Raw genomic sequence first — 115,343 nt, 5'->3', positions numbered from 1 at the left:
CGTACGCCGCGCCGTTCTCCTCCACGCCCATGGGCGTCAGGGCGAAGGCAATGAGCACGGTCTTCCTCTCCTCGTTCGGGACACGCGTACGAAAGCGCGGCCCGTCGGCGACGGGCCGCGATGCGGCACCGTCACCCGCTGCCGACGTGTGCCGCCCGGTAGGCGCGTACCACGGGAGACCGGTAGGCATCCGCGATCCGCAGCAGGTGACGGACCTCCTCGCCGAGATCGCCCGCGCCGGGGCCCGCGAGATTGGCCGTCTGCGCGTGCGGCGCCTCCCCGGCGCGCCGGGCGTGCAGGGCGGCGGCCAGCCAGCAGGCGGTGATGTGCGCATCGGCCAGGTGCTCGGGCACGGCCTGCTCCCCCACGTGCCGGCGGACCCCGTCGAGAGTCGCCGGGGACACGTAGTCCCGCAGCACGATCATCGCGTCACGGATCTCGATGACCCGCCGGTACAGCCGCAGCTGGAGCGGCAGCACCGCGTCGCGCAGCCGGCTGCCCGGCCCCAGGACCACGTCGGGGGTGACCGCGGTCAGCTCCCGCCACAGCACGGCCAGCCCCCGGTAGGAGGCGCGGTCCCGCCACAGCCGCTGGATCCCGGCCAGTACGGGCAGTGCCACGCCGGCCGCGATGAACAGCGCCTCGACGCCGGTGACCGGCGAGAACAGCGGGCCGAAGACCGGCGAACGGGTCTGGAGGTAGCAGAGTTTGAGCACCCACAGCAGGGACGCCAGCAGGATGCCGGTGCCGAACAGGCGCAGCCCGTACCGCAGCAGCCGGGGCGCGCCGGTGCGGCCCTGGGTCCAGCAGACGATTCCGCAGGTGGTGTCGGCCGTCAGGTGGAAGGCGAAGAAGACGTACCAGTACGCGTCCGGCACGCTGGGGATGTCCGGCGACGGGGTGATCTGGTTGCGCGCGTGCGGCGGCCCGGTGAGGTCGAGTGCGACGAGCGCCAGCATGACGGCGAGGGCGGCGCCGAACACCAGGACGGTACGGCGCTGCCGCCCCGCCGCCTGGAAGATGAACCACAGCACGGCGGCGGCGTCGACGATGCTGAACAGGTGCGTGCTCAGGTCGACCCAGTGGGCGCCCGGTACGAGGCGGGCCAGTGCGGCGGTGACCGGCTCCAGGTGCATCGACATGGCCAGCGCGATCATCACGATGGCGAACCACAGGGGCCGCTGCGCCGGGTCCTTCAGGCCGCGCGGGGCCCTCGCGAGGACCACCGCCCACAGGGCGACGATGCCGGTGTTCTCCAGCCAGGCGAGATCCCCTATCCAGGTGAACACGGCGCTCCCGGGTGACGGGCGTCGCGCGGACCGGCGCCGGACCGCACGCCCGCGCCGGACCGCAGCCCCATGCCGGACGCCAGGCCGCCGAGCGTGCCGGACAGCAGCGTCGGCGCGGGCACCCGCCCCGCGCCCTCCAGGATCAGGCTGGCGATCATCTCCGCCTCCTGTTCCTGCCGGTCGGAGTAGCGGGTGCGGCCCAGCGCCTGCCGGATGGACGCCGGGTCCTCGATGTCGATGTACCGGAAGAGCCCGGGGTCCTCGACGGCCATCCGGTGGTCGCAGACCAGGTGGCCGATCTCGTGCAGGATGATGTGCTCCTGGTGGAGCGGGCTGGTCTGCGCGTCGTAGAAGACGTAGTCGCCTTCCTCGGTCGCCAGCCACATACCCGTCGGCATGCCCAGCCCGGTCGGGGTGGGCAGGGTCATCAGCCGCAGCGGACGGTTGCGGTCGGCGGCGAGCCGGGCGCACAGTTCCTGCGCGGAGAACGGTTCGGGCAGGGGTATCGCGTCGATCACGCGCCGGCAGCGGCGGCGCAGTCGCCTCCAGTGCATCGCGGGTGATACTCCATGGCTTGTGGGTACAGGAGGGCAGCCGACCCGGTAACGGCGCGCGGTCATGCTGCTGCCGCCGGGCGGAGACACGAGGAAACCAGCACGACGACACCCCCTCGCGCGCCATCCGTGCAACGCGTCGTGCGATCGTAGATCTTCACCCGGCCCCCTGTCAGGACCCCGTCATCGAGCAGTCCGCTTTCGGCCAACTGCGCTGCGTGACGAACCCAGGCGCCCCGCCCGTCAGCCGGCGATCAGCTTGCCGCCCTCGGCCTTGACCGGGACCTCCGGCAGCGGCTTCGAGGCCGGCCCCTGGATGACCTTGCCGGTCGTCACGTCGAAGCGGCTGCCGTGGCAGGGGCAGTTGCCCTGGTTGCGCTCGATCTTGTCCAGTACGCAGCCCGCGTGGGTGCACTTGGCGCTGAAGCACTTGAACTGGCCCTTTTCGGGCTGCGAGACGAGCAGCCGGCTCTCGCGGTAGAGCGTGGCGCCGCCGACCGGTACCTCGGTGGCGGCGCCCAGGGTGACGGGCTCGGCGGGCGTCGCGGACTCGCCCTTCGAGTCGCCGCCGGAGCAGGCGGCGACGCCGAAGCCCGCCGCGCCGACGAGCGCGGCCCCTCGCAGCACGGTCCGGCGGGCGGGGGGCTGGCTCATCTCGTACTCCCAGATGCTCGGTCGGGGACGCTGCGTCACCGTGCGGCGTCGGCTCCCGACGATACCGGTACTGATCCGTCCGCTTCTGGCTGCCCCGACCGGCCCGTACCGCCGTCCGAAAGGTGCCCCTCCCGGCCCTTGAGCAGGTCCCGTTCGATCTCCTCCAGGCTGCGCCCCTTGGTCTCCGGCAGCAGCTTGCGTACGAAGACGAAGGCGGCGAACGTCGTCACGGCGAAGAACAGGAAGTTGACGCCCGCGCCCCAGGCGCGCAGCAAGGTCGGGAAGACCAGCGAGACGACCATGTTGAACAGCCAGTTGAACATCACGCACAGGCTCACCGCGGCGGCCCGGATCCGCATCGGGAACAGCTCCGGCAGCATCACCCACTGCACCGGGCCCCAGGAGACCGCGAAGGACGCGATGTACAGGGCGATGCCGAAGAGGGTGAGGGTGGACAGCGCGGCCCCGTACCCGAGCCCGGACAGGTTGGTGGCGGCCAGTACGAGCATCGCCACGCACATGCCGAGCGCGCCGTACAGGAGCAGCGGTTTGCGTCCCTTGCGGTCGATCATCCGCATGGCGGGCAGCGTCATCAGCATGTTGAGCAGCCCTATGCCGACGTTGGCGAGGATCGCGCCGTCGGAGCCGAAGCCGATGTCGGTGAGGAGCGTCGGCGCGTAGTAGATGATCGTGTTGATGCCGACGAAGTTCTGGAAGAAGACCAGCAGCATGCCGATCAGGAGGACCGGCCGCAGCCGCGGCGAGGCGAGGTCCTTGAGGGTCAGCGAACGGCTCTCGGCCCGTTCGATGCGCTCGGTCTCCTCGATCTCGGCCAGTTCGGTCTCGGCCGCGCCGCCCGTACCGCGCAGCCGCGTCAGCACCTGCCGCGCCTCGTCGTTGCGGCCCTTGCCGACCAGCCAGCGGGGGCTCTCGGGCTGGGTGATGATGCCGAGCGCGAGGATCGCGGCGGGCACCACGCCCAGGCCGATCATCCAGCGCCACGCCTCCGCCCCGGCGAGCAGGTAGTCGGTGACGTACGCGAGGAAGATGCCGACCGTGACCAGCAGCTGCATCAGCGACGTCAGGCCGCCGCGCAGGTGCTTGGGGGCCAGCTCCGTGAGGTAGAGCGGTACGACGACGGAGGCGATGCCCACGCCGGTGCCGATCACGAAGCGGAAGGCGATCAGCGTCCACGGGGTGGTGGCCAGGGAGGCGCCGAGGGTGCCGAGGATGAAGACGGCGGAGGCGGCGAGGATCAGGCGGCGCCGGCCCCAGGAGTCGGAGAGCCGTCCGGACAGGCCCGCGCCGAGCATCGCGCCGACCAGCAGGCCGGAGACGACCATGCCTTCCAGGAGCGGTGTCAGCGCGATGTCGTTCTTGATGAAGAGCATGGCGCCGGAGATGACGCCGGTGTCATAGCCCCACAGGATGCCGCCGAGGGCGCCGAAGACCCAGATCAGGGCGTTCTTGATGCGTGCGGGCACGGCCGGTCACCCCTTTCGCGCGGGGCGCGGGCCCTGCGGCGCGATGTGGATCTTGCGGCCGGTGCCGGCCCGGAAACGGGCCACCGCCTCGTCGAAGTCCTCCAGCCCGTACACGTCGCTGACCAGCGGGTCGAGGTCGAGTCCGGCTTCCAGTACGTCGATGGCGGGCTGGAAGCTGTTGTGGACGGCCATCGAGCCGATGATGTCGATCTCGTGGTGGTAGACCAGGTACGGCGAGAACTTCGCGGAGCGGGCCGGGTCGGTGACGCCGAACTGCAGGAACGTACCGCCCTTGCGGACCCGGCCCAGGCCGTCCTCGATGGCCGGGATCGCGCCGGTCGCGTCGATGACCACCTCGAAGCCGGGCGTACGGCCCAGCTGGTCGGCGCTGGTGACGGCGGCGTCCAGGCCGAAGCTCTCGGCGAAGGCCAGCCGGTCCTTGTTGAGGTCCACGACGGACACCGAGGCGGCGCCCGCGGTACGCACCAGCGCGGCCATCATCAGGCCCATCGTCCCGGCGCCGTAGATCAGGTAGTGCTCGCCGGGGCGGCGGGGCAGCCGGTTCAGGCCGTGCACCGCGCAGGACAGCGGCTCGATCAGGCCGGCGGCGGCCTCGGAGAAGGACTCCGGTACGAGGTGGCAGCAGCGCGCGGGCACCGCGACCAGCTCGGCGAAACCACCCGCCTGGGTGACGCCGATCGCCTGGTAGTCCGCGCAGAGGTTGGCGCGGCCGATGCGGCAGTAGTGGCAGGCGCCGCACGGCATGTTCGGGTTGACCGCGACGCGGTCACCGACGGCGGGGCTGGTGACGCCCTCGCCCACGGCCACCACCTCGCCGGTCAGCTCGTGCCCGGGGATCAGCGGGTAGGGGACGGCGGGCAGCTCGCCGCCGAGGATGTGCATGTCGGTCCCGCACAGTCCGCAGGAGGAGACGCGTACGACGACCTCCGCGGGTTCCGGCCGGGGATCGGGGGCTTCGGTCAGGGCGGTACGGCCCGGCTCGGTGACCACGACAGCGCGCATGGCGCCTCCTCACGTCTTCGTGCGGTGTTGCGGGTGGTTCGGGTACTGCGGGTGTTGCGGGGTGGCGTGAACGTAACCCGGTGGTAAACGTTTGCGCAAGCGTTTACGTCTAGGCTGTGATGGACTACGTACGGCAGCCGGGCCTCCTGCCGGCGACATGGGACGGCACACTCGCCGGCGACAGCGGGCGACGGACTCGGGAGACGCACGGGATGACGACGATGGTCGATGTGGCACGGCAGGCGGGGGTCTCCGTGGCCACGGTCTCGCACGTGCTCAACGAGACCCGGCCGGTACGCCCCGACACCCGCGCCGCCGTCCTGAAGGCCATCGACGAGCTGGGCTACACCCACAACACGCTGGCCCGTTCGCTGGTCACCTCGCGCACCCGCTCCATAGGCCTCGCGGTCTCCGCGATCAGCAACCCGTACTTCACCGAGATCCTCCAGGGCGTCGAGGCCGGTGCCCTGGAGGCGGGCTACAGCCTGCTGATCGCCGACCCGCACGACGACCCCGCGCACGAGCAGAAGGTGGTCCGGCTGCTGCACGAACGCCGGGTGGACGGCATGATCGTCGCGCCGTCCGCCGAACCCGCGGGCATGGCGGACTACCTCACCCGCCGCAACGTTCCGGCCGTCTTCCTCGACCGGCTGGTCGGCGACGCGTACGACCAGGTCTGCGCCGAGAACACCGCCCCCGTACGCCGGCTCGTCGAACACCTCGCCGACCTGGGCCACACCCGCATCGGCCTGGTGGCCGGCCTGCCCGGGCTGAGCACCACCACCGAACGCGTCCAGGGCTACCGCGAGGGCCTGCGCGCCCGCGGCCTGCCCTTCGCCCCCGAACTCCTGGCGGGCGGCAACTCCGAGGCCGAGGGCGCCGAGGACGCCACCCGGCACCTGCTCGCCGCCCCCGAACCGCCCACCGCGATCATCACCGCCAACAACGCGATGACCATCGGCACCCTGCGCGCGCTGCGCGACCTGGGCCTCGACGTCCCCCGCGACATCGCGCTGGCCTGCTTCGACGACTTCTCCTGGGCCGACCTCTTCGCCCCGCGTCTGACGGCGATCTCCCAGCCCAGCAAGGAGATCGGGGCCGCCGCGGTCCGGCTGCTCCTGGAACGGCTGGAGGAACCGGACCGCCCGCCGCGCACCCTCCGGCTCCCCTGCACCTACGTGCACCGCGCATCCTGCGGCTGTACCGGCACCGGACGCTGACCCGCCCCTCCCCCACCCCCCAGAAAGGCCAGGACTGTCGTGATCGTCGTCGCCGGCGAGGCCCTGATCGACCTCGTACCCAGCTCGCAACCGCCCTCCGGGGACGGGCCGTTGCCCGCGCTGCTGCCGCGCCGGGGCGGCGGCCCGTACAACACCGCCCTCGCCCTCGGACGGCTCGGCTCGCCCGCCGCGTTCTGCTCGCGGGTGTCCACCGACACCTTCGGCGAGGAGCTGCTGCGCGGGCTGCGGGCGGACGGCGTGGACGTCTCGCTCGTCCAGCGCGGCCCCGAGCCGACCACACTGGCCGTCGCCGACATCAGCCCGGACGGCTCGGCCGGGTACGGCTTCTACGCCGACGGCACCGCCGACCGGCTGTTCACCCTGCCGCCCGAACTGCCCGACGCGGCACGGGCGGTGTCCTTCGGCACCTGCTCGCTGGTCCTGGAACCGGGCGCGAGCGCGTACGAGTCGCTCATGCGCCGCTCGGCGCAGCAGGGCATCTTCACGGCGCTGGACCCCAACATCCGCGCCGGGCTGATCGCGGACGCGGACGCCTACCGGGCCCGCTTCCGCTCCTGGCTGCCGCACATCGCGCTGCTGAAGCTCTCGGAGGAGGACGCGGAGTGGCTGGCCGGCCCCCAGGGCGTCGCGGCCGCCGTCAAGGACTGGCTGACGGCCGGTCCGGCGGCGGCCGTCCTCACCCGCGGCGGCGACGGGCTGTCCGTACGGACACCGGGCGGTACGGAGATCACGGTGCCCGGCGAACGGGTCGAGGTCGCCGACACGATCGGCGCGGGCGACACCGTCAACGCGGCACTCCTGCACCGCCTGGACGCACACGCCGCCCTGACCCCCGAAGCGCTCGCCGCCCTGGCCCCCGACGCCTGGCGCGACATCCTCGGCTTCGCGGCCCGCGCGGCCGCGGTGACCTGCTCCCGGCCGGGCGCGCAGCCGCCGTACGCGACGGAGCTGGTGGGGCCGGAGTGACAGCGCACTGAGGGAGCACCGCGGACCGGGCCACGCGGCACGCGAGCGGGCCGTCACCCACTCGGAGGAGTGGGTGACGGCCCGTTCCGCGCCGGAGGGGACCGTCAGGCCTGGCGGGCCCGCGTCGCCTTCTTGGCAGCCGTCTTCTTGGCAGCGGTCTTGGCCGTCTTCTTGGCGGCCGCGGGCTTGGCGGCGGTCTGCTTGGCCGTCGCCTTCGTCGCGGACGCCTTCGTGGCCGTCTTGGCGGAGACCGTCCTCTTGGCGGGGGCCTTCGTCGCGGCGACCGTCTTCTTCGCCTTGCCCGCCGCCGGCTGCTCCGCGTCGCTGACCCGGTCGCCCAGGATGTCGCGCAGGAACTTGCCGGTGTGGCTGGCCGGGACCGCCGCGACCTGCTCCGGCGTGCCCTCGGCGACGACCAGACCGCCGCCGTTGCCGCCTTCGGGGCCCATGTCCACGATCCAGTCGGCGGTCTTGATGACGTCGAGGTTGTGCTCGATGACGATCACCGAGTTGCCCTTGTCGACCAGACCCGACAGCACCTTGATCAGCTTGCTGATGTCGTCGAAGTGCAGACCGGTGGTCGGCTCGTCCAGGACGTAGACCGTACGGCCCGTGGAACGCTTCTGCAGCTCGGAGGCGAGCTTGACGCGCTGCGCCTCACCGCCGGAGAGGGTCGGCGCGGACTGGCCGAGCCGGACGTAGCCCAGCCCCACCTCGGTGAGCGTCTTCAGGTGCCGGGCGATGGCCGGTACCGCCTCGAAGAAGTTCAGCGCCTCCTCGATCGGCATGTCCAGCACCTCGGCGATGGACTTGCCCTTGTAGTGGACCTCCAGGGTCTCCCGGTTGTAGCGCGCGCCGTGGCAGACCTCGCACGGCACGTACACGTCCGGCAGGAAGTTCATCTCGATCTTGATGGTGCCGTCGCCCGCGCAGTTCTCGCAGCGGCCGCCCTTGACGTTGAAGGAGAAGCGCCCCGGCAGGTAGCCGCGGACCTTGGCCTCCATCGTCTCCGCGAACAGCTTGCGGATGTTGTCGAAGACGCCGGTGTACGTCGCGGGGTTGGAGCGCGGCGTACGGCCGATCGGCGACTGGTCGACGTGCACGACCTTGTCCACCTGGTCGTCGCCGGAGACGCGCACATGGCGGCCGGGCACCGACTTGGCGCCGTTCAGCTCGCGGGCCAGGTGGGTGTAGAGGATGTCGTTGACGAGCGTGGACTTGCCGGAGCCGGAGACGCCGGTGACCGCGGTGAGCACGCCGAGCGGGAAGGAGACGGTGATGTCGCGGAGGTTGTTCTCCTTCGCGCCGTGCACCGTCAGCTGCCGCTTGGGGTCGGCGGGCCGCCGTACCTCGGGCGTCACGATGGCCCGCCTGCCGGACAGGTACTGCCCGGTGACCGACTCCTTGTTGGCCAGCAGCTCCTTCATCGGACCGCTGTGCACGACCTTGCCGCCGTGCTCGCCGGCGCCCGGGCCGATGTCCACGACCCAGTCGGCGACCTTGATCGTGTCCTCGTCGTGCTCCACGACGATGAGCGTGTTGCCCATGTCGCGCAGGCGCACCAGCGTCTCGATCAGGCGGTGGTTGTCGCGCTGGTGCAGGCCGATGGACGGCTCGTCGAGCACGTACAGCACGCCCACCAGGCCGGAGCCGATCTGGGTGGCGAGCCGGATGCGCTGGGCCTCGCCGCCGGAGAGGGTGCCCGCGGCGCGGTTCAGCGAGAGGTAGTCCAGGCCGACGTCGACCAGGAACTTCAGCCGCTCGTTGACCTCCTTGAGGACCCGCTCGGCGATCTTCTTCTCGCGGGCGTCGAGCTTCATCTCGCGCAGGAAGTCGGCGCAGTCGCTGATCGACATGGCCGAGACCTCGGCGATCGAGCGGCCCTTGACCGTGACGGCGAGGACGATCGGCTTCAGGCGCGTGCCCTCACAGGTGGGGCAGGGCACCTCGCGCATGTAGCCCTCGAAGCGCTCGCGGCTGCTGTCGCTCTCCGCCTCCTGGTGGCGCCGCTTGACGAACGGCACGGCGCCCTCGAACGCGGTGGTGTACGAGCGCTCGCGGCCGTAGCGGTTGCGGTAGCGGACGTCGATCTGGGTGCGGTGGCCGTTGAGGATGGCCTTCTTGGCGCGCTGCGGCAGCCCGGCCCACGGGATGTCCGTACGGAATCCGAGGGCGTCGGCGAGGGCGCCGACCAGCCGGCCGAAGTACTCCTTGGTGTGGCCGTGCGACCAGGGGTGGACGGCGCCCTCGTCGAGGGACTTCTCCTCGTCCGGGATGATCAGGTCGGGGTCGACCTCCATGCGCGTACCGATGCCGGTGCAGTCGGGGCAGGCGCCGAAGGGCGAGTTGAAGGAGAAGGAGCGGGGCTCCAGCTCCTCGAACGACAGGTCGTCGCGCGGGCAGTACAGGTGCTCCGAATACATCCGCTCGCGCTGCGGGTCGTCCTCGTCCAGGTCGACGAAGTCGAGGATGACCATGCCGCCGGAGAGGCCGAGGGCGGTCTCGACGGAGTCGGTCAGCCGGCGCTTGGCGCTGTCCTTGACGGTCAGGCGGTCGACGACCACCTCGATCGTGTGCTTCTCCTGCTTCTTGAGCTTGGGCGGGTCGGAGAGCTGGATCGTGGCGCCGTCGACGCGGGCGCGGCTGTAGCCCTTGGTCTGGAGGTCCGCGAAGAGGTCCACGAACTCGCCCTTGCGCTCGCGCGCCAGCGGGGCGAGCACCTGGAAGCGGCTGCCCTCGGGCAGCTCCAGGACCTTGTCGACGATGGCCTGCGGCGACTGCCGGGCGATCGGGTCGCCGCACTCGGGACAGTGCGGCTTGCCGATCCGGGCGAACAGCAGGCGGAGGTAGTCGTAGACCTCGGTGATCGTGCCGACCGTCGAGCGCGGGTTGCGCGAGGTCGACTTCTGGTCGATCGAGACCGCGGGGGACAGGCCCTCGATGAAGTCCACATCGGGCTTGTCCATCTGCCCGAGGAACTGCCGGGCGTACGAGGAGAGCGACTCGACATAGCGGCGCTGCCCCTCGGCGAAGATCGTGTCGAAGGCGAGCGAGGACTTGCCCGACCCGGAGAGCCCCGTGAAGACGATCAGGGAGTCCCGGGGGAGGTCGAGCGAGACGTTGCGCAGGTTGTGCTCGCGAGCGCCACGGACGATGAGACGGTCGGCCACGCCGGTCGGCACCTTTCTGGAGAGGGGCGGGAGGCCGCGGCTCAGCAGGCATGGCCCGGACGACGGCGGCGGGGCGGCCCGGTCGTACGGGCGCCGAGCCGGTGGGCACGGAGAGCTGAGCGGAGCCCCCGCCCCAGGGTATGGGGGCCGCCGCGGCGATGTCTTATTGATGCCACACACGAGCCTATAGCACGCGCATTCGAATTACCGGGTCCGTCGCACCGCTTCACCCGAACGTGTGGTCGCTGATGTCAACGCACGGCGGCCCGGGTCTCTTCCTCGCGATCATCGACAGACCGTTCCCCCCTTCACTCACGCCCGCCCGGCAGTCCCGGTTCCCTCCGGTACCGGGCCTGGCGGGACGGAAACCGCCCCGGGGGGAAGGTGTCGGAAGTCACGGCCGGGGCGGGCGGTGTTCGATTTACTCGCGCGTCCGGGCCACTCGGCGATCGGACGCCCGGGCCTCTCGGGCCGTTCGGCGACCGGGCATCCGGGCCTCTCGGTCCGTTCGGCACTCAGGCGCTCAGGCACTCAGGCACTCGGACCTCCCGGGCCGTTCGACACTCAGGCACCCAGGCACTCGGACCTCCCGGGCCGTTCGACACTCAGACACCCAGGCACTCAGCCACTCAGCCACTCGGACCCCGGGCCGTCCGCGCCCATGCGTCCGGGTCGCCCGGGGCTCAGGTCTCGCGCGCCGGCGACCCCGTAGGCACCACCCGGGACAGCACGTCGAACGTGTGCAGCAGCAGCTCCCGCTCTTCCGCGGCGATCTCCTCGACGGGGACGCCCGCGAGCTGCCGGCGGATCACCGTCGCGTACACCGAGCGGTACGCGGCCACGGTCAGCGCCGCCGCCAGCCGCGGCCCGTACGCGTCCGGCCCGGCGCCCTCGGCCTCCGCGAGCAGCCCGGCGAGCGTGGCCTCGAACTCCTCCAGCGCCTCACGTCCGCGCGCCAGCAGCGCCGGCGACTCCACCAGCACCCGCCACCAGTAGCTGTCCCACGCCCCCACCCCGGCGAGCGGGTGCCCCGATTCCAGCAGGTCGAGCGCGAGACCGTGCAGCGCCTCCAGGGGCGAGCACCCTTCGCCGCGCTCCCGTACGGCACGGGTGACCAGCTCCACGGCCTCGGGGACACGGTCGAGGAAGAGGTCCTCCTTGCGGGGGAAGTAGTTGAAGACGGTCATCGTCGAGACCTCGGCGGCGCGGGCGACCTCGGCGACCGTGACGTGGTCGAAGCCGCGCTCGACGAACAGCCGGGTCGCCTCGCCGGAGATCCGTTCGCGGGTCCGGATCTTCTTGAGTTCGCGCAGGGACAGCCCGCCGCCGTCCGTGGCCCCCCGCGCCCCGCCGCGCCGTGGGCTCTTCTCCGTACCGTCAGTCATGACCAAAATTTTAGCCGAAACAAATTTTTAGTGACTACACTCAAGCCCATGGACACGAAGCTGACCGGGGGAACCGACACCCGTCCGGACGTGGTGATCGCCGGAGCCGGACCGGTAGGACTGATGCTCGCTTGCGAACTCGCCCTGCGCCGGGTGCGCGTCGTCGTACTGGAGCGCCTGACCGCGCCGGACGAGACGATCAAGGCCGGGGCCGTCAACACGCCCAGCGCCGAAGCCTTTTATCGCCGCGGGCTGCTGCCCGCGCTCGCCGAGGTGCAGAAGGAGGCCCTGGGCCGGTTCAGCTCCTTCATGCGGCAGCGGCAGGCGGCCGGGGCGACGGCTGTACGCGCGGCACCGAAGTTCGCCGGGCACTTCGCGGGCCTCATGCTGAGCGCCGACCGCCTGGACGAGTCCGACCCGGACTTCCACCACGCGGGGCCGGCCGGTGACGTCGGGCTGGTACCGCAGCTGGCGCTGGAACGGCTGCTGGGCGAGCGCGCCGCGGAACTCGGGGTCGTGGTACGCCGCGGCGTGGAGTTGATCGGCTTCGAGACGGACGAGGGCGGGGACGGAGCCGGAGGCGGGGGCGGGGGTGGCGTGACCGTGCACGTACGTCCGGCTGTGGGAGCCGACGGTGTGGGTCATGCGGATGGTGCGAATAGTGCGGGTGATGTGGGCGGCGCGGACGGTACGGACGGCCGCGCAGCCTCCGCATCGATCCAGGCCGGCTGGCTGGTCGGCTGCGACGGCGGGCGCAGTACGGTCCGCCGGCTCGCCGGGTTCCCCTTCCCCGGCACCGCCCCGGAGATCACCGGCCACCAGGCGCTGGTGGAGATGACCGGCACCGAGAAGCTCGGCACGGGCTGGAACGAGACGGAGACCGGGATCTACGCCCACGGCCCGCTGCCCGGCCGCATCCTCACCGTCGAGTTCGACGGCCCGCCCGCCGACCGCGATGCCCCCATCACCCTGGAAGAGCTGCAGACCAGCCTGCGCAGGACCTCCGGGGTCGACGACGTCACGATCACCAAGGTGCTCACCGCCACCCGTTTCACCGACAACGCCCGCCAGGTGCCCGACTACCGCTCCGGACGCGTCCTGCTGGCCGGCGACGCGGCGCACGTGCACTCGCCGTTCGGCGGCCAGGGGCTGAACCTGGGCATCGGCGACGCGCTGAACCTGGGCTGGAAGCTGGCCGCGACGATTCACGGCCACGCTCCGGAAGGGCTGCTGGACACCTACACCGCCGAGCGGCACCCGATCGGCGCGTGGGTACTGGAGTGGACCCGCGCCCAGATCGCGCTGATGCGGCCGGAGCCGCACGCCCGCGCGCTGCGCGAGGTGGTCCGCGACCTGATCGGCACCGTCACCGGCACCACCTACTTCACCAAGAAGATCTCGGGCGTGTGGCAGGGCTACGACCTGCCCGGCGACCACCCCCTGACCGGCCGCAGCGCCCCCGACCTCGAACTGGCCGACGGCACCCGGCTCGGCGGCCACCTCCAGGACGGGCTGGGCGTGCTGCTGGTCCTCACCGACGACCCGGAGGCGGCCGGGCAGGCCGCGGAACACGCCGCCGGGTACGAGGGGCGGGTGCGCGTGGTGACGGGCCGCTGCCCGAGCCGTCCGGAGCTGGCCGGGCTGCTGGTGCGGCCGGACGGGGTCACGGCTTGGGCGGCGGGTACGGAGGGGCGGCGGGACGGGGAGGAGGTGGCGTCCGGGGGTGGCGCACCGGCCCGTACGGCTGCCCCCACGAACGGAACGGCGACCGCCACCCGTACGACAGAGGCCGCGACCCGCACGGCGGAGGCCGCGACCCGTAAGGCAGAGTCCGCGACCTGCTCGGTGGACGAACTGGCCGCTCTCGGCGACGCGTTGCGCCGGTGGTTCGGTGCTCCTGACGGAGCGGCCGGGTGACGGCCGCGGCTCCGGCCGGCCGCCTCTTACCAGGCCGGCCGGGGCCGCCCGCACCACCCACGGCACACGTCCCCCGCATCCGTCCCCCGCACCCGCGTACGCCACCCGCGTACGCCCGGATCCGTGCGGGCCGACTCCCGCAGACGCCACCGCGGCGCTAGCTTCGGACCATGACCGACAACGTGCCCGACTCCGTGCCGGGTTTCGCACAGGACACCGCCGCCGTGCGGGAGGCGACCGACCGACTGCTCGTCGACGTGGGCAAGTTGGACGACGAGGCGGTCGGTGAACCGTCACTGCTGCCCGACTGGACCCGCGGCCACCTGCTCGCCCATGTGGCGCGCAACGCCGACGCCCTGGTGAACCTGCTGACCTGGGCGCGTACCGGCGTCCGTACCCCGATGTACGCGAGCGCCGAGGCCCGGGACGCCGACATCGCCGAGGGCGCCGACCGGCCGCTCGCGGTGCACCTGGACGACCTGCGGTCCAGCGCCGAGCGCTTCGACGCAGCGGCCGCGGCGCTGCCGCCCGCCCGCCGCCGGTACGAGCTGGAGATGCGCAACGGTGTCCTGGAACGCGCCGACCGGCTGCCGTTCCGCCGGCTGGCCGAGGTCGAGCTGCACCGTATCGACCTGGGGGTCGGTTACGGCATCGAGCAGTTGCCGACGGCCTTCGTCGACGCCGAACTGGCTTTCCTGACGGGCAAGAAGTTCGCGGGGCACGTCGACGTACCGGCCGTGGAACTGCGTACCCCCGACGGGCGGCGGTGGCGGACCGGCCGTACGGAGCACACGGGCGTGGTCACGGAGGGCACCGGCGACGTCCCGTACCTGGTGGTGTCCGGATCCCCCACCGAACTGGTCGGCTGGCTCACCGGACGGGCCAAGGGCACCGGACTCGACACCCGGGGCGGGCCCCTTCCGGCCCTCCCCCCGCTTTAGGGTGGGGCCATGAGCTACACGGGAGCAGTGAAGGTCGGCGGTCCGGCCGACGTGCACGAGCTGGCCGACCTGATGATCTCCAAGGTCGCGGTCGGGCCGATGGACAACAACGCCTATCTGCTGCGCTGCCGCGCGACCGGCGAGCAGCTGCTGATCGACGCCGCGGCCGAGCCGCACACCCTGCTCAGCCTGATCGGTGACAGCGGTATCGCCTCCGTGGTGACCACCCATCAGCACGGTGACCACTGGGGTGCGCTGCGCGAGGTGGTGGACGCGACGGGCGCCCGTACGTACGCGGGCCGGTACGACGCCGACGGCATCCCCGTACCGACCGACGTGCCCGTCGAGGACGGCGACACCGTCACCGTCGGCCGGGTCGAACTGACCGCCCGCCACTTGGTGGGGCACACCCCCGGCAGCATCGCCCTGATCTACGACGACCCGCACGGGCATCCGCACGTCTTCACCGGCGACTGCCTCTTCCCGGGCGGCATCGGGAACACGTGGGGCGACCGGGAGCAGTTCACCAGCCTGCTCGACGACGTCTCGGCCAAGCTCTTCGACCGGCTGCCCGACGAGACCTGGGTCTACCCGGGGCACGGGTCGGACACCACGCTCGGCGCGGAGCGCCCGCACCTCGCCGAGTGGCGCGAACGCGGCTGGTGAGGGGCGGGGCGGCCGGCCGGTGACGGACCGGAGGACGTCTGCCCTCTGAACACGTCGGGATGGGCCGGCCGCCCGCCAGGACGGCCGGTCAGACGTCCACCGCGTCCTTGGTGTCTTCCTTCGTCCCGGCAGCCGCCGCCTGCGCGCGGTCCTGCTTCTTCGACGCCCGCAGACTGGTGACCGTCGTGACCGCCAGGACGGCGCAGATCACGCCGAGCGAGACCGGGATGCTGATCTCGGGGACGCTGACGCCCGACTCGTGGAGGGCGTGCAGCACCAGCTTGACGCCGATGAACCCGAGGATGATCGACAGCCCGTAGGACAGGTGCACCAGCTTCTTCAGCAGTCCGCCGATGAGGAAGTACAGCTGCCGCAGGCCCATCAGGGCGAACGCGTTGGCGGTGAAGACGATGTACGGGTCCTGGGTGAGGCCGAAGATCGCGGGGATCGAGTCCAGCGCGAACAGTACGTCGGTGGTGCCGATCGCCAGCATGACGATCAGCATCGGCGTCATCAGGCGCTTGCCGTTCTCGACGACGAAGAGCTTGGTGCCGTGGTACCGGTCGGTCGACGGGAACCGCTTCTCGACCGTCTTCAGGAACCGGTTCTCCTCGAACTCCTCGTCCTGCTCCCCGGCTCGCGCCTCCTTGATCAGCTTCCAGGCCGTCCAGATGAGGAACGCACCGAAGAGGTAGAACACCCACGAGAAGTTGGCGATGATCGCGGCGCCCGCGCCGATGAACCCGGCGCGCAGCACCAGGGCTATCAGCACACCGATCATCAGCACCCGCTGCTGGTAGACCGTCGGCACCGCGAACTTCGCCATGATCAGGACGAAGACGAAGAGGTTGTCGACGCTCAGCGACTTCTCGGTGATGTAGCCCGCGAAGAACTCACCGGCCGGCTGCCCGCCGCCGAAGACGAGCAGCCCCAGGCCGAAGAGCGCGGCGAGGGCGACCCAGACGGCGGTCCAGATACCGGCCTCCTTGATGGAGACCTCGTGCGGTTTACGGCCGCCGATGAAGAAATCGGCGGTGATCAGGGCGCACAGACCGACGATGGTCAGCACCCACAGATTCAGGGAAACGTCCACTGCTCCTCCGGCAGAGTCGTACGGCACTCACAGCGTCGTCGCTGCCGGAGGTCTCTTCCACCCGAGAGCGCTGTGCCGCGCTCCCCGAGATGGGCCGACGCCCCGGGATCTCGTCAGGGTGCGATCCGTGATGACGGGTACGTCGCGCAGGAATACTCCCCTCCGCACCATTAGAGTAAAGGAAAGGCAATGGATAGTAAAGAGATGGGTAAATGCGCTGGTCAGGCGGGGTACGTGGCGTGTAGTGCCGTAGTGCCCGGGGAGCTCGCGGGACTCAGTGCTCGCGGGTGCCGGTGTGCCCCTGGGACCGGCGGGCCTCGGCCAGGTCGCCCAGGACCTTGCGCAGCACCTGACTGCCGGCCGGCACGCGCGACGGCTCGTACGTCCAGGCGTGCCCGACCCAGGGGTCGGCGAGGTGGGCGTCCGGCACCGGCGTGATGCGCAGCAGGGAGCGCCACAGCGGGTCCAGGACCGGTCCGTACTCCCGTGCCTCGGCCCGGTCGGCGACCATCAGCAGGTGCACGCCGACCGACGGGCCCTCGTCCGCCAGGTAGCGGAGCTGGTTGACGGCGCGGTCGTCGAAGCCGTGCGGGAAGTCGTGGACGATCAGCAGCTGCTCGGCGGTGTCCAGGTCCGGCGGCAGGGCCTCCGCGGCCTGGTTGCGGACCGCCATCTGTACGAGGTCCACGCGCCGGGTCAGCTCGCCGAGCACCGCGGTCACGCCCTGCGCGCCGGTGGCCGGGGGCCTGCGGACGGCGCCCGTCTCCAGCAGCGGCGCCAGAGCGGGCGCCGCCGAACCGGCCGGGTCGATGACCTGGAGGGTGAGTTCGCCGGCCGGGTGGGCGGCCAGCAGGCGGGCGGCGAGCGCGACGGCCGTGTCCACCGCCCGGCGCCGCACCTCGGCCGCGTCGAGCGGTGCGCCGCCGTCCGGGCCGTCGCCGAGGAGCCCGTCGAACCCGTCGAACCCGTCGAGCCCGTCCCTGCCGAAGGTGCTCGCGAACGCGTCGTCGGCGTCCCCCGCACCGTCGAACGTCTGCGGCTGCCCGCTGTCGATCCACAGCCCCCGGTCCATCGGCAGCCGTACGAGCATGGGGATGCGCAGGTCCGGGCACTCCGGCAGGCGCAGATCACCGAGCCGTACCGCCGTCGGGTACTCCTCCGGGGGCCGGTAGCCCTGCCAGACCGGGCTGCTCCAGGCGGCGAACGCCGGGGGCAGGGCGGGCTCGACGACCTCGGCCTCGGCGGTGAGCTGGGCCAGGTCGCGGTCGAGGACCTCGCGGGCCTGGGCCGCGAGGCGGGCGTGCTTGTCGTGCGCGGCGGAGCGCGCGGCGTCGGCGGCCGCTCCGATGCGGTTACGGGGGTCGGCGTTGACGGCGTCCAGTTCCTTCGCCAGGCGGGACTGGGCGAAGTCCATGGCGCTGCGGTAGGCGGCGACGGTCCGCGCCAGGTCCTCGAACATGCCCCAGACCTGGTTGTAGAGCCGCTCTTCGGGGGTCCGTCCGGCGGCGTCACCGGCGACCGGGCCGGCGGGGCGCGCCTCACCGGACGCGGGCGCGGCGGGGGCGGGCGTGGCCGGTGCGGGACTGGCAGGGGCGTGTGTGGGACTGGCAGAGGCGTGTGTGGGGCTGGCAGGAGCGTGTGTGGGGCTGGCAGGAGCGTGTGTGGGCGTGGGGGCCGCGGAGGTGTCCGGGCGCGGCTGCGGGGGCGTGGAGCGGCGCTTCGGGTGCCGGTAGTCGATGGGGCCGCTGCCCTCGGAGGGGGTACGGGGCTGGGACTCAGGAGCGGCGTTCTGGCGGCCGGCGACCGGGTGGGCAGCGTCCGGACGGGCGGCAACCGGGTGGGTGGCATCCGGATGAGCGGCGTCCGGATGAGCGGCGTCCGGATGAGCGGCGTCCGGATGAGCGGCGTCCGGATGAGCGGCGTCCGGGGCCGTGGCCCGGCCGGAGGCGGGCGTCCCAGCGGGGCCGGCCGGCGCGGGGCGGCCGGCTGCCGCGGGGCGGTCCGTCGGCGCGGCACGGTCGGCTGCCGCGGCGGGGACCGGTACCGAGCGCGCGTGGCCGCTGCGTACCGCTTCCTGGATCTCCGAGGCCAGTTCGGCGGCCTGCGGCAGGCCCTGGTCCTGGAGGAGCGCCGGGAGCCCGCCCGCGTACCCCTGCCCCACGGCCCGCACCTTCCAGGCGCCCTGCCTGCGGTACAGCTCCACCGCGACGACGGCGGTCTCCGCGTCGAGGTCCACGAGCGTGTAGGTGGCGAGCTCCGTGCCGTCCAGGCCCGTCACGGCGACGAACGGTGCCGCCGCCGCGCCGAAGGCCGCCGGACCGCCGATGCCGACGGGCAGCGCGAGCAGCACGCTCGCGCGGTGCACGGCGGCGGGCAGGGCGTCCAGGTCGAGCGCGATCCGGTGTTCGGCGGCGGCCTGCCGGGGCACCTCGACGCCGTCACGGCGTGGCGCGCCGGGATGGGCGACCGCTTCGGCACCCGCGAGGCTGCCCTGTTCGCCGGCGAGCGTCACCCCCGCGACGACCGGCCCGCCCGCCGCGATCCTGATCTCCAAACGGGTCCGGTCCAGTGGGTGGTTCTGCCCGCGGACAAGCTCGGCCGTCATCGTCGTTCCCCCGAAGTGTGGTGCGCCCCGTGCTCGCCGACGGGACCTGGTGCGTGCTTACAGGTACGGCAGGATCGCCGGGACGACGTCCTTGAACGTACGGCCGTTGGACGGTTCGCCGATCGCGGTCATCTGCCAGCCGTTGCCGGAACGGTGCACCTTGCTCATGATCTGCGCGGTGTAGTCACCGCCGCCGGTGAGGGTGTAGCGGGCGAGTTCCTGGCCGGTGGTCTCGTCGACCAGCCGGCAGAAGGCGTCCTGCACCTCGGCGAAGGTCTGCCCGGTGAAGGAGTTCACCGTGAAGACGATCTGGTCGATGTGCACCGGCACCCGCGACAGGTCGACGAGGATCGCCTCGTCGTCCCCGCCCTGCCCCGCGCCGCCGACCACGTTGTCGCCGGTGTGCCGCACCGAGCCGTCGTCGCTGATCAGGTGCTGGAAGAAGACGACGTCCATGGGCTGCTTGTCGGCGAACAGCACCGCCGAGGCGTCGAGGTCGATCTCCCGGGTGCGCGATCCGAACAGGCCGCGGCGGGGCGCCGAACGCCAGCCCAGTCCCATCCGTACCGCGGTCAGCGTCCCCCCGTCGGACTTCGCCAGGCTGATGCCCTGCCCCTTGGACAAGTTGACCGACACGTGCCGTCCCCTCTCGCTCTGTTCTCCCCGTTGCCGCCTCCCCGACGGCCTCCCCCGACCCTATGCACGGCCCGCCCCCGGCACGCACCCGCCCCACGCTTTGTGGCGTTCCTGCAACACATCCGGACCGCGAAGCCCCCGGCGCACGCCGGCGGCCACACCCCCGTACGCCGGGGCGACCGCCACGCTCCCCGTACCCCTCCCTGTACGGCCGCCCCGGCGACGTGCCCCGTACGGCCACCCCGGTCACACGCTCCGTACGACCGGGACGATCATGCTCTCCGTACGACCGGACGGTCACGCTCCTCGTACGACCACGGGCCCGCCGCGGTCGCGTCTTCTCCTCCTCCCCCGTCAGCGCAGCCCCGCCTCCTTCATCTGACGCAGTTCCTTCTTCAGTTCGCCGACCTCGTCGCGCAGCCGGGCGGCCACCTCGAACTGCAACTCCGCGGCGGCGGCCCGCATCCGGTCGGTCATCTCCTCGATGAGCTCGGCCAGTTCCGCGGCGGGCCGGTCGGTGGGCGTGCCGCCCTTCGCGGCCTTGCCCTTGGCCGCCTTGCCGCCCAGCGCGGGCACCGGCGCCTTGCCCTTGGCGTCCTTGCCCTCGGCCCCCTTGCGGTAGCCCGTGCCCAGCAGCTCCTGGGTGTCGATCTCCTCGCGTGCGAGCGTGGCGACGATGTCGCCGATCTTCTTGCGGAGGGGCTGCGGGTCGATGCCCTTCTCCTTGTTGTACGCGAGCTGCTTCTCCCGGCGGCGGTTGGTCTCGTCGATGGCCCTCCGCATCGCCGGAGTGATCTTGTCCGCGTACATGTGGACCTGCCCCGAGACGTTCCGGGCGGCCCGGCCGATGGTCTGGATCAGCGACGTGCCCGAGCGGAGGAAGCCCTCCTTGTCGGCGTCCAGGATCGCCACCAGCGACACCTCGGGCAGGTCGAGGCCCTCCCGCAGCAGGTTGATGCCGACCAGCACGTCGTACTCGCCGGCCCGCAGCTCCCGCAGCAGCTCCACGCGGCGCAGGGTGTCCACGTCGCTGTGCAGATAGCGGACCTGGATGCCCAGCTCGACGAAGTAGTCCGTGAGGTCCTCGGCCATCTTCTTGGTGAGGGTGGTGACCAGGACCCGCTCGTCCTTCTCCGTACGCGTACGGATCTCGTGCACCAGGTCGTCGATCTGGCCCTCGGTGGACTTGACGATCACCTCGGGGTCGACCAGGCCCGTCGGGCGGATGATCTGCTCCACGTACCCGTCGGAACGGGAGAGCTCGTACGAGCCGGGCGTCGCCGACAGGTAGACGGTCTGGCCGACGCGCTCCAGGAACTCCTCCCACTTCAGCGGCCGGTTGTCGAGGGCGGAGGGCAGCCGGAAGCCGTGCTCGACCAGGGTGCGCTTGCGGGAGGCGTCGCCCTCGTACATCGCGCCGATCTGCGGCACGGTGACGTGCGACTCGTCGATGACCAGGAGGAAGTCGTCCGGGAAGTAGTCCAGGAGGGTGTTCGGCGCGGTGCCGGGGGCGCGGTCGTCCATGTGCATCGAGTAGTTCTCGATGCCGGAGCACGAGCCGACCTGGCGCATCATCTCGATGTCGTAGGTCGTGCGCATCCGCAGCCGCTGGGCCTCCAGGTGCTTGCCCTGCTTCTCCATCGTGGCGAGACTCTCGGCCAGCTCCGCCTCGATGCCGGCGATGGCCTTCTCCATGCGCTCCGGGCCGGCGACGTAGTGGCTGGCCGGGAAGACGTACAGCTGCTGGTCCTCGCTGATGACCTCGCCGGTCAGCGGGTGGAGGGTGGAGAGCGCCTCGATCTCGTCACCGAACATCTCGATGCGGACGGCCAGCTCCTCGTAGACCGGGAAGATCTCGATGGTGTCGCCGCGGACGCGGAACGTGCCCCGGGTGAAGGCCATGTCGTTGCGGGTGTACTGGATGTCGACGAAGCGGCGCAGCAGCTGGTCGCGGTCGATCTCGTCACCGACCTTGAGCGGCACCATGCGGTCCACGTACTCCTGGGGCGTACCCAGGCCGTAGATGCAGGAGACCGAGGCGACCACGACCACGTCACGCCGGGTGAGCAGGGAGTTCGTCGCGGAGTGGCGCAGCCGTTCGACCTCCTCGTTGATCGAGGAGTCCTTCTCGATGTAGGTGTCCGACTGCGGGACGTACGCCTCGGGCTGGTAGTAGTCGTAGTACGAGACGAAGTACTCGACGGCGTTGTTGGGCAGCAGCTCCCGGAACTCGTTGGCGAGCTGTGCCGCGAGGGTCTTGTTGGGCGCCATGACGAGGGTCGGCCGCTGCAGCTTCTCGATCATCCACGCGGTGGTCGCCGACTTGCCGGTACCGGTCGCGCCGAGCAGGACGACGTCCTTCTCCCCACCGCTGACGCGCTGCGCCAGCTCGGCGATGGCCGCCGGCTGGTCGCCGCTGGGCTGATACGGGCTGACGACCTCGAAAGGTGCCACCGTGCGTTCGATCTTGGATACGGGCCGCATGGAACCAACCGTACGACTCCCCACTGACAACCGGCCGTAAAACGCTCCGACCAGCGGTTCCGCCGGCAGTTACGGCGGGGCGGCGGGTGGGGGACGTGCGGGGCAGGGGACGGCGCGGGGCGGCCGTAGGTACAGAACCGGCCAGCGGGGCCGGGCGGGCCGTTTTCCCGGCTTCCGGGCGTGGAGGCCGGGACTCCGCACCCCGCGCCGAGTCCGGCACGTACGGACGTTGAGTGCGGTGTGAGCAGCGCACGCGACCGGAGCGTTCAAACACAGGGCACAGGACACTTCTCGTTCCCTTTCTGTCCATCAGACGCCTGTCTTCCGGTACACCCCGGCTGCGACTCTCGGCGCGTCCCCATGTCGTCACTAGGAGTTCGTATGCGCATCCGTCCTGTCGCCGCTGTCGCCACCGCCGCCGGGGTGCTCATGGGCCTGGCCGCGTCCCTGCTCCCCGCCACCGGCGCCCAGGCCGCCGACAGCCACCCCAGAGGGGTGACGACCGTCGCCCACCGGGGCGCCTCCGCCTACGCGCCCGAGAACACCCTCGCCGCCGTCGACGCGGCGGCCGACCTGGGGTTCGCGTGGGTGGAGAACGACGTCCAGCGCACCAAGGACGGCGAGCTGGTCGTCCTGCACGACACCTCGCTCGCCCGGACGACCGACGTGGAGCAGGTCTTCCCCGGCCGGGCACCCTGGAACGTCGCCGATTTCACGCTCAAGGAAATCGAGCAGTTGGACGCCGGCAGCTGGTTCGGCCCGAAGTTCGCCGGCGAGCGTGTCCCGACGCTGGAGGACTACATGGACGCGGTCGAGGACAACGGCCAGAAGTTGCTGCTGGAGATCAAGTCGCCCGAGCTCTACCCCGGCATCGAGCGGCAGATCCTCAAGGAGCTGCGCGCGGAGGGCTGGCTGGACCGCCACCACGTCAAGCACCGGCTGATCGTGCAGAGCTTCAGCGCCGACTCGGTGAAGAAGGTCCACGGTCTGCGCCGCGACGTCAAGACCGGCTTCCTCGGGACACCCGCCGTCGCCGAACTCCCCACGTACGCGGCTTTCGCCGACCAGATCAACCCCCAGTACAAGTCGATCGACGCCGGGTACGTCGCGTCCGTGCACAAGACCAAGGGCCCGCACGGCCGGCCGCTGGAGGTCTTCACCTGGACCATCGACGACGCCGCCAACGCGGTCAAGGCCGCCGGGCAGGGCGTGAACGGCATCATCAGCAACAAGCCGGACGTCGTCCGCGACGCCCTGGAGGGCGCCGGCCGCTAGGACGGAAGAGAGCGGCGGGCATCGGAACCGGTGCGTGCGACGCCCCCTGGACTCGGTTCCGGGGGCGTTGTCAGTGGCAGGCCATAGGCTGATGCCGTGATGAACGCAGAGCGTGAGCAGCGTGATCAGCGGGCCGGTCCGGACGAGCCGGCCGCGCGCGGCGAAGCACGCGGGCGGCCGGAGCCGAAGGAGCCGCGCGACTGGGCCTGGCGCGTGCTGGACACGCCCATCGGCCCCCTGCTGCTCGCGGCGACCCGAGAAGGCCTGGCGCTGGTCGGCTTCCACGCCGACGAGCGGACCACCCACCGCACGCTGAACCGCCTCCGGCAGGCGTTCGGCCGGGATCCGCTCCCGGAGATATCCCACCTGACCACGGCCTCCGACGAGCTGGCCCGGTATTTCGACGGCGGCCTGCGGGCCTTCACCGTCCCTCTGGACTGGTCGCTGTCCTCGGGCTTCAACGAGCGGGTGCTGCGCGTGCTGGCCGCCCATGTCGCGTACGGCACGGTGGTGGGTTATCAGGATCTGGCCGACCGGGTCGGTGAGCCGGGAGCCGCCCGCGCGGTGGGCGCCGCCATGGGCTCCAACCCGCTTCCGGTCGTCGTGCCGTGCCACCGGGTGGTGTCCAGTGACGGCGGCATCGGCGGTTTCGGCGGTGGCCTGGAGACCAAGCGCCAACTGCTGGCCCTGGAGGGCGTCCTTCCGCAGCCGCTGTTCTGACCCCGGCCCGTGCCCGCCTCCGGCACGTCTCCCCCCTCCACCGGTCCCTCTGAAGGAAGACGCCACCAGCCATGTCCCGTCAGATCGCCCTGCTCCGCGGCATCAACGTCGGCGGCAACAAGAGATTCCCCATGGCGCGGCAGCGCGAGCTGTTCGCATCGCTGGGCCACACGGACGTGACGGTCCTCCTTCAGACCGGCAACATCGTCTTCGCCGACCCGGGCACGCCGCCCGAGGAGACCGCGCGCCGCATCGAGGCCCGGATCGCCGAGGACCTGGGCTTCAGCGTCCCCGTGCTGGTCCGGACGCGCGACGAGCTGGCCGCCACGGTCGCGGCCAATCCCTTCCCGGAGGCGGTGGCGGAGCCGAAGACCCTGCATGTGACGTTTCTGTCCGGTGCCCCCGCCGACCCGGCCCCGCTGGCGGCCCTGGATCGCGACACGTACGTGCCGGACCGGCTCCGGCTGATCGGCCGCGACCTGTACCTGTGGTGCCCGAACGGAATCGGCCGCTCCAAACTCGCCGAAGCCGTCTCCCGCGCCCGGCTCGGCGTGACGGCCACGGCCCGCAACTGGAACACGGTGACCAAGCTGCTGGCCCTGGCCGACGCCTGACGCGGTACCGAGGGGAGGGGGGTGCCAGACGACAGCGTGGTCAGTGGAGCGAGGTGTCGGCCGGTCCCGTCGCGAAGCGGGTGAACCGTACCCGCAGGCCGGCCCGCTGCGGCGAGCAGCAGAAGGGCCCCGCGTACGCCGTCGCCTCCGGGTCCAGCGGCGCCAGCCGCACCAGGCGCCACGGCTCCTGCTCGCGCCGCGCCCGTACGGTCAGCGCGTCACCGCTGCGGCTCACGCGCACCGTGACCTCGCGTCCCGCCCACGTCGGTACGGGCGCCAGCGACCAGTCCGACCACTCCCGGGTGACCACCGCACCGAGCTGCGGCGCTCCGTCGCTCATCTCCACCCCTGCCTTGACCCAGGTGCGGTCGTCCACCCGCACCATCGCCCCGGCCTGGTCGTACAGTGCGTCGAACGCGGCGATGAAGGACACCTCGACGGCCGAGTCCACGGGAAAGGCCGTGAGCAGCGCGTGGCCGGTGTCCCGGACGAAGCCGTAACTGGTGTGCCGCCAGAAGTCACTGCCCTCGGCGGTCGTGACGACCAGCGGCCCGCCGTCCGGGGCTCCGGGATCGCGGACCGCCTCCGGCGGCGGGTTCAGCCACTGCGCCGCGTCCGTGTCCCAGCCGATGTCCTCCATGCGCAGCGCCCCTTCCGGATTCCCGCACGTCGTGGTCATCGGCCCACGCTAACCGGCGCCGTCGTCCTCGGGGCGCGGCCGGGTCCGTGCGGTCAGCCGGGTCCAGCCGGTCAGCCGTGGCCGTTCCAGGCCGGGCGGTTCGGGTCGTCCGTCTTCACGACGACGTCAGCGGCCTCCTCGGGCCGTACCTCGTCCTCGTACCGTGCGAAGGCGGGCAGCGTCCACCGCTCGTCCTGCGGGGTGCGGCGGGCCAGCGCGGCGGACGACAGCTTCAGGTGGACCGACAGGTCGAACGGGAACCAGTGCCCGAACAGCAGCGGGCCGTGCAGCAGCAGCACGCCTCCCGGCGGCAGTTCGGTGTACGGGCTGCGCGTGGCCCGGTCCGTCCGGGGATCCCACAGGTCCGGCAGCACCCGGCCCGTACCGCCAGGATCGAGCGGCGTGAACACCTCGCGCCAGAGGGCCTGCCGGTCGAACCACGCGTCGTAGTACGCGTCGGGGTCCTCCTTGCCGTACTCCAGGCGAAGGGAGGCGGGGCGCAGGAATCCGTCGGCCGCGACGGCGTGCACGGGCCTGCCGCGCAGCCGCAGCGCTTCGGCGAGCAGCTCGGCGGCCTCCGCCGTACGGGCCGCCGGCGCTCCGTCGACGGCGACGCGCAGCCACGGACTGCCGTCCGCCGACGCCGTCGCGTTGATGCGCTCGGCGAGCGCGTCCGTCAGCCGGTCCCAGGTGATCGCTTCGAGCCGCACCTCTTCATTCTGCCGGGCGCGCCGGACGGACGGGCACACCGGCTAGGGTGGCCGGTCGGGCCAGGGGTGAAGGGTGAGGCGTGTGGGGGAAACGGACGCGGACGGGCAGAGGTGGCTGCGGGTTCCGGTCGGCCCGGAGGCGGCGCAGTGGTCCACCCGGGCCGGAGCCGCGCGCGTCCTGTTCGTGGTGCACAACGTCACCTCCGCCACCCGGCTCCTGGACGTGCTGCCCCTGTTCGACGCCGACCCGCGCGTCCAGTGCCTGGCCACGTGTACCGGTTCCTCCCCGTTCCTGCACGGCGTACCCGAACTGCTGGCGGAAGCCGGGCTGCCCGTACTGCCCTGGGAACAGGCCGTGAAGACTCCGGTGGACCTGGCGGTCAGCGCCAGCTACGGCGGCGAACTCCACCGCGTAAAAGGCAAGTTGGCTGTTCTCTCGCACGGTATTGGCTACAATAAGAGGCTTCCTACACCGGACACCGGACACCGGACACCGGACACCGGACACCGGACACCGGACACCGGACACCGGACACCGGGGGCCGGGGCGGGGTGCCGTGCGGGCGCCGGTCTTCGGGCTCTCACCGGAGTGGCTGCTGCGGGACGGCGAGCCCCTCGCGACGGCGACCGTACTGTCCCACCCGGAGCAGCTCGACCGTCTCCGCCAAGCCTGTCCGCCCGCCGCCCGCACCGCCGTACTCGCCGGTGACCCGTGCTTCGACCGCCTACTGGCCGCACTCCCCCACCGCGACAGTTTCCGCCGTGCGCTCGGCGTGTCCGCGGGCGCGCGCCTCGTCGTCGTCAACTCCACCTGGGGCCCCCGTTCACTGTTCGGTGACGCCGACGACGTCCTCCCCTGGCTCCTGGAGAGCCTCGTCCGCGAACTGCCCGTCGATTCCTACCGCCGCTGCGCCGTCCTGCATCCGAACATCTGGCACGGACACGGCCCCGGGCAGGTGCGCGCCTGGCTGCGCCACGCCGAGCAGGCCGGACTGACCGTCGTACCTCCGCTCGGCCCGTGGCGGCAGGTGCTGGCCGCCGCCGACGCCGTCATCGGCGATCACGGCAGCGTGACGTACTACGCGGCCGCCATCGGTACGCCCGTACTGCTCGGCGCGTTCCCCCAGGACGATCTCGACCCGGCGTCACCCGTCGCCGAACTGGGCCGGACGGCTCCCCGGCTGCGCCCGTACGCACCCCTCCTCCCCCAGCTCGACGAGCTGCTGGCCGGCCACCACCCCGACCGGTACGCCCAGCTCGCCGCCCTGGCCAGTTCCGCTCCGGGCGCCTCGGCCGCCCTGCTCCGGCGCACGTTCTACGACCTCATGGGCCTCACCGAGCCCCGGTCACCGGCCTTCCTGCCGCGGCTGCCCGACCCCGCGCGCGGCGACCAGTCCTCCGACATCCCGCCCGCGGCTCCGCGCCTGACACCGCTCCGCGTCCTGACCCACCTGCACGACCACCGCCCCGCCGCCCTCCCCGAAATAACCGTCACCCGCTACGCGGACGGCCCCGGCACGGTGGCGTGGCCGGCCCTGGATCCGGACGCGACCCAGGACCCGCCGCAGAGCCCGCATCCGCTCCAAGACCCGGCCGGGGCACCCCTCACCGGGCGCTCCGCACCCCAGGCCACAGCCCACACCGCCGTCCCCGAGGACGTCCCCGACGCGTCCCGGCTGGCCCTCGCCGACCTGGTGCTCCACGGCTCCCGGCCCGAGCCCGAGCCCGAGGCGTGGACGCGGGAGACCATGCGCCGGTACCGGCACTGCGCCATGGCGGCGTGCGTCACCGCGCCGGACACCTGCCTCGTACGCCTCCCGGACGGCCGCCTCGTCACCCTCACCGCGGTGCCCGGCCCGGACGGCCGCCGCGACCTGTGCGATCCGGCTGTCTACGCCTCGGCTCTCCACGCCTGGTACGAGCGCGGCAGGCCCGTCGAGAAGCTCCTCGACGGCCTGGTCGTGGTGACGGGCGACGCCGACCACCACCTCCAGGTGACGATCACTCCTGCCCGCTGACCTCTCCGCGCGGTATCGCCTCCCTACGGGCGGCCGTCACCCGGTCGAGTCGGGCCCGTACGGCGCCGGTCCTGGGTGATCCCGTCCTTTCGTGGCAGTCGAGCGCTGTGCGCAGATGCCGTATCTCACCCGCCGTGTCCCCGGTCCGGGCGGCCCGGTCGGCGCGCAGTTCCGCGAGGTCGGCCTGCTGGACGACCGAGCCTTCCGCCGCCATGACCGACGCGGCCCGGCCGAGCGGTTCACCGGCCTCCTCGGCGCGCCCGGCGTCGAGCAGGGTCCGTCCGAGGCTCATCAGCACCCGGGCTTCGTTGTACGGGTCGGGCAGCGCGCGTATCAGCTCCCGCGCGTGCAGCAGTTGCCCGATCGCCTCGTCATGGCGGCCCATACCCTGGAGCGACCGTCCGAGGTGGTGTTCGAGCAGGGCCAGCGCACGCGGGTCGCCGACCTGCCGGGCCAGGCTCCTGGCCGACCGGAAGCACTCGGCGGCATCACTCCACCGTTCCTGTTTCAGCTGCAGCAGCCCCAGGGACTCCACCGCCGTCGCCTGACCCCGTACGTGCCCGGCGCGCCGGTCGGCGGCAGCGGCCCTCTCGAACTGTTCGCGCGCCTGCCTGTACTCCGCCAGTCCGAGGTAGGCGAAGCCGAGCTGGGCGCGCATCCGCCCCTCGGCTTCGGGGCACTCCTCCGCACACCGGACGGCGGCCTCGACGCCGAGCCGGTGGGTGGAGATCCACTGCTGGTGGAAGCCGAGCCGCAGGTGCAGCCCCCACATCGCCTCGCACAACTGCCATGTCAGGTCGTCGAGTCCGTGGTCCGCCGCGGCCCGTACCGCCTCGGTCAGGTTCTCCCGCTCGTCCCGCAGCCAGGCCAGGGCACTGAGGCCGTCCGTATAGGCCGCGGGCCGGCCCGCCAGCCGGGTGTAGGCGGGCCCCAGATGCCAGCGGCCCGGCAGCACACACGCGTCGGCGGCGGCCGCGGCGCGCACGTACCAGAGCAGCGTCCGGCGGACGGCCGCAGCGGCTCCCGCGATGCCATCCTGCGTCAGCGCGCGCCGTTCCGCGTACTGCCGCCAGAGGTCGTGAAACCGGTAACGCGCCTGGCCGGGGCCCTTGTCCGGGTTGTCGGGCGCGGCTCGTACGGTCTCCTCCTCACCGGTCGCGTCCTCCAGCAGCGCGGTTCGTGCCGCCCCTTCCCCTCCGGTCGCGATCTCCAGCAGCCGTGCGCCGGCCAGTTCGGCGAGCAGGGTGCTCGCCGTGTCCTCGGACGTGCCCGCCGCGGCTGCGGCGGCGCCCGGCGTCACGTGCCGCCACGGACGCAGGCTCGCCAGCCGGAACAGCCGGGCCGTAGCCTCCGAGAGGTGCCCGTACGCGGCGTCCATCGCCGCGCGGTTGCCGTCGTGTCCCCTGTCGTCCTCGCGGCTCGTGTCCATCTCACGCTCCAGCCGTTCCCAGTCCGGTTGCTGCCTGCCTGCGGCACGCGCCCCGATCGCGCACAGGGCCAGCGGCATCCCGCCGCACCGTCGCGCCACCGCCTCGACTCCCGGGCCCGTACCGCCCAGGCGGGCGAGCAGCCCCACCGCGTCGGGGGTGCGCAGCGGTCCGAGCCGTATGGTGTGCGCGCCGTACTCGATCACCAGGCGGCTCAGGTCGGTCCGGCTGGTCACGATGGCCAGGGAGGCCGGGGACGCGGCCAGCAACGGCCGTACCTGTGCGGCCGAGTGCGCGTCGTCCAGCACCGTGAGGATGCGCCGTCCCGCCGTCACGCTGCGGAACGTGCTTTCCTGGGCGTCCGGTTCCGCCGGCAGCCAGTCCCGGTGGACACCGAGGTCGCGCAGGAAGCGCAGCAGCACTTCGGACGGCCCGGCCGCCGTCGCCGCGGACGCCCCGCGCAGGTCCGCGTACAGCTCGCCCTCTCCGAAGCGCCCGCGCAGCGCGGCGGCCAGGCGGAGGGCGGTGGCCGTCTTGCCCACACCTCCGGGGCCCCACAGGACGACCACGAGCGGCGCTCCGGCATCTCCCGCACCGTCGGCGCCGCCGGTCGGCAGCGCTTCGTCCAATAAGCGCGTCACCTCGGCCAGTACGGCGTCACGGTCGACGAAATGGCGGGTGACCGGGGGCAGCGTACGGGGCACCGGGGCGCCCGGCACGATCGCCGGCGCGGCCTCCCGGATCGTCAGCGTGCCGATGCTCCGGGCCTGGACGGCGGTCCCGTACACCGTCCCGCTGATGTCGTTGCGCACACCGACGGCCGTCCCGCCGGGCGCGGCCGGTTCAGCGGCGACCACATCGGCGGCCGTCACGCCGGAAGCGACCTCATCGGAGGCTGCCGCATCCGAGGCGGCCATGTCGGCGGAAGGGCTGGGACCGCCGGGCCCCGGGTCAGCCACGAGCCGGGCCTTCCCCGAACCGGCTGCTCCGGGCGTCCAGGTTGTTGACCACTCCGGCCTGGATGGTGGTCGCGTTGTGCACCCCGCCGCTGATGGTGTTGTGCACCTCTCTCACCTCGACTCTTGCGCCCTCTTCCGGCCGCAGCTCCGCCAGCAGCCGCCGCAGCTCCTCGGCCGCCTCCGGGTCGTCGCGCAGGGCCCTTCGCAGCCGCACCCGCCACTCGGCCGCCACGTCGGCCGCGCCGTCCTCGTCGCCGTTGCGCTGCGCGGCCACCAGCTCCGTACGCGACACCTCCAGCTCCCCTTCGAGAGCTTCCTCCTCGCCGCCGTCCCGGCGCCGCGCGAAGAAGGCCGCCACCCGCTGCCGCGCCTGCGTCCACCCTTCGGTCACCATCTGCTGCACCAGCGCCGACGCTCCCGTCGCCGCGAGTGTCGCCAACTCCGCGTCCATCGGTCCCCCTTGCTCCTGCCGTACGGGATGTACGGTCGTACGTCGCTGCCACGGTAGGGGACGGCATCCCCCTCATGCCCGGGCCGGGCGGAGCCACCGACAGTTCGTGTGCGCCCCTCCGACTCCTTGCTCCATCACGCTACTTGACGTCACTGACAGTCACTGCCCGCCGCTCCGCACATCACTCCGAAAGGAGTCGTCGGGCGAGGGCCAGCGGCGTGGTGGCCGGGCCGGACGAGGTGACGCTGGTGCGGTGGCCGGCACGGCGTTCGACGGACGCGGTGCCGGTCCCGGATTCGAGGGCGGGGGCGTAACCGGCGCCACGGAGCGCTTCGAGCGTCGCGGCGGGCGGCTGGGCGCTGACCAGGACCGTGGGGGCGACGGCACGCAGGGCGAGGCCCTGGAGGGCGCGGTGGGCGGCGAGTTCGCGGATCAGCGCCTCGTCGTCGGAGCGGATGCAGCAGGCGGTGGGCAGTACGCGCATCCGGCCGTGGGCACGGGCCGCGTCCTGGACCAGGTAGGTCAGCGGTTGCGGCAGGGGGCCCGTCGCCGACACCTCGGCCAGCGCGGCGAGCAGGTCCGCGGCGTCGTGGCCGGAGTCGAGGGCCCGTCGTACGGAAGCGGGGGTGAACCGCCAGGTCACGGCGTGGCCTTCGGATTCGCGCTCGGCGGCGGAGGACAGCAGGCCGGCGAGGTCCGCCGACGGAGGTCCCGGCACGACGGCCGTCAGGTCCGCCTGGAAGTGGGCCTGTTCGACCGGTGGCGGCAGGAGCTCCCGGAGGGCGGCGCCGAGCACTTCAGGGTCCGCCGGGGACGCCGCGAGCAGAGCACGGCCCAGCGGTGTCAGCGCACCATGGGCGATGAGCCCGAGGAAGGCGGCCTCGTCGAGGATGTGGGCGGCACGGTCCTCGGCCAGCGGCTCGCCGACGACGGCCAGCGGCCGGTGCCAGGCCGCTGCCTCCAGGAGGGCGGACAGATCCGGGCGGTGATCCGGATTCCCGGACGACTGGGACGGGAGGGGCGGGACGGGTGCGAGGGACGCAAGAGCCGCGCCCTCGGCGAGCCGGGAGGGCTGCGCACCGGCCGGGGTGCCGGCCAGCGCTTTGAGGAGCGCATGGCGCAGGGCGGGGGCGTGCCGGTCCTCGCCGCGCACCAGGGCGGTGGGGGTCTCACCGAAGGGGCTGTAGGTGGGGATGGCCCAGAGGGCGGTCCAGGCGGTGAGGACCGGGGCCAGCCGCTCGCCGGGCATCCTCGCCAGCCACGCGTCGTACGCCCCGGTGGGCACTGCCGTGATGCCGGCGGGAGTCCGCGTCAGGGCGATGAGGTCGGCGGCGAGCACGAGGTCGAGCAGGAGGCGCGTACGGGCCTCGGTCGTCCCCGCCGCCTTGGCCAGGCGCTTGATCTCGCGGACGGCCAGGCCACCGGTCTTGCGGAGGGCCGCCGGCTGGACGGCGAGCGCGGCGAGCAGCCGGTCCAGGGTGGCGGCGAGGGCCGACGCGGCGGCTTGGGACTCGTCCCGGAGGGCGGTCGCACCGGAGGTGCCCGTCCCGGGAGCGGAGGTTCCCGTGAGGGCCGGGAGGTGTGGGGCGACGGGAGTGAAATTCCCCAGGTCGTGGGCGGCCAGAAGCTGTGGCGTACGCGGCGGGACGACGATGGCGCCGTCCTCGGTCGGTGCGGCGAGCCCGTCCGCGTAGAGGCGTTCCAGGGCGGCGGTGACGGCGTCGCGGGCAGGTCCGGGAGCGGCGGCGCCGAGGGCCCGGAAGGCGTCGTCCGCCGGGACCGGTTCGGTGGCCAGGTCCGGGAACGACAGCCGGTGCGCCATCAGCGACTGGTAACCGGCTCCGGCGGTGGGGGCCGCGGGTACGGGGGCGGCGCCGCGGGCCAGCTCCTGGCTGATACGGGCGGTGGCGGCGAGCAGGTGCAGGCGGGGGTGGTCGAGATGCAGGACCGTGTGGTGGAGGGTTTCGTACGACCACAGGGCGCCGGCCAGCTCGCGGAGCCGGGTGGGCGCGGGCCTGCGGGACAGCGCTTCCGCATGGCGGGAGAGCAGGGCGGCCAGCTCTTCGGGAGTGCGCTGTGCGAGGGATCGGGTGAGTGTGTCGAGACCTTCCACGGCCCCGAGGTTAGTCATGGGCCGAGCAGCGCGCCGAGGGCCCCTACGGGGTCGGCGTCGGCGCGGCCGGTGGGCCACCAGTCCTCGGTGCCCGGATCGGATTCGTACGGATACCAGCGGTTGTCGTGGCCGAAGCGCAGCTGGAGGCCGCGGGCGGGGTCGGTGAGGTGGTTGTGGCGGGGCCGGAGGGCGGGGAGGCCGGCGGCGATCAGGGCGCTGCGGGCGCGGTCGAAGTCGCCGGCCGGCGGGTTCCAGGTGGTGTCGAGCAGTGCCAGTCCTTCGAGGCCGCCCTGGCGCCAGGCGGCGACGGCGCGCGCCACGTCCGTGACGGTACGGCCGGTGGCCGCGGCGAGGTCACGGTAGAGGGCGCGGGTGGTGGAGGTCAGCCCGGCGGTGGGATGGGCGGTGGCGGCCAGCCGGATGCCGTCCTGCCAGGGCGTGAGGGCGGGGAAAGGGGACCGGCCGGACGCCTGCGGGAGGCTCGGCCCGGCCTCGTTCGCCAGTGGTGAGCGGGGGCCGGCGGCCGACGCCTCCGGGGCGGCGGCCTGGAGGGCACTCAGATAGGCGTGCGCTCGGGCGGTGGCGTCGGTGGCGAGGAATTCGAGGGCGCCCGCGTCCAGCGGAAGACCGTCGGCCTCCGGCAGGGCATGGGTGTGCCCGGGCTGCGGCGGCAGAGGCATGGGGGGCGGAAGAGGCGGCAGCAGCCGGTCGGCCAGGGCGGCACGGGCGAGTACGCCACGGGGCGACCGGGATGCCCCAGCCGGCCCCGGCGAGGCGGAAGGCAACACGTACTCCGCCTCCGCGCCCCGGGACGGCTCGTACTCCGCCTCCGCGCCCCGGGACGGCACAGGCTCCGCCTCCGCGCCCACGGCCTGCGCAGACTCCGCTTCCGCGCCCACGACCGGTGCGTACGCGGTGTCCCTCGCCGTCCTGCCCGCGGCAGCCGCTGCCCGTGCGTCCGCTTGCGGTCCGCTGCGACTCACGGGCGTGCGGACGCCGGGCGTGCGGGCCTCGGGCGGCAGCCCGGCGAGCGGACCCGGCGGCGGGAGCCGAGTGCTGCGGGCCTCCCGGGCGGTGAGGGTCGCGTTGCGGCGCGACAGCTCGTCGAGGAGTTCGCGTTCGCCACGGCCGCGCATGAGGAGCAGCACGAACGGGTCGGCGTCCAGCAGCCGCGCCACCTGGAAGCAGACCGCGGCGGCGTGTTTGCAGGGGTTGCCGTGGTCGGGGCAGGAGCAGCGCGTCACGAGGTCGCCCGGCCCGGGCAGCAGCCGTACGCCCGCGTCGGCGACGGCCTTCGGCAGCTTCTTGGCCAGGAGGGCGGTGAGCTGGGCCGGCTCGGCGGCGATCGCGTCCAGGAGGACGGTCCACTCGTCGGCGGTGAGCTGCTGGAGGCGGATGACCACGTTGTACGGGCGCGGCCTGCTGCCCCGTACGGAGGCGGCGATGCGCCCGGGGATGACGTTGATCGTGTCGACATTGCCGTCTCGCGCGTACGTACGGCCGCGGGCGAGGCGGGCGCTGTCCAGCGCCGTGGTCTCCAGCGCGTCCAGCCAGGCGCTTCCCCACCACGACTCGGCGAACAGTCCCCGGGCGCCGGCGCGCTGCGGCAGCGGCGGGAACGTACGCGACCGGTCGGAGCGGTCCATGGCACCTGGGCGTTCCGTGGAGCCTGAGCGCCCCATAGGGCCTGGGTGTTCCCCAGGGCCTCGTTCCATGCGACCCGGGCGGCGGCTCATGCGGCCCTCCTCAGGGAGACGAGGTCGGCGAGCTGGGCGTCGGTCAGTTCGGTCAGGGCGGTCTCGCCGCCGGAGAGGACCGCGTCCGCGAGGGCCCGCTTGGCGGTGAGCAGTTCCGCGATGTTGTCCTCGACCGTCCCCTCGGCGATGAGCCGGTGGACCTGCACCGGCTGGGTCTGGCCGATGCGGTAGGCCCGGTCCGTGGCCTGTTCCTCGACCGCCGGGTTCCACCACCGGTCGTAGTGGATCACGTGGCCGGCCCGGGTGAGGTTGAGCCCGGTGCCGGCGGCCTTCAGGGAGAGCAGGAAGACCGGCGTACGGCCCGACTGGAACCGGTCGACCATCTCCTCCCGGACCTTTACGGGCGTGCCGCCGTGCAGAAGGGCGTTGCCGATGCCGCGTGCGGTCAGGTGCTTCTCCAGCAGGCGCGCCATCTCCACGTACTGCGTGAAGATCAGCGTCGCGCCGCCCTCCGCGAGGATCGTGTCGAGCAGTTCGTCCAGCAGCTCCAGCTTCCCGGACCGGGCCGCCAGACCGGGTGCGGCCTCCTTCAGGTACTGCGCGGGGTGGTTGCAGATCTGTTTGAGGGCGGTCAGCAGCTTCATCACGAGGCCGCGGCGGGCGATGCCTTCGGCCGCCTCGATACGGGCCAGGGTCTCGCGGACGACCGCCTCGTACAGCGCGGCCTGTTCGCGGCCCAGCGCCACCGGGTGGTCCGTCTCGGTCTTCGGCGGCAGCTCGGGGGCGATGCCGGGGTCGGACTTCTTGCGGCGCAGGATGAACGGGCGGACCAGCCGGGCGAGGCGTTCGGCTGCTTCCGGGTCCTCGCCTCCTTCGACCTCACGCGCATACAGGGCGCGGAAGGTCTTGAGCGAGCCGAGGAGGCCAGGGGTGGTCCAGTCGAGGAGGGTCCACAGCTCGGACAGGTTGTTCTCGACGGGGGTGCCGGTGAGGGCGATGCGGGCCGGCGCCTTGATGCCGCGCAGCGCCTTGCCCGTGGAGGAGCGCGGATTCTTCACGTGCTGCGCCTCGTCCGCGACGACCCAGGCCCAGGAGCGGGCGGCCAGTGCGGCGGCGCTCGAACGCATCGTGCCGTACGTGGTCAGGACGAAGCCGCCGGCCACGTCGTCCAGGCTGCGTCCGGTGCCGTGGAAGCGGCGTACGGGGACGCCGGGGGCGAAGCGCTCGATCTCGCGCTGCCAGTTGCCGAGCAGGGAGGCCGGGCAGACCACGAGGACGGGGGCGGCGGGCCGCTGGTGGAGGTGGAGGGCGATGACCGTGATGGTCTTGCCGAGGCCCATGTCGTCGGCGAGGCAGCCGCCGAGCCCGAGGGACGTCATCCGGTCCAGCCAGGCCAGGCCGCGGAGCTGGTAGTCGCGCAGGGTCGCGTTCAGCCCGGCGGGCTGGGGCGGGACGGGCGCTTCCCGGGTCAGGCGGGTGCGCAGGGCGGCGAGGGCGCCCAGGGGCACCACCTCCACCTCCTCGCCGTCCACCTCGGTGGTGCCGTTCAGCGTCGCGGCCAGGGCGTCGACCGGATCCAGATAACCCAGTTCGCGTTTGCGGGCCTTGCGGACGAGCGCGGGATCGACCAGCACCCACTGGTCGCGCAGCCGCACCACGGGCCGGTGGGCCTCCGCCAGGGTGTCCATCTCCGCCTCGGAGAGCGGCACGCCGTCCAGCGCCACCTGCCAGCGGAACTGCAGCAGCTTCTCCGTGTCGAAGAATCCGAACCCGTCGGCCGCCGAGCCGGGGGCCGGACGAAGGACGGCAGCCGCGGTCAGCCCCCGGGCCAGCTCCTTCGGCCAGTGCACGGCGATGCCGGCGGCGGCCAGGCGCGGTGCCGCGTCGCCCAGCAGCTCGTACAGCTCCTCCTCGGTCAGCGGGAGGACGTCGGGCACCGGCCGCTCCAGGAAGCGGGACAGCGGGGGCCAGACGCGGGCGGCCCGGCGCAGTGCCAGCAGGGTGTCGACGCGGGCGCGCGGACCGAAGTGGTCGGGGCCCTCGCCTTCCCACAGCTGTACGGCGTCGGTGACGAGGGTGGGGTCGGTGAGGCTGTGCACCTGGAGGACGGCCGCAGCGGCACTGTGTTCTTCGGCTGCCGAAGCGGCCGGTGCGGCAGCGTCAGGAGCCTGGCCTTCCGCCGTGTCCCCGTTCTCCTCCCGTATGTCGAAGAGCCCGTGGGCGGCCAGGTCGAGCCGCATGGACAGCCGCACCCCGGCATCCACTCCTGCCGCCACTTCGGCAGCCCAGTCCCGCGCGCCGGGCAGGTACTGCGGTTCCGCAGCCGCGAAGGGCGCACCGGTCAGGTGAGCCGCGGCGGGCGTACGGGGCAGCGCGTCCACCACCGCGTCGACGAGGGCCCTGACCAGCAGCGCCGGGTCGGGAACCTGTAGGGGAACGGTGTCGGGCAGCGGAACGGCGTACGCCTCGGCCGGCATGGCGGCGGCGACCGCCCGCAGGTGCGCCACGTCCTCGGGCTCCAGCGGCCCGGCGCGCCAGGCGTCGACGTCCTGGGCTGTCAGCCCGGGCAGGATCCGGCCGCGCGCGGCCAGGTTCAGAGCATGGAGGACGGCCGCGCCCCAGCAGGCCGTGGCGGGGTGGGCGGACGGATCGTGCCGGGCACGGGCCAGGAGGGGCACTGCCTCGGCGAGGGGAAGCAGCACCGCGGGAACCGTACGTCTACGGGCACCGTTGCCGTGCCGGCGCGCGACCGTCAGCTCGGCCGCTTCCGCCCTCGCATAAGCCGCCCTCTCCGTGCCGCTCGCCCCCTCCGCGCCGTCGGCTCCTTCCGTACCGGCCGCTCGGGTCGTGCCAGCCGTCCCCGCAGCGTCGGCCACGGCCGTGACAGGGGCCGGGAGGCGACCGCCGTCCGGACGCCAGAAGGCGAACCGGCCCGCCCGCGGCGGCTCAGCGGGCAGAAAGACCGCGGCGCAGTGACCAAACTCCGCACCCTCCGCCATCCCGCCACCTTCCGTCCGCCGCTCACTTCCCCGCCGCTCACCACCCCGGCCTGTGAGTTTACGGTCGTCCACCGCCATCCCTCCCTTCCACCCGAACCACTCGAACCGCGTGAGACCGATGGAAGCAGACGGCACTGACAACGGCCCCGCCGACGAGCGCCGGGCCGGAGTTATCCACAGGCCGCGAGAGAAATCCCACGGCCGGCTCGCGATGGGCTACCGTCGACTCAGTCGTCACGCACAGTGACGAAAAGCAACAGCGTGAGGAACAGTCATGCAGCGTCCGACCATGCATCTCCCGTCCGCGCAGCACTCGTCCACGCACCGCCCGGCCGACGACACGAACCGTCCGACAGTCGAGCAGACCGCCGCCGCGGACGCCTTCCGCGCCGGCGACCACCTCGTGATCCAGGCCGGAGCCGGCACAGGCAAGACGACCACGCTCGCCCTGCTGGCCCACTCCCCGCCCCCACGCGGGCGCCCACCGTGCGGACAGGGCCGCTACATCGCTTTCAACCGGTCGATCGCCCGGGACGCCGCCCGGCGCTTCCCCCGCCACGTCACGTGCAGTACGGCCCACGCGCTCGCGTACGCGTCCGTCGGCAAGAACTACCAGGCCCGGCTGAACGCCCCACGGCAGGCGGGCTGGCGCGTCGGCGCGGCCCTGGGCATCGACGCCGGAATGAACGTACGCATCGGTGCCCGCCGTATCGGCAACAAGGCACTGTCGTACTCGGCCCTGCGCACCGTGACCCAGTTCTGTCAGTCCGCCGATCCGGACCTCACGGACCAGCATGTGCCACGCCTGCGCGGAGCCGAGGCGGACGTGCTGCACGAGCAGCTGACGGAGGTCGTCCTGCCCTTCGCCCGCAAGGCCTGGTCCGATCTCCAAGATCCCGAGCAGGGCACCGTGCGCTTCGAACACGATCACTACCTGAAGATGTGGGCCCTGGGCGCCCCGAAGATCACGGCGGACTTCCTCCTCCTCGACGAGGCCCAGGACACCAATCCCGTGGTCGAACAGGTCTTCACCGCCCAGCGCGACCATGCCCAGCTGGTCATGGTCGGGGACTCCGCGCAAGCGATCTACGGATGGCGCGGAGCACGTGACGTGATGAGCGGCTTCGACGGCAGACAGCTGACCCTGTCCCGTTCCTTCCGCTTCGGTCCGGCGCTGGCCGCGGAAGCCAACCGCTGGCTGGCCATCGTCGGCGCACCGATCCGGCTCGACGGCTCTCCCCGCCTGGTCACCGAGCTGGAAAGGGTTCCCAGACCGGACGCGGTGCTGTGCCGGACCAACGTCGGAGCGATGGTGGAGGTGATACGGCAGCTCGAACTGGGACGCCGGGTGGCACTGGCCGGTGGAGGCGGGGCCCTGGCCGCGCTGGCGCGGGCCGCGCACGACCTCAGATCGGGGCGCCGCCCGTCCCACCCCGACCTGTTGCTCTTCGAGTCCTGGGAGGAGCTGCGGGAGTACGCGGGGTACGACCCGTCCGGCCGGGACCTTCAGCCCTTGGTCGAACTCGTCGACGAGCACGGCACGGAAGCCCTGCTGCGGGCACTGGACCGCTTGTCGCAGGAGGAAGCAGCCGAGGTCACGGTCTCGACGGCGCACCGGGCCAAGGGACGGGAGTGGCCGACGGTCCGGATCGCGGACGACTTCACAGGGCCTGACGACCTCGACGAACGCGACGCGGCCGGAGAACCGCTCCCCGGACCCATCGACCTCGCGGAAGCGCGCCTGGCCTACGTGGCCGTCACCCGGGCCCGGACCCGCCTCGACATCGGCGGCCTGGCATGGATCAACAGCCACCCGGCCGGTGACCCCCGCCCGGGCCTGCCTCGGGGATCACCGTGAGCATGACGAAGATCGACGGAGACCGACGGAGACCGACGCCCGCCGGCCCAGGCCCGGGAGCCGCTCACGAACCACATGACGCGACCCTTCGCCCGGGAGGATCCTGAAAGGAGAGACGACCGCACTCGCCCCGCCACTCGGCGCCCCGCGCCGGGCGCCCGGCGCCCGGCGCCCGGCAGCGGATCCGTGCCGCCGGGCCACGACCAACCGGGGCACTGTGCAGACGCGCACCTGGCACGACGAGGCAATAAGCACACCCAGACGGAAACAGAACATCTACGAGGAGCGATACGTGGTGAGCGGTGATGCGTACCGGTAATGAGCCTCTTCAGGCGCGGAGCCCGCTGAAGATGCGCCGCGGGCTGGCGTTGTGGGGGTTGTTGTGGGCCGCGGCAGGCACGGTGGCGTTCGCGCTGGCCGGCAGGCCCGGGTGGGCGGCAGCGTGCGCGGTGGTCACCGTACTCGCCGCGACCGACCTGACGATGGTGATACGGCACATCCACCAAGGACCGCACTACCAGCCGGGCAAGGACGTGCCACCGTACGAACCCGACCACGGTTCAGGTGCCGGGCCGCCCCGCCGCCGCAGCCCGGCCGACCTCGGCTGGGACGGCCGCGGGCCAGGTGGTCACGGCACAGGCAGCGCACGCCGAGACCGACCTGACGCGGGTGGGAACGATGACGACGACGGAGAAGGGGGTGCCCGCAGGCGAATAGGCGAATAGGCGCCTGGCAGACGGCTGCCGGACGAAGAGCTGAGGAGCCGTCGCAAGCCGCAAGCCGCGCGTCGCGCGTCGCAAGCCGCGTTCTAAGCCTCTTCAGGATCTGCCGGAGATGCGAAGCGGGCGGCTTCGATGAAGTCGGGGCGGGGGTCGAGAGCCGCGGCCAGGCGGAAGTGGCGCTTGGCTTCCTCCGGGCGGTTGGCACGCTGGAGGGTGCGGGCCAGGGCGAAGTGGGCGAAGGCGTTGTCCGGTTCGCGTTCCAGGACGATCTGGAATTCCAGTTCGGCCGGACGCAGTTGGGCGGCGAGGAAGAAGGCACGGGCGCGCAGCAGGCGGGCCGCGGTGTTCTCCGGGTGAGCGGCGATGACGGCGTCCAGAAGGCGCACAGCGCCGCGTGCGTCGCGGGCCGCCAGCAACTGCTCGGCGGCCCGGAAGTCGATGACGTTCGTCTCGGGGCTGCGTTCGGCCACGGCCGTCTCCTCTCCCGTACCACGGACTGCCCGCCGCACGTAGCTCGCCGCTTCGGTACGGGCAAGCGCATGCGTCACCCGCTCCGCGGGCGTTACGTGCGGCACAACAAGCGCGTTGCCCGTCGCATTCCCCGCTCGGTCGGCCCGCAACCCGGCGTCAGGTGTTCGCATGGTCCGTCCGCTGCCGGGCCCGGAGTGGGTGCTGGGGCACCGGTCGCGGGAGACTCCGCTCCTAGGCGGTGCGGCCTCCCGGCCTGCCGTCAGGCCTGCGTCTGGTCTGCCGTCAGGCCTGCGTCCGGTCTGCCGTCAGGCTCGCGTCCGGCCTGCCGTCAGGCCGCGCTCAGCTCGTCCGTTCGCACAGGTGCTGCCAGACCTTGCGTACTTGGGGTTCGAGGGCGTCCAGGGGGCCGTCGTTGTCGATGACGAGATCGGCGATGGCGAGGCGGCTCTCGCGCGTCGCCTGTGCCTCCATGCGGGCCTTCGCCTCGCTCTCGGCCATGCCGCGCAGCCGCACCAAGCGGTCGAGTTGGGTGTGCGGGGTGGCGTCGACCACGACGACCAGGTCGTACAGGGGGGCGAGGCCGTTCTCGGTGAGGAGCGGGACGTCGTGCACGACCACCGCGTCCGGGCCGGCGGCCGCTTCCAGTTCGGCTGAGCGGGCGCCGACCAGGGGGTGCACGATGGCGTTCAGTGCCTGGAGTCTCTCCGGGTCGCTGAAGACGATTTCGCCCAGCCGGGGGCGGTTCAGGGTGCCGTCGGCGGACAGCACGTCCGTGCCGAATTCCGCGGTCACGGCGGCGAGCCCGGGCGTACCCGGCTCGACCACCTCGCGCGCGATCTTGTCGGCGTCCACGATCACCGCGCCGTACGACGCGAGCAGCCGCGACACCTCGCTCTTGCCCGCGCCGATACCGCCCGTAAGTCCCACCTTCAGCATGGGGCTCACGCTATACGGCCCGGTCCGCCCCCGGCCATGGCGCAGATCATGGCGTAGGTCATGGCGCAGATCATGACGCCTTGATCACGGCCTTGCGCACGGCACCTGGATCATGGCCACCGGACGGGGGCGGATGACGGCCCTCAGGCGCCGCCCTCGCCTTCGCGTTCGGCCAGGAAGCGTTCCAGTTCCCGGCCGATCTCGTCCGCGGACGGCAGTTCCATCGGCTCGGCGACCAGGCTGCCGCGGCTCTCCGCGCCGGCCACGGCGTCGTACTGGTGCTCCAGGCCGCTCACCAGCGCGACCAGCTCCTCGTCGCCCTCGGAGATCTGCCGTTCGATCTCCTCCTGGGTGCGCAGGGCCTCCGTACGCAGCGCGTGCGCCGCGGTCGGCAGCACCAGCCCGGTGGCGGCCGTCACCGCTTCCAGCGCCGTCAGTGCCGCGTCCGGGTACGGGGAGCGGGCGACGTAGTGCGGTACGTGGGCGGCCACGCCCAGTACGTCATGGCCGGCTTCCGCGAGCCGGAACTCGATCAGCGACTCGGCGCTGCCCGGGACCTGGGCCTCGTCGAAGAAGCTGCTGTGGCCGGGCATGAGGTCGGTGCGGTTGCCGTGCGGCGTGAGACCCACGGGGCGGGTGTGGGGGACGCCCATCGGGATGCCGTGGAAGTTGACCGACAGCCGTACGCCGAGCCGTTCCACCATCTGCCGCACCGCGGCCGCGAAGCGCTCCCACTCGACGTCCGGCTCCGGGCCGGACAGCAGCAGGAACGGCGCGCCGGTGGCGTCCTCGACGAGCCGCAGTTCGATGCTCGGGGTCTCGTACGCGGTCCAGCGGTGGCGCTGGAAGGTGAGCAGCGGCCGGCGGGCGCGGTAGTCGACGAGCCGGTCGTGGTCGAAGCGGGCGACGACCCGGTGGGTGAGGCCGCTCAGCAGCCGCTCCACGATCTGGTCGCCCGTCTCACCTGCATCGATGTAGCCGTCGAAGTGGTACAGCAGCACCAACCCCGCGGAGTCCCGCGCGGTGATCGCCTCTACCGCCGCGAGCCCGCTCGGCTCCCATTCGTACAAACCCTGGGGATCCAACACAGTGTCCGCTCCTCCTCGATGGTCCGTCCCCCAGAACGCCGGACGCGCCTGTGGCATTCCCGCCGCTGTCCGCCGCGCGCCGCCGCGGCCGCACGTCGAAGGCGGCCCCTCATCTCTCATCCGTCACACTGCCAACTCCCTCCCCTCGCTCCCTGTTGACCCCGTACCGCATCGATGAGTGCTACCTTCACCACGTCCCTGTTCATGTCGACGATTCTCGTTCACGTACAGGAAGGCACATCGATGCGTACGCGTTCTGCCCTGCCGCTGTCCGCCGCCGTGCTTCTGAGTGTCGCGGGCTTGTTCCCGGCCTCCGCGACGGCGCACGGGAGCACCCCGCACGCCGCCCCAGGCTCTGTCGCGGCCGTCGCCCGCACCCTCGACGTCTCCACGGCTGCCCAGCTCAAGAGCGCCCTGGCGGCGGCCAAGGCCGGCGACACCATCCGGCTCGCGGACGGCACGTACCAGGGCAATTTCAAGGCCACCACCGCCGCCACCACCGCTGCGCGGATCACTCTCAGCGGTTCCGCCAAGGCCGTGTTGAAGGCGAGTGGCGGTTACGGGCTCCACCTGGACGGGGCGTCGTACTGGACGGTACGGGGCATCACCGTCACCGGCGGCCAGAAGGGCATCGTGACGGACGCGGCGAACGGCGTGGTGCTCGACTCCGTGGCCGTGCACGGTCTGGACATGGAGGGTGTGCACTTCCGCAAGTCCAGCAAGGACGGGGTCATCAAGGATTCGCGGATCTACGACACCGGGCGGGACGGCAGCGGTATGGGCGAGGGGGTGTACGTGGGCAGTGCGGGCGGCACCGGGGACAGGAGCGACAACGTACAGATCCTGCGCAACACCATCGGCCCCGGTGTCGGCGGCGAGAACATCGACATCAAGGAGGGCACCACCGGGGCGAAGATCATCGGCAACACCTTCGACGGCAGCGGGCTGACCGGCACCCACTACGACGACTCGTGGGCCGACATCAAGGGCAACAAGGTGCTGGTGGAGAACAACACCGGCAAGCACACCCGTAACAACGGTTACGAGACGCACAGCCAGCAGCCGGGCTGGGGCTGCGGCACGGTCTTCCGCGACAACCGTTCCGACCTGAGCGGAGCCTCGGGCCCGAACCGCTACGGCTTCCACATCACCAACTACGACGCGTCCGGCTGCCCGGTCACAATCACCGGGGACAACAAGGTCACCGGTGGGCGCGGGATCGCCACCCCGGGCGTCCCGGTCGGATAGCGGTCCCGAGTCCGAGCGCCGGGTCCGCGACGGCCCGCCCCGCCCCCCCGGCTCCGCCCCGTCCCCCCTGGCTCCGCCCCGCCTCTTCGAGCCCCGTCGCCCGGAGACACGACGAAGGCCCGCCCCCCGAGGGGAGCGGGCCTTCTCAGTCCTACCGGCGAGCGTCTACCGCCTGCCGGTCACCGGGCTGACGCGATTCAGCTCTGGCCGCCGGCCAGCTTCTCGCGCAGCGCGGCCAGGGCCTCGTCCGACGCCAGGGCGCCGGAGTTGTCGCTCGACTCGGAGGAGTACGAGCCACCCGAGACGTTGCCGCCGCCGGCGTTGCCCGAGCCGCCGGCAGCCGGAGCCGCCGCGCCCTCGGCCGCAGCCTGCTCGTCGGCCTCGCGGGACTTGATGACCTGGGCCTGGTGCTGCTCGAAGCGCTGCTGCGCCTCGGCGTACTGGGTCTCCCACGCCTCGCGCTGGGCCTCGTAGCCCTCCAGCCAGTCGTTGGTCTCCGGGTCGAAGCCCTCGGGGTAGATGTAGTTGCCCTGGTCGTCGTAGGACGCGGCCATGCCGTACAGGGTCGGGTCGAACTCGACCGCCGTCGGGTCGGCGCCGAAGGACTCGTTGGCCTGCTTCAGCGACAGCGAGATCCGGCGACGCTCCAGGTCGATGTCGATGACCTTGACGAAGATCTCGTCGTTGACCTGGACGACCTGCTCCGGGATCTCCACGTGGCGCTCGGCCAGCTCGGAGATGTGGACCAGGCCCTCGATGCCCTCGTCGACGCGCACGAACGCACCGAACGGAACGAGCTTGGTGACCTTACCCGGGACGACCTGACCGATCTGGTGGGTCCGGGCGAACTGCTGCCACGGGTCTTCCTGGGTCGCCTTGAGCGACAGGGACACGCGCTCGCGGTCCATGTCGACGTCCAGGACCTCGACCGTGACTTCCTGGCCGACCTCGACGACCTCGGAGGGGTGGTCGATGTGCTTCCAGGACAGCTCGGAGACGTGCACCAGGCCGTCGACGCCACCCAGGTCCACGAAGGCACCGAAGTTGACGATGGAGGAGACGACGCCGGAGCGCACCTGACCCTTCTGGAGGGTGGTGAGGAAGGTCTGACGGACCTCGCTCTGGGTCTGCTCCAGCCAGGCACGGCGGGACAGGACCACGTTGTTGCGGTTCTTGTCCAGCTCGATGATCTTGGCCTCGAGCTCCTTGCCCACGTAGGGCTGCAGGTCGCGCACGCGGCGCATCTCGACCAGGGAGGCCGGCAGGAAGCCACGGAGGCCGATGTCGAGGATGAGACCACCCTTGACGACCTCGATGACGGTACCGGTGACGATCCCGTCCTCTTCCTTGATCTTCTCGATGGTGCCCCAGGCACGCTCGTACTGGGCGCGCTTCTTCGAGAGGATCAGGCGGCCTTCCTTGTCCTCCTTCTGGAGAACAAGGGCCTCGATCTCGTCACCGACGGCGACGACCTCGTTGGGGTCGACGTCGTGCTTGATCGAGAGCTCGCGGCTCGGGATAACGCCTTCGGTCTTGTAACCGATGTCGAGCAGGACCTCGTCCCGGTCGACCTTCACGATGACGCCGTCGACGATGTCGCCGTCGTTGAAGTACTTGATCGTCTCGTCGATCGCGGCGAGGAAGGCTTCCTCGTTACCGATGTCGTTGACCGCAACCTGCGGGGTGGTGGCGGTGGTCTCGGTGCTGCTCGTCATGTGGGAAAGGGCTCCGGTACGGACATTGAAGTCGTAGGTACTGCTACGCCGGGAGCCTGTATCGCTTCTGCATAAGACCGGACAGCGTCAGGGACGCTTGAGCGCGGCACTTCGGATGAACCGAAGCACCGGCAGCGTCCCGAAAACCGAGGGGACATACATACAGATGCGAGCGCGACCTGCTCCGTCTGAGGTGCGCAGGCCCGCAGCGCAACTTGTAGCATACGGGGGCAGCCGGACACGGTCAATGCGCGAAGGCGCACACCCGGGGCGGAACGCCCCATAACCGGCACACGCCATGTTCCGCGAGGCCGACGAGGCCTCTCGGCCACCGGCAGCCACAAGCTCAGCGAAGAGTACGACGACGGGCGCGATGATCCAAGAGTACGAGCCGGAGGCGACACGACGTGCCGCCTCGGACACCGAGAGCAGCCGGGCCAGCCGTGGCTGGTGGGACCGCAACGCGGACGAGTACCAGAGCGACCACGGAGCGTTCCTCGGGGACGACCGGTTCGTCTGGGGCCCCGAGGGGCTGGACGAGGCGGAGGCCGGACTCCTGGGGCCCGCCGCGGAGCTGAAGGGGCGGCGCGTCCTGGAGATCGGCGCGGGCGCGGCCCAGTGTTCGCGCTGGCTGGCGGCGCAGGGTGCGCACCCGGTGGCGCTCGACCTCTCGCACCGGCAGCTCCAGCACGCCCTGCGGATCGGTACGGAGGCGGAGTCCACGGGTCCGGCCCCGGTCGGCACTCCGGGCGTGTCGCCACGGCTCGAACTGGTCGAGGCGGACGCCGGCGCGCTGCCCTTCCGGGACGCCTCCTTCGACCTCGCGTGCTCCGCCTACGGGGCGGTCCCCTTCGTCGCCGACCCGGTACGCGTGATGCGGGAGGTACGGCGGGTGCTGCGGCCGGGCGGGCGCTGGGTCTTCTCGGTGACCCACCCCATCCGCTGGGCCTTCCCCGACGAGCCGGGCCCCGAGGGCCTGAGCGTGGGCGCGTCGTACTTCGACCGCACGCCCTACGTCGAACAGGACGAGGCGGGCCGCGCGGTCTACGTGGAGCACCACCGCACGCTCGGCGACCGGGTACGGGACGTGGCCGTCGCGGGCTTCCGGCTGGTGGACCTGGTCGAGCCGGAGTGGCCGGAGTGGAACACCCAGGAGTGGGGCGGCTGGTCGCCGCTGCGCGGGAACCTGATCCCCGGTACGGCGATCTTCGTCTGCGTCGCGGACTAGCGGATCGACGGACCGGCAGACCGGCAGACCGGCAGACCGGCAGACCAGCAGACCAGCGGACCGACGGACCGGCAGACCGACAGACCGACAGACCAGCGGACCGACGGACCGACAGACCGGCAGACCAGCGGATCAGCGGATCAGCAGACCCAGCAGACCAGCGGGCTGAAGAACCGTCCCACACCGACCCGCCCGACCCCCTACGGACCGTTCCGGGACACTGGGTGGCGTGATCCGCCACGCCGCCCTCGCCCAGTTGCCCGTACGGACCGCCCTGCCCGCGCTGGAGGCCGCGCTGGACCGGCGCGGCGCGGCGGTGCTCTGCGCCCCTCCGGGCACCGGCAAGACAACCTTGGTGCCGCTGGCGCTGGCGGGCCTGAGCGGACTGAACGGTCTGAGCGGCCTGAGCGGCCTGAGCGGCCTGCCCGATGCAGCCGGCCCGACCGGCCCGGAGCCCCCCACAGGCGCCCGTCCCCGCCGCGTGCTCGTCGCCGAGCCGCGCCGGATCGCCGCCCGTGCCGCGGCCCGGCGGATGGCGTGGCTGCTGGGAGAGCAGGTGGGCGACCGGGTGGGCTTCACCGTGCGGGGCGAGCGCAAGGTCGGCCCCCGTACGGTCATCGAGGTCGTGACCACCGGTGTGCTGCTGCAACGGTTGCAGCGTGACCCTGAGCTGTCCGGCGTCGACGCCGTGATGCTGGACGAGTGCCACGAGCGGCATCTGGACGCCGACACCGCCGCCGCCTTCCTCCTGGACGTACGCGCGACGCTGCGCCCGGAGCTGCAGCTGATCGCGGCCTCCGCGACGACGGACGCGGCGGGCTGGGCACGCCTGCTGGGCGGGGACGACGCGGACGAGGGCCCGGCCCCGGTGGTCGAGGCCGCGGGGGTCTCGCACCCCGTGGATGTCGTCTGGGCGCCGCCGGAGCGCCCGGTCCGGCCCGCGCACGGCATGCGGGTCGACCCGGCGCTGCTCGGGCACGTCGCGGCGACGGTGCGGCGGGCGTTGCGCGAGCGACCGGGGGACGTGCTCTGCTTCCTGCCCGGCGTCGGGGAGATCGCCCGGGTGGCGGGGCAATTGAACGATCTTGCGAACGACGGTACCGAGGTGCTGCAGGTGCACGGGCGGGCGCCGGCCGCCGTCCAGGACGCGGTGCTGGCCGGGGGCTCGGACCGGCGCCGGGTGGTGCTGGCGACCTCGGTGGCCGAGTCGAGCCTGACGGTGCCGGGCGTGCGGGTGGTCGTGGACTGCGGGCTGGCGCGGGAGTCCCGTACCGATCATGCGCGGGGCCTGAGCGCGCTGACGACCGTACGGGCCTCTCAGGCATCGGCCCGGCAGCGTGCGGGGCGGGCCGGGCGTGAGGCGCCGGGAACGGTCTACCGCTGCTGGTCCGAGGGCGAGGACGTACGGCTGCCGCGCTTCCCGGCGCCGGAGATCAAGGTCGCGGACCTCACCGCGTTCGCGTTGCAGGTCGCCTGCTGGGGCGATCCGGACGCGGCAGGCCTGGCGTTGCTCGACGCGCCGCCCGCCGGCGCGCTGGCGGCGGCGCGCGAGGTGCTGGCGGCGATCGGCGCGGTGGACGCGGACGGCCGGGTCACGGACCGCGGCGTACGGATGTCCCGGCTCGGCCTGCACCCGCGCTTGGCGCGCGCGCTGCTGGACGGCGCGCGGCAGGTCGGTGAGCGCCGTGCTGCCGAGGTGGTCGCGCTGCTGAGCGAGGAGCCGCCGCGGGAGTACGGGGACGACCTGGCCGCCGCGTGGCGTGCGGCCCGGCGGGGGCAGGACGCGTACGGTGCCCGCTGGCGCCAGGAGGCCCGCCGGCTCGCCTCGGCGGTGGCGGGGGCGGGCGACACGCGTACGGAACCCGTCTCCGAGGCGGCGCACGGCTCCGACGACGCGGCCGCCGGCCTGATCGCCGCCCTCGCCTTCCCCGAGCGGGTGGCGCGGGCCCGTGGCGCCGGCGCGTTCCTGATGGTGTCCGGCACCGGTGCCGATCTGGCGGACGGCTCGCGGCTGCGCAGCGCGCCGTGGCTGGCGGTGGCGGTCGCCGACCGGCCCGTGACGGCGGCGTCCGCGCGGGTGCGGCTGGCGGCCGTGATCGACGAGACCGTCGCGCGCGCGGCGGCCGGGGCGCTGTACGCGGCGGGCGAGGAGGTCCGCTGGGCCGGCGGTGACGTGGTGGCCCGTTCCGTCGAACGGCTCGGCGCTGTGGAACTGGTGGCCCGCCCGCTCCGCTCCCCCGACGCCGCCCTCGTCCGGCAGGCCCTGGAGGACGGGCTGCGCGCGGACGGACTCGGTCTGCTGCGGTGGTCCGACGGCGCTCGGTCGCTGCGGCAGCGCATGGCCTTCCTGCACCGGGTGCTGGGCGGCGACTGGCCCGACGTGTCGGACGCGGCGCTGCTGGCGCAGCTCGACGCGTGGCTGGGGGTGGAGCTGGGCCGGGCGCGGCGCCGTGCCGACCTGGAGCGCATCGACGCGGGCCAGGCGCTGTCCCGGCTGCTGCCGTGGGCGAGCGGGGCGGCGGTCCGGTTCGACGAGCTGGCGCCGGAGCGCATCGAGGTGCCGAGCGGTTCACGCATCCGGGTGGATTACGGGGGTGAGCAGCCCGTGCTGGCCGTCAAGCTCCAGGAGCTGTTCGGCCGGCAGGAGTCCCCGAGGGTGGCGGGCGGCCGCGTACCCGTACTCGTACACCTGCTGTCCCCCGCCGGGCGGCCGGCCGCCGTCACGGCCGACCTGGCGTCCTTCTGGAAGGACGGTTACCGGTCCGTACGGGCCGAGCTGCGCGGCCGGTATCCGAAGCACCCCTGGCCCGAGGACCCGTCCGGCGCCCAGCCGACGCGGCACACGACGGCGCGCCTCAAGCGGAGCTGACGCGCTCGCTCCGGTCCGGCTCCGGGCGGTTCCGCCGCGGGCGGCGGCCGCGGGCCTCCAGGGCGAGGCTCAGGGTCAGGAGTGCGGCGCCGAGGGCGAGGAAGCCCCAGGGCAGGTAGCTGGTGAGGAGCAGGACGAGGCGGCGCTGGGAGGTGACCAGGTCGACCGTGGCGGCCACGTAGTCCGGCCGCATCTTGACGTGTCCGGAGAAGGCGGTGACCTTGCCGCCGCCGGGGACGAGGCTGCCGCCGCGCAGCTCCTCCCGGTGGATCTCCTCCCCGTTGACGGGCGCGCCGGTGACCGGATCCACCCAGAACATGCGCTTGGTGCTGTACCAGCGGCTGGTGCCGGCCTTCTCGACGGCCTGCGGGGTGATGCCCTGGACCGGCATCTTCTTCGGGAACGGCACTTTGGTCCAGGGGATGGTCTGCTCGAAGTAATACACGTCCAGGCCCCGGAAGGTGCGGGTGCCCTTGTAGTGGATGGGGGCGGAGGTGCGGGTCTGCGCGTCGAAGTAGTCGTAGTCGCGCGGTTCCGTGAGGAAGGGCCACTTGTACTCGATGCCGGTACGCCGTACGGGATCGCCGTCGACCATTTCGCCGGTGGCGTGCACGGGTTCCTGGGTGTGGGCGTCGAAGATGTAGCGCTCGGGGATCTGGGAGACCATCTTGCCGTCGGGGCCCGCCACGTAGGAGAGCGCGTCCCAGACCACCACGTCGCGGCCGGCGGTCCGCTCGATGCGCTCGGACTCCTCGACGTTGCCCTTGAGCGTCTGCACGATGGAGACCTTGGGGACCTGGCGGGCCTTCATCGTCCCGTAATCGAGGAGAGTGGCGGGCCTGGCCTCCAGCACCATGTCCTGGTACTGGTTCGGCGGGATCTTGGCGAGCCGCGGGAAGGCGTACCAGCGCAGCAGCGGGGACAGCGCGGCGAAGAAGACGGCGAAGGCGAGCAGGACCAGGCTGGCTTTGCGTCGCATGGCGGCGGTGCCCTCCCTCTCAGGGGTGTGCGGGGACCGTGGTGCGCAGCGGTTCGGGTGAGGTCTCGCCGCTCGGCGCACCGGCCGCGGTGACGGCCAGGACGAGGGCGAAGGCCGCGGCCAGTCCGATCGCGGCGGCGGTCAGTGCGCGCATGTCGGCCTCCCTTGAGAGCCTGCGCCGGGCCACGGGGCCATCGGGGCATCAGGGCCTCGGGCGTCAGGGCTGGGGCACCGTAGCAACGGGCGGCGCAGATGAGAACACGTTGCACCACGGCCGGGCCCCGTGAGCGCACATGCCACCGCCGTCCGGCTCGACGGGAGCGGGACGGCGGTGGGGCTTCGCAGCGCGCGCTGCGGTTACGGCGTGACGGTCAGCTTCACGGTCAGGACCGCGCCGTCGGCGGTGGTCAGGCGCAGCAGGAACGTCCCGGCCTGCCCGTCGGTACGGATCTCCGGCAGCTTGAGCAGGCCGTCGGCACCCGTCTTGAGGGTGAGGCTGCGGACCGGCTCGTCCTTGCCCGCGCCCTTGCCGGTGTCCTGGCCCGCGCCCTTGTCCTCGGTGCCGGCGAAGTACGGTCCCTTGTCGTTCTCCACGGGCTGCTTCGGGTCGTCGGTGACCATGGTCGCGGTCACCGCGACGCCCGCCGCGATCTTGCCCTGGTACGTGGCCTTGACCTCGACGGCACCCGCCGCGAAGGAGGTGCCGGCCTTCGCCGTCAGCTCCGCGTCGGAGGTGCGGGCCAGCGCGTCGGCCTTGGGGACGGGCGCCGGCTTGGCCTTGACGGTGGCGCCGACCTCGGCCGCGGGCACCTTGCGGCCCACCGCGGTCGCCCGGACGGTGAAGCTGCCGGCCTGGTCGCCCGCGTTGATACGGGGCGCGGTGGCGATGCCGTCGGCGCCGGTCCGTACCGTGACGCGGTCGGCCTTGCCCGGGAAGCGGGCGCCGGTCTCGCCGACGATACGGAACTCGACGGGTACGCCCGCGACCGGCTTGCCCGCGGTGTCCTTCGCCCGTACGCGCACGATCTGCCCGAAGTCCTCGCCGACGGTGGCCGTGAGGTCCTCGGCGCCGGCCTGCTCCAGCGCGGCGACGGGCGCGGGGGTGGGCTTCGTGGGGGGCTTGGTCGGGGGCGTGGTGGGCGGCTCGGTGGGATCGGGCTCGTGGGTGCCGGGCCTGGTGGGCGGGGTCGTCGGCTTGGACGGCGTGGTCGGCTTGCCGCTGCCGTTGCCGCCCGGCCCGGTGGGCTTGCCGGCGTCCCGGCCCGCGCCCGGTCCGGTCGTACGGCCCGGGGTGAGTCCGGCGCCCGGGGTGGGCTTGGTGCCCTGTCCGTTGCTCACGCCGCCACGGTGCACCGGCAGCAGCCCCTTGCCGTCGGGGACCTCGTGGGTGCCCTTGCGGTAGAAGGCCAGCCAGGACAGGACCGTGTTCAGGTACTCCGTCGACGGGTTGTAGCCGAGGACCGCCTTGTCCAGGTCGCGCTGTACGGACAGGTCGCGGTTGTTGGCGCACAGGTAGCGGCCGGCGCCGAGGGCGGCGTCGTAGATGTTGTTGGGGTCCTTCTTGCCGTCGCCGTTGCCGTCGGCGCCCCAGCCGGTGCCGTCGGGGCCGCCGTGGGACCAGGTCGACGGGATGAACTGCATCGGGCCGACCGCGCGGTCGTGCGTGGTGTCCCCGTCGAAGACGCCGTGGTCGGTGTCGGTGATCTTCGCGAAGCCGTTGCCGTTGAGCTGCGGGCCGGTGATGCGCTGCACGGTGGTGCCCTCGGCGTCCACGGCGCCGCCGCGGGCGTGACCGGATTCCACCTTGCCGATGGCGGCGAGCAGCTGCCAGGGCAGCCGGCAGCCGGGGTCGGACTGGGCGACGCGGGCCTCGGCCTTCTTGTACGCGTCCAGGACGGTGGCGGGGATGCCCGCCTCGGCCGGCCCGGTGACGGCCGGGCCGCCGGTGCCGGGCGAACCGCCGGGCTTGACCGGGCTGTTCAGGGGTGGCAGGTCGGTGTAGTAGGGCGAGCCGCCGTCGATGGGGCCGTCGCCCGCCGGTGCGGGGTCCTTGGTGCTGCTCCCGGCCCTGGCCTCGGCCGCGCCCGGCGCCTGGGACGCGGTCAGGGCGGCCAGCGCGAGCGCCGCCACCGCCGTCGAGGCCGCTCCTTTACGGAGCCGCCGCCCGAATGTGGCTGCCATCTGTGCCCGTCCCCTCCACGTTGATCCACCGCGCTCACGGCGCCGTGCAGCGCTTCCCGGCGCTCCCAACTCACGTGACACTACGACAACTTCCGGCGGGCATCTACTGTCCCCAACGCCAGACATACTGATCCTAAACGATCAGGGAGAGAGCCATGCCGTTCACACTCAGCCACGCGGCCGCGGTGCTGCCGGTGGTGCGCCGGACCGGGGAGGCGCGCGGACCGCTGGTCGCCTCGGCTCTCGTCGCCGGGTCGTTCGCACCGGACCTCACGTACTTCGCGGACAGCGTGCTGCCCGGTGCCATGCTCTTCGGCGACTTCACGCACGGGATACCGGGTGTGCTGACGGTGGACGTGCTGATCACCGCCGTCCTCATGGGCGGCTGGCTGCTGCTGCGCGAACCGCTGGTGGCGCTGGTGCCGGCGGCCTGGCGCGGCCGGGTGTACGCGGTGGTGCGCGGCCGTCCCTGGCGGGCGGGCGGCGGGCCGCTCGCCGTGCCGGTCGCGTGGTGCTACGTCTCGGCGGTGCTCGGGGCGCTGACCCACATCGTCTGGGACGCGTTCACGCACCCGGGCCGCTGGGGCACCCGGCTGCTCCCCGTCCTCAACGAGGCCGTCGGCGGCTTTCCCCTCTGTACGTACGTCCAGTACGGCACGTCGGCGCTGGCCCTGGCCGTACTCGGCCGGTTCCTGTGGACGGCGCTGCGGCGGGCGCCGGAAGCGCCCGCTCCGGCCGGACTGCCGGTGCCGACCGGAAGGCAGCGGCTGCTCGGCGCGGCACTGCTCGCCCTGTGCCTGGTCGGCGGCGCCGTGCACCGTACGCTGCGGGCCCGCGCCGAGTTCGGGGACCTGGCCGTGACCTGGTTCGACTACGTACCGACCGTGCTCTTCGGCGCGGGCGCCGGCCTCGCCCTCGGGCTGCCGCTGTACGCGGTGGCGATACGACTGCTGCACCGCCGCGACCGCACGTCCCCGGCCGAGGGCACCGCGGCGTACGACCGCTCCGGCTCCCGGCCGTAGGCGGTCGTACGCGGCGGAAGGCGGGGCGTACGCGGCAGGACGCGGCCCGGCGCCTCCGGGTGCTCCCGGCCGGAGACGCCGCACCCCCGGCTCAGTGCGCCGCCGACTCCCAGTCGCCGCCGTACCCGACCGACACGTCCAGCGGGGCGCGCAGCTGTACGGCGCCCGCCATCTCGCGGCGGACCAGCTCGTCGACCTGCCCCCGCTCGCCGGGCGCGACCTCGACCACGATTTCGTCGTGCACCTGGAGCAGCATCCGGGAGGTGAGGCCGGCGGCCCGCATGGCCTCGTCGACCCGCAGCATGGCCACCTTGACGATGTCGGCGGCGGTGCCCTGGATGGGGGCGTTCAGCGCCATCCGCTCGGCCATCTCGCGGCGCTGGCGGTTGTCGCTGTTCAGGTCGGGGAGGTAGCGGCGGCGGCCCATGATCGTCTCGGTGTAGCCGGTGGCGCGGGCCTTGTCGACGACGTCCTGGAGGTAGTCGCGCACCCCGCCGAACCGCTCGAAGAAGGTGTCCATCAGGCGGCGGGCCTCGTCGGGCTGGATGCCGAGCTGCTGGGAGAGCCCGAACGCCGACAGGCCGTACGCCAGGCCGTAGGACATCGCCTTGATCTTGCGGCGCATCTCCGGGTCGACCTCGGACTTGGCGACCGAGAAGACCTGGGAGGCGACGGTGGTGTGCAGGTCCTCGCCGGAGGTGAACGCCTCGATCAGGCCCTCGTCCTCGGAGAGGTGGGCCATCACACGCAGCTCGATCTGGCTGTAATCGGCGGTGAGCAGGGACTCGTACCCCTCGCCGACCACGAAGCCGCGGCGGATGGCGCGGCCCTCGTCCGTACGGACCGGGATGTTCTGCAGGTTCGGCTCGGTGGAGGAGAGGCGGCCGGTGGCGGCGACGGTCTGGTTGAAGGTGGTGTGGATCCGGCCGTCCGCCGCGATCGTCTTGATCAGACCCTCGACCGTGGTGCGCAGCTTGGACTGCTCACGGTGGCGCAGCATGATCACCGGGAGCTCGTTCTCGGTCTGCGCGGCGAGCCAGGCCAGGGCGTCGGCGTCGGTGGTGTAACCGGTCTTGGTCTTCTTGGTCTTGGGCAGGCCCAGCTCGCCGAAGAGGACCTCCTGGAGCTGCTTGGGCGAGCCGAGGTTGAACTCGTGGCCCGCCGCGGCGTGCGCCTCCTGGACCGCCTGCTGGACGGCGGCGGCGAACTGCTGCTCGATGCGCTCCAGCCAGCCCCGGTCGGCGGCGATGCCGGCCCGCTCCATCCGGGCCAGCAGCACACTGGTGGGCAGCTCCAGGTCGCGCAGCAGCTCGGCCGCGCCGACCTCGTCGAGCTTGGTGGTCATGGCGGCGCCCAGGTCCAGGACCGTACGCGCCTGGTTCATCAGGGCGTCCGCCTGGGCGCGGTCGTCGGCGCCGAAGGCCAGCTGCCCGTCGCCCTCGGCGGCCGGGGCCAGGTCGCGGCCCAGGTACTCGACGGACAGGGCGTCCAGCGCGAAGGAGCGGCGGCCCGGCTTGACCAGGTAGGCCGCGAGGGCGGTGTCCATCGTGACGCCGTCGATGGTCCAGCCGTGCTCGCCGAAGACCCGCATCAGGCCCTTGACGTTGTGCATGACCTTGTGGCTGGCCGGGTCGGCGCTCCAGGCGGCGAAGGCGCGCTCGTCGGCCTCGTCCAGCTCGGTGGGGTCGAACCAGACGGCCGGGCCCTCGGCGGTGGCCAGGGCGACCTCGGCGACACTGCCGCTGCCCACCGTCCAGGTGTCGACCGTGGAGACACCGAGCAGCTTCCTGCCGTGCTCGGCCAGCCACGGGGCCAGCTCGCCGGCACCGGCGACCGTGCCGTCGATCTCCACCTCGGCGGGCGCGGGACCGGCGTCCTCGGCCTCCGCCGCGCCCGGGTCGGCGGCCAGCAGCCGCTCCCGCAGGCCCTGGTTGCGGATCTCCAGCGCCTCCAGGAAGACGGTCAGCGCCTTGCGGTCGTACGCCGCGCGCACCAGCTCGGCGGGGCCGCACGGCAGCTCCACGTCGCGCACCATCTCGGTCAGCACGCGGTTGAGCTTGACGGCCTCCAGGTGGTCGCGGAAATTCTGCCCGGCCTTGCCCTTGACCTCGTCGGCGCGCTCGACCAGCTCCGCGAACGAACCGAACTGGTTGATCCACTTCGCGGCGGTCTTCTCACCGACGCCGGGGATGCCGGGCAGGTTGTCGGACGGGTCGCCGCGCAGCGCCGCGAAGTCCGGGTACTGGGCCGGGCTCAGGCCGTACTTCTCCTGGACCTTCTCCGGGGTGAACCGGGTCAGCTCGGAGACGCCCTTGGTCGGGTAGAGCACCGTGACGTCGTCGCTGACCAGCTGGAAGGAGTCGCGGTCGCCGGTGACGATGGAGACCTCGAAGCCCTGGGCGGTGGCCTGGGTGGCGAGCGTGGCGATGACGTCGTCGGCCTCGAAGCCCTCCACGGCGAACCGCTTGACGTGCATCGCGTCCAGCATCTCGCCGATCAGCTCGACCTGGCCCTTGAACTCGTCGGGGGTCTTGGAGCGGTTCGCCTTGTAGTCGGGGAACTCCTCCGAGCGCCAGGTCTTGCGCGAGACGTCGAAGGCCACCGCGAAGTGCGTGGGGGCCTCGTCACGCAGGGTGTTCGCGAGCATCGACGCGAAGCCGTAGATCGCATTGGTCGGTTGCCCGGTGGCGGTGGTGAAATTCTCCACGGGCAGGGCGAAGAACGCCCGGTACGCCATGGAATGCCCGTCCATCAGGAGCAGCCGGGGTCGGCCGCCCTCCACCGCTTCGGTGCCGGTCGCTTCGCTCTTCTTCGCTGCCTTTGCTGCCACGCCCCCGATCCTGCCACGCCCCACTGACAATCCCCGCCGCGACGACCGCGACGGCGCCGCTGTCAGTCGTCCGTGACAGGATCTGAGGTGTACGGACATCCGGCCGCCGCCGCCCGCGGGGACCGCGCCGCACCACCTCAACTGCACCGACCACGCTCAGCAGCCGCCCGGACACCGGAGCCGGCGGGCTGGGCCCGGCTCAAGGGAGAGCGCCATGGCAGGCAAGCCGCCCGCGTCGGACCCGATCCAGGACTCGCCCGAGGTCACGGCGCCCGAGCACTACGCCGTCGGCCTGCCGGCCATCGGGCACGCGCTGCGCGTGTCCCAGCAGCAGATGGGCGTGCGCCGTACGGCCCTGACGCTGCTGCGGGTCAACCAGAAGGACGGCTTCGACTGCCCCGGCTGCGCCTGGCCCGAGCCCGAGCACCGCCATGCCGCCGAGTTCTGCGAGAACGGCGCCAAGGCCGTGGCCGAGGAGGCCACGCTGCGCCGCGTCACCCCGGAGTTCTTCGCCGCCCACCCGGTCTCCGACCTCGCGGACCGCAGCGGCTACTGGCTCGGCCAGCAGGGCCGGCTGACCGAGCCCATGTACCTGCCCGAGGGCGCCGACCGGTACGAGCCGGTGTCCTGGGAGCGGGCCTTCGACATCATCGGCGAGGAGCTGGCCGCGCTCGGCTCCCCCGACGAGGCCGTCTTCTACACCTCGGGCCGCACGAGCAACGAGGCGGCCTTCCTCTACCAGCTCTTCGCCCGCGAATTCGGCACGAACAACCTGCCCGACTGCTCCAACATGTGCCACGAGTCCTCCGGCTCCGCGCTCACGGAGACCATCGGCATCGGCAAGGGCAGCGTCCTGCTGGAGGACCTGTACAAAGCTGATCTGATCATCGTCGCCGGGCAGAACCCGGGCACCAACCACCCCCGGATGCTCTCCGCGCTGGAGCAGGCCAAGGCCGGCGGCGCGAAGATCATCTCGATCAATCCGCTGCCCGAGGCGGGCCTGGAGCGCTTCAAGAACCCGCAGACCCCGCGCGGCCTCGCCGGGCGCGGCACGGCACTGACGGACCTCTTCCTCCAGGTGCGCATCGGCGGCGACCAGGCCCTCTTCCGTACGCTGAACCGGCTCGTCCTGGAGACCGAGGGCGCCGTCGACACCGCGTTCGTCGAGGAGCACACCCACGGCTTCGAGGCGTTCGCGGCAGCGGCCCGCGCGGACGACGACTGGGAGGCGACGCTGGCCGCGACGGGCCTGACCCGCGCGGAGATAGAGCGCGCACTGGAGATGGTCCTCGCGTCGCGCCGTACGATCGTGTGCTGGGCCATGGGCCTGACCCAGCACAAGCACTCCGTCCCCACCATCCAGGAAGTCGTCAACTTCCTGCTGCTGCGCGGCAACATCGGCCGCCCCGGCGCCGGCGTGTGCCCCGTGCGCGGCCACAGCAACGTGCAGGGCGACCGCACGATGGGCATCTTCGAACGCCCCGCGCCCGCCTTCCTGGACGCCTTGGAGAAGGAGTTCGGCTTCGCGCCGCCCCGCGAGCACGGCCTCGACGTCGTACGGGCCATCCGCGCCCTGCGCGACGGCGACGCCAAGGTCTTCTTCGCCATGGGCGGCAACTTCGTCTCCGCCACCCCCGACACGGAGGTCACCGAGGCCGCCGTACGCCGCGCCCGGCTGACCGTCCACGTCTCCACCAAGCTCAACCGCTCGCACGTGGTCACCGGCGCCCGCGCCCTGATCCTGCCCACCCTGGGCCGCACCGAGCGCGACGTGCAGGCGGGCGGCGAGCAGTTCGTGACCGTCGAGGACTCCATGGGCATGGTGCACGCCTCGCGCGGCCGCCTGGCGCCCGCGAGCGAGCACCTGCTCTCCGAGCCCGCCATCGTCGCCCGCCTCGCGCGCCGCGTCCTCGGCCCGGACAGCGCCACGCCCTGGGAGGACTTCGAGAAGGACTACGGCACGATCCGCGACCGGATCGCCCGCGTCGTCCCCGGCTTCGAGGACTTCAACGCCAAGGTCGCCCGCCCCGGCGGCTTCGCCCTGCCGCACGCCCCGCGCGACCAGCGCAGCTTCCCCACCGCCACCGGCAAGGCCAACTTCACGGCCGCCCCGGTCGAGTTCCCGCACCTGCCCGAAGGCCGGCTGCTCCTCCAGACGCTGCGCTCGCACGACCAGTACAACACCACGATCTACGGCCTCGACGACCGTTACCGCGGCATCAAGAACGGCCGCCGCGTCGTCCTGGTCAACCCCGAGGACGCCCGCGCGCTGGGCGTCGCCGACGGCTCGTACACGGACCTGGTCAGCGAGTGGACCGACGGCACGGAGCGGCGCGCGCCCGGCTTCCGCGTCGTCCACTACCCGACGGCGCGCGGCTGCGCGGCGGCGTACTACCCGGAGACCAACGTCCTGGTGCCGCTCGACCACACCGCCGACACCAGCAACACCCCCGCCTCGAAGTCCCTGGTGGTCCGCCTGGAGCCGGTCGCGCCGCAGACCTGACCGGGCAGTGCGGAGCGGCGGTACGGCCCCGGACCGTACCGCCGTTCCGTAGCCTGATAAGAACGTGCACGACTCAACGACCGGCGTCGGACCGGCGCCGCTTCTGTGCGCCGCGGCCGATGCCACCGGCACACGAACGGAGCCGCAGGACATGGGCGAGCAGCGCGCGACCACGTTTCCGCAGGAGATCATCGACCAGTGGGCCGGGCTCGGCCTGGACCTCGCCGCGCTGTTCTCCGCCGGTCACCTCGGTACGCGGATGAGCGTGCAGGTCCTGGAGGCCGCCCCGGAGCGGATCGTCGGCACCATGCCCGTCGAGGGCAACACCCAGCCGTACGGGCTGCTGCACGGCGGCGCCTCCGCGGTGCTCGCCGAGACCCTCGGTTCGGTCGGCGCGATGCTGCACGGCGGCCCCACCAAGCTCGCCGTGGGCGTCGACCTGAACTGCACCCACCACCGCGGCGCCCGCTCCGGCCTGGTCACCGGCGTCGCCACCCCGCTGCACCGCGGCCGCTCGTCCGCCACGTACGAGATCGCCATCACCGACGAGGACGGCAAGCGGGTCTGCAGCGCCCGGCTGACCTGCATGCTGCGTGACGTGGACGCGTCGGTGTACCACCGCGGCTGAGCCGGGTGCCGCGCTGCACGCGCGGGACTCACGGCGTACGACGGCGGCCCCGTTCCCGGCTCAGGGAGCGGGGCCGTCGTCGTACGCTCCGGGCGCGCGGCCCCCGGCGCCCGTTCGACGCCGCACGCCCCCGCGTACCGTAACGCTCCGTAGTCCGCGCGGAGGGCACCACCGCCGCCGGGCCCCCTCCGGCTCACCGGCCACTCACCCGCCCCGCACGCCACATCCGATATGCGGACATCCGAACCAAGATCAGCCCCAAATCCCCTGCGGGAAGTGCCAGTTCACGCTCCGCCCGGCGTCCGCGCCCAATGTAAGGAGCATGAGGGCAAAACGCTCATCGACGGTCATAACAAGAGCGTCACATCCTGGTCAGCGCCGCTGTCAGGTCACCGGGCCCCGCTCTAGAGTCACCGCCAGTCACCGCGCCGCCGGGCGCGCGTTGCGAGCACGGACCCTGTACCACCCGTACAGCCCGGCGCGCGAAACGGTCGTGCGACGCGCCCGACCGCGCCAGGGAAAGGACTGATCGTGCGTCACCGTTCCTTGCTCATACTCACCACCGCGGTCACCGCCGGCGCCCTCACACTCTCCGCATGCGGCTCCCGCGGCGACGACAAGAAGGGCGGCGAGGGGTCGAAGACGTCCGTGACCATCGGCCTCGACGCCCCGATCACCGGCGAACTCTCCGCCCTCGGCCTGGGCATCCGCAACTCCGCCCAGCTCGCCGTCGACAACGCCAACAAGGCCGGCGAGGTCAAGGGCGTCGAGTTCAAGCTCGAACCGCTCGACGACAAGGCGCAGGCCAACGTCGGCCAGCAGAACGCCACCAAGCTCGCCGGCGACAAGGACGTCCTGGGCATCGTCGGCCCGCTGAACTCCAGCGTCGCCCAGTCCATGCAGCAGGTGGCCCAGCAGAACGGCGTGGCCCTGATCTCCCCGGCCAACACCACCCCGGACCTCACCCAGGGCAAGGACTGGAAGCAGAACAAGCGCGTCCGGCAGTTCTCCACCTACTTCCGCACCGCCACCACCGACGAGGTGCAGGGGCAGTTCGACGGCCAGTTCGCCTGGGAGAAGGCCAAGTTCAAGAACGCCTACGTCATCGACGACCAGAAGACCTACGGCGCGGGCCTCGCCGCCTCCTTCAAGGCGCAGTTCACCAAGCTGGGCGGCAAGGTCGTCGGCTCCGAGCACGTCAACCCGGAGGACCGCGACTTCAAGGCCGTCGTCGCCAAGGTCAAGGCCGCCAAGCCGGACGTGGTCTTCTACGGCGGTGAGTACCCCGCCTCCGGGCCGCTGAGCCAGCAGCTCAAGGACGGCGGCGTCAACGTCCCCCTGATGGGCGGCGACGGCATGTACAGCGCCGACTACATCAAGCTCAACAAGAAGGCGCAGGGTGACTACGCCTCCTCCGTGGGCAAGCCCGTCGAACAGCTCGCCTCCGCGAAGAAGTTCATCGACGAGTACAAGGCCGCGGGCTACAAGGACCGCTACGAGGCGTACGGCGGCTCCGCCTACGACGCCACCTGGGCCCTGATCCAGGCCGTCAAGAAGGTCGTCGGGGACAACGGCGGCAAGCTGCCCGCGGACGCCCGCAAGAAGGTCGTCGACGCCATGAACCAGGTCTCCTTCGACGGCGTGACCGGCCATGTCTCCTTCGACAAGTACGGCGACACCACCAACACCATGATCACCGCTTACCAGGTCGACCAGGGCAAGTGGGTCGCCCGCTTCAGCGCGGAGTTCAAGAAGTTCGACAAGGCCGGCAAGAGCTGACCCGCCCGGGCTGACCCGTACCGCCGAGGCCAGCGGGCCCGGACCGTCCGCGGTCCCGGGCCCGCCGGACCCCGCCGCACCACCCCACCGGCCAGTGCCCCTCGGGCCGCGCCAGGACGCCACGAACGCCCCGGCGCGCCGACCGCGGCACACGGGCTGCCGCCACCGCCCGTACCGTCTTCCCACCCCACGGAGGCCCTGCGGTGAACGAACTGCCGCAACAGCTGGCCAACGGACTCATCCTCGGCGCGATGTACGGACTCATCGCGATCGGCTACACGATGGTCTACGGCATCGTCCAGCTCATCAACTTCGCGCACGGCGAGATCTTCATGGTCGGCGGCTTCGGCGCGCTCACCGTCTACCTCGCCATGCCGTCCGGCACCTCCCTCCTCCTCGCGCTGCCCCTGATGCTCCTCGGGGCCGTCGTCGTCTCCGGTCTCGTCGGCGTGGCAGCGGAACGTTTCGCCTACCGGCCGCTGCGCGGCGCGCCCCGCCTCGCGCCCCTGATCACCGCCATCGGCCTGTCCATCGCCCTCCAGCAGGCCGTCTGGATGTGGTACCCCGAAGGCAACAAGGCCCGCGTCTTCCCGCAGTTCAAGGGCGACTCCTTCGAGATCCTGGGCGCCACCGTCCAGCGCGGCGACATCTTCGTCGTCATCGCTGCCCCGGTCTGCATGATCGCCCTCGGCTTCTTCGTCTCCCGCACCCGCAGCGGCCGCGCCATGCAGGCCACCGCCCAGGACCCGGACACCGCCAAGCTCATGGGCATCAACACCGACCGGATCATCGTGCTGGCCTTCGCCATCGGCGCCGTCTTCGCGGGCGTCGCCGCCGTCGCCTACGGGCTGCGCACCGGCGAGGTGCAGTTCCGGATGGGCTTCATCCTCGGCCTCAAGGCCTTCACCGCGGCCGTGCTCGGCGGTATCGGCAACATCTACGGCGCCATGCTCGGCGGCCTCGTCCTCGGCGTCGCCGAAGCGCTCGCCACCGGCTACGTCGAGGAGATACCCGGTATGCAGCAGTTCGGCGGCGGAGCCTGGAAGGACGTCTGGGCCTTCGTCCTCCTCATCCTCGTCCTCCTGCTGAGGCCCCAGGGCCTGCTCGGCGAACGCGTCGCGGATCGGGCGTGATAGCGATGACCACCACACCCACCGACGGCGGCAACGCGAAGCGAGCCGCCGTGCAGCACCACCCCGGTGTCCTCCCCCTGCCCGAACGCGGCGCCCGCCTGACCACCGCGGCCGCCGCCCTCGCCACCGCCGCCTCCACCGCCCTCGCCTGGACCTGGAGCAGCGACTTCCCCGGCGACCTCACCTATGACGGCTCCCCCGCCGGCCTCCAGCTGATCACCCTCGCCGGCGGCGTCCTGACCCTGCTGTTCACCCTGTCCGGCCTCGGCGTCCGCGGCTTCGGCTGGCTCACCCCGGCCGGCCGCACCGCCCCGGTCCTGTTCGCGGCCGCCGCCACCCTCGCCGCCACCTGGTTCACCCTCGGCGCCATCGCCGTCGACCTCGGCGGCCTGGTCAATCTGGAAGCCGGCGGCTTCATCGCGGGCGCCGCCGCGCTCGCCACGTTCCTCGGCGCCCTCGGCCTGCCCGCCGACCGCGCCGTGCCCGCGGGCCGGGAGGGCGCCCCGGCGCCCGGCGCCTGGCACCGCTTCACGGGCGCGCTGGCCTCCGTACCCTTGCGCAAACCGGCGCGGCAGCTGCCTTCCTGGGGCGAGATCCTGATCATCGCCGCGGCCTTCGGCGCCGCGCTCTACGTCTTCACGTACGGCATCGACGCGGAGGACGGCCCGCCCTTCGTCGGCTACCTGATCTTCGTCGCGCTCGCCGTGCCCGCCGTGCACCGCGCCGGTCTCGTCCGGCGGCTCACCGCGATCACCGCCCGGCACCGCGGCGTCGCGCTCGTCGCGGCCTTCGTCGCCGCGGCCTGCTTCCCGTTCACCCAGGACACCGACCAGTACACGATCATCGGCGCCAACATCCTCATCTTCGCCACCGTCGCCCTCGGCCTGAACGTCGTCGTCGGCCTCGCCGGACTCCTCGATCTCGGGTACGTGGCCTTCCTCGGCGTCGGCGCGTACGCGGCCGCCCTGGTCTCCGGCAGCCCCGAATCCGCCCTCGGCGTGCACTTCCCGTTCTGGGCCGCCCTGCTGACCGGCGCCGCCGCCTCCCTCGTCTTCGGCGTCCTGATCGGCGCCCCCACCCTGCGCCTGCGCGGTGACTACCTCGCCATCGTCACCCTCGGCTTCGGCGAGATCTTCCGTATCGCCATGCTCAACCTCAACGGCACCACAGGACCCGACATCACCAACGGCGCCATGGGCATCCCCAACATCCCCAACCTGGAGATCCTCGGCTTCAACTTCGGCGAGCCCCACGAGATCCTCGGCTTCACCATCGCCACCTACGGCAACTACTACCTCCTCATGATCCTCGTGACCGCCTTCGTGGTCCTGGTCTTCCGCCGCGCCGCCGCCTCCCGCATCGGCCGCGCCTGGATCGCCATCCGCGAGGACGAGACCGCCGCCGTCGCCATGGGCGTCAACAGCTTCCGGCTGCGCCTGCTCGCCTTCGCCCTCGGCGCCGCCCTCGCCGGACTCGCCGGTACCGTGCACGCCCACGTCGTCACCACCGTCACCCCCGAGCAGTTCCAGTTCGCCGGCCCGACCCCGCCCAACTCCGCGTTCCTGCTGGCCGCCGTCATCCTCGGCGGCATGGGCACCCTCAGCGGCCCCCTCGTCGGCGCCGCCCTGCTCTACCTCATCCCCGCCAAGCTCGACTTCCTCCAGGACTACCAGCTGTTCCTGTTCGGCCTCGCCCTCGTCCTGCTCATGCGCTTCCGCCCCGAGGGCCTGATCCCCGACCGCAGGAAGCAGCTCGAATTCCACGAGACCGGCCAGCTCGACGTACCGCCCGACACCGGCCTGCCCGAACGGGACCAGGCCATCGGCGGCACCCAGGCGAAGGCGTGACGCGACCATGACCACACCCACCAGCACCGCCGGAACCGCGGACACCGTCCTCGAAGCCGCCGGCGTCACCATGCGCTTCGGCGGCCTGACCGCCGTACGCGGCGTCGACCTCACCGTCCGGGCCGGCGAGATCGTCGGCCTCATCGGCCCCAACGGCGCCGGCAAGACCACCTTCTTCAACTGCCTCACCGGCCTCTACGTCCCCACCGAAGGCACCGTCAGCTTCCGGGGCACCCGCCTCTCCCGCAAACCCCACCTCGTCACCCAGGCCGGTGTCGCCCGCACCTTCCAGAACATCCGCCTCTTCGCCAACATGACTGTCCTGGAAAACACCCTCGTCGGCCGCCACACCCGCACCAAAGAAGGGCTCTGGTCCGCCCTCCTGCGTGGCCCCGGCTTCCGCAAGGCCGAACGCTCCTCCGAAGAACGCGCCATGGAACTCCTGGAGTTCACCGGCCTGGCCGCCAAACGCGACCACCTCGCCCGCAACCTGCCCTACGGCGAACAGCGCAAGCTGGAGATCGCCCGCGCCCTCGCCAGCGAACCCGGCCTGCTCCTGCTCGACGAACCCACCGCCGGCATGAACCCCCAGGAGACCCGCGCCACCCGCGACCTCGTCCTCGCCATCCGCGACCAGGGCACCGCCGTCCTCGTCATCGAGCACGACATGCGCTTCATCTTCAACCTCTGCGACCGCGTCGCCGTCCTCGTCCAGGGCGAAAAACTCCTCGAAGGCACCTCCGAGGTCGTCCAGGCCGACGAACGCGTCATCGCCGCCTACCTCGGTACGCCCTTCGACGACGCACCCGGCGCCGAGGAGGCGGCGGAGGTACGGGCAGCGGAGGAACAGGCGCGGGGCGGGGAGCACGGAACCGGGGCCGCGCCAGGGGCCGTCCCCGAGGACTCGCCACCCGGCGCCCCGTCCGGGCCCTCCGCCCCGGAAGGAGACGCCCGATGACCACAGCCCCGCTCCTCCAGGTCGACGACCTGCGCGTCGCCTACGGCAAGATCGAAGCCGTCAAAGGCATCTCCTTCACCGTCGAGGCCGGCCAGGTCGTCACCCTCATCGGCACCAACGGCGCCGGCAAGACCACCACCCTGCGCACCCTCTCCGGCCTCCTCAAACCCCTCTCCGGCCGGATCTCCTTCAACGGCGCACCGCTCACCGGCGTCCCCGCCCACAAGATCGTCGAACGCGGCCTCGCCCACTCCCCCGAAGGCCGCCGCCTCTTCCCCCGCCTGACCATCGCCGAGAACCTCAAGCTCGGCGCGTTCCTGCGCAAGGACCCGGCCGGCATCGAAGCCGACATCCGGCGCGTCTACGACCTCTTCCCCATCCTCGGCGAACGCAGCCGCCAGGCCTCCGGCACCCTCTCCGGCGGCGAACAGCAGATGCTGGCCATGGGCCGCGCCCTGATGTCCCGGCCACAGCTGCTGATGCTGGACGAGCCCTCCATGGGCCTGTCCCCCATCATGATGCAGAAGATCATGGACACCATCCGCGAACTGCGCGCCCAGGGCACCACCATCCTCCTGGTCGAACAGAACGCCCAGGCCGCCCTCTCCCTCGCCGACCACGGCCACGTCATGGAGACCGGCACCGTCGTCCTGTCCGGCACCGGACAGGAACTGCTGCACGACGAGTCCGTACGGAAGGCGTATCTGGGAGAGGACTGAGGACCGAGGCACACGCTGTGGTGCCCCGGCCCGGATGAACGCCGGGCCGGGGCGCCCGAGTTGCCGCTCGGTTCACCAGTTGCCTATTGGTTCACCACCAGCGAGTGGTACAGCGCGTAGAGCACCGCCGGCAGCGCTCCGACGAGGACCGCGACGGCGGCGAGCACCGCCGGCAGCCGCCGCGTCGACTTCAACTCCCGTACGAGGTAGGCGACCAGCCCGAAGAAGGCCAGCGTCACCACCACCCCCGCGGCGAGCCACATCCATGACTGCGAGTGCATGACGCACTCTCCCTTCGACCATGCCTAGTCCAGCGGGCGACCTCGGCGCACGACCGCGGAACGCTCCGGGCAGGCCCGTGGTAAGGGAGCCCACGTCGGTGCACGGCGACGCGAAGAGTCGCAACGACGGTAGCCCAAATCACGTCTCGTGGGCCACAGTTGAGAAAGAAATACGGCAAGGCAGGGCGCCCGGGCTACCACCCCCGGGAACCCTGCCGAAAGCGCGCCGGACCAGGCATGAGTCTCAGGACGCTGTCCTGTAAGAGTGCTGGCCCACCGTAAACGAACGATGAACGCCGCACCCACCCACTCCGAGCGGCCACGTACAGGCCTTCAACCAGCAGCGATACACGCCTACTTAACGTCTGCTGAACGCCCTGCTATCTTCCCTGGCAGCGTGTACAGCGCGTACAGCGCACCGGAGCACCGGAAGGGGCACACGACGTGGCAGCGCTCCGCTTCGGCCTGCTGGGGCCGGTGACCTCCCACTACGCCGGCGCGCCCGTCACCCTGGGCCCCCCGCAGCGCCGAGCCGTCCTCAGCGCCCTGCTCCTGCAACCCGGACAAGCCCTCACCGTCGCCGCACTCCGCGAACGCGTCTGGCCAGGACCGCCCCCCGCCTCGGCGATCTCCGCGATCCACCTGCACATCCACCACCTGCGCCGCACCCTCGCGCAGTACGACGGCCCGGACAGCGACCCCCCGGCCCGCCTGACCACCCACCCGGGCCACACCCCCGAAACCGTCAGCTACCTCCTCCACGTCGCCCCCGACCACGTGGACGCCTGCCGCTTCCGCCACCTCGCCGACGACGGCGCCGACCACCACGCCCGAGGCGACCACCACGGCGCCCTCGACCGCTACGACGCGGCCCTGGCCCTGTGGCGCGGCGAACCCCTCACCGGCCTCCAGCCCTCCGCCTTCGTACGCCACACCCGGCGCGCCCTCACCGAGATCCACCTGGACACCGCCCGGCGCCGGGCCACCGCCCTGCTCGCCACCGGCGCCGTCTCCCGCGCCACCTTCGCCCTCCAGGACCTGCACGACCAGCACCCCGACGACGAGGCCACCGTCATCGCCCTGGCCCGCGCCCTGTGCGCGAGCGGCGCGGAGAGCCGCGCCGTCCACCTCCTCGGCGCAGAACTCGAACGCCGGCACCGCACCGACGGCATCCGGCCGCCCTCCCTGGCACACGCCCACGCGACCCTCCTCCTCGGCACCACGGGCCGGCGCGATGCATCTTGAAGCGCGGCTCCTCGGACCGCTCCACCTCACCCTCGACGGCACCGACGTCACCCCCGCCGCCGTCCGCCGGCAGGCGCTGCTCGCCTCCCTGCTGCTGCACCACGGCCGGACCGTCCCCGTCACCACCCTCATCACGGACATCTGGGGCAACACCCCGCCCGCCACCCCCAGAGAACAGATCCAGACACACGTCCACCGCATCCGCCGACAGCTCGACCAGGCCGCCGGCCGCGGAACCGGACGCCACCTCCTCACCTGGGACCACAACGGCTACGCACTGCACCTCCCCGCCCGCCACATCGACCTCACCCGCTTCGTCACCGCCCTCGACGAAGCCAGGACCCACCTGACCGCCGACCGCCCCGCCGCCGCCCGCACCCTCCTCACCGACGCCCTCGGCACCTGGCGGGGCCCCGCACTCGCCGGACTCGGCACCGGCACCGGCCTCGCCACCCACGTACGCCACCTGGAAGAACTGCGCACCGAAGCCCTCGGCCTGCGCATCGAAGCCGACATCCGCACGGGCCGGGCCGCCCGCACGGTCCCCGAACTCCGCACCCTCGTGGACGAACACCCCCACGACGAAACCTTCCACGCCCACCTGGCCACGGCCCTCCACACGACCGGCCGCACCGCCGAGGCACTGCGCGTCCTGGAACGGCTCGGCGACGCGCTGACAACGGCGTACGGGACCGGACTACCGGCCCGCCTCCAGGAGCTCCAGTCCGCGATCAGGGAGGCCGCGAAAGGTCCGGCCACTCCGGACGCGTCAGCCCTGTTCGTCCCCTCCGTCCCCACCGCTGCCTCCGTCCCCTCCGCCCCCCTCCCCGCAACCTCACCTGAGCCCACGCACCCCTCCCAAGCCCGCCCCCCGGCCCACGAGGCTCCGGGCGCACATCCGGCCCGGCTCCGCTTCACCGTCCTCGGCCCCGTACGAGCCTGGCGCGGCGCGACGCCACTGGCGACCGGCTCCCCGCAACAGCGCGCCCTCCTCGCCGTCCTGCTGCTCCGCGGCGGACGGGCCGCCACCGCACCCGAACTCGTCGACGCCCTCTGGGGCGACGAGCCACCGCACGCCGCCCTCGCCGCACTCCGCACCTACGCCTCCCGCATCCGCAAAGCACTCGGCGCGGACGCCGACCTCCTGATCGCCGAATCCGGCGGTTACGCCCTCCGGCCATTGGGCAACCAGCCGCTCGACCTCGACCTGAACCACGCCCAGCAGTACGCGGCCGAAGCCGAACAGGCCCGCGCCGCCGGCGACCACTGCCGCGCCCGGAACCTCCTGGACTCCGCGCTGGCCCTGTGGGACGGCGAGCCACTGGCCCACCTCGCCGGACCCTACGCGGAGAACCAGCGCACCCGCCTGGAGGAATGGCACCTCTCCCTCATGGAGACCCGCCTCGACCTCGACCTCGAACTCGGCAACCACGCCGAAGCCGTCCCCGAGCTGACCGCGCTCGTCGCCGCCCACCCCCTGCGCGAACGGCTGCGGGAACTCCTCATGCTCGCCCTGTACCGCAGCGGCCGCCAGGCCGAAGCCCTCGCCGTATACGCCGACACCCGCCGCCTGCTCGCCGACGAACTCGGGGTGGACCCCGCCCCCGCCCTCGCCGACCTGCAACGGCGCATCCTGCAAGCCGACCCCGGACTCGGCCTCCCCGCCGACCGGAGCCCCGACGAACCCCCCACCTACAGCCTGCGGCAACTCCCCGCCACCCCTCCCGACTTCGTCACCCCCGGCACCACCGCAGCCCAGCTCGCCGAACAGCTCACCACCCCCGACGGACCGCCCGCCACCGTCTCGGTCATCAGCGGCATCCCCGGCGTCGGCAAGACCACCCTGGCCGTCCACGTCGCCCACCTCGCCCGCGACCGCTTCCCCGACGGCCAGCTGTACGTCGACCTCCAGGCCCCCGACACCCCCGCGGACCCCGGTGCCGTCCTCGAAACCTTCCTCCGCGCCCTGGGCACACCCGCGTCCCACATCCCCGACAGCACCCACGAACGCGCCGCCCGCTACCGCGCCCTCCTCGCGGACCGCCGCGTCCTCGTCCTGCTCGACAACGCCCGCGACACATCCCAGGTCCACCCCCTCCTGCCCGGAACGGGCGGCTCGGCAGCCCTCGTCACCAGCCGCTCCCGCCTCGTCGACCTCACCGGCGCCCGCTTCGTCGACCTCGACGTGATGAGCCCCGACCAGGCACTGGCCCTCTTCACCCGTATCGTCGGCGAACAGCGCGTCGCCGCCGAACCCGCCGCCGCCCGGGACGTCGTCCGCGCCTGCGGACACCTGCCGCTCGCCATCCGCATCGTCGCAGCCCGGCTCGCCGCCCGCCGCACCTGGACCGTCTCCGACCTCGCCGCCAAACTCGCCGACGCACGCCACCGGCTGGACGAACTGCACGCCGGCGACCTCGCGGTGAGACCCGCCCTGGACCACACCTACGGACGCCTGACACCACCACAGGCACGAGCCTTCCGGCTCCTCGGCCTCGCCGACGGCCCCGACATCTCACTCCCCGCCGCGGCGGCCCTGCTCGACACCGACCCCACCGACCCCACCAGCCCCAGCCACACCAGCACCACCACCGTCGAAGATCTCCTCGAAACCCTCGTCGACACCTCCCTCCTGGAAACCGCCGCCCCCGGCCGCTACCGCTTCCACGACCTCGTACGCCTCTACGCCCACGACCGCGCCGCACGCGACGAACAACCGGCGACGCACGCAAGCGCCCGCAACCGGCTCCTCCACCACTACCTCGCCACCGCCACCGACGCCCACCAGCTCAAATGCCCCGGCGACCGACTCCTCGACCACCTCACCCCGGCCACCCGGCCCGGCACCGTGTTCACCAGCCGCAGCGCCGCACTGGACTGGCTGGCCACCGAAGGCGACAACCTCCTGGCCGCCGTACGCCAGGCCACCGCCCCCGGCCGCAACCCCCACGCACTGCGCCCGGCCGCCGACCTGCTCCTCCTCGCCCAGGACCTGCTCGGCTCCCCCGCCCTCCTCACCCCCTACGAGCAGACCGCCCGCGCCCTGGCCGAAGCCGCCCAGGAGACAGCGGACACCCGGACCGAAGCCCGCGCCCGCCTCCTCCTCAGCCGCGCCCACGCCCGGCTCGGCCGCTTCCCGGAAGCCGAGGCCCAGTCACGCGCGGCCCTCACCCTCGCCCAGCTCTCCGACGACCCCCTCGTACGCAGCCGGGCCCTGAACCTCCGCGGCGTCGAAGCACTCACCGCCCACCGCCACGCGGACGCCCTCACGTACTTCACCCAGGCCCTCGACGCCTTCCGGCAGGACCACGACCGGTACGGCGAAGCGGCAGCCCTCGCCCACCAGGCCCGCGCCCTGCTCGGACTCGGCCGCGAGACGGAATCCCTGGCCGCCGCGGACCGCTCGCTGCGCCACTACCGCGACCTCGGCGCCTCCGTCCGACTGGCCCACGGCCTGTACACGACAGGGCTCACGCTGGCCGCGGCGGGCCGGCTGGACGACGTTCGGTCCCGGTACGCCGAAGCCCTGACGCTCTTCCGCGAAGAACGCCAGGGCCTGTGGACCGGGCTCACTCTCTACCGGCTCGCCGAAGCCCTCCTCGACGCCGGGCGGCCCCTCGACGCCGCGCGCCACGCCGAGCAGGCCCTCGAAGCGCTCCAGGACACCGGCGGCGCCTGGCGGCGCGGCAAGGTCCTCGTCACCCTCGGCCACGCCCTGCGGGCAGTGGGCGCGCCGGAGCGGGCACGCGCCGTATGGCACCAGGCGCTCGCGCTCCTCGCGCCGCTGCGCGCCCCCGAGGCCGACGACGTACGCGCCCTACTGGCACCGCGCCCCGCCGCCCCCGCGCCTCAGCGCTGACCGCTACTCGCCTTCCTTGCCCTTCTTCTCCTTCTCCTTCTGCTGCTTCTTCTCCTCGGCGTCCTCGATGACCGCCTCGGCGACCTGCTGCATGGACAGCCGGCGGTCCATCGACGTCTTCTGGATCCAGCGGAAGGCGGCCGGCTCGGTCAGCCCGTACTGCGTCTGCAGGATGCTCTTCGCCCGGTCCACCAGCTTGCGGGTCTCCAGCCGCTGGGTGAGGTCGGCGACCTCCTTCTCCAGCGTCTTCAGCTCCGTGAACCGGCTGACGGCCATCTCGATCGCCGGCACCACGTCACTCTTGCTGAACGGCTTGACGAGGTACGCCATGGCCCCGGCGTCCCGCGCCCGCTCCACCAGTTCGCGCTGCGAGAACGCGGTGAGCATCAGCACCGGGGCGATGTTCTCCTCGGCGATCCGCTCCGCGGCGGAGATCCCGTCCAGGATCGGCATCTTCACATCCAAGATCACCAGATCCGGCCGGTGCTCCCGCGCCAGCTCCACGGCTTTCTCACCGTCCCCGGCCTCACCGACGACGGTGTAGCCCTCCTCCTCCAGCATCTCTTTGAGATCGAGACGGATGAGAGCCTCGTCCTCGGCGATGACCACACGGGTCGTCTGCGGCGGGACATGCGACTGGTCGTCGTCGGCGACGGGCTGCTCGGGCTCGGCGGCGCTCACGGGTCTCCTCGTTCCAGGCAGGTGGTGCCATAGCAGCCTACCTAGCAGCGGCTGCTTACCAGCACACGGTATGGTGTCTTACGCAACCGGCCCGGTTGGTGGAACTGGCGAGACACGCGGCTCTCAAACAGCCGTGCCCATAGGGCGTGTGGGTTCGAATCCCACACCGGGCACCCCTAAGCAAAGCGGACGATCACGTTCTCGTGAAATCTCGGCGTCACGCCACACAGCCCGCAGCCATCACGAAGAGTTATCGCATGCGAACGCATAGCTCTGAAGTGCGCCTGCGGGCCTTGTCCCTGCTTCGCGCGGGTTCCAGGAACGCGGACGTCGCCCGGGCGCTCGACGTGCCACTCGGCACGGTCAGCTACTGGCTGCACGTGGACCGCTCGAAACGCGGAACATGCCCAGGCTCACACAACCCCCAGTGCCCTCGGTGCGACGGATCCCCTCTCGACGAAGCCGCCTACTCCTACCTGCTGGCCCTCTACCTGGGTGACGGCCACATCATCCAGTGCTCCCAGCATCGCGTGCCGAGCCTCATGATCGCTTGCGACGACGCCTGGCCCGGCCTCATGGACGAGTGCGAAGCCGCGATGCGCGCGGTCTTCCCGGACAATTCCGTGTGCCGCGTCCGCCGGACCGGTTGTCACAACGTAAAGCTGTACTCCAAGCATTTATGGTGCCTGTTCCCGCAGCACGGCCCCGGCAAGAAGCACGACCGGCCGATCATTCTGGAGCCGTGGCAACAGCACATCGTGGACACCCACCCATGGGCATTCATCCGGGGCCTGGTGCACTCCGACGGCTGCCGCATCACCAACTGGACGACGCGCACGGTCGGCGGCCGGAAGAAGCGCTACGAATACCCGCGCTACTTCTTCACCAACAAGTCCGACGACATCCGCAGGCTGTACTCGGACACGCTCACCAAAGTGGGCGTCGAATGGACAACCCTCGCGCGCGACAGCGACCCCTTCAACATCTCCGTGGCCAAACGGGCGTCCGTAGCCCTCATGGACACCCACGTCGGCCCGAAATACTGATCGCGCCGGTACGGAGCAGGGGCCCGCCGCGCCTCCGTGATGCTGATGGATGTGCGCGTCGGGCCGAAGTGGTGAGGGTGGGGGTTACTTCGGGGTGTCGTCTTCGCCGATGTGGTGGACGCGGACGAGGTTGGTGGAGCCGGCGACGCCGGGTGGGGAGCCGGCGGTGATGATGACGACGTCGCCGCGTTCGCAGCGGCCGATGCGCAGGAGTTCTTCGTCGACCTGGGCGACCATTTCGTCGGTGGAGTCGACCTTGGGGCCGAGGAAGGTTTCGACGCCCCAGGTGAGGTTGAGCTGGGAGCGGGTGGCGGGTTCGGGGGTGAAGGCGAGGAGGGGGATGGGTGAGCGGTAGCGGGACAGGCGGCGGACGGTGTCGCCGGACTGGGTGAAGGCGACGAGGAACTTGGCGCCGAGGAAGTCGCCCATCTCGGCGGCGGCGCGGGCGACGGCGCCGCCCTGGGTGCGGGGTTTGTTGCGGTCGGTGAGCGGGGGCAGGCCCTTGGTGAGGATGTCCTCTTCGGCGGCGGCGACGATGCGGGCCATGGTGCGTACGGTTTCGGTGGCGTACTTGCCGACGCTGGTCTCGCCGGAGAGCATCACGGCGTCGGTGCCGTCGATGACGGCGTTGGCGACGTCGGAGGCTTCGGCGCGGGTGGGCCGGGAGTTCTCGATCATGGAGTCGAGCATCTGGGTGGCGACGATGACCGGCTTCGCATTGCGTTTGGCGAGTTTGATGGCGCGCTTCTGGACGATCGGGACCGTTTCCAGGGGCATTTCGACGCCGAGGTCGCCGCGCGCGACCATGATGCCGTCGAAGGCGGCGACGATGTCGTCGATCGCGTCGACGGCCTGGGGCTTTTCGACCTTGGCGATGACGGGTCGGAAGCAGTTCTCCTGGCGCATGATGCGGTGGACGTCGTCGATGTCGTCGCCGCTGCGGACGAAGGACAGGGCGATGATGTCGGCGCCGATGCGCAGGGCCCAGCGCAGGTCTTCGCAGTCCTTCTCGGAGAGGGCGGGTACGGAGACGGCGACGCCGGGGAGGTTGAGGCCCTTGTGGTCGGAGACCATGCCGCCTTCGACGACCTGGGTGTGGACCTCGGTGTCGCGGACGCCGGTGACCTGGAGGGTGACCTTGCCGTCGTCGACGAGGATGCGTTCGCCGGGGGTGACGTCGGCGGCGAGGCCTTCGTAGGTGGTGCCGCAGCGGTGGCGGTCGCCTTCGACGCCGGGGCGGACGGTGATGGTGAAGGCGTCGTCGCGTTCGAGAAGTACGGGGCCTTCGCGGAATCGGCCGAGTCGGATCTTCGGGCCTTGAAGATCGGCGAGGACGCCGACGCTGCGGCCGGTCTCCTCGGACGCTTTGCGTACCCGCTCGTACCGCGCCTCGTGGTCGGCGTAGGTGCCGTGGCTGAGGTTGAAGCGGGCTACGTCCATTCCGGCTTCGACGAGTGCCTTGATCTGCTCGTACGAGTCGGTGGCAGGTCCCAGTGTGCAGACGATCTTTGCTCGGCGCATGGTCCGACCCTACGACCTACTCATAGGTAGGGAACTGTGGGGAAGCGACTGCCCAACGGCCTTTGCGTGAAAGGCTCTTGACAAGTAGTTGAATGCGCGGGGCGGCGCTCCTATGAGCGGATGAGCGGGGCCCTGGCCGGTGGCGTCACAGGGTCGGGCGCGTCATGGTGAAGCGGGCGTTGATCTGCGCGTACACCTCTTGACGTGCGGGTTCGAGGTCGAGGGCGGGGGTGCTTTCGGCTGCGGCCGCGCCCCCGTAGGCGACGGAGCGGTACATGGCGCCGGGTGGCGGCATCGGCGTGGCGTCGTCGGCGCCGGTGTCGGCGAGTTCGAGGACGGCGTCCAGGCGGGCGCCGAGGGCTTCGGCGTATTCGCGGGCGCGCTGGACGGCTTCGTGCACGGCTTGCCGGCGGGCTTCGCGGTGGGCGGGTGAGTCGGGGCGCAGGGCCCACCAGGGGCCTTCGACGCGGGTGAGGTCGAGGTCGGCGAGGCGGGTGGTGAGTTCGCCGAGGGCGGTGAAGTCGGCGAGGGTGGCGGTGATGCGGACGCGTCCGTGGTAGGCGCGTACGCGTTCGTGGCGGCCCTTGGCGGTGATTTCCGGGGTGACGGAGAAGGCGCCGGTGTCGAGCTTCTCGACGGCGTCGCCGTAGCTCTTGACGAGGGTGAGGACCTGGTCGTTGCGGTGGGTGAGGTCCTTGAGGGTGGCGGTGCGGTCGGTGCCGCGGGCCTGGACGGTGATGTCGATGCGGGCGATCTCGGGGTCGGCTTCGATGCGGGCTTCGCCGCGGACGGCGAGGCGGGGCGCGTCGGGGGTGCCGTACGGGAGGGCGGCGGGCCGGGGGTCGGGGGCGTCGGTCATGGGGGCAGCCTGGCACGGGGGGCGGTGTTTGTCAGGGTGCGGCCGGGTGGGCGGTCATCTGATCGCAACCTGTGAGGGCTGTTGCGGGTGGGGCTGGTGAGCCAGAATCTACGCGCGTTGTCCTTGGATGTCGTGGTGGCCGCCGGTTCCGGCCGTCGCCGCGGTCCGCTGTCGTGTTTCGTCGAAGGAGATGTTCATGCCGCTCGGCCGTAGGAAGTTCCTGGGGAGTTCGGTCGCCACGGGCGCGGGGGCCGCGCTCATCGGTACGGCGGCGCCGTCGGCGGTGGCCGCTCCGGTGTCCGGCGGGGCGCGGCCCGCGCGGCGTTACGCCTTCACGGTCATGGGGACCACGGATCTGCACGGCAACGTCTTCAACTGGGATTACGCGGCCGACGCGGAATTCGACGACAAGGACCACAATGATGTGGGACTGGCGAAGATTTCCACGCTGGTGCGGCGGGTCCGGGAGGAGAAGGGCGCGCGGAATACGCTGCTGATCGACGCGGGTGACACGATTCAGGGTACGCAGTTGGCGTACTACTACGCGAAGGTCGATCCGATCACCGGTCCGAACGGTCCGGTGCATCCGATGGCGAAGGCGATGAACGCCATCGGCTATGACGCGGCGGCGCTCGGCAACCATGAGTTCAATTACGGTCTGGCGGTGCTGCGGAAGTTCGAGGAGAGCTGTGACTTTCCGCTGCTGGGGGCGAACGCGGTGGACGCGAAGTCGCTGCGGCCGGCGTTTCCGCCGTACTGGATGAAGCGGCTGCGTACGCCGTGCGGCGGGCAGGTGACGGTGGCGGTGCTGGGGCTGACGAATCCTGGCATCGCGATCTGGGACAAGGCGCATGTGCAGGGGAAGCTGGCGTTTCCCGGGCTGGAGGAGCAGGCGGCGAAGTGGGTGCCGAAGCTGCGGTCGATGGGCGCGGACGTGGTGATCGTGTCGGCGCATTCGGGGACGAGCGGCACGTCGTCGTACGGGGACCAGCTGCCGTACGTGGAGAACGCGGCGGCGCTGGTGGCGGAGCGGGTGCCGGGGATCGACGCGATTCTGGTGGGACACGCGCACGTGGAGGTGCCGGAGCGGCGGGTGGTCAATCGCGAGACCGGTCGTGAGGTGGTGCTGTCGGAGCCGTTGAAGTGGGGGCAGCGGCTGACGCTCTTCGACTTCGAGTTGGTGCGGTCGCGGGGGCGCTGGTCGGTGGATTCGGTGTCGGCGAAGGTGTTGAATTCCAATGCGGTGCCGGAGGATGTGCGGATCACGCGGCTGCTGCGTGCGGAGCAGCGGAAGGTGGTGGCGTACGTCAATCAGGTCATCGGGCGGTCGAAGGCGGAGATGACGGCCGCGGAGGCGCCGTACAAGGACACGCCGGTGCTGGATTTCATCGCGTTCGTCCAGGCGGAGGCGGTGCGGAAGGCGCTGGCGGGTGGTGAGTACGCGAAGCTGCCGGTGTTGTCGCAGGCTTCGTGTTTCTCGCGTTCGGCGACGGTGCCGGCGGGTGAGGTGACGATCCGGTCGATGGCGGCGCTGTATCCGTTCGACAATACGCTGGAGGCGCGGGTTTTGACCGGGAAGCAGTTGCGGGAGTATCTGGAGTTCTCCGCGCGGTATTACGTGCGGACGCCGGCGGGTGGTCCGGTCGATCCGGCGAAGCTGACGAACGCGGAGGGGATTCCGGATTACAACTACGACGCGGTGAGCGGGGTGTCGTACGAGATCGACATCGCGAAGGAGCCGGGGCGGCGGATCGGGAAGCTGTCGTTCGAGGGGAAGCCGGTGGCGGACGACGCGCGGTTCGTGCTGGCGGTGAACAACTACCGGGCGGGCGGTGGCGGCAATTTCCCGCATGTGGCGAAGGCGCCGCAGGTGTGGTCGACGTCGGAGGAGATCCGCAACGTGATCATCGGGTGGGTGAAGGAGACCGGGGAGATCGACGGGGCGCGGTTCGCGTCGGTGGACTGGCGGCTGACCCGGGACGGGGTGCCGGTGTTCTGATTCCGGCGCGGTGCGCGGCGGCCCAGGTGTCCGTAGGGGCGGAGCCTGGGCCGGGCGGGTCAGGGGTTTTCGATGAGGGTGGAGTTGGGGCGGGGGATGTCGGTGAGGGTGCGGGGTGGGGAGGGGCGCAGGCCGAAGGTGGTGAAGGCGGTGCGGGTGGGGAGGGGGTAGGTGGTGGTGTCGGTGAGGGAGTTGAGGATGGTGGCGCTGCGCCAGGCGGAGAGGCCGAGGTCGGGGGTACCGACGCCGTGGGTGTGGTGTTCGGCGTGCTGGACGTAGACGGAGCCGGTGACGCAGGGGTCCAGCAGGAGGCGCTGGTCGGTGTCGATCCGGGGGCGTCCGGCGGCGTCCCGGCGCATGTAGGGGTCGAGGGCGGCGAGCAGGGTGTCGGTGCGGCCTTCGCGGTAGCCGGTGGCGAGGACGACGGCGTCGGTGGTCAGGCGGGAGCGGGCGCCCTGGTGGGGGTGGTCGAGGTGGAGTTCGACCTTGGTGGTGCCGACGCGGCCGGCGGTGCGGACGGTGACGCCGGGGGTGAGGGTGGCGTCGGGCCAGCCACCGTGCAGGGTGCGGCGGTAGAGCTCGTCGTGGATGGCGGCGAGGGTGGCGTGGTCGATGCCTTTGTAGAGCTGCCACTGGCCGGGGAGGAGCTGGTCGCGTACGGGTTCGGGGAGGGCGTGGAAGTAGCGGGTGTAGTCGGGGGTGAAGTGTTCGAGGCCGAGTTTGCTGTATTCCATGGGGGCGAAGGCGGCGGTGCGGGCGAGCCAGTGGAGGCCTTCGCGGCCGGTGGGGCGGGCGCGCAGCAGGTCGAGGAAGACTTCGGCGCCGGACTGGCCGGCGCCGATGACGGTGATGTGTTCGGCGGTGAGCAGGCGTTCGCGGTGGGCGAGGTAGTCGGCGGCGTGCAGGACGGGGACGGCGGGGGCGTCGACGAGGGGCTTGAGGGGGTCGGGTACGTAGGGGACGGTGCCGACGCCGAGGGCGAGGTTGCGGGCGTGGGTGCGGCCGAGGGCTTCGGCTTCGCCGTCCTCGCCGAGCTGGGTGTAGTCGACTTCGAAGGCGTCGCGGTCGCTGTTCCAGCGGACGGCGTCGACCTGGTGGCGGAAGTGCAGGCCGGGGAGGTTTTCGCTGACCCAGCGGCAGTAGGCGTCGTATTCGGCGCGGTGGATGTGGAAGCGTTCGGCGAAATAGAAAGGGAACAGGCGTTCGCGGTGTTTGAGGTAGTTGAGGAAGGTCCAGGGGCTGGCGGGGTCGGCGAGGGTGACGAGGTCGGCGAGGAAGGGGACTTGGAGGGTGGCGTCCTCGATGAGGAGGCCGGGGTGCCAGTGGAAGGCGGGGCGCTGGTCGTAGAAGGCGGTGCGCAGGTGGGTGAGGGGCTGGGCGAGGGCGGCGAGGGAGAGGTTGAAGGGGCCGATGCCGATGCCGGCGAGGTCCAGTGGCCGGTCGGGGTCGGTGGAGGGCCGGGCGGTGGCGCGTTCGGGGTCGGGGAGCCGGGTGCTGGTGGTGCCGGGGCCGGCGGGGGCGGGGCGTCCGGGGTCCGGGGACGGCAGTTGGAGGGTGATGGCTTCGGCGTGGGGGGTGGTGCTCATCGGGGGGTGTGGCCTTCCACGAGTTTGAGGAGCGAGGCGAGGTCGTCGGTGGTGGTGTAGGGGTTGAGGAGGGTGGCCTTGAGCCAGAGGCCGGTGGGGGTGGCGGCGCGGCCGAGGACGGCGCGGCCGCGGTGCAGGAGGCGGCGGCGGATGGTGGCGACGGTGGTGTCGTCGGCTCCGGTGGGGCGGAAGAGGACGGTGCTGAGGGTGGGGCGGGAGTGGAGCTCGTAGGCGGGGTGGTCGTCGATGAGGCCGGCGAGGGTGTGCGCGGCGGCGAGGGTGCGGTCGACGAGGTCGGCGAGCCCCGTACGGCCGAGGGCCTGGAGGGTGACGGCCATCTTGAGGATGTCGGGGCGGCGGGTGGTGCGCAGGGAGCGGCCGAGGAGGTCGGGGAGGCCGGCTTCGGTGTCGTCGTCGGCGTTGAGGTAGGCGGCGCGGTGGGTGAGCGGGGCGAGATCGGCGGCGCGGGGGACGGCGAGGAGGCCGGCGGCGACCGGTTGCCAGCCGAGTTTGTGCAGGTCGAGGGTGACGGTGTGGGCGCGGTGGAGGCCGTCGAGGAGGGTGCGGTGGGTGGTGCTGAAGAGGACGGGGCCGCCGTAGGCCGCGTCGACGTGCAGGCGGGCGCCGTGGGTGCGGGTGAGGTCGGCGAGGGCGGGGAGCGGGTCGATGGCGCCGGTGTCGGTGGTGCCCGCGGTGGCACAGACGAGGACGGGGGCGCCGGGGGTGCCGGGGTGGCAGAGGCCGGTGAGGGCGGTGTGGAGGGTGTGGGGGTCGAGGGTGCCGTCGGGGGTGGGGAGGGTGAGGGGTTCGGGGAGGCCGAGGAGCCAGGCGGCGCGGTGGATGCTGTGGTGGGCGTTGGCGCCGCAGACGACGCGCAGGGGCTCGGTGTGGCGGGTGCGGGCGTGTTCGCGGGCGAGGAGGAGGCCGAGTTGGTTGGACTCGGTGCCGCCGGTGGTGACGAGGGCGTCGGGCTGTTCGTCCTCGTGGGTGCGTCCGGGGCCGGTGGGGGCGTCGGGGCCGTACGGGCGGGGGGTGCCGTCGGGGCCGTACGGGTGGACGAGGGCGGCGAGTTCGCGGGCCGTGCGGGCTTCGAGGGCGGAGGCGGCGGGGGCCTGGTCCCAGGAGTCCATGGACGGGTTGAGGGCGGCGGCGGCCAGGTCGGCCGCGGCGGCGAGGGCCAGCGGCGGGCAGTGCAGGTGGGCCGCGCAGTGCGGGTCGGCGGGGTCGGCGGCGCCTTCGGCGAGGGCGTGGACGAGGGCGCGCAGCGCCGCGTGCGGGCCGCGGCCGGTTTCCGGGAGGACGGGCCCGGTGGCTTCCCGGAGCCGCGCGGCGACGCGGCCGGGGCCGCCGGCGGGCAGCGGCCCGCCCCTGGCTTCCGCACCGTCGCGCAGAGCGTCGAGGACGGTGCCGAGGAGGGGCCGCAGGGCGTCGGGGCCTGCGGCTCCGCCGGCGAGGGGCGGGGTGTTCATGGGCAGTCCTTCGGGTGCGCGACAGCGGGCACACCACAGACTGGCCGGGGCCGGGTGGCGGACCTGCCGTGCTGGGCGAGCTCAACCCGAAAGGGGTACCCAGGTGCTGGGCGGGGCGGTGGTGATCGGATTGCCTGCTATGCAGTCCGTAGGGTCTGTACGTACGTCGGCCCGCTCGGGGCCGGAAGGGGCGGCAGGGCTGGAACCGGAGGGGTGGCGGGGCCAGGGTCGAGAGGGTGGCACGGCCGGGTCAGGGGGGCGCGTGCCGGATCCTTTTCTCCCGGTCACGCGCCCGCGTGCGCGCCCCGCACCACCGGGCCCGCTGTCGCCCCGTAGGCCGGCCGCTACGCGCCCCGTACCCGCAGTGCCCTCCTCAGGTCGTCGAGCTGGTCGATGAGCTTGCGGCGCAGGGCCGGGGACGGGCCGGCGGTCCGCAGGCACTCCTCGCCCAGTTCGAGGGTGGTGGTGTCGACGAACGGTGTGGGGAAGGCGTAGCGGCCGGCGGAGTCGGCGAGGGCGGGGCCGCGGCGGGTGGCGAGGGCCGTCGCGGCGGGGAAGTAGCGGCCCACGTACGGGCGCACGAGGTCGAGCTGTTCGGGGGCCCAGAAGCCGGTGGCGGTGGCGTTGAAGAGGTAGTTGGACAGGTCGGTGTGCTCGTCGGTGGTGAACAGGGCGTCCCAGGCGGCCTGTTTGGCGGCCGGGTCGGGCAGGGCCGCACGGCAGGTGGCGGCGCCCTGGCGGCCGGTGGCGCTGGGGTCGCGGGCCAGTTCGTCCTCGATGGCGGCGGGGGTGGTGGCGCCGAGGACGGCGAGCCGGCCGAGGATGCGCCAGCGCAGCTCGGGGTCGAGGACGGGGCCGCCGGGCACGCTGCCGCCGGAGAGCCAGTCCTGTATGCCGTCGGGGGTGGTGGCGCAGTCGATGAAGGTGCGGACGGCGGCCAGGCGCAGTCCTTGGCCGTCGCCGTTCTCGGAGCCTTCGGTGCGGCGCAGGATGTCGCGGGCGATGGTGCTGAGGGTGTTCAGGGCGGCGGGCCGGTCGGCGGCGGGGAGGTAGCGGTCGGCGATCTGGGTGCGGGCGAAGGCGAGGGCGCCGGAGACCACGGCGATGTCGGTCTCGTACGGGAGGTGGGCGCGGGCGGCGTCCAGGTAGGCGGCGGGCAGCAGTTCGCCGTCGCGGACCATGTCGCGGGCGGCGTTCCAGACGACGGCGCGGGTGAGGGGGTCGGGCAGGCCGGAGAGCGCTTCGCGGACCGTGTCCCAGGACATGGGGTCGAGGCGGACCTTGGCGTAGGTGAGGTCGCCGTCGTTGAGGAGGACCAGGGCGGGGCGGGGGCCGGGCGCGGTGTGGAGGCGCTGCGAGGTGGTGCCCCGTGTGCCGGTGTCGGCGGGCGGCGCGGGGCGGGGCTCGCCGGGAGCCGGTGCGGCGACGTGTTCCGGGTGGCCCGGCCTGCCCAGCTGTTCCGGCTGCCCTGGGCGGTCCGCCGCCGGTATGTCCCAGGCGAGGTGGTCGCGCGCGACGAGGCGGGCGGTGTCGGTGGGGTCGCGGTCGTACAGCCCGGCCGTCAGGTGGTGCGGGCGGCTGCCGTCCCGGTCGACGCGCAGGGTCCAGCCGCCGTCGGGTGCGGTGCCGAGGGCGGGGGTGAGGGTGTCGACGCCGGTGGTGCGCAGCCAGTCGGCGGCCCAGGCGTGCACGTCGCGGTCGGTGGCCTGGGCGAGGGAGTCGACGAAGTCGGCGAGGGTGGCGTTGCCGAAGCGGTGGCGGGTGATGTGGTCGTTGACGCCGGCGAGGAAGTCCTTCTCGCCCATCCAGGCGACGAGCTGGCGCAGCGCGGAGGCGCCCTTGGCGTAGGAGATGCCGTCGAAGTTGAGGAGGGCCGATTCGGTGTCGGGCACGTCCTCGGGGGCGGGGGCGACGGGGTGGGTGGAGGGGCGCTGGTCGGCGTCGGAGCCCCAGCCCTTGCGGGTGATGGCGAAGTCGGTCCAGGTGTCGGTGAAGCGGGTGGCTTCGGAGAGGACCTGGTAGCCCATGTACTCGGCGAAGGACTCGTTGAGCCAGATGTCGTCCCACCACTGGAGGGTGACGAGGTCGCCGAACCACATGTGGGCCATCTCGTGGGCGATGATCACGCCGCGCACCTGGCGCTCGGTGTCGGTGACCGCGGAGCGGAAGACGTATTCCTCGCGGAAGGTGACCAGGCCGGGGTTCTCCATGGCGCCCGCGTTGAACTCGGGCACGAAGGCCTGGTCGTAGGAGTCGAAGGGGTACGGCTCGTCGAAGAGGGCGTGGAAGCGGTCGTAGCAGCGGCGGGTGATGTCGAAGATCTCTTCGGCGTCCGCGGTCAGGTGGGGGGCCAGGGAGCGGCGGCAGTGGAGGCCGAAGGGCAGCCCGGCGTGTTCGGTGCGGACGGTGTGCCAGGGGCCGGCGGCGACGGCGACGAGGTAGGTGCTGATGGGCGGGGTGGCGGCGAGGTCCCAGCGGTTCGTCTCGCCGTCCTGGCGGGTGGCGGTGCCGTTGCCGAGGACGGTCCAGCCGGCGGGCGCGGTGACGGTCAGCTCGAAGACGGCCTTCAGGTCGGGCTGGTCGAAGGCGGTGAAGAGGCGCTGGGCGTCGTCCAGGAAGAGCTGGGTGTAGACGTAGCTCTCGCCGTCGGCGGGGTCGGTGAAGCGGTGCATGCCCTCGCCGGTGCGGGAGTAGGACATGAGTGCTTCGACGCGGAGTTCGTGGTCGCCTTCGGTGAGGCCGGGCAGCGGCAGGCGGTTGCCGTCCAGGGTGGCCGGGTCGAGGGGGTGCCCGTCGAGGGTGGCGGAGCGCAGCTCGTGGGCTTTGACTTCGATGAAGGTGTCGCCGGGGGTGCGCGCACTGAAGCGGACGGCCGTGCGGGACACGAAGTGGTCGGGGCCGTGGGTGAGGTCGAGGTCGATCGCGTAGCGGTGGACGTCGAGGAGTCGGGCTCGGGTCTGCGCCTCGTCGCGCGTCAGTGCGGGCATGTCCTCATGCTGCCGTACGGCACTGACACCGCGCACTCGACATCTCTCTTTTCCCGGTCGGCGCGCCCGGTACGTGCTTCGCTCGCCCCGTGCGTGCGGCGCGTTGCCGTCGTGCGGCGCGCTCCCGGGCGCCGTCGTCTCAGCCGATGCGCGGCGGATCGTCGGGGTCCGGTACGCGGGTGGACCAGCCGCCGGGGACGCTGTGGCCCTGGCGGGCGCGGAAGCGGGCGGGTGCGGTGCCGACGCGGCGGGTGAACAGGCGGCTGAAGTAGGCCGGGTCGGTGTAGCCGACGCGGCGGGCGACGGCGGCGACGGGGAGTTCGGTGGCGGTGAGGAGTTCCTTGGCGTGGCCGAGGCGGACGGCCAGGAGGTAGTCCTTGGGGCTGCAGCCGGCGCCGCGGCGTACGGCGGTGCGCAGGGCGGCGGGGGTCATGCCGTGGCGGGCGGCGTGCTCGGCGACGGACAGGGGCAGGAACGCGTCGCGGGCGAGGGCCTGGAGTACGGGGTCGCCGTCCGCGTCGGTATCGGCGCGGGCGCGGCGCAGGGCGACGAGGAGTTCGTGGACGGCGGCGGCGGTCTCGACCTCCAGGAGGGGGTTGCCGCGGCGGGCGGCGCGGGTGATGCGGCCGATGGCGGTGCGGGCGGCGGCGGTGTCGGCGAGCGGGACGAGGGGGCGGTCGGGTTCGATGTAGCCGAGTTCGGTGTAGGTGGTGGTGGCGGGGCCGGTGAAGTCGACGAAGCTCTCGTCCCAGCCGGTGTGCGGGTCGGCGCCGTAGTGGTGGGTGACGCCGGGGACCAGCCACAGCAGGGCGGGCGCGGTGACGGGGGTGCGGGTGCCGTCGGGGGTGGTGAACCAGCCGTGGCCGGCGCGGACGACGACGGCGACGTGGTGGTCGAGGACGCGTGGGCCGACGGGTGGCAGGGTGCCGTGCTGGAGTCCGACGCCGAGGCACACCAGGCCGAGCCGGTGGTGGGCCGGGCTCGGTGTGAAGTACCGCATCCAGGTGTGGTACATGCGGGCCCCTTCCCGTGCTGCCGACGGCGGTCGCGGCCGGTTCCGTCCAATCAGCGTCGATCTTTGTCCATGGACCCGTGTGCCGCCAGGGGTGAGGGTGGGCGCGGGACTGAAGGGCGGAGGGGTGGGCGCGTGGGTGAGTTCGTGGTGGGCGGGCGTGACTTCGAGCGGGACGGGCGGCCGGTGCGGCTGCTGTCGGGAGCCCTGCACTACTTCCGGGTGCACGAGGCGCAGTGGGGGGACCGGCTGGCGATGCTGCGCGCCATGGGTCTGAACTGCGTGGAGACGTACGTGCCCTGGAATCTGCACGAGCCGCGGCCCGGCGCGTACCGGGATCCGGGGGCGTTGGGCCGCTTCCTGGACGCGGTGTCGGCGGCGGGGCTGCTCGCGCTGGTCAGGCCGGGTCCGTACATCTGCGCGGAGTGGGAGAACGGCGGGTTGCCGCACTGGCTGACCGGCCCGCTGGGGCGGCGGGTGCGGACCCGCGATCCGGAGTTTCTGCGGGCGGTGGACGCGTGGTTCGGGCGGCTGCTGCCGCAGGTGGTGGCGCGGCAGTACGACCGTGGCGGTCCGGTGGTGATGGTGCAGGTGGAGAACGAGTACGGGTCGTACGGCAGCGACCGGGCGTACCTGGCGCACCTGGTGGACCTGTTGCGGGGTCTCGGCGTGCGCGTGCCGCTGTTCACCTCGGACGGTCCGGAGGACCACATGCTCACCGGGGGTTCCGTGCCGGGTGTCCTGGCCACGGCCAACTTCGGTTCCGGGGCGCGGGAGGCGTTCGCGGCGCTGCGCCGGCATCAGCCGGACGGGCCGCTGATGTGCATGGAGTTCTGGTGCGGGTGGTTCTCCCACTGGGGTGACACGCCGGTGACGCGCTCCCCGGAGGAGGCGGCGGAGGCGCTTCGGGAGGTCCTGGAGTGCGGCGGTTCGGTCAACGTCTACATGGCGCACGGGGGGACGAACTTCGGGGGCTGGGCGGGGGCGAATCGTTCCGGCGAACTGCACGGCGGGGCGTTGCGGCCCACCGTGACGTCGTACGACTACGACGCGCCGGTCGATGAACGCGGCCGCCCCACCGAGAAGTTCCACCGCTTCCGCGAGGTGCTGGCCGCGTACGCGCCGGGCCCGCTGCCCGGCATTCCCGAGCCGCAGCCGGTGCTCCCCGCCCCCGTACAGGCCGTCCCCGGCGGCTGGGCGGCGCTCCCGGACGTCCTGGACGTGCTCGGCGGCCCGGAGGTGGCGTCGGGGGTACCGCCGGCCTTCGAGGAGCTGGACGTGGACCGGGGCGTGGTCCGTTACCGCTTCGAGGTGCCGGGGCCGCGCGGGCCGCTCCCGCTGCGGGTGACGGGGCTGCGCGACGTGGCGGTGCCGTACGTGGACGGGGTGCGCGGGCCGACGCTGTTCCAGGAGGAGGCGGAGATCGGCGCGGCGGTGGCCGGGCCCGCCACCGTGGAGCTGTGGGTGGAGTCGCTGGGGCGCGTGAACTACGGGCCGCGGCTGGCGGAGCCGAAGGGCGTCACGGGCGGGGTGCTGCACGAGCGGCAGTACGTGCACGGCGTACGGGCGCGGGGGCTGCGGCTGGACGCGCTGGAGGACGCGGCGGCGGTGCGGCGGGTGCCGTTCCGGAGCGCCGGCGGCGGGCTGCCGGGCCTCTACCGGGCCACTCTCTCCGTCCCCTCCCCCGGTGACGCCGCCCTCGAACTGCCTGGCTGGTCGCGCGGTTTCGCCTGGCTGAACGGTTTCTGCCTGGGCCGCTACTGGGCGGCCGGGCCGCAGCACACCCTGTTCGTCCCCGGCCCGGTGCTGCGCCCGGGCGCCAACGAGCTGCTCCTGCTGGAGCTGGAGGGCGCCCCCGCTCTTGAGGGGGAGCGGGCAGGGGCGCCCCGTCTGGTGCCCTGACGCGTCAGTCTGCCGCGCCCGGGCGGACCGGGCCACGGTGCGGGCGCGCCGTTCCCCGGGGCCCGGCGCCCGTCAGACTTCCCGCACCTCGAAGGTGTCCAGGACGAACTCCGCCTTCCCGTCGCCGCCCGTCTTGCGCAGCCCCACCCACACCTCACCGCTCTCCGGGGCGGTGAACTCGTAGGTGTGGGTGGCGGGCCGGGTGGCGGCGGGCAGCGGGGTGCGGCTCAGTTCGCGGGCGGCCGGTTCGTCGGCGGCCGTGATCCAGGCGTACTGGCCGGCCTTCTCGTTCTCGTAGCGGAAGGTGACCCGGTAGCGGCGGCCGGGGAGGAAGCGCGCGGTGTGCGGCACGGTCCGGTAGACCAGTCCCTCGTTCTCGCCGCGGGACTTCAGGGACTGGCCGCCGTCGACGACGTCGTCGACGGCCTTGCCGTTCCAGCCGCGCTGGGTGAAGGGGGCGTGCCGCTGTGCGATGTGCGTTCGTGGGTCGGTGACCCGGCCCGCGTCGCCCTTGACGAAGGGGCCCCAGCCCTGCGGTACGTGCTCGAAGTCCTCGTACGCGACGGTGCCGGGCCGGTGCGTGGGAACTGCCGGGACCACCCGCACGTTGTCGAAGCGAACACGGGGCGTACCTGCCGCGACACCGAGGGTGAGGGTGACGGGGCCGCCGCCCTCGGGGACGGTGAAGGGGGTGAACATCCGCTGGAAGCGGGTGCCGTGCTTGCGGTCCGCGGCGACGAAGTTGCCGGCGGTGGAGGTCTCGGTCCAGTTGGCGGCCGTGACGCCGTCACCGGTGCGTACCTCCAGTGTGGCCCGGCGGCGCTCCCCCGGTCGCGCGCCGACCTCGACCTGCACGGAGGCCGCGTAGGTGCCGGGTGCCAGGCGGGTGAGCCGCCGGCCGACGGCTGCCGCGCCGCCGGCGCCGACGACCAACTCGTAGTCGCCCAGCGGGCTCATTTCGACCGTGGCAGGCCCGCTGACCTGCCAGGCGTCGAGGTTGCCGGAGTGGAAGCCGGGGTCGGCGAGCGGCGTGCCCTCGCCCCAGCCGGGCCCGCTCCCCTGCCCCCAGCCCCGGCCGCCCTGGGCCGGTGCGGGCTTGCGGTAGAGGACGTACGGCTGTCCGGGCGCGGCGGTGACGGTGACCTTCCCGCCGTGTACGGTCAGCCGCTGCGGACGGCTGCGGCCCTGGTCGGTGAGCCGGTAGGCGTACACGCTGCGGCTGCCCGACCAGCCGCGCGGCAGCGTCCAGGTGGTCGTGCCGCCCGCGGGGTGGTAGTGGTAGAGCTTCTCGGGGTCGGTGGCGCGGCGTGGTTCCCAGGGCAGCAGGTAGCTGCCGCCGTCGTACACGAGCCGTCCGTCGGTGGTGATGCGGCGGGTGCCGCCGGTGTCCGTGACGGTGGTGGCGGTCGGTCCCTCGAAGGTGATCTCGTGGTCGCGCCAGGTGCGGATCGGGTACGCCTGGAGGTACTTGGCGGGCAGCGCGTCCACCCAGATGATCTTGTAGAAGGCGTGCCAGTCGGTCTTGCCGACCCAGCCCTCGAAGTTGCCCATGCGGGCGCCGCCGAGCAGCGTGGGCCACTTGTTCGCGAACACGTCCTTCTGGTGGTTGCGGACGAAGCGGATGAGCCGGGAGTTGATGCCGCGCGAGCTGTCGCCGCCGTAGTCCGTCTCGTTGGCCCAGTGTGCCCACAGGGCGGAGCGCTCCAGGCCGTGGCCCCATTCGGTGGTCACCTGCCAGCCCTGGGCGCGCAGGTGGCGCTGGAGGCGGTCGGAGTTCCAGCCGGACTCGCGGAAGACGTCGATGTAGAGGGTGTTCAGGGCGGGGTCGGTCTCCTCGCGCAGCTGCCGGAAGCGGCGGACGATGTCGCCGCTGACCAGGTCGCGGCGGGCGTCGATGCGGTAGGACTGGTCGAGCCAGTCCCACTGCGCGTCGTTCTTGTCGACGAGGGTCTCGGAGAAGGCGTGCGCGACGGGGTACGACTCGGTGGCGTTGACGTGGACGGCGAAGTCGCTGTGCCACCGCTTCCCGGCGCGCAGCAGCGTGTTGAGGTCGGCGAGTCCGCCCGCGCGCTGGTTGTGGTTGCCGCCGTAGTCGGGGTGGGCGGAGTCGTGGCCTTCGGACTGGTAGCCCTTCAGGAGCGTGAACTGCCGCAGCCCGTCGGTGGCCAGCGCGATCCGCTTGACGTTGTCGAGGGTGGCCAGGAAGGGGTTGGTGGCCTGGCTGGCGAAGTTGAAGGGAATGTGGGCGACGACGCGCAGGTGCTGTTCGTCGGCGCCGAGCGGACTGACCATGATGTCGCGCAGCGCGATGGCGGCGTCCTGCCAGTCGGCGGTGCCGTCACCGTTGCGGTCGCGGGTGAGGATGACGGTGGCGTACGGCAGGGGCTCGGTGTCGTGCAGCGGCGCGGTGGCCGCGCGGTGGGTCCACTGGCCGCAGCCGAGGCGCGCGAAGCGGTGGCCGCCGCTCGCCGTGGTCTGCCGCCACAGCCGCCCGTTTTCCCAGGTGGTGGCGCCGCTGGGCCGGTCGTACACGGTGTTGGTCTCGATGGCGGCGGCCAGCCGGCCGGTGGCGGCGACCGCGTACGCGCAGCCGGCGGGCGCGGCGTCCACGGGCGTGCCGGGCGTGAGCTGGACGAGGGTGTCGCCGCTCCGGGCCTGGTCCAGGTCGATGCGCGCGGCGAGGAGGGCGGCGCCCGGCTGGTCGCTGCGCACGCTCAGCAGGGCGAGCCCGGGGACCTGGAGCGTGCCGACGCGGCAGGCCGGGGTGTCGGCGATCCTGGTGACGCGCCAGTCGACGCGCCATCCCCTGACGGTGATCTCGGTGTCGATCTCGGTACCGCCGTCGAAGGCGAGGGTGTAGGCGATACGGCCGGCGGCGGGGCGGGAGGAGACCCGGGGCGTGCGGGCGATGCCGTCGACGAGGATCTGGGTGACCGGGTCGGGCTGGCCGTACAGGACGGCGCCGGTGCCGCGGTCGGTGTAGGAGAGGACGCGGGGGAAGGCGGTGTCGACGCGCACCTCCAGCGCGTCGGACTGCAGGACCGCCTCACCGGCGCGGGTCTTCGGCAGCGGGCCGGCGCTCGTACCGGTACCGGTGCTGCGGCTGTCCGCGTACGCGCTGCCGCCGCCGAGCGGCAGGGCGCCGGCGAGCCCGGCGAGCGCGGTGCCGACGACGATCTTCCTGCGGGTGGGGCCGGGTTCCGGGGCATCCGGGGCGGCCGCGCCCGCCGGTTCCCGGGTGTCCGCCGGTTCGCTCGCGCCCGCCGGTGCTGGTTCGCCGGCCGGCCGCCCCGTTCCTGTCGGTCCGTTCACGCGCGCTCTCCGTCCTTCGCACCGGCTCTGTCCGTCGCGGGCCAGGGTCCTGGGTACGCGGCGGGCGCGCCCATGGACAAAGGGACGGGAGGTGTTGGACTAACGGGGCAGCGGCAGGATGCCGGGGCGCAGCCACGTGACCGCGGGCAGGGTCGCCGCGCCGTTCGTGACGTCCGCGACGGCCTTCAGCCGCGCGTCCGAGGTGCCCGGTACGGCACGGTCGGCGCCGCTACGCGCCCCACCACGGGGCTCGTCGGTGGCGGTCTGCCGAACCACGGTGTGCCGCACGGCGGTGTGCCGCACGGCGGTGGGTGTCACCGTGGGATCCGTCTGGAGGCTGTGTCCGCGGCTGCCCAGCAGCAGCCAGGTGACGGCCGCGGCGGCGGCCAGCAGCAGGGCGGCGATCACGGTCGTGCGGTGGTCACCGGGGCGGGCGGGGCCGTGGCGCGGGGCCCGCGGCGTACGGCGGGAGCGGGGCTCGGTGGTCACACGGCCCACGCCAGGAAGGGGACGGGCGGACCGGCATCGGCTTTCCGGCCAAGCGCCGGCGCCCGTACCCGGCCGGAAGTACGAGCCTGGCCCCTCCCCGGCAGACCCGCATTCCCCGCAGGACACACGGCGCACCCGAGCCCGGAGCCCGACGCACGCACGCCGCGCCCCGATGCCCTTGAGCACCAGGGCGCGGCGTCCGCGCCGTGTCGGTGGCCGTCAGCCGGCCAGGCCGTCGGCCGCCTTCTTGATGTCCGCGGCGAAGGTGCTCACCTCGGTGTAGACGCCGGGCTTGCCGGGCCGGGCGCAGCCCTCGCCCCAGCTGACGATGCCGACCTGGAGCCACTGGCCGGCCTCGTCCTTGCGGAACATCGGGCCGCCGGAGTCGCCCTGGCAGGTGTCGGTGCCGCCGGTGTCCAACTGGCCGGCGCAGATCTCCTCGCCGGGGGTGAGCTGGTCGCCGTAGGCCTTCTTGCAGGTGGCGTCGTCGACGAAGGGCACCTTGGCCTTGAGGAGGTAGCGCTGCTGCTGGCCGCCTTCCTTGTCGGCGCCCCAGCCGGCTATGTCGAACTCGCCGTTGGTGAGCTTGTCGTCCGTGGCGATCTTCAGGGTGGGCAGGTCGATGGGCTTGGCGAGCTTGATCAGCGCCCAGTCCTTGCCCTTGCCGTTGTAGCCGGGGGCCTGGAGGACCTCGGTGGACTTCACGCTGACGGCCTGGGAGTCCTGGAGGTCCACCACGCCGGCGGTGGCCGTGATGGAGGTGTTGGGACCGCTGCCGTCCACGCAGTGGGCGGCGGTCAGCACGATGTCCTTGGCGTACAGGGCGCCGCCGCAGCCCATCGACAGGCGGACCATGAACGGGAATTCGCCCTGGGCGGCCTTGGTGCCGCCGACGATCTTCGTCTGGGCGCCGCCGGGCTGAGGTGTGGGGGTGGCGGCGGCGTTGGCGGCGGCGGGCTGGAGGCTGACGGCGGCGAGGGCGACGGCCGCGGCGGCGGTGGCTCTCCTGAGGTGCTTCAGCTGGCTTCGCAACGGGGTTCCTTTCGTGGGGGGTTGCACGCCGATGTCAGGCCCATGCCAACGCGAGAACCGGAAAGGACCGCCGGAAGAACGTGCCGAAAGTCGGCAGCACGCCGCAAGGCGTCCGGACCCAGTGGGGGATGAGCCCGCAAAGCGCCCTTGGATTATGTGGAGTCGGCGATCACAGTGGCAAGGGTGTACATCTGGCCAACTCCTGTTCTACCCACGCCACGTACACCCCATACCGGACGTTCCCGACGAGCCGTACAGTGGTCGGGTGGCGGCGACGGGAAACCCGGGCAGTTCCGGCGGTGACATCGAGCACGGCTATCCGCATCTGGACACGGTGCGCGCGGCCGTCACCGCGCTCTACAAACGCCTGTCGTACGACACGGTCCGCACCTTCGAGACCAGCGTGCTGCCCGCCGATGTCGCCTTCAGCGACGACGAGGAGCTGTACGCGGGCGCACAGCGGGTGGCCCGCGCCATGGTGCAGCACCTGCGGCTGCCCGACGCGCGCGTGATCGTCGCCTTCCGCGACATGCAGCTGGCGGCCAACGTCGAACTCACCGCGGGCCCCGAGTACTTCGTCGAGCTGAACGCCCGCTTCAAGTCCCACCGCCGGGACGTCGGCGCCGCCCTCGCCCACGAGGTGATGCACGTCTACCTGCACCGCCTCGGCCTGTCCTTCCCCGGCACCCGCGACAACGAGATCCTCACCGACACCGCCACCACCTACCTGGGCGCGGGCTGGCTGCTGCTCGACGCGTACCGTGAACACGGCCCGTTCTCGCAGAAGCTGGGCTATCTGACCCCTGAGGAGTTCGGTTACGTCCTCGCCAAGCGCGCGCTGCTGCTCGGCGAGGACCCGGCGCCGTGGTTCACCAGCCCGCAGGCGTACGACGCGTACAAGGCGGGCCTGGCGCTGGCCCGCCGCGACGCGCAGCAGCCGCCGCTGGCCGCGGCCGGCTGGGCGGGCCGCCGCCGCTACGCCAAGGACCGGCGCGCGGCCCAGGACCCGCGGCGCGCCGGCCGGCCGGGCGGTCCGCCGCCGGCCGGCGGCTACGCGTTCGAGGGGAGCGCGCCGCTACGCGTGTCGTTCCCCTGCCCGACGTGCCATCAGCGCATCCGCGTCCCGGTGCGCGGCCGGCTGCGGGCCCGCTGCGCACTGTGCCGCACGGAGCTGGAGTGCGACACGTAGCGGCACAGCGGCACAGCGGCACGGCGGCACAGCGCCACACCGGCACGTAGCGGCGCAGCGCCACACCGACACGTAGCGGCACAGCGCCACACAACGGCAGGTACCGGCCCGCGGCGAACCCGTGACCGGCGTCAGCCGTGGCAGACGACCTTGACGGCCCCGGCCCCGTGGTGGGCGCGGTCCCGGCCCGGCGAGTGGTTGTCGCCGCGGTCCATCAGCTTCACGCCGATCTTGTTCTGCCGGACCGGGAAGGCGCCGGCCTGCTGCCAGCTCCCCCGGTGCGCGACCTGGTCGACGGTGAAGGCGCCGACCTTCGAGCCCGGATTGAAGGGGTCGGTGAGCACCTGGTAGTGGGTCGGGCTGCCCTGGACGTCCCGTTCGCTGGGGCCGCTGGGGACGTAGACCAGCACCTGGCAGCTGCGGGACTCCGGGCCCGGCTCCCACCACCACATGATGTTGTTGTCGGTGTCCTTGTTCGGGTCACCGGACATCGGTACGGACGTGAACTGGCCGCTGCAGCCGCCCTCGCGGGTGCTGCCGCCGGTCAGCCCGTACCAGCCGACGCCGACTTCGCCGTGCACGCCGGCCTGGTGGTAGCCGCCGCGCGGGGGCGTCGGGCAGCCGGGGCCCGCGATGCCCTCGTACGTCACCTTGGCGCCGGCGCCCGCGACGCGCGGCGGGGTGGGCTTCTTCGCCTCGGGGGTCGGGCTCTTCGTGGGCTCCGGCGGAGCGGCCGGCGGCTTCTGCCCGCCGCCCGGCGTGGCCGCGTCGCCGGGCTTCTTCTCGCTCGGCGACGCGTCGGGCGTCTTGCCGGGCTTGGCCGACGGCAGCGGGGAGCCGGTCCTGGTCTGCTGCGGCTGCTTGGCGGCGACGGCCTGCTCCTGGCCGTCACCGAAGCGCACGTTGGAGACGCCGAGGGTGGCCAGGGCCACCGCGCCGACGCCGACACCGGCCAGCACGGGCAGGCCCAGCGCCGTCTTCCACACCCGGCGTCCGGGGGCCAGGCCGCGCTTGGGCGGCCGGGCGCCCTTGGAGAAGGTCTCCGCGAAACCGGACCGGGACGGGTCGGATCCGCCGGAGCCGTCCGGCCCGGCGCTCTTGTTCGGCTGTGACAACGGGGGTTCCTCCTGGGGGTGGTCGGGGGTGTCGGGCCGGGACCGGCGGCGGGGCGCCGGTCAGGCCCGCTGGACGGGCCCGCCGGGACCGGACGGGTACGGCTGCGCCACGGCGGTGCCCTCGGGCGGCTGCGCCTGCGGTAGGTCCTGCCGGGGCAGGACCAGTTCCGGTACGTCCAGTTCGGACAGGGTCCGCAGGTCCGCCTCGGACGGCGCGTCGTTCTCCGCCACGCGGTACGCCTGCCGTTCGGTCATCGCCTGGAACGTCTGCCGGGCGGAGCGTCCGTTGCCGAAGCGGCCGTCGCGCGGTACGTGGTCGAAGTAGCCGACGAGGGTGGCCCGGGCCGCGTCGGTCAGTTCGTACTGGTGGGCCGCCGCGTGCTGTTCCACGATCCGCACCAGGTCCTCGGTGTCGTAGTCCTCGAACAGCAGCGTGCGGTTGAAGCGGGAGGCCAGGCCGGGGTTGGAGTCGATGAAGTGCTCCATCTCCACCGGGTAGCCGGCGACGATGACCACGACCGCGTCGCGGTGGTCCTCCATCAGCTTCACGAGGGTGGCGATGGCCTCCTGCGCGAAGTCGTTGCCGCCCGAGGAGTGCGCGGGCGCCAGCGAGTACGCCTCGTCGATGAACAGCACGCCGCCCATCGCCTCCATGAAGACCCGCTGGGTCTTCGGCCCGGTGTGGCCGACGTACTCGCCGACCAGCGCGGAGCGGTCGGCCTCCACGAGGTGGCCGCGCTCCAGCAGGCCGACGGCGGCCAGGATGCGCCCGTAGAGCCGGGCCACCGTGGTCTTGCCGGTACCGGGGTTGCCCGCGAAGACCAGGTGGCGGCTGAGCGGCGGCGCGGCCAGCCCGGCCGCCTCGCGGCGCTGGACCATCCGCATCAGCTTGACGAGCGAGGCGACGTCCTGCTTGACGCGGTCCAGGCCGATCAGCTGGTGCAGTTCGCCGAGCAGGTCGTCGAGGTCCTCCTCGGCGGGCGGGACCGTCGTCGTGGTGCCGTCACCGGCCGGGGAGCCGGCGGACGGTGTGCCGGTGGCGGTCGCGGCGTTCGCCGTGGCGGGGGCGAAGGGCGCGGGCCACCGGGCGTCCTGGACCTGCCAGGAGACACAGTCGCGCACGTCCGGCTCGGCGCCGTCCTCGGTGCTCAGGTCGGCCTCGGCGTCCTGGACGCGGATCCGGTGCAGGACGGGGGCGGCCGCCTCGCCGAGGTGGACGGCGGGGAAGCCGGGTCCGGTGATCTCGCAGTCCTCGAAGGAGCCGGCGCCCTTGGCGTCGACGATCAGCCCGTTCTTGCCGGGGCGGACGATCCGTACGGAACGTACGCCGGGCGTGGCGCCCGGGGCCACCACCATGCCGGACCCGGCCGCTTCGGTGATCTCGACGTCCTGGGCGCGTACGGTGGCGCCGCCCTGGAAGACCAGTCCGGCGGTGCCGGCGCGCAGGATGCGGCCGCCGGTCAGTTCCGCGTCGCCGCCGCCGAAGGTGAGCCCGGCGCGTTCGGCGTCGGTGACCGTGCAGCCGGTCAGGCGCACGGTGCCCTGGGAGGCGGCGACGACGCCGTTGCGGCTGCGGACCACGGACAGTTCGGCGGCTTCGGCGGCGGCCGCGCCGGACAGGTCGAGGCCGGACATGCCGCAGTCGGTGAGGTGCACCTCGGTGAGGGTGAGGCGGCTGTCGGCGACGGCGTGCAGGCCGTGTTCGGGGGTGTTGCCGGCCCGCAGCCGGGTCAGGGTCAGATCGGCGCTGCCGCCCGCGTGCACGGCGCTGAACCGGCAGTCCGTCACCTCGCCGTCGGTCAGGGTGACGGTGGCGGAGCCGGTGGCCAGCAGGCCGTTGGCCGTGGAGCCGCGTACGGTCGTGCCGCGCGCCTCCAGCGTGGCCGTGCCGTGTGCCGTCAGGGCCGCGGCGGCGGTCCGTACGATCCGGGTGTCGGCCAGCCGTACGCGGGCCCGCTCCCCCGCCGTGGCGCCGGCGCCGCCGCCGTCGCGCAGTACGCAGCCGTCGAGGACGGCGTCACCGGAGCCGGCGACGTGCAGGGCGTCCGCGCCCGCGCCCGCCAGCTCGCAGCCGTACAGCAGCAGTCCGCCCCGGGCCTGCTCCGGCACCACGCGCTCCGCGGCCTCGTACGGATCGCCGTCCTTCGGCACCGGTGAGGAGTCCAGCACGCGTACGGCCTCGCCGCCGCAATCCCGGATGCGGCAGTCCACGAGCAGCGCCGCGGAGCGGTCCTCGAACAGCAGCCCGCTGCGGCCCGCGCCGTCGATGAGGCAGTCGCGCAGCACGACGCGCGCGTCCTCGCGGACCCGTACTCCCGAGCCGGTGGCGCCCTTGATGCGGGTGCCGGTCAGTTCCAGGCGGGAGTCGCCGCCCACCACCACGCCGGTGCCCTGGGCGCCTCCGAGGACGCAGTCCGTGAGCCGGACCGCGCCGGTGGTGCGGATCAGCGCCCCGGCCAGGGCCGCGCCGGTCAGGCGCGCGCCGGTCATGGTGAGCGCGGCTTCGCGGTGCACTTCCAGGCGTCCGCGGTCGGTGCCGCCACCGTGCCAGCGGGTGGCGCCGCCGGACAGCAGGACGGCGGGCCGGTCGGCGGCGCCGCCGCGCACGGTCAGTCCGTCGAGCGTCAGCCGGGCGCCGGGCAGCACTTCGAGCGCGGGCGTGCCGCCGACGGGGGCGGCGAGGGTGACGGTGCCGCCGTCGGCGGCCCGCAGGGTCACGTCCCCCTCGACGCGCAGCGACTCCTCGTAGACGCCCGCGGCGACGCGTACTTCGTCACCGGGCGCGGCCGCGTGCAGCGCCGCGGCCAGGGTGGCGTGGGCGCCGGGGCGGCCGGGCGCCACGTGGTGGACGGTGGCACCCGGAGCCGTCTGGTCGGTGGTCATCGGGCGTCTCCCATGGGCGTGTCCTGGTCTGTGGGCGGGGCGGCCCGGCCCTTGCCCTTGCGCGGGCGCTTGTGGCTGCCGTCGTCGCCGCCCGGCCCGTCCGCGCTGTCGTGGCCGCGCTTGCCGCCGGCGGCCGGTGCCCCGTCGGTGTCGGCGATGCTCCAGTAACCGCCCTGCGGGTAGCGCGTGGTGTCCGGGCTGGCCGTCCAGACGATCTCGACCGGGGGCGGCAGCCGCTTGACCTTCTTCGGAAGGTTGTCGGGGGCGAAGGTGGCCATGCTGCCGTCGGCGAACGTGATGTGCAGCTCGCGGCCGAGGACGTTGGTGAAGCTCTGGAGGGCGAGGTCCTCGGCCGTGTTCCTGGCAGGTCCGCCGGCCGGGCCCACCAGGCCGTCGGGAAGGAAGTTGGCGGTGCGCAGCCGGCCGGTGGTCAGGGCGATGTACAGCTCCCGGCCGCTGGTCCCGCGCGCGATCGCCTCGGCGATCGCGGCGTCGACCCGGGTCCTGGTGTTGCCGCGGAATTCCAGCTGGCTCCGCACGCCGCGCAGGAGCTCCAGCGGCGAGGGCAGGCCCAGCCGCTCGGGCGCGTGCTCGAAGGCGTGGAAGACCGAGGTGGGCGGCGGCTGGTGCGAGGGGTGCACGATGGCGTAATCGAGGTGGTCCAGGAACCGCGACGCCTGGGAGTTGTGCGCGTAGGCGTGGGTGACGAGCCGGATGTCCTCCTGGCGGATGCCGGCCCGTACCGACGGGTCGCTGGGCAGCGGGGCGGAGACCTGGGGCCCCAGCGGGTGGGCGTCCGAGCCCATCGCGTCGCTCAGCCGCGCGGCCACCTCGCGGGGCGTTTCCTGGTCCGGCCTCAGGACGGGCCGGAACGGATTGATGTCGTCCGCCGCCTGCGGGGACAGCTTGAAGCGGTGGTCGCGGACGTCCGCCAGTTCCAGCCCGGACTTGGCGTCCTTGTTCTCGACCAGGCGCTCCAGCTGTGACAGCCCGGCGTGGTCCTGGAGCAGCTTCTTCTCTTTGCCGAAGAACTTGGCCATGATCCGGGACAGGTCGGTGGGGATGGCCGCCCTCACGTACTCGGTGACGAAGGCCACGCCGCGGTCGGGCAGGGTGTGGTTGCCGGCCGCGATGGCGCGCTGCGCGTCGCGGTCGGTGATGCCGTCCTCCACCCGCTTGAGCCAGTCGTCCCGGCTCTCGCCCTCCAGCCGGGGGAAGTCGGCCTCGGTGAGCCGCGGCAGGGTGGTGTCCAGCTCCCAGGCGTTGAAGGTGTTGAGCGCGCGGCTCATCTGGTGGAACTCGGCGCCGCGGGGGCCGAAGCGCAGCGGCGTCCAGTTCTTGACCGGCGCGGTGTCCACCAGCGTCGCCGAGGCGTCCACGAAGAGGTTGGGCTCGGGCGCGTACGGCAGCAGGTCGTGGAGGCCGGCGATGCCGACGCGGGCGAGGGTGTCCGCGTCGATCCGGTTGACGAAGATCTTCCGGTCGTCCGGCGTGACCCGCAGCTCGCCCGGCAGGCGCGGCGGCGCCACGGCCTTGGCCTTGCCCTTCCCCTTGCCCTTGGCCCCTCCGGGGTCGGCGGCGGACGACGGTCCGGCGTCGTCCGGCAGCTTGTTCGCGGCGCCCGCCGCCAAGGCCTCCTCGGCGGCCTTCGCCTCGGCCTTGGCCATGTGTTCGTCGGTCTTGACCAGGAGCGGGTCGGGCAGTCCGGCGGCCGGCGGTTCGGGCACCCGGTAGCCGCCGGTCATCATCAGCGGGCGCAGCGGCGGGGCGGACGACGGTTCCCCGGCCCGTTCGACGCCCCGCATCTCGAACTTCTTCTCGAAGTAGTCGAAGATGTGCCGGCCGCTGGGCACGACGTGCTCGAAGTTGTCGAAGTCCATAAAGGCGATGTACGGATGGGTGGCGCCCGTGCCGTCGGCGCCGCCGGTCATCATGGTGTGGATCATCGACCGGCCGGCCGGGCTGGTCATGACGCTGTTGCGGACGGTACCGAAGGGGAACTTGCTGCCGGGCCAGCCGACGCCGACGACGGCGAGCGGGAAGTCCGTGTGCACGCCGTCCAGGACCTGGCGCACCGCGGCGTTGATCCGGCCGATCTCCGCGGCGGGTCCGTTGACGCCGATGACCACGCCGAAGCGTCCGTCGAAGCGGTCCGGCAGGTTCGTGCGGACCGCCCGCAGGAAGTCCTGCAGCTGGCCGGGTCCGAACTCGTCGTACCGGACGACGGCGTTGACGATGTAGGAGACCGGGCGCCGCTCGTCGAGGCTCTGCCGCAGGTTGGCCAGGTACTCCGTCTCGGACAGCGGCCGCTGGCTGTGCCCGTGGAGGTCCCGGAACGCGCCGTTGACCCGGATGTCGCCGGTGGTGGTCCCCCGGCTGAGCTCACGGTCCCACTGCAGCCCGGCGGGCAGGGTGTGGTTGCCGCCGGGGGCCGACGTGCCCGGTGCCGCGTCGGTCATCTCGACGTCGTGCGAACCGTGCGAACCGTGCGGCCCGTCCGGACGCGGGGCCGGGGCGCCACCCAGCGGGCCGACGTACTCGCCGCGCTGCGCACGGTCGACGGCGATGGCGTGGTTGGCGTCGTCGATCTGCTGCCGGATGGCGTTCGGGTCCATGCCCAGCTCGTCCAGGCGGGTCTCGGCCGCGGTGAACTCGGCGCGCTTGGCGCCCAGGTCGTCCAGCGCGTCGAGCGCCGCTGCGGACGGCTGGGACGGGCCGGCCGCGTTCGGACCGGGCACCAGATCGTCCACCCGCCCCTGGGCACGGGACAGGTCGGCCGACGCGCGTTCGTACCGCTCCCAGGCACCGAGCCGCAGATCGGCCTCCGATCCGCTCGTACCACCGGTGATGATCTCGTGCCGGGCGGCGGCACGGTCGCCGATCCCGGAGCCGGGGGTGTGGCCGAGCCGGTCCTGCGCCGGGGGCCGCGGAATGTGGGCCTCCGGTACGGGCTCGGGGTCGGCGAAGTCGGCTCTGCCCTTGCCCTTGTCGATGGACGGGATGGGCTCGACGTCCACGGTGTCGGCCTTGCCCTTGCCCTTGTCCACGGACGGGATGGGCTCGACGTCCACGGTGTCGGCCTTGCCCTTGCCCTTGTCCACGGACGGGACCGGCTCGACGTCCACGGCGTCCGCCTTGCCCTTGCCCTTGTCCGCGGACGGGACCGGCTCGACGTCCACGGCGTCCGCCTTGCCCTTGCCGAGGTCGGCCGTCGGTACCGCCTGGACCTCCGGCTGCGGCTGGGGGTGCGGCCGGGGGCCGCCGCCGAGGCCGTGTTCGCCGAAGATGCCGCCGGTGAGGGCGTTGATCTGCTTGCGGGTGCGCGGGCCGTCGATGCCCAGTTCGTCGAGCTTGGCCTCGGCCTTGGCGACCTCCGCGCGCTTGACGCCCAAGTCGTCCAGCGCCTCGGACAGCGCGGGCGAGGGCTTGCCGGCGGTCACGCCGGGGGGCGGCGTCAACGCGTCCACCTGGCGTTCGGCCTTGCCGAGCTGCGACAGCGCGTGCTCGTACCCGGCCCACGCGTTGAGCTTCGTGCCGGCCTCGGGGCCGACCGAACCGCCGAGGATCAGGTCGTCGCGGGCGCGCAGGCGCTGGTTCATGCCCGCGGCTCCGGAGAAACCACCGAAGCGGTGGGGCGGGGCCCCGGCGACCGGGCCGGCGGCCTTCGGCCCGGGCGCGGGGCCGGCCGCGGCCTCGGGCTTCGGCGCGGGGGCGGGCGTGGGGGCGGGCGTGGGGGTGTGCTCGGTGGCCTTGACCGCCGCCGGTACGCCGGCCGCGGCCTCGTCCGCCGCCTTCGCCGGGCCGCCCGGGTGGGCGATCAGGTCCAGGACGCTGTCGTCCGCGCCGCGGGCTCCCGCGCCGTCCAGGTCCGGGAGGGCGGACACGCCGGAGGGGCCGTCGGAGGCGGCGCTGTGGCCGGTGGACGGGAGCGGCTTGCGGTCGCCGGTGTCCAGCAGGCTCATCGCCAGGTCGTGTTCGTTCACGACGGGCTGGGGCCTCGCCTTGGCGGTGGCGCCGTTGGTGACGCTGTCGGTGGCGCCGCTGCCGGTGGTCGTGGCCTTGCCGGTCCCGGGCGTCTTCAGCCGTACGGGGTCGTACGCGCCGGCCGTCGCCGGTATGTCGGCGGGGGCCTTGGCGAGGTCACGGGGCGGGGGCACGGCGCCCTGGAGGTTCGGGGTGTCGCCGTGCGCGCCGATGCCCGTCGGCCGGAACGTTTCCGCGCCGCCGCCGTGCACGCCCGGCACCTGCACCGCGCCGGGCGCTTGCTGCGTACCCGTCAGGTGGTGGGTGTTCACCACGTTCTGGGTGTTCACCACGTTCTGGGTGCCCGCCGCCTCCACCCGCGGGGGCATACCGGGCGCCGTGCTCGCCAGATCGTCGGCGGTGATCGTGCGCGGCGCCGCGTCACCGATGCGGAAGCTGATGCCGTCCGCGTGGAAGGAGGTCACCGCGACATCGCCGTTGGCCAGCGCGGTCAGCTCGGGGAAGGTCCAGTCCTCCAGTGCCTCGCCGTGCCCGATGGCGCCGCGGGCCATGGAGTGGCCGTCGCCGATGCCGTGCACGAAGCCGCTGTCGAACGAGACCTCGGGGACGCGGACGTGCGCAGCCTCCGTCCCCGTGTGCGCGAGCGGGGACGACACGTGGGCGTCCTTGAGCAGGTCGATGGCGGTGTCCGCGGACAGCAGCAGGTTGCTGTCCAGGCGGACGTTGCCCGCCGCGAAGTCGGCCTGCTGAATGAGCTGGGTGGCACCCGCGCCGTGCACGTCCGGGACGGTCAGGCCGTTGTCGAGCGTGGTGGTGCCCGGCAGGTGCGGGGTGGTCACCAGCGCGGGCTGGTCGATGTGCAGGCCGGTGTGCGTGAAGGAGCCGCCGGGCACGGTGATGCCGTGCGGCGCGCCGATCCCGTGCGGCGTGTTGATCCCGTGCGGCACGTTCACGCCGGTGTGCGTGACGGTCCCCAGCCCCTTGGAGCCCAGACCGCCCAGGTTCCCCAGGTTGCCCAGACCGCCGACATTGCCGAGGCCGCCCACATTGCCCAGGTTGCCGGGGAGGTTGAGGTTCAGGCTGCCGTGGCCGAACGAGCCCAGGCCGCCGGGCACCAGGTTGCCGGGGACCTTGACGTTGAACGCGCCCACTCCGGCCGGGCGGAACGCCCCGATCCCGTCCAGGGTGAGCCCGCCGATGCCGCCCGGGACGACGGCGCCCGGGAACGTGGTGAGGGCGCCGGTGCCGGCGGAGGGGATGTGCACCGCGGGGAACGAGGTGCCGTGGAAGCCGCCGGGGACGAAGTGCAGGGCCGACAGGTCCACGAAGCTGCCTGGTACGAAGTGCACGCCGACGCCGCCGACGGGCCGGAACGGCACCATCGTGCCGAGCCCGCCGAAGTTGCCGGTGGGGACGCCGTTGCGCAGCGCCGCGTCCGTGCGTCCCGCGTTGGCCAGCAGGGGGCGCAGGTCGTTCTGCGGGATGCCGAGCACCCGTTCGGCGAAGGCGAGCCGGGCGGCGCCGCCGATGCCGAGGACACCCATCTCGGTGAAGTCCAGCGGCAGGACGGTGGCGATACCGGCCCGGCCGAGCCGTTCGAAGGTGACCTTCGCGTACGCGCCGATCTTGCCCCAGTCCCCGCTGACGCCCTTGGTGACGTCCACCCAGTCCTTGGTGACGGTCTTGACCAGCGACTCCCAGCCGCCCTTGCCGAGATTGCCCAGTCCCTTGAAGCCGTTGACGACGTTGAAGGCGGGGGCCACGTGGATGCCGAGCACGATCGGTGCCACCACGACCTTCGGGATGTCGTGCAGCGAGGAGAGGTGGCCGATCTCCTTGATGATGTTCTTGCCGGCGCCGGCGATGCCCTCGATGCCGCCCTTGAGGGCGCTGCCCAGGCCCTTGATGATGGAGCCGACCGGCAGGGCCTTGGTGGTGGGGAAGAGTACGCCGAGGAAGGCGAGGCCCAGCTCCAGGCCGCTGGCCTTGCCCTGGCTGAAGTCGACGATGGTCTTGATCAGCAGGACCGCGTTCATGCCCCAGGCGAGGACCGCGAGGACGCCGCCGGTGAAGATGGCGATGACCGACAGGATGATGGTCAGCCACTGGAAGGCTTCCCAGAACAGGTCGCAGTCGCTGACCGGCTGGACCATCAGCGAACCGGCCGAGGTCAGCGCCTTGTCCAGGGTGCTCGCCGCGGTGGCGAGCGCGGACTTCGCGTCGTCGGCCCGGTCCTTGTGGGTCTGCCGCTGCGGGTCGTCCTCGTCCAGCCCCTGAATGGCGGTCAGGGCCGCGTCGGCGTCGGCCTGGGCGTCGGTGACGGCGGTGGCGTACTTGCGCAGCGCCGCCTCGGCCTGGGTGAAGGACTCCTCGACGTGGCCGACGAAGTTGTGCAGGTGGTCGTCGACCATGTCGCGCAGCTGGTCGGCGGTCTTGCCGATGAAGCGCTGGCCGTCCCCGGCGGTCTGCTGGAGGGCCTTGAGGCCGTTGTTGATGGTGCCCGCGTGGGTGGCGAGGTCGCGCATCGCGTCGGCGATGGTGGTGATGGCGGAGGCGTCGCCCGGGGTCGGGTCGCCGTCGAGGCCGAGGGCCCCCCAGTCACCGGGACGCGTAGCCAAGCCTCTTCCCTTCGCGCAGCAGACCGTTCACCGGTGTCCCCTCCGGCGCTTTCCGCGCACCGGACTCATGGACACCACACCTACGTTTACGTATCTGCGGCACGATCGGTTCATCGTGTGAACGACATCACTTCGCACCGCTTCCGCGGTTCAGCGATGAACCGTTCCGCTTCGCCGTGCGTTTGACCATGAGAGACGTGAAGTGATCTCCGAACCGCGCGAGGGGTGTGACCGTGTCCGACATTGCCGTTGACTACGAGCTGCTCAACGATGTCGCACAGAAGTCCGGCAAGCTGAAGGACGAGGTCAAGCAGGCCCGCGAGAGCAAGCAGGAGTACTCGGTCGACGAGGTCGGCTCACGGGTGGCGGTCGCCGCGATCCGCAAGTACTACGCGACGTGGAAAGGTTCCTTCAAGCGCTCCGAGGAGAAACTGGAAAAGCTGAAGAACCTCTACACGGGCGTGGCGCAGAAGTGGGCCGACTGGGACTTCGACCTGGCCAACAAGGCGGCCAAGCAGAGCGCCCAGATCTCCTCCGACCTGTGGAACGCCCGCAACGAGGAGTGGAACGCGTGGCACGACGCGGTCGAGAAGGCCAAGAAGGAACACCCGGACCTCGACCCGTCCCTCCTGCCCAAGGAGCCCGAGAAGCCCGGTGAGCGCCCCCACGAGTGGACCACCGACGACGGGCACGGCAACAAGACCACCACCACGTACGAGTACGGGCCGGACGGCAAGCCGACGAAGGTCACCACGTCCATGGAGACCAAGACCGGCCTGAAGGCGACCGACACCACGAACTACCACCCCGACGGTACCTACGACTCGAAGTCGACGGACGTCTACGGCAACGTCACGAACACCACCGGCACCTCGTCGACGACCGAGACGGCGGAGCACAAGACCACCACCGACGACTTCAAGAGCAAGACCAAGGACACCGACGGCAAAGAGAGCACCACGACCGGCACGACCACGTCGGTCACCGACCAGAAGACCGGTCACCGGGAAACGAAGACCACCTACACCACCGTCGGTCCCGACGAGGACGGCAACGAACAGACGGTGAACGGCACCACCCACTCCTCCGTCGACCTCAACGGCCACGAGGTGACCACCACCATCGAGGTCAACGAGGACGGCAGCGGCACCAAGACCGTGGTGACCGACGGCAAGACGGAGGAGTGGACGAGCGACGACGCCAAGGGGGACACCGGCTGGAAGCCGAAGAAGTCCGACGACTGACGGCCTCTCCCCCCGGCCCGGCGCGCCCCGGACCCCGTCCGGATTCCCACCCAACCCCCTACCGACCCAAGGAGTCAGCACCATGCCCGCAGGCAACATCAACCTCGACTACAACGAGATCCAGCGCGTCTCCGGCGTGATGAACCAGGCCGTCAACGACATCAACCCGCTGCTGCTGAGCACCAAGACCACCGTCGAGGGCCTGCTGGACAACGGCATGTTCATGCAGCAGAGCAGCCCGGCGCTGAAGGAGTCGTACAACAACCTCACCGCGTCGCTGCAGAAGGCCGTGGAGTCCATCAACTCCTTCGCCAACCAGTTCAACCAGATCAAGAACAACATCGAGAAGATCGACGCGGACATCGCGGCCGGCACCAAGAAGGCCGGCTGATCTTCGGCCGTCCGCACCACGCGACGGTGCCCCGCCACCGGACTTCCGTCCGGTGGCGGGGCACCGTCGTTCGTACGGGCCGGCCGGTCAGCCCGCGTCCCCGTCGCGCAGCACCGTCTCCGGCACCAGCACCGAGACCAGTGCGCCGGTGACCGGGTCGACGGTCAGGCCGCGGCCCGGCGTCGGACGGCCGCGCAGCAGGTCGTAGGGCACCCGTACGCCGAGGATGTCGCCCTCGCCCGGCGACTGCGGCGACAGCAGCACGCCCTTGCGCACCCGCCGTACGAGGCCGAGCCAGCCGATGCCCACCGAGGTCAGCGTCTCGGCGGTGGCGGCGGCGACCAGGCCGATGCCGCGGTCCCGCCCGGTGGTGGCGACCTCGCGCAACGCCGCGTCGGCGGCGGGCAGCTGGGAGAGCAGGTCGGCGTCGTCGACCAGGACCACGGCGGGCCCCGGTTCGGCGTTCAGCGCCGCGGTCACCTCGTCGGCCAGCGGGTCCGGGTCCTGGATGACCACGGCCCGCGGGTGCCGCGCCAGGCCGCGCAGCGGCGACTCGCGCGGGGTGAGCGCGACCACCCGGGTGCCGCCCGCCAGCAGGGACACCGCCAGCGTGGTGAGCGCGGTGGACCGGCCGCTGCCGGGCGGGCCGCTGATCAGGAAGGACGGCGCGTCGGCGGCGAAGTCCACGCCGATGGCGGACAGTTCGTCGCCGCCGACGCCGAGCAGGCCCCACAGCGGGCGCCGTTCGGCGGCCGGGACCTTTTCGTACGCGTCGGTGAAGGAGACCTGGCGGGGCAGGCTCAGCACGCGTGCGGGGCGGCGCGCGGCGGGCACGTCGCGGTCGCGCTGTCCGGCCCGCTCGCCGATGCGCTTGAGCGCCTCGGCCTGGTCGCGGCCGGTGACCGGTCCCTCCGTCCGCTCGCCGAGCAGCGCGACCTGCACCTCGGTGGCGCTGCCGCCGCGCCAGCCGCGGCCCTGCGGGACGACGGCCGGCACCTGCTTGGGCGGGATGCCCGCCAGGCTGTACTCGTTGCGGTCGCTCATCCGGAGCAGCAGCCGCTCGTCGTTGAGCGAGGCGACCTTGCCGGTCATCAGCGCGCGTTCGGACGTGGCGATGACGTGCAGGCCCATCGGCGCGCCCTCGCGGATCAGCGCGGTCAGCTCCTGGACCGGGCGGCCGCCGTCGTGGTCGCCGAGGAGGGCGGCCAGCGAGTCCCAGCCGTCGATCAGGACGACGATGTGGGCGGGGCGTTCGGCGGGCGGGAGCAGGTTGCGCAGTTCGGTGAGGTTGGCGGCGCCGTGCGAGGTGAGCAGTTCCTGGCGGGCGCTCATCTCGGCGGTCAGGCGGGACAGCAGCCGGCCCAGGCGTTCGAGGTCGGCGCGCGGTACGACGGCGCCGCAGTGCGGCAGCGCGGACAGCGCCGCCAGCGCGCCGCCCGCCGCGTCGATGCCGTACAGGTGTACGTCGGCGAGCGAGTGGCGCCGGGCCAGCGCGCCGCCGATGGTGCGCAGCACCTGGGAGCGGCCGGAGCGCGGGGTGCCCAGCACGTACAGGTGCCCGAAGCGGGTCAGGTCCAGCTCCAGGGGCTCCTGGCGCTGGGCGCCCGGCAGGTCGGCCAGGCCCCAGACGACGGGCGCCAGGCGGCCGTCGGCCGGGTCGGGCCGCTCGGGCAGTTCGGCCAGGCTCACCGTGTGCGGCAGCGCGGGCAGCCACGGGCTGGGCTGGCGCTCGATCTCCAGCTGCGCCGCGGCTTCCTGGACGGCGTCGACCAGTGCCGTCAGGTCGGTCGGCGCGTCGCGGTCCTCCATCGCCTCCTGGATGGCGTCGAAGAGGTCCGCGGTCTCCTCGGCGGGTTCGGCGGCCGTACGGCCCAGCAGCGACCAGGTCAGTTCGCTGGTCCACACGTCGGCGTCGGACTGCGGTGCCGTCTTCGTGCCCTGGTCAGCGTCCCCGGTGTCCGCGGGCGTGGTGTGCGCGGTGTCGCGTACGGCGCCGACGAAGGCGGTCTGGAACGGCAGCACCGAGCGGTGCCCGATGCGGGCCAGCGCGCGGCCCGGGGTGTCGCTGGAGATGGACACCGCGTCGTTGACCTCCAGGACGTCCTGGCTGTCGAGGGCGTCGGTGACGCGCAGCGAGATCCGCAGGTTGGTGTTGGCGCGGATGTCGGCGGTGACCACACCGGCCGGGCGCTGGGTGGCGAGCAGCAGGTGCAGGCCGAGCGAACGGCCGCGCTGCGCGATGCCGACCAGGCCGGGCACGAACTCGGGCACGTCGCGGGCGAGGGTGGCGAACTCGTCGATGATGAGCAGCAGCCTCGGCAGCGGCGCCATCGCGGGGTCGCGGCGGCGCATCGCCCGGTACTCGGTGTGGTCCTTGGCGCCCGCGTCGGCCAGGATGCGCTCACGCCGCGTCAGTTCGGCGGTCAGCGAGGTCAGGGCCCGTTCGACCAGGTGGCTGTCCAGGTCGGTGACCATGCCCAGCACGTGCGGCAGCCGCTCGCAGCCCGCGAAGGCGCTGCCGCCCTTGTAGTCGACGAGGACGAACGTCATCTCGTCCGGCCGGTTGACCGCCGCCAGGGACGCCACCAGCGTCTGCAGGAGTTCGGACTTGCCGGCGCCGGTGGTGCCCGCGATCAGGCCGTGCGGGCCGTCCTTGACCAGGTCGAAGGTGACCGGGCCGGTGTAGCCGGCGCCCAGCAGGACGCCGGTGGAGGCCGGGCGCTTGGTCCAGCGGGCGGCCAGCTCGGCGGCCTGCGGCGGCTCCAGGTTCAGCAGGTCCAGCAGCTTGACGCGGTCCGGCAGGCCGTCGGAGCCGTCCGGGGTGACGTCGCGTACGGGGGCCAGGGCGCGGGCGATCCGCTCGCACCAGCCGGTGTCCACCAGGTCGGGCCGGATGCCGGTGAGGTCGGCACTGCCGGTCCGGCGCAGCGTCACCTCGCGGGCGCCGACCGCGCAGACGGTGACGCACTCCTCGGGGAGCATCCGCTCCTCCTGGTCGAGGCAGATCAGGAAGACCCGTACGGCCGGGCCCTCCTTGAGCACCTGCACCACACCGGGCACGTCGCGCAGCCGCCGGGCGCCGTCGAGCACCACGACGAGGTCGGGCTCGGCGAGCAGCGCGCCGCCCATCGCGGTCTCCCTGGAACGGGCCCGGGAGCGGATCGCGGAGACCAGTTCGGAGACGCGGTTGGCGACCGTCTCCGGGTCGTTGCCGACGGTCACGGTGGGCCCGCCGGTGGGCGGCGCGGCGACGCCGCCCTCGCCGGGGCGGGCGTGCGGCAGCCAGCGCACCCACTCCCAGGCGGGCGCGCCCGCCGCGTCGGTGAGCACGGTGATCCGTACGTCGCGCGGGCTGTGCAGGACCGCGGCCTGCGCCACCGTCCAGCGGGCCAGCGCCCGGGCCGCGTCGGTCTCGCCCGCGATGCCGACGACGCCGTCGCCGCACAGGTCCACGCCGATCGGCATGTCCGGTATCTGCCAGTTGACGGAGCGGTGGTTGTCCTCGCGGGAGCTGTCCTCGATCGTCAGCAGCGACGACTGGCGGACGGTGCCGACGCGCAGCAGCAGGTGGTCGGGGTGACCGCGGCGGCGCTCCCACAGCCGGGCGCCGGGGCCGACGGCCCACATGCCGGCGGCGGCCGGGTCGGGCCCGGCGGCGACCCGCAGGCCCCGCTCGCGCTCGACCATGCCCTTGACGTCCTGCTCCAGCGAGGCGCGCCGGGCACGGTAATTGGCGACCGAGGTGAGGAAGTCGCGCCAGCCGCTGCGCCGCGAGCTGATGTAGTTGCCGATGGCGAGCACCGGGCTGAAGAACGCGAACATCAAGTAGAAGTACGAGTGCAGGAAGACGACCATGCCGATGCCCATGAACATCGGCGCGACCACCACCAGCAGCGGAATGGTGCGCCGGGGCGGCGGCACGGGCGGCGACGGCAGCGTGAACCGCTCCGGCACCAGCGGCGGAACGATCCGCGGCGGCCGGTTGAAGTCCAGGTGCGCGCCGTCCTCGGAGGACGTCACGGCGGCGTCCGCCTCGGTGGGCTCCGCCACCCGCAGCAGGAACTCGCCCAGCCGCAGCTCACCGCCGAGCGGCCACTCCACCCAGCCCTCGGGGACCGGCCGGTGGGTGTCGGCGTACGGGTCGGGCAGCTCGGGCGGCGGCGGGGGCGGCAGCGGGGCCGCGTCGGCACGCGGCCGGGCGGGCGGCGGTTCGGGCACCGAGAGGGCCACGTCGGTACGGTGACCGGGCACGGCACCGGTACCGCCGCCCGCCGCACCCTCGCGGTCCGCGGCCTTGCGGGCCGCCGGGCCGGCGTCCAGCAGCACCGTACCGTCGGGACGGACGGTGACGCGGACGCCCGCGGCGGGCACGTCGCGGCCCTGGAGGCGTACGGAACTGCCTGCCACCGGGCCGATGGTGTGCGTACCGACGTCCAGCGGCCAGACCCGCCCGGCACCCCGGCCGCCGATCAGCTGGAGCTCCACGCGGGGCGCGCGCGGCAGCCGCTCACCGTCGGCGGAGCGGGACGGGGGCGGCAGCTCGGCACGGTCGGGGCCGTAACCGCCGTCCGGCTCGGGCGGTACGGGGCCGCCGAGGCCGAGCGTGACGCCGTCGCGGATCCCGGCGGCGGACACCGGCAGGTCGGCGGGGAGTTCACGGTCGCCTAGATAGAGGGCGGGGGGCGCGCCGTCGGTGGCGTGCGCGCCGGCGAGGCGCGCGGCCAGGGCGCCGACCGTGGTCGAGCCCGGGGTGTGCAGGACCAGGTCGCGCCGCTCGGGGGCGGGCGCCGGAGAGCCGGGCCGGTCCGGAGCGGCCGGAGCGAGGGTGACGAAGAGTCTCACGGGGTACGAGGAGTCCGTTCCTGAGGATCGCCGGGGGCGGTGGGGTCGGAGTCGGCGCCGGAGGTGCCACGGGTGCCGGAAGCGGCGGACACCCCGGCCAGGCCGGGCGGGGCGGCGGGGGTCCGGGGTTCGGCGAGGTCGGGTTCGGCGAAGTCGGCACCGGAAGCGGTGCTGGGGCCGCTGGGGCCGGGTTCGGAGCCGGGTTCGGAGCCGGGTGTTCCGGTTCCGGGCGCGGGCGCCGCGGTGGGCGGGCCTGGTTCGGGCTCGGGCTCGGTGAAGTCGGCGGCCTCGTGGGCGGCAGGGGCAGCTTGGGGAACAGCGGCTTTGCGGGGCGCTTCGCCGGGGTGGGCGGCGCCGGCGCCGTGGTCGCGTCGAGCGGGCGCCGGGGCGGGGCCGGAGACCGGTTCCGGCTCCGGCGGGAGCGCGGGGAAGGCGGTCGTCGGCTGTTCCGGTGCCGGTGCGGCGGGGGCTGAGGCAGGCTCGGGCTTGAGCAGGTTCGGTGCCGTCGGGGCCGCTGCCGCCGGGGCCGGTTCCCGTACGGGCTGCGCCGGACCGCCGTGACCGGAGCCCGGCGTCATGCCCGTACCCGTACCCGTACCGCCGCCCGCGCCTGCGCCGGCACCTGCACCTGCACCTGCACCTGCACCTGCACCTGCACCCATGCCCGCGCCCGGCAGCACGCAGCGCGGTGCAGGCTGCCTGCGCCGTACCGTGCGGGCCACGGCCGGACCGAGTGCGGGCGACTCCACGTCCACCCGCGGGCCGGGGCCGAGCAGCCGCCCGTCCGCTTCGGCGTGCAGGACCCAGCAGGCGCCCGGGAGCCGGCCGCCGACGAGCACGCGGACGCGTCCCCGCGCGCACAGGTCCGCCAGGCGGGCTGCCTGTTCGGCCGTGGGCATCCAGCAGACGACCACCGGCACGTCCGTCGCGGCCAGGGCATCCGGAGCGGCCTCCGGGTCCTGCCCGGTCCACCGGTCCGCGGACAGCGTCGCGAGGAGCTCGTCCAGCGGGCGGCCGGGGAATCGCGGGTGCACGCCGTGCGCCACCAGGACCGGCGGCCCGTCCGGCATCCGGTCCACCTGCGCCGCCAGCGCCTGGAGCACGCTGCGGGACACCCGTGTGTCGCCCTCGACGCCCAGCGCCGCGGGGCCGCGCAGCCAGTCGACGAGCACCACGCCCGTCGTCCTGCGGTCCACGCCGAGGACGAGCGGCAGCCGTACGGCGCGTCCGTGCGCCGCCGACCCGTGCCGCACCGCGTCGACGGGCGCGGACCAGGTCCACTCCCCCGGTTCCCCGGCCGCGTCCGTCCAGGGCAGGACCGGGCCGGCCACACCGGCCGGGTCGCGGCCCGCGACGACGACGTGCACCCGGTCGCGGGCCTGGGCGAGCTGGACGGTCGGCGCGTAGCAGCCGTCGCCCGCGTCCGCGTCCGCGCGGTCGAGCGCCGCGCGGGACACGTCGTACGCGGCCGGGTCGGCGAAGTACCCGGCCAGGGCCCGCGCGCAGCGCCGGTGCCGCAGATAGGCGCGCAGCGGCGCGGTGAACGCCCGCGCGGTCATCCGGACCTCCCAGGCGATCCGGCGGCAGGTACGGCGGAAGCCGCCCTGTCTGCGCACGGTCCTGGCGATGAGCCAGATGACGAGGATCAGGGCGACGAGGAAGCCGATCAGGATCAGCCACGAGTTGCGGTCCGGCATACCGAGGGCCAGCGGCACCGGGGACTGCGCCGGTGCCGCGGCGGCCGCCGTCCCCGGCGGCACCGTACGGCCCGGGCCGCTCATCCGCGGTCCCGTGCGTCAGGCGCGGCGGCCCGCCGCAGGTGGTGCATCGCGTGGTGCAGCCGGGACTTCACCGTGCCGGGCGGTATGCCCAGCGCGTGCGCCGTATCGGGTCCGGAACAGCCGAGCAGGTATGTGTACACCAGAACCTCTCGATGGGGGCGGGACAGTTGGGCGAGCAACTCGACGACGTGCGTCCGCTCCACGACGCGCGCGACCTCGTCCGCCGGGCCGGCCGTCTCCGGCGGCAGCCCGGTCGGCACCGCCGGCCGGGAGCTGTCGCGCCGGCTCCAGTCGATCACGACGTTGCGGGCGACCCTGAACAGCCAGGGCAGGCCGGGCTCCCACCCGGTTTCGCGCCGGGCGTCCCGTACGCGGGAGATGTCGCTTTCCAGCCAGGCGCGCAGCAGCGTCTCCTGGACGACGTCCTCCGCACGCTGCGGGTCGGCGGGCAGCAGGCCGGTGACGTACCGTAACAGCGTCTGGCGGTACGTCAGTACGAGGGTGGTGATGCGCTCCTCGGTGAGCGGCCGGGCGGGTGGCGGGGGGACCGGCGCGGGACGTTCCGGCGCGGGGCGTTCCGGCGCGGGGCGTTCCGGCGCGGCGGTAGGGCCCCGGGCCGGTATCGCCGGTTCGGTCATCGCTGTGCTGCCTCAGGGGATTTCGGGTCGCCGGTCCGCGGGTCGACCGGAGCGGGTGGTTGCTACTACCACGGACCACACCCTAATCAGCCGTCGCACACCGCAGCAAAGCGCCCTGGATGCGAACCGGAGCCCACCACCACATCCGGCCATCGTCCGACGCCCTCTCAGGTGGTGCAAGTTTGAACATCTGGCACCAATTCCGGCAGGGGGCGTGGGCCGCCGGACCGGATCGAACTTCGGAAACTCGGAATCTCGGGACTTCGGAAACTTCGGGAACTTCGGGAACCCCGCTCAGATCCAGCCTTCGAGGAATCTCTCCGCTCAGTTCCAGCCTTCGGGGGACTTCCCTCAGATCCAGCCTCCGGGGGGACTCCCCTCAGATCCAGCCTTCGAGAGACTTCATGAAGCCGTCGAAGTCGTCCCGGTGAATGGTGTGCCCCGCGCCCTCGACCGTACGGACCTCGAAGCCACGCGCCGCCACCCGCTCCTTGTCCGCCTCCGTGAACAGGAAACCCTCCCCGGCCACCTGCACCAGAGAGGGCACCACCGGCCGCTCCGGTATGCGCTCCTTGAGGTCACTGCCGGACAGGGCCAGCGCCGTGTCGGAGTCCCACGCCTCGATCGTCGCCATCTCGATCTCGACGTCGACCTCCTCCCAGCGCGGGTTGAAGCCCCGGATCATCTGGGGGCTGGCACGCTTGAACTCCACGAACAGCGCGGGGTCCATCGGGCGCTCGGTGTTGCCGAGGGTCCAGGCCGGGTCCGAGTACACGGCGCGTCGCGGGCGCAGCCGCTCGGCCGCCATCGACAGCGCGATCGCGCCGAGCGAGTGCCCGAGGGCCAGGTCCACGTCCGCGGGCAGGGTCTCCACCAGGTCGTCAGCGAACAGCTCGTCACCGTACGGGCCACGCGGGCTGGCGCCGTGACCGCGCAGGTCCACGGCGATGACGCGGTAGCCGCGATCGGCCAGTGCGGGGCCCACCCGGCGCCAGGTCCGGTGGTCCGACATGATGCCGTGGATCAGCACCGCGACCCGGTCACCGGTACCCCACTCGTGGGTGTGCAGCTGCATGGCGAAAGCCTTTCTGTCTCCCTTGAGCGCCGCGGGCAGGCAGCGCACCGGACCCTATTCTCGCCCCATGAGCAAACCGCCTTTCGTCCCCGCCGACTTCGCCGTTCCCGGTGAACTGCTCACCCCCCGCTTCCGGCTGGAACCCCTCGACCCCGGCCACAACCTCGCCGACCACACCGCCTGGACCAGCAGCATCGCGCACATCAAAGCGACCCCCGGCTTCGCGGGCCGCGGCTGGCCGCCCGCGGCGGGGATGACCCTGGAGGAGAACCTCGGCGACCTCAAGCGGCACGCCCAGGACTTCGAGCACCGTACGGGCTTCACGTACTCCGTCATCGGGATACCGGACGGCGAGGTGATCGGGTGCGTGTACATCTATCCGGTACGGGACGGGCACGGTGGGCAGGGAGGAGGGGGTGCGGAGGTCCGCTCGTGGGTGCGGGCCGACCGGGCCGAGCTGGACCGTCCCCTGTACGAGGCGGTCCGCGACTGGCTGGCCGCGGACTGGCCGTTCGAGACGGTTTCGTACGCGCCCCGGCACCCGTGACTCACCCCCGTACCGCGCGGCTCACAACCAGTCCGTCTCCGGCGTGGCCGCCTCCAGGACACGCCCCACGTCCGTACGGACCGGTATGCCGTGCGGTACGCACAGCGTCTCCAGGCCGGGCAGCGCGGCCAGCCGCCGGAAGGAGCAGATGGCCAGCTCCCGGTCGACGTTGATGGGGCCGAGGACGACCCGGCCGTCCGGTCCCGTTCCTATGAGGTCACCGGTGAACAGCACACCGGCGGCGGGCAGGTGGACGGCCGTACTGCCGGGTGTGTGACCGGGGACGTGGAGCACGTGGGCAGGCTCGGGCCAGTCGTCGAGGATGTCGCCCTCGTGAAGCTCGACGTCCACCCGTACATGCTTCAGCGGCGGCGTACCCGCCTCCGCCAGGCCCGCCATGACCTGCTCATGCAGCGCCTTCTCGGCGGGGGTGTAGGCCGGCGGGGGCTCGGGCGTGGCACCGCTGATGTACGGGACGTCCGCCGCGCCCGCCAGGACGCGCGCACCGGTGGCCGCCACCAGGTCGGCAGCCGAACCCATGTGATCGATGTGGGAATGCGTCAGCACGATCTGCCGCAGCGCCTCCGGGGCCCCACCGAGCCGGGTGACCGCCTCCAGGATGGCGGGAGCCGAACCCGGCACACCGGTGTCGACGGCCGCGAGGCCACCATTCGACAGCCGTACGAGGTAGACATGCCCCACCGGGAACGGCAGGTGCCAGACGTCGGGGGTGATCGGGGTGGGGGCGGTCGAGGCGGGAGCGACCGGAATGGGAACGGTCGGGGTGGGAGCGACCGGGGTGGAAGCGGTCGGAGCGGCGGCGCCCGGGCCGGGCCCGGCGGGAGTGGGATCGGCAGCAGCAGAGTGCGTCATGCCCCGGACGCTAACGGGCAGCCCTCACGAAGCCACCCTCTTTGCGCCCAAGGCGAATTGAGCGCACCGCGAACTCCCCCCCTCTACCCTCCTGTCCTACTCCTCCCCGGACTTCTCCCTCTGCCCCTTCCCCTCCCCTCCCTCTCCCTCTCCCCCTGCCCCTGAAAAGCCGGCAGCGCGAAGACCCGCACCTTGGCCGGCTCATCCATCATCTCCACCAGCGGCAGCACCGCGTCCCACAAATCCTGCTTCTCGACCTCCAGCACCATCGCGTCCAGCTCCGCGTCCGGCAGCGCCCCCGCCGTGTCCGCCACCACCTTGCGGGACTCCGCGGGCAACGCCCCCACCAGCGGCAGGAACTCCGCCCACAGCCCGGTCGCGACCACCGCCCGCACGACC

At 72.6% G+C, this 115,343-nt stretch carries 77 protein-coding genes, 1 tRNA gene and 2 pseudogenes (2 of these 80 only partly in view); 33 read left to right on the top strand and 47 right to left on the bottom strand.

Features of this window, described 5'->3' with window-relative positions:
• The 6 genes from AB0L45_RS11215 to AB0L45_RS11190 all read right to left on the bottom strand — a co-directional run.
• Positions 1-58 carry the start of an MTH1187 family thiamine-binding protein gene (locus AB0L45_RS11215; protein WP_365838395.1) on the bottom strand. 329 nt of this gene lie to the left of the window's left edge, so 58 of the gene's 387 nt are visible here — the first part of the coding sequence; its start codon is at positions 56-58; its stop codon lies off the left edge, out of view.
• A gap of 73 nt (positions 59-131) precedes the next feature.
• Positions 132-1,289 (bottom strand): MAB_1171c family putative transporter, encoded by a 1,158-nt coding sequence (locus AB0L45_RS11210; RefSeq protein WP_365838393.1) that lies wholly within the window; start codon positions 1,287-1,289, stop codon positions 132-134.
• Positions 1,274-1,843 carry a hypothetical protein gene (locus AB0L45_RS11205; protein ID WP_365838391.1) on the bottom strand — a complete coding sequence of 190 codons (570 nt, stop codon included), beginning with the start codon at positions 1,841-1,843 and terminating at the stop codon, positions 1,274-1,276. Before AB0L45_RS11205 ends, AB0L45_RS11210 begins: the two co-directional genes overlap by 16 nt.
• Positions 1,844-2,086: 243 nt before the next feature.
• On the bottom strand, positions 2,087-2,497 hold the full coding sequence (locus AB0L45_RS11200; protein ID WP_365838389.1) for a Rieske 2Fe-2S domain-containing protein: 411 nt from the start codon (positions 2,495-2,497) through the stop codon (positions 2,087-2,089).
• Positions 2,498-2,532: 35 nt separating this feature from the next.
• A complete protein-coding gene (locus tag AB0L45_RS11195; RefSeq protein ID WP_365838387.1) occupies positions 2,533-3,981 on the bottom strand; it encodes a sugar porter family MFS transporter in 1,449 nt (482 codons plus the stop codon).
• A 6-nt stretch (positions 3,982-3,987) separates the two neighbouring features.
• Positions 3,988-5,004 (bottom strand): zinc-dependent alcohol dehydrogenase family protein, encoded by a 1,017-nt coding sequence (locus AB0L45_RS11190; protein ID WP_365838385.1) that lies wholly within the window; start codon positions 5,002-5,004, stop codon positions 3,988-3,990.
• A gap of 212 nt (positions 5,005-5,216) precedes the next feature.
• Here AB0L45_RS11190 and AB0L45_RS11185 point away from each other — a divergent pair, with 212 nt between their 5' ends.
• Both AB0L45_RS11185 and AB0L45_RS11180 read left to right on the top strand, forming a co-directional pair.
• Positions 5,217-6,224, top strand: coding sequence for a LacI family DNA-binding transcriptional regulator (locus AB0L45_RS11185; protein WP_365838383.1), 1,008 nt, complete (start codon positions 5,217-5,219; stop codon positions 6,222-6,224).
• A 39-nt stretch (positions 6,225-6,263) separates the two neighbouring features.
• A complete protein-coding gene (locus tag AB0L45_RS11180) occupies positions 6,264-7,211 on the top strand; it encodes a carbohydrate kinase (RefSeq protein ID WP_365838381.1) in 948 nt (315 codons plus the stop codon).
• 104 nt (positions 7,212-7,315) lie between these two features.
• Here the strand turns inward: AB0L45_RS11180 and uvrA are convergent, their stop codons facing one another.
• Positions 7,316-10,381, bottom strand: coding sequence for an excinuclease ABC subunit UvrA (uvrA, locus tag AB0L45_RS11175; protein ID WP_365838379.1), 3,066 nt, complete (start codon positions 10,379-10,381; stop codon positions 7,316-7,318).
• Between the two features lie 683 nt (positions 10,382-11,064).
• On the bottom strand, positions 11,065-11,766 hold the full coding sequence (locus tag AB0L45_RS11170; RefSeq protein ID WP_365838377.1) for a TetR family transcriptional regulator: 702 nt from the start codon (positions 11,764-11,766) through the stop codon (positions 11,065-11,067).
• 48 nt (positions 11,767-11,814) lie between these two features.
• Between AB0L45_RS11170 and AB0L45_RS11165 the strand changes: the two genes are divergently transcribed.
• The 3 genes from AB0L45_RS11165 to AB0L45_RS11155 all read left to right on the top strand — a co-directional run bounded on the left by AB0L45_RS11165 (position 11,815) and on the right by AB0L45_RS11155 (position 15,290).
• A complete protein-coding gene (locus tag AB0L45_RS11165; protein ID WP_365838375.1) occupies positions 11,815-13,683 on the top strand; it encodes an FAD-dependent monooxygenase in 1,869 nt (622 codons plus the stop codon).
• 170 nt (positions 13,684-13,853) lie between these two features.
• On the top strand, positions 13,854-14,624 hold the full coding sequence (locus tag AB0L45_RS11160) for a maleylpyruvate isomerase family mycothiol-dependent enzyme (protein ID WP_365838373.1): 771 nt from the start codon (positions 13,854-13,856) through the stop codon (positions 14,622-14,624).
• Positions 14,625-14,633: 9 nt separating this feature from the next.
• Positions 14,634-15,290 (top strand): MBL fold metallo-hydrolase, encoded by a 657-nt coding sequence (locus AB0L45_RS11155; RefSeq protein WP_365838371.1) that lies wholly within the window; start codon positions 14,634-14,636, stop codon positions 15,288-15,290.
• 88 nt (positions 15,291-15,378) lie between these two features.
• Here AB0L45_RS11155 and AB0L45_RS11150 read toward each other — a convergent pair whose 3' ends face one another.
• From AB0L45_RS11150 to uvrB, 4 genes are all read right to left on the bottom strand, one after another.
• Entirely contained in the window at positions 15,379-16,383 is a 1,005-nt protein-coding gene (locus tag AB0L45_RS11150; RefSeq protein ID WP_365838369.1) for a TerC family protein, read from the bottom strand.
• A gap of 274 nt (positions 16,384-16,657) precedes the next feature.
• A complete protein-coding gene (locus AB0L45_RS11145; protein WP_365838367.1) occupies positions 16,658-18,988 on the bottom strand; it encodes a TerD family protein in 2,331 nt (776 codons plus the stop codon).
• 57 nt (positions 18,989-19,045) lie between these two features.
• Positions 19,046-19,624 carry a TerD family protein gene (locus tag AB0L45_RS11140; RefSeq protein ID WP_365838365.1) on the bottom strand — a complete coding sequence of 193 codons (579 nt, stop codon included), beginning with the start codon at positions 19,622-19,624 and terminating at the stop codon, positions 19,046-19,048.
• Positions 19,625-19,978: 354 nt separating this feature from the next.
• Entirely contained in the window at positions 19,979-22,108 is a 2,130-nt protein-coding gene (uvrB, locus tag AB0L45_RS11135; RefSeq protein ID WP_365838363.1) for an excinuclease ABC subunit UvrB, read from the bottom strand.
• A gap of 381 nt (positions 22,109-22,489) precedes the next feature.
• On the opposite strand from uvrB, the gene AB0L45_RS11130 reads away from it, so the two are divergent.
• The 3 genes from AB0L45_RS11130 to AB0L45_RS11120 all read left to right on the top strand — a co-directional run bounded on the left by AB0L45_RS11130 (position 22,490) and on the right by AB0L45_RS11120 (position 24,717).
• On the top strand, positions 22,490-23,383 hold the full coding sequence (locus AB0L45_RS11130; protein WP_365838361.1) for a glycerophosphodiester phosphodiesterase family protein: 894 nt from the start codon (positions 22,490-22,492) through the stop codon (positions 23,381-23,383).
• 99 nt (positions 23,384-23,482) lie between these two features.
• On the top strand, positions 23,483-24,103 hold the full coding sequence (locus AB0L45_RS11125; RefSeq protein WP_365838581.1) for a methylated-DNA--[protein]-cysteine S-methyltransferase: 621 nt from the start codon (positions 23,483-23,485) through the stop codon (positions 24,101-24,103).
• A gap of 71 nt (positions 24,104-24,174) precedes the next feature.
• A complete protein-coding gene (locus AB0L45_RS11120) occupies positions 24,175-24,717 on the top strand; it encodes a DUF1697 domain-containing protein (protein ID WP_365838359.1) in 543 nt (180 codons plus the stop codon).
• 40 nt (positions 24,718-24,757) lie between these two features.
• Here the strand turns inward: AB0L45_RS11120 and AB0L45_RS11115 are convergent, their stop codons facing one another.
• Together AB0L45_RS11115 and AB0L45_RS11110 are read right to left on the bottom strand one after the other, a co-directional pair.
• Positions 24,758-25,396 (bottom strand): DUF1349 domain-containing protein, encoded by a 639-nt coding sequence (locus AB0L45_RS11115; RefSeq protein ID WP_365838358.1) that lies wholly within the window; start codon positions 25,394-25,396, stop codon positions 24,758-24,760.
• A 71-nt stretch (positions 25,397-25,467) separates the two neighbouring features.
• A complete protein-coding gene (locus tag AB0L45_RS11110) occupies positions 25,468-26,106 on the bottom strand; it encodes a uridine kinase (protein ID WP_365838356.1) in 639 nt (212 codons plus the stop codon).
• 557 nt (positions 26,107-26,663) lie between these two features.
• Between AB0L45_RS11110 and AB0L45_RS11105 the strand changes: the two genes are divergently transcribed.
• Entirely contained in the window at positions 26,664-28,124 is a 1,461-nt protein-coding gene (locus AB0L45_RS11105) for a hypothetical protein (RefSeq protein ID WP_365838354.1), read from the top strand.
• On the opposite strand, the gene AB0L45_RS11100 is transcribed toward AB0L45_RS11105, so the two are convergent.
• The 5 genes from AB0L45_RS11100 to AB0L45_RS11080 all read right to left on the bottom strand — a co-directional run bounded on the left by AB0L45_RS11100 (position 28,108) and on the right by AB0L45_RS11080 (position 37,770).
• Complete coding sequence (locus AB0L45_RS11100; protein WP_365838352.1) at positions 28,108-30,423, bottom strand: tetratricopeptide repeat protein; 2,316 nt, start codon at positions 30,421-30,423, stop codon at positions 28,108-28,110. The genes AB0L45_RS11105 and AB0L45_RS11100 overlap by 17 nt on opposite strands.
• A gap of 79 nt (positions 30,424-30,502) precedes the next feature.
• Positions 30,503-30,961, bottom strand: coding sequence for a hypothetical protein (locus AB0L45_RS11095; protein ID WP_365838350.1), 459 nt, complete (start codon positions 30,959-30,961; stop codon positions 30,503-30,505).
• A 181-nt stretch (positions 30,962-31,142) separates the two neighbouring features.
• Entirely contained in the window at positions 31,143-33,074 is a 1,932-nt protein-coding gene (locus AB0L45_RS11090) for a helicase-associated domain-containing protein (protein ID WP_365838348.1), read from the bottom strand.
• A 14-nt stretch (positions 33,075-33,088) separates the two neighbouring features.
• Positions 33,089-34,720, bottom strand: a complete 1,632-nt coding sequence (locus AB0L45_RS11085; RefSeq protein WP_365838346.1) for an SWIM zinc finger family protein — start codon at positions 34,718-34,720, stop codon at positions 33,089-33,091.
• Between the two features lie 86 nt (positions 34,721-34,806).
• Entirely contained in the window at positions 34,807-37,770 is a 2,964-nt protein-coding gene (locus AB0L45_RS11080) for a DEAD/DEAH box helicase (RefSeq protein ID WP_365838344.1), read from the bottom strand.
• 289 nt (positions 37,771-38,059) lie between these two features.
• Between AB0L45_RS11080 and AB0L45_RS11075 the strand changes: the two genes are divergently transcribed.
• Positions 38,060-39,628: a UvrD-helicase domain-containing protein gene (locus tag AB0L45_RS11075; RefSeq protein WP_365838579.1), complete on the top strand. Its 1,569-nt coding sequence runs from the start codon at positions 38,060-38,062 to the stop codon at positions 39,626-39,628.
• A 305-nt stretch (positions 39,629-39,933) separates the two neighbouring features.
• Positions 39,934-40,353: a DUF6343 family protein gene (locus tag AB0L45_RS11070; RefSeq protein ID WP_365838342.1), complete on the top strand. Its 420-nt coding sequence runs from the start codon at positions 39,934-39,936 to the stop codon at positions 40,351-40,353.
• Between the two features lie 83 nt (positions 40,354-40,436).
• On the opposite strand, the gene AB0L45_RS11065 is transcribed toward AB0L45_RS11070, so the two are convergent.
• The 3 genes from AB0L45_RS11065 to AB0L45_RS11055 all read right to left on the bottom strand — a co-directional run bounded on the left by AB0L45_RS11065 (position 40,437) and on the right by AB0L45_RS11055 (position 42,845).
• On the bottom strand, positions 40,437-40,820 hold the full coding sequence (locus tag AB0L45_RS11065) for a tetratricopeptide repeat protein (protein WP_365838340.1): 384 nt from the start codon (positions 40,818-40,820) through the stop codon (positions 40,437-40,439).
• Positions 40,821-41,160: 340 nt separating this feature from the next.
• Positions 41,161-41,757, bottom strand: coding sequence for a dephospho-CoA kinase (coaE, locus tag AB0L45_RS11060; RefSeq protein WP_365838338.1), 597 nt, complete (start codon positions 41,755-41,757; stop codon positions 41,161-41,163).
• Positions 41,758-41,900: 143 nt separating this feature from the next.
• On the bottom strand, positions 41,901-42,845 hold the full coding sequence (locus AB0L45_RS11055; protein WP_365838336.1) for a PAC2 family protein: 945 nt from the start codon (positions 42,843-42,845) through the stop codon (positions 41,901-41,903).
• Positions 42,846-43,088: 243 nt separating this feature from the next.
• Here AB0L45_RS11055 and AB0L45_RS11050 point away from each other — a divergent pair, with 243 nt between their 5' ends.
• On the top strand, positions 43,089-44,093 hold the full coding sequence (locus tag AB0L45_RS11050; protein WP_365838334.1) for a right-handed parallel beta-helix repeat-containing protein: 1,005 nt from the start codon (positions 43,089-43,091) through the stop codon (positions 44,091-44,093).
• A 197-nt stretch (positions 44,094-44,290) separates the two neighbouring features.
• Here AB0L45_RS11050 and rpsA read toward each other — a convergent pair whose 3' ends face one another.
• Positions 44,291-45,808, bottom strand: a complete 1,518-nt coding sequence (gene rpsA, locus AB0L45_RS11045) for a 30S ribosomal protein S1 (RefSeq protein ID WP_361142635.1) — start codon at positions 45,806-45,808, stop codon at positions 44,291-44,293.
• Positions 45,809-46,181: 373 nt separating this feature from the next.
• On the opposite strand from rpsA, the gene AB0L45_RS11040 reads away from it, so the two are divergent.
• Both AB0L45_RS11040 and hrpB read left to right on the top strand, forming a co-directional pair.
• Complete coding sequence (locus tag AB0L45_RS11040) at positions 46,182-47,036, top strand: methyltransferase domain-containing protein (RefSeq protein WP_365838332.1); 855 nt, start codon at positions 46,182-46,184, stop codon at positions 47,034-47,036.
• Between the two features lie 229 nt (positions 47,037-47,265).
• Positions 47,266-49,905 carry an ATP-dependent helicase HrpB gene (gene hrpB, locus AB0L45_RS11035; RefSeq protein ID WP_365838330.1) on the top strand — a complete coding sequence of 880 codons (2,640 nt, stop codon included), beginning with the start codon at positions 47,266-47,268 and terminating at the stop codon, positions 49,903-49,905.
• On the opposite strand, the gene AB0L45_RS11030 is transcribed toward hrpB, so the two are convergent.
• The 3 genes from AB0L45_RS11030 to AB0L45_RS11020 all read right to left on the bottom strand — a co-directional run bounded on the left by AB0L45_RS11030 (position 49,892) and on the right by AB0L45_RS11020 (position 53,065).
• Positions 49,892-50,884: a DUF3068 domain-containing protein gene (locus tag AB0L45_RS11030; RefSeq protein WP_365838328.1), complete on the bottom strand. Its 993-nt coding sequence runs from the start codon at positions 50,882-50,884 to the stop codon at positions 49,892-49,894. The two genes, hrpB and AB0L45_RS11030, sit on opposite strands and share 14 nt — an antisense overlap.
• 19 nt (positions 50,885-50,903) lie before the next feature.
• Positions 50,904-51,038 (bottom strand): SPW_0924 family protein, encoded by a 135-nt coding sequence (locus tag AB0L45_RS11025; RefSeq protein ID WP_106982258.1) that lies wholly within the window; start codon positions 51,036-51,038, stop codon positions 50,904-50,906.
• Between the two features lie 203 nt (positions 51,039-51,241).
• Positions 51,242-53,065, bottom strand: coding sequence for a lytic transglycosylase (locus AB0L45_RS11020; protein WP_365838326.1), 1,824 nt, complete (start codon positions 53,063-53,065; stop codon positions 51,242-51,244).
• Between the two features lie 155 nt (positions 53,066-53,220).
• Here AB0L45_RS11020 and AB0L45_RS11015 point away from each other — a divergent pair, with 155 nt between their 5' ends.
• Positions 53,221-54,087: a DUF4184 family protein gene (locus AB0L45_RS11015; RefSeq protein WP_365838324.1), complete on the top strand. Its 867-nt coding sequence runs from the start codon at positions 53,221-53,223 to the stop codon at positions 54,085-54,087.
• A gap of 91 nt (positions 54,088-54,178) precedes the next feature.
• Here the strand turns inward: AB0L45_RS11015 and polA are convergent, their stop codons facing one another.
• Positions 54,179-56,917, bottom strand: coding sequence for a DNA polymerase I (gene polA, locus AB0L45_RS11010; RefSeq protein WP_365838322.1), 2,739 nt, complete (start codon positions 56,915-56,917; stop codon positions 54,179-54,181).
• 214 nt (positions 56,918-57,131) lie between these two features.
• Between polA and AB0L45_RS11005 the strand changes: the two genes are divergently transcribed.
• The 7 genes from AB0L45_RS11005 (at position 57,132) to AB0L45_RS10975 (ending at position 66,484) form a co-directional block, all read left to right on the top strand.
• Entirely contained in the window at positions 57,132-59,420 is a 2,289-nt protein-coding gene (locus AB0L45_RS11005; RefSeq protein WP_365838320.1) for an FdhF/YdeP family oxidoreductase, read from the top strand.
• A gap of 151 nt (positions 59,421-59,571) precedes the next feature.
• Positions 59,572-60,048: a hotdog fold thioesterase gene (locus AB0L45_RS11000; protein WP_030020997.1), complete on the top strand. Its 477-nt coding sequence runs from the start codon at positions 59,572-59,574 to the stop codon at positions 60,046-60,048.
• A gap of 546 nt (positions 60,049-60,594) precedes the next feature.
• The gene (locus AB0L45_RS10995) at positions 60,595-61,827 is read left to right on the top strand and encodes a branched-chain amino acid ABC transporter substrate-binding protein (RefSeq protein WP_365838577.1); all 1,233 of its coding nucleotides are present in this window, start codon (positions 60,595-60,597) and stop codon (positions 61,825-61,827) included.
• Between the two features lie 203 nt (positions 61,828-62,030).
• The gene (locus AB0L45_RS10990; RefSeq protein WP_365838318.1) at positions 62,031-62,960 is read left to right on the top strand and encodes a branched-chain amino acid ABC transporter permease; all 930 of its coding nucleotides are present in this window, start codon (positions 62,031-62,033) and stop codon (positions 62,958-62,960) included.
• A gap of 5 nt (positions 62,961-62,965) precedes the next feature.
• Positions 62,966-64,807, top strand: coding sequence for a branched-chain amino acid ABC transporter permease (locus AB0L45_RS10985; RefSeq protein WP_365838316.1), 1,842 nt, complete (start codon positions 62,966-62,968; stop codon positions 64,805-64,807).
• 7 nt (positions 64,808-64,814) lie between these two features.
• Complete coding sequence (locus tag AB0L45_RS10980) at positions 64,815-65,765, top strand: ABC transporter ATP-binding protein (RefSeq protein WP_365838314.1); 951 nt, start codon at positions 64,815-64,817, stop codon at positions 65,763-65,765.
• A complete protein-coding gene (locus tag AB0L45_RS10975; protein WP_365838312.1) occupies positions 65,762-66,484 on the top strand; it encodes an ABC transporter ATP-binding protein in 723 nt (240 codons plus the stop codon). The genes AB0L45_RS10980 and AB0L45_RS10975 overlap by 4 nt, the downstream gene beginning before the upstream one ends.
• Before the next feature lie 83 nt (positions 66,485-66,567).
• Here the strand turns inward: AB0L45_RS10975 and AB0L45_RS10970 are convergent, their stop codons facing one another.
• Positions 66,568-66,765 (bottom strand): hypothetical protein, encoded by a 198-nt coding sequence (locus AB0L45_RS10970; protein WP_365838310.1) that lies wholly within the window; start codon positions 66,763-66,765, stop codon positions 66,568-66,570.
• A 444-nt stretch (positions 66,766-67,209) separates the two neighbouring features.
• Between AB0L45_RS10970 and AB0L45_RS10965 the strand changes: the two genes are divergently transcribed.
• The 3 genes and pseudogenes from AB0L45_RS10965 to AB0L45_RS10955 all read left to right on the top strand — a co-directional run.
• Positions 67,210-68,010, top strand: a complete 801-nt coding sequence (locus tag AB0L45_RS10965) for a BTAD domain-containing putative transcriptional regulator (RefSeq protein WP_365838308.1) — start codon at positions 67,210-67,212, stop codon at positions 68,008-68,010.
• Positions 68,000-68,734 (top strand): annotated as a pseudogene (locus AB0L45_RS10960) (AfsR/SARP family transcriptional regulator); the annotation flags it as partial. The gene AB0L45_RS10965 and the pseudogene AB0L45_RS10960, both read left to right, overlap by 11 nt.
• A 177-nt stretch (positions 68,735-68,911) precedes the next feature.
• Positions 68,912-71,869 (top strand): annotated as a pseudogene (locus tag AB0L45_RS10955) (BTAD domain-containing putative transcriptional regulator); the annotation flags it as partial.
• Positions 71,870-71,872: 3 nt separating this feature from the next.
• Here AB0L45_RS10955 and AB0L45_RS10950 read toward each other — a convergent pair.
• Positions 71,873-72,550, bottom strand: a complete 678-nt coding sequence (locus tag AB0L45_RS10950; RefSeq protein ID WP_365838306.1) for a response regulator — start codon at positions 72,548-72,550, stop codon at positions 71,873-71,875.
• An 89-nt stretch (positions 72,551-72,639) separates the two neighbouring features.
• Here AB0L45_RS10950 and AB0L45_RS10945 point away from each other — a divergent pair.
• A tRNA-Leu gene (locus AB0L45_RS10945) sits at positions 72,640-72,723 on the top strand.
• Between the two features lie 84 nt (positions 72,724-72,807).
• The gene (locus tag AB0L45_RS10940; RefSeq protein ID WP_365838304.1) at positions 72,808-73,596 is read left to right on the top strand and encodes a helix-turn-helix domain-containing protein; all 789 of its coding nucleotides are present in this window, start codon (positions 72,808-72,810) and stop codon (positions 73,594-73,596) included.
• 84 nt (positions 73,597-73,680) lie between these two features.
• Here AB0L45_RS10940 and pyk read toward each other — a convergent pair whose 3' ends face one another.
• Together pyk and AB0L45_RS10930 are read right to left on the bottom strand one after the other, a co-directional pair.
• Positions 73,681-75,117, bottom strand: coding sequence for a pyruvate kinase (gene pyk / locus AB0L45_RS10935; RefSeq protein WP_365838302.1), 1,437 nt, complete (start codon positions 75,115-75,117; stop codon positions 73,681-73,683).
• A gap of 145 nt (positions 75,118-75,262) precedes the next feature.
• Positions 75,263-75,976: an SIMPL domain-containing protein gene (locus tag AB0L45_RS10930; protein WP_365838300.1), complete on the bottom strand. Its 714-nt coding sequence runs from the start codon at positions 75,974-75,976 to the stop codon at positions 75,263-75,265.
• A 196-nt stretch (positions 75,977-76,172) separates the two neighbouring features.
• Between AB0L45_RS10930 and AB0L45_RS10925 the strand changes: the two genes are divergently transcribed.
• The gene (locus AB0L45_RS10925; protein WP_365838298.1) at positions 76,173-77,975 is read left to right on the top strand and encodes a 5'-nucleotidase C-terminal domain-containing protein; all 1,803 of its coding nucleotides are present in this window, start codon (positions 76,173-76,175) and stop codon (positions 77,973-77,975) included.
• 59 nt (positions 77,976-78,034) lie between these two features.
• On the opposite strand, the gene AB0L45_RS10920 is transcribed toward AB0L45_RS10925, so the two are convergent.
• The 4 genes from AB0L45_RS10920 to AB0L45_RS10905 all read right to left on the bottom strand — a co-directional run bounded on the left by AB0L45_RS10920 (position 78,035) and on the right by AB0L45_RS10905 (position 85,032).
• A complete protein-coding gene (locus AB0L45_RS10920; protein WP_365838296.1) occupies positions 78,035-79,561 on the bottom strand; it encodes a SidA/IucD/PvdA family monooxygenase in 1,527 nt (508 codons plus the stop codon).
• On the bottom strand, positions 79,558-81,030 hold the full coding sequence (locus AB0L45_RS10915; protein WP_365838294.1) for a pyridoxal-dependent decarboxylase: 1,473 nt from the start codon (positions 81,028-81,030) through the stop codon (positions 79,558-79,560). Before AB0L45_RS10915 ends, AB0L45_RS10920 begins: the two co-directional genes overlap by 4 nt.
• 344 nt (positions 81,031-81,374) lie before the next feature.
• On the bottom strand, positions 81,375-84,017 hold the full coding sequence (pepN, locus tag AB0L45_RS10910) for an aminopeptidase N (RefSeq protein WP_365838292.1): 2,643 nt from the start codon (positions 84,015-84,017) through the stop codon (positions 81,375-81,377).
• Positions 84,018-84,156: 139 nt separating this feature from the next.
• A complete protein-coding gene (locus AB0L45_RS10905; protein WP_365838290.1) occupies positions 84,157-85,032 on the bottom strand; it encodes an AraC family transcriptional regulator in 876 nt (291 codons plus the stop codon).
• 132 nt (positions 85,033-85,164) lie between these two features.
• Here AB0L45_RS10905 and AB0L45_RS10900 point away from each other — a divergent pair, with 132 nt between their 5' ends.
• The gene (locus AB0L45_RS10900; protein WP_365838288.1) at positions 85,165-86,931 is read left to right on the top strand and encodes a beta-galactosidase family protein; all 1,767 of its coding nucleotides are present in this window, start codon (positions 85,165-85,167) and stop codon (positions 86,929-86,931) included.
• Positions 86,932-87,003: 72 nt separating this feature from the next.
• Here the strand turns inward: AB0L45_RS10900 and AB0L45_RS10895 are convergent, their stop codons facing one another.
• From AB0L45_RS10895 to AB0L45_RS10885, 3 genes are all read right to left on the bottom strand, one after another.
• A complete protein-coding gene (locus AB0L45_RS10895) occupies positions 87,004-90,108 on the bottom strand; it encodes an endo-alpha-N-acetylgalactosaminidase family protein (protein WP_365838575.1) in 3,105 nt (1,034 codons plus the stop codon).
• Positions 90,109-90,342: 234 nt separating this feature from the next.
• Positions 90,343-90,732, bottom strand: a complete 390-nt coding sequence (locus AB0L45_RS10890; protein WP_365838286.1) for a hypothetical protein — start codon at positions 90,730-90,732, stop codon at positions 90,343-90,345.
• Positions 90,733-90,951: 219 nt separating this feature from the next.
• Positions 90,952-91,764 (bottom strand): serine protease, encoded by an 813-nt coding sequence (locus tag AB0L45_RS10885; protein ID WP_365838284.1) that lies wholly within the window; start codon positions 91,762-91,764, stop codon positions 90,952-90,954.
• 265 nt (positions 91,765-92,029) lie between these two features.
• On the opposite strand from AB0L45_RS10885, the gene AB0L45_RS10880 reads away from it, so the two are divergent.
• Entirely contained in the window at positions 92,030-92,953 is a 924-nt protein-coding gene (locus AB0L45_RS10880) for a hypothetical protein (RefSeq protein ID WP_365838282.1), read from the top strand.
• 131 nt (positions 92,954-93,084) lie between these two features.
• On the opposite strand, the gene AB0L45_RS10875 is transcribed toward AB0L45_RS10880, so the two are convergent.
• Genes AB0L45_RS10875 through AB0L45_RS10865 form a run of 3 tightly spaced genes read right to left on the bottom strand, consistent with a single transcriptional unit; the run spans position 93,085 to position 103,553 of the window.
• Positions 93,085-94,068 (bottom strand): hypothetical protein, encoded by a 984-nt coding sequence (locus AB0L45_RS10875; RefSeq protein WP_365838280.1) that lies wholly within the window; start codon positions 94,066-94,068, stop codon positions 93,085-93,087.
• A gap of 60 nt (positions 94,069-94,128) precedes the next feature.
• Positions 94,129-96,951, bottom strand: coding sequence for a right-handed parallel beta-helix repeat-containing protein (locus AB0L45_RS10870; RefSeq protein WP_365838278.1), 2,823 nt, complete (start codon positions 96,949-96,951; stop codon positions 94,129-94,131).
• On the bottom strand, positions 96,948-103,553 hold the full coding sequence (locus AB0L45_RS10865; protein WP_365838276.1) for a putative T7SS-secreted protein: 6,606 nt from the start codon (positions 103,551-103,553) through the stop codon (positions 96,948-96,950). Before AB0L45_RS10865 ends, AB0L45_RS10870 begins: the two co-directional genes overlap by 4 nt.
• Positions 103,554-103,786: 233 nt before the next feature.
• On the opposite strand from AB0L45_RS10865, the gene AB0L45_RS10860 reads away from it, so the two are divergent.
• On the top strand, positions 103,787-104,797 hold the full coding sequence (locus AB0L45_RS10860; RefSeq protein WP_365838274.1) for a hypothetical protein: 1,011 nt from the start codon (positions 103,787-103,789) through the stop codon (positions 104,795-104,797).
• A gap of 82 nt (positions 104,798-104,879) precedes the next feature.
• Complete coding sequence (locus AB0L45_RS10855; RefSeq protein WP_365838272.1) at positions 104,880-105,188, top strand: hypothetical protein; 309 nt, start codon at positions 104,880-104,882, stop codon at positions 105,186-105,188.
• Between the two features lie 87 nt (positions 105,189-105,275).
• Here AB0L45_RS10855 and AB0L45_RS10850 read toward each other — a convergent pair whose 3' ends face one another.
• The 4 genes from AB0L45_RS10850 to AB0L45_RS10835 all read right to left on the bottom strand — a co-directional run bounded on the left by AB0L45_RS10850 (position 105,276) and on the right by AB0L45_RS10835 (position 113,524).
• Positions 105,276-109,952, bottom strand: a complete 4,677-nt coding sequence (locus AB0L45_RS10850; RefSeq protein WP_365838573.1) for an FtsK/SpoIIIE domain-containing protein — start codon at positions 109,950-109,952, stop codon at positions 105,276-105,278.
• Between the two features lie 74 nt (positions 109,953-110,026).
• Positions 110,027-111,811, bottom strand: a complete 1,785-nt coding sequence (locus AB0L45_RS10845; protein WP_365838270.1) for a hypothetical protein — start codon at positions 111,809-111,811, stop codon at positions 110,027-110,029.
• Positions 111,808-112,449, bottom strand: coding sequence for a sigma-70 family RNA polymerase sigma factor (locus AB0L45_RS10840; RefSeq protein ID WP_365838268.1), 642 nt, complete (start codon positions 112,447-112,449; stop codon positions 111,808-111,810). The genes AB0L45_RS10845 and AB0L45_RS10840 overlap by 4 nt, the downstream gene beginning before the upstream one ends.
• A gap of 379 nt (positions 112,450-112,828) precedes the next feature.
• Positions 112,829-113,524 (bottom strand): alpha/beta hydrolase, encoded by a 696-nt coding sequence (locus AB0L45_RS10835; protein WP_365838266.1) that lies wholly within the window; start codon positions 113,522-113,524, stop codon positions 112,829-112,831.
• A gap of 67 nt (positions 113,525-113,591) precedes the next feature.
• On the opposite strand from AB0L45_RS10835, the gene AB0L45_RS10830 reads away from it, so the two are divergent.
• Positions 113,592-114,071, top strand: a complete 480-nt coding sequence (locus AB0L45_RS10830) for an N-acetyltransferase (protein WP_365838264.1) — start codon at positions 113,592-113,594, stop codon at positions 114,069-114,071.
• 21 nt (positions 114,072-114,092) lie between these two features.
• On the opposite strand, the gene AB0L45_RS10825 is transcribed toward AB0L45_RS10830, so the two are convergent.
• A complete protein-coding gene (locus AB0L45_RS10825) occupies positions 114,093-114,944 on the bottom strand; it encodes an MBL fold metallo-hydrolase (RefSeq protein ID WP_365838262.1) in 852 nt (283 codons plus the stop codon).
• 83 nt (positions 114,945-115,027) lie between these two features.
• Positions 115,028-115,343: the end of a hypothetical protein gene (locus AB0L45_RS10820; RefSeq protein ID WP_365838260.1), read on the bottom strand. Its footprint extends 845 nt past the window's final position; the window shows 316 of its 1,161 coding nt (coding positions 846-1,161); the start codon falls outside the window, past its right edge; it ends in the stop codon at positions 115,028-115,030.

Origin of the sequence: Streptomyces sp. NPDC052496 (genome assembly GCF_040679095.1) — a bacterium.
Taxonomy (GTDB): Bacteria; Actinomycetota; Actinomycetes; order Streptomycetales; family Streptomycetaceae; genus Streptomyces.
The sequence above is the reverse complement of the archived record's forward strand: the minus strand, read 5'-3'. Positions and strand labels throughout refer to the sequence as shown.

What these genes read in the sequence shown, in the direction of transcription:
- AB0L45_RS11205 (WP_365838391.1), bottom strand. Translation starts at nt 1,843, where the DNA reads ATGCACTGGAGGCGACTGCGCCGCCGCTGCCGGCGCGTGATCGACGCG.
- AB0L45_RS11200 (WP_365838389.1), bottom strand. Translation starts at nt 2,497, where the DNA reads ATGAGCCAGCCCCCCGCCCGCCGGACCGTGCTGCGAGGGGCCGCGCTC.
- AB0L45_RS11190 (WP_365838385.1), bottom strand. Translation starts at nt 5,004, where the DNA reads ATGCGCGCTGTCGTGGTCACCGAGCCGGGCCGTACCGCCCTGACCGAA.
- AB0L45_RS11185 (WP_365838383.1), top strand. Translation starts at nt 5,217, where the DNA reads ATGACGACGATGGTCGATGTGGCACGGCAGGCGGGGGTCTCCGTGGCC.
- AB0L45_RS11170 (WP_365838377.1), bottom strand. Translation starts at nt 11,766, where the DNA reads ATGACTGACGGTACGGAGAAGAGCCCACGGCGCGGCGGGGCGCGGGGG.
- AB0L45_RS11165 (WP_365838375.1), top strand. Translation starts at nt 11,815, where the DNA reads ATGGACACGAAGCTGACCGGGGGAACCGACACCCGTCCGGACGTGGTG.
- AB0L45_RS11160 (WP_365838373.1), top strand. Translation starts at nt 13,854, where the DNA reads ATGACCGACAACGTGCCCGACTCCGTGCCGGGTTTCGCACAGGACACC.
- AB0L45_RS11155 (WP_365838371.1), top strand. Translation starts at nt 14,634, where the DNA reads ATGAGCTACACGGGAGCAGTGAAGGTCGGCGGTCCGGCCGACGTGCAC.
- AB0L45_RS11145 (WP_365838367.1), bottom strand. Translation starts at nt 18,988, where the DNA reads ATGACGGCCGAGCTTGTCCGCGGGCAGAACCACCCACTGGACCGGACC.
- uvrB (WP_365838363.1), bottom strand. Translation starts at nt 22,108, where the DNA reads ATGCGGCCCGTATCCAAGATCGAACGCACGGTGGCACCTTTCGAGGTC.
- AB0L45_RS11130 (WP_365838361.1), top strand. Translation starts at nt 22,490, where the DNA reads ATGCGCATCCGTCCTGTCGCCGCTGTCGCCACCGCCGCCGGGGTGCTC.
- AB0L45_RS11125 (WP_365838581.1), top strand. Translation starts at nt 23,483, where the DNA reads ATGAACGCAGAGCGTGAGCAGCGTGATCAGCGGGCCGGTCCGGACGAG.
- AB0L45_RS11120 (WP_365838359.1), top strand. Translation starts at nt 24,175, where the DNA reads ATGTCCCGTCAGATCGCCCTGCTCCGCGGCATCAACGTCGGCGGCAAC.
- AB0L45_RS11115 (WP_365838358.1), bottom strand. Translation starts at nt 25,396, where the DNA reads ATGACCACGACGTGCGGGAATCCGGAAGGGGCGCTGCGCATGGAGGAC.
- AB0L45_RS11095 (WP_365838350.1), bottom strand. Translation starts at nt 30,961, where the DNA reads ATGGACGCGGAGTTGGCGACACTCGCGGCGACGGGAGCGTCGGCGCTG.
- AB0L45_RS11085 (WP_365838346.1), bottom strand. Translation starts at nt 34,720, where the DNA reads ATGGACCGCTCCGACCGGTCGCGTACGTTCCCGCCGCTGCCGCAGCGC.
- AB0L45_RS11080 (WP_365838344.1), bottom strand. Translation starts at nt 37,770, where the DNA reads ATGGCGGAGGGTGCGGAGTTTGGTCACTGCGCCGCGGTCTTTCTGCCC.
- AB0L45_RS11075 (WP_365838579.1), top strand. Translation starts at nt 38,060, where the DNA reads ATGCATCTCCCGTCCGCGCAGCACTCGTCCACGCACCGCCCGGCCGAC.
- AB0L45_RS11070 (WP_365838342.1), top strand. Translation starts at nt 39,934, where the DNA reads ATGCGTACCGGTAATGAGCCTCTTCAGGCGCGGAGCCCGCTGAAGATG.
- coaE (WP_365838338.1), bottom strand. Translation starts at nt 41,757, where the DNA reads ATGCTGAAGGTGGGACTTACGGGCGGTATCGGCGCGGGCAAGAGCGAG.
- AB0L45_RS11050 (WP_365838334.1), top strand. Translation starts at nt 43,089, where the DNA reads ATGCGTACGCGTTCTGCCCTGCCGCTGTCCGCCGCCGTGCTTCTGAGT.
- rpsA (WP_361142635.1), bottom strand. Translation starts at nt 45,808, where the DNA reads ATGACGAGCAGCACCGAGACCACCGCCACCACCCCGCAGGTTGCGGTC.
- AB0L45_RS11040 (WP_365838332.1), top strand. Translation starts at nt 46,182, where the DNA reads ATGATCCAAGAGTACGAGCCGGAGGCGACACGACGTGCCGCCTCGGAC.
- AB0L45_RS11030 (WP_365838328.1), bottom strand. Translation starts at nt 50,884, where the DNA reads ATGCGACGCAAAGCCAGCCTGGTCCTGCTCGCCTTCGCCGTCTTCTTC.
- AB0L45_RS11025 (WP_106982258.1), bottom strand. Translation starts at nt 51,038, where the DNA reads ATGCGCGCACTGACCGCCGCCGCGATCGGACTGGCCGCGGCCTTCGCC.
- AB0L45_RS11020 (WP_365838326.1), bottom strand. Translation starts at nt 53,065, where the DNA reads ATGGCAGCCACATTCGGGCGGCGGCTCCGTAAAGGAGCGGCCTCGACG.
- AB0L45_RS11015 (WP_365838324.1), top strand. Translation starts at nt 53,221, where the DNA reads ATGCCGTTCACACTCAGCCACGCGGCCGCGGTGCTGCCGGTGGTGCGC.
- AB0L45_RS11005 (WP_365838320.1), top strand. Translation starts at nt 57,132, where the DNA reads ATGGCAGGCAAGCCGCCCGCGTCGGACCCGATCCAGGACTCGCCCGAG.
- AB0L45_RS11000 (WP_030020997.1), top strand. Translation starts at nt 59,572, where the DNA reads ATGGGCGAGCAGCGCGCGACCACGTTTCCGCAGGAGATCATCGACCAG.
- AB0L45_RS10985 (WP_365838316.1), top strand. Translation starts at nt 62,966, where the DNA reads ATGACCACCACACCCACCGACGGCGGCAACGCGAAGCGAGCCGCCGTG.
- AB0L45_RS10980 (WP_365838314.1), top strand. Translation starts at nt 64,815, where the DNA reads ATGACCACACCCACCAGCACCGCCGGAACCGCGGACACCGTCCTCGAA.
- AB0L45_RS10975 (WP_365838312.1), top strand. Translation starts at nt 65,762, where the DNA reads ATGACCACAGCCCCGCTCCTCCAGGTCGACGACCTGCGCGTCGCCTAC.
- AB0L45_RS10970 (WP_365838310.1), bottom strand. Translation starts at nt 66,765, where the DNA reads ATGCACTCGCAGTCATGGATGTGGCTCGCCGCGGGGGTGGTGGTGACG.
- AB0L45_RS10940 (WP_365838304.1), top strand. Translation starts at nt 72,808, where the DNA reads ATGCGAACGCATAGCTCTGAAGTGCGCCTGCGGGCCTTGTCCCTGCTT.
- pyk (WP_365838302.1), bottom strand. Translation starts at nt 75,117, where the DNA reads ATGCGCCGAGCAAAGATCGTCTGCACACTGGGACCTGCCACCGACTCG.
- AB0L45_RS10930 (WP_365838300.1), bottom strand. Translation starts at nt 75,976, where the DNA reads ATGACCGACGCCCCCGACCCCCGGCCCGCCGCCCTCCCGTACGGCACC.
- AB0L45_RS10925 (WP_365838298.1), top strand. Translation starts at nt 76,173, where the DNA reads ATGCCGCTCGGCCGTAGGAAGTTCCTGGGGAGTTCGGTCGCCACGGGC.
- AB0L45_RS10920 (WP_365838296.1), bottom strand. Translation starts at nt 79,561, where the DNA reads ATGAGCACCACCCCCCACGCCGAAGCCATCACCCTCCAACTGCCGTCC.
- AB0L45_RS10915 (WP_365838294.1), bottom strand. Translation starts at nt 81,030, where the DNA reads ATGAACACCCCGCCCCTCGCCGGCGGAGCCGCAGGCCCCGACGCCCTG.
- pepN (WP_365838292.1), bottom strand. Translation starts at nt 84,017, where the DNA reads ATGCCCGCACTGACGCGCGACGAGGCGCAGACCCGAGCCCGACTCCTC.
- AB0L45_RS10905 (WP_365838290.1), bottom strand. Translation starts at nt 85,032, where the DNA reads ATGTACCACACCTGGATGCGGTACTTCACACCGAGCCCGGCCCACCAC.
- AB0L45_RS10870 (WP_365838278.1), bottom strand. Translation starts at nt 96,951, where the DNA reads ATGACCACCGACCAGACGGCTCCGGGTGCCACCGTCCACCACGTGGCG.
- AB0L45_RS10855 (WP_365838272.1), top strand. Translation starts at nt 104,880, where the DNA reads ATGCCCGCAGGCAACATCAACCTCGACTACAACGAGATCCAGCGCGTC.
- AB0L45_RS10845 (WP_365838270.1), bottom strand. Translation starts at nt 111,811, where the DNA reads ATGAGCGGCCCGGGCCGTACGGTGCCGCCGGGGACGGCGGCCGCCGCG.
- AB0L45_RS10840 (WP_365838268.1), bottom strand. Translation starts at nt 112,449, where the DNA reads ATGACCGAACCGGCGATACCGGCCCGGGGCCCTACCGCCGCGCCGGAA.
- AB0L45_RS10835 (WP_365838266.1), bottom strand. Translation starts at nt 113,524, where the DNA reads ATGCAGCTGCACACCCACGAGTGGGGTACCGGTGACCGGGTCGCGGTG.
- AB0L45_RS10830 (WP_365838264.1), top strand. Translation starts at nt 113,592, where the DNA reads ATGAGCAAACCGCCTTTCGTCCCCGCCGACTTCGCCGTTCCCGGTGAA.
- AB0L45_RS10825 (WP_365838262.1), bottom strand. Translation starts at nt 114,944, where the DNA reads ATGACGCACTCTGCTGCTGCCGATCCCACTCCCGCCGGGCCCGGCCCG.